Origin of the sequence: Planctopirus hydrillae (assembly GCF_001707835.1) — a bacterium.
In the GTDB taxonomy this organism is placed as follows: Bacteria; Planctomycetota; Planctomycetia; order Planctomycetales; family Planctomycetaceae; genus Planctopirus; species Planctopirus hydrillae.
The window spans coordinates 288,358-403,700 of sequence record NZ_LYDR01000063.1; the positions used below are offsets into that span (position 1 = coordinate 288,358).

Below are 115,343 nucleotides of genomic sequence, written 5' to 3' on the forward strand. Positions count from 1 at the left end.
GTCACCGTCGGTCAATCCCGGCATGTCCTCGCAGATCCCTTCTTTGTACTGGCGACACAGAACCCGATCGAACAGGAAGGAACCTATACGCTTCCCGAAGCGCAGCAGGATCGCTTCATGTTCAAGGTCTATGTCCGCTATCCCACCTTTCTCGAAGAGCGGGAAATTGCCCGGCGAACGACCTCTGTCCAGAGCGATAAGATTCAGTACGTTTTAAGTGGCGCCGATATCCTTGAGATTCAAAAACTCGTGCGGCAGGTTCCTGCCAGCGAGCATGTCATCGACTATGCACTCGCACTCGTCAGGCAAACCCGTGTTCATGAACCAGGCGTCCCTGATTTTGTGAACGAGTGGCTTTCCTGGGGTGCTGGCCCGCGTGCTGTGCAGTTTTTACTCCTGGGTGCCAAAGCGCGAGCATTGCTCAATGGCCGGACGTACGTCTCACCCGAAGATGTGGCGGCACTGGCCGCTCCTGTCCTCAGGCACCGCATCGTGACCAACTTTGCGGCGGAGAGCGAAGGAATCAACACCGATAAAGTTGTGGAAGAACTGCTCAAAGTGACACCCAGCAAGGAAGGCGAGCTGACTCGTGACCCAAGACTTCAGAAGATTTTTGCCGCCTGAGGCCGTGGCAAGGGTCTCTCGTCTGGAGATTCTCGCGAGGAATGTCGTCGAAGGATTTCTAAACGGGATGCACCGCAGTCCGTACTTTGGTCAATCTGTCGAGTTCGCACAGCACCGGGAATATGTTTCAGGTGATGATCTGAGACGTATTGACTGGAAGGCCTGGTCAAAAACGGACAAGTATTACGTCAAGCAGTACGAAGAGGAGACCAATCTTCGGACGACGCTCGTCGTTGATCTTTCCGAATCGATGCAATTCGGGTCCAAAGGGAAGACCAAACACGAATTTGCGGTGCAGATTGCGGCTGTCCTCTCGCTCTTGCTCCTCAAACAGCATGATGCTGTGAGTCTGGTAACGTTTGACGACGCGATTCGCACGCAGATTCCCATGAGCAGCAAGAAGACTCAACTGCACGATATTCTCATGGGGTTATCGAACGAACAACCCGCCAGGAAAACGAATCTTTCCGATATTCTGGCCCAGGTGGCAGATCAGGAATCCCGCAAAGGGCTCATTATTCTCGTATCAGATTTGCTGGCTGATCGCGAGGGGCTGAAAAAGGGACTACGACTGTTAAGGTTTCGCGGCCACGATGTGATGTTGTTTCACGTTCTTGATGATGCGGAACTCGACTTTGAGTTCAGCGGCCCAACGAAATTCGAAGGTTTGGAAGATTCGGGAGAATTGGTCTGTGATCCCAGGTCACTCAGGGAAGGCTACCTGGCTGCTATGAAAACTTACCTCGATGACATCCGTAAGCATTGCGCCAAGTTTGTAATTGATTATCAGATTGTCAGACCCAGTGAGAATCTGGATGCTGTTTTGTTGCATTACATGAATCACCGCATGGGAATGCACCAGAGTCAGCGAAAATGATTTTTTAATTGATGTTTGATGGGGAACTCCAACCATCTCCCATGCGATGACTCATATGCTGATCGTTGAACTACGCGATGGGGCTCAGGGTTTCAGTTATTCACGGGCTTTCAGTTTTTAATCGGGTTTCAGGTTTTTGAAGTGTGTTTGTGGTGATTGTGAAGTTCAGGTAGGGATGCTGACAGTGGTCTATGACTGTGCATGCCTGGCCGGTAACCCGGTCTGGAAACAGTCCATAACCAACTGAGTGCGGATGCAAGATGACGTGGCTTTCTTCGCTATTTTTCAATCCTTCGATTGCACTGATGGGCGCCGGGCTCATCGCTGTGCCACTCATCATCCATCTCATCAATCGAGTGCGATATCGACGGGTTCAGTTTGCAGCCATGGAGTTTCTGCTCCAGGCAGAACAACGAAATCGTCAACGTCTGTTGATTGAACAACTGCTCCTGCTTCTGCTGAGGACACTCATTGTCCTGGCACTTCTGCTGCTGATTGCGAGACTCGTGCTCGATCCTTCACAGTTCGCGCTCTTTCGCGAATCGCGGACACATCACGTCGTGCTCGTGGATGACAGTGCCTCGACCCGTGAGCGACGTGGCGAAACGACTGCCTGGGCTGAAGGTCTGGGAGTCATTCGAAAACTGGCGGCCGAAGGTGCCCGCCGTCCGCAGACCCAGAGATTGACGGTTTTGCTCGCCTCACGACCTGATAAGCCCCTACTGACTGACCGGGATGTCAATCAGCCACTGGTGGAAGAACTGGCGTCGCGACTCGACCCTGTTTCCTTTAAGCCGACCCATCAACGGGTTGACTTTCTCAAAGGGATCCAGTCGGCGAGTGATCTATTGTTGGCTGACAAAGCCGGCGTGCGGGAACTGCACGTAATCTCTGATTATCGCTCGCGCGACTGGAACGATCAGAAACCACTGGCTCAGGCTATGGAAACTCTCGCCGAAGCCGACGTGGGTATCCATTTAATTCGCACCACGCCTCAGGCTGGTCCCAATCTGGCAATCACGAGGCTCGATGGTGCTGTCTCCACAGCCGCCGCAGGTGTTCCACTTCGATTGACCGCAGGGATCACCAACTTTGGTACTGAGGTCGTCACCGATGTTCGGGCTTCGATCTACGACAATGGAGTCAAGACACCCACCACCGTCATTTTTGACCGCATCGAGCCCGGAACAGAAGTGCTCCACGAAGTGGACCTGCAGTTCCCATCACCTGGTTATCGACGGGTTGAGATTCGCCTCGATGCCGATGGGTATCCGGTCGATAATGTGCGTCACTTAAGTGTCAATGTTTCGGCAGCGATTCCCGTGTTGATTGTCGATGGTGATCCAGCGGGTGATGCCGCTTCGTACGTCGCGGATGCCCTCGCTGCCGACCCGGCGGCGACCGGCTTTCAGACCACAATCGACAACCCGGACATTCTGCGTCGCAGGCCATTGGACGATTACCGCTGTATCTATCTGCTCAATGTGGGCGAACTGCCGCCGGATTCTCTCGACTATCTGGAGAAGTATGTCCGCCGGGGTGGTGCCTTGATGATGGCTCTGGGAGATTCTGTCCGCAGCGAGGCATTCAATCGCGTTTTTCATCGCGAGGGCGAAGGGTTATCCCCTTTGCCTCTGGGAAATGCTCCGCTGGAATTTGTTACTGATGTCACATCTTCAGAACCCGATCTCAAAGCCGGAAAGCATCCGGCATTCGCGATTCTCCAGGGGGACGACAACCCTTTTCTCGACGCTGTTCATATTCAAAAACTCTTTGAGCCAGCCGTTGGTTGGGAAGTCGACGACATCGTCCGTGGCGACAATGTCAAAACCATTGCCAAGCATAAGAGTGGCCGCCCCGTCATGCTGGAGAAGCCTTACGGTGCAGGGAAGGTGACGTTGCTGTTAACCACCGCCCAGCCAGCGTGGAATGACTGGGCACTGAACCCGTCCTATGTTGTTTTCCAGCTTGATCTGCTGAAATCGCTGATTTCCTCCGACAAAAATGAAGCGTTACGAGTCACAGGTGAACCAATTCTGCTCTCTCTTGACCCGGCTCTTTACACCGATCAGGTCGAGTTATCGATCCCGGATATCGACGGACAAAGAACTGTGAGGCTGCAGGCTTCTCCTCAAGATGGCCAGACCTCCGCCTCCAGCAAACCCAGGGGAAGTGAGGCTTCGACGACCACCCGGCCAGATACAACGCCGGCTTCTCCACAGAACTCAGCCCCTAATCAAAATCCGGCAGGTGGTATTCGACTGGTCGTCGAAGAGAAGGAGACTGATTTGCCAGGCATCTACAGCGTTCGCCTGACAACCCAGAACCAGACCACCGAAGAGAAACTTTACGCCTACAATGTGCCGCTCGAAGAGAGCGAACTGGCAGTCATTCCTGTCGATTCTTTGCGGAAAACAATGGGCAACAACGAAAAATTATCGATTCATGAGGCACAGGATGTCTCCTGGATCGAAGGGGAAGAAGCGGGTTCGGAACTCCGTACCAGTTTGCTGGCAGCGCTCGTGATTCTTCTGCTGGCTGAGCAGTGGCTCAGTTATCGACTTAGTTACCACCCGGCGAAAGGTCAGGTGGCGCGATGAACCTGTGGCCTCAATTGTTTCAAATGCTTCCCGTAGCCCAATCAGTCGAAAGTCAGCCTTCAACGACCGGAGCCGATACGATGACTCCGGCTGGAAGCATCAGTGCAAAACCGACTGACTCAACCATCACCATGGTCGAGTGGGGTTGGCCTGAAGATCCACTGACATGGGCCATTTTGCTGGCGGCTGGAATTGCCATTACGGCGTATGTGGTCTGGCTCTATCGTCGCGATACGACCGAAACAGGCCTGGCCACCCGCATCTGGTTGACAGCCCTTCGCCTCGCGATGTTCGCTGGTCTATTGCTCATCTGGCTCAACCCCCAGGAACGCACACAAGAGTCGATGACTCGCCCTTCCAGAGTGGCGATCATTGTGGATCGTTCCCTGTCGATGAGGCATCCGGCCAACGATGCTTCCGCAGACATCTCTGCCTCCGCGGAGTCAGAATCAGCGGAGTCAGAGCCCAAAGCGACACCCACTCAATCTGCTGTCGATTCGACAGCCACTCGATCAGATCTTGTGAAAAAGGTACTGGCTGATTCGCCCATGCTCGAAGCCTTGCGGCAACAGCACGAAGTTTCTGTCTTCGTGTTTGATTCCACATTGCAAGGGCCAGTCGTCACACTCCCCGTCAAACCAAAGGAAACTGAGAGCAATACTCCAGCTAATGCCGGCAAAGCCGAAGCCACTGCCGACAAATCAGCGACTCCTGTAGCCTGGGATGAGATTCTGGCTCCCAAAGGGCTGGAAACACGTCTGGGGGAATCGCTGAGTGATGCTGTCCGTCAACTGGCGGGGCGTACGCTCTCTGGGATGCTGGTGATCAGTGATGGTTCGAACAATGCCGGTATCGATCTCGATGCGGCCCGTGATCGAGCCCTTTCTCAAAAAGTGAAGCTCATCACCCTCGGTGTGGGAGGAACAGAACCTCCCAGAAATGTCCAGGTTGCCGATCTGCAGGCCCCTACTGACGTTCAGGTTGGCGATCCTTTCGACGTGGTCGCCTTTGTGACTGCTCAAGGGTTAACCGGACAGAAGGTGCTGGTCGAACTCGTTTCGAGCACCACCGAAGACCCCACGGAGACAATTGTGGCCAGCCAGGAAATGGTCGTCAGTGGCGATAACCTGCCCATGGAGGCCAAGTTTCCACTCAAGGCCGGAAAAACCGGCTCCACCCGATACACGATTCGCGCACAACCGGTGGTCGCACAACAGGAAATCAATATTGAAGACAATCGACAATCGTTGACCATCAATGCTCTCGACAAGCCCACACGAGTGTTGCTCGTGGCCGGCGGCCCGATGCGCGATTACCAGTTCGTGAGAAACCTGTTGTTTCGACACAAAGGGATCGATGTCGATGTTCTGCTGCAAACGTCCGCGACAGGAACCAGCCAGGAATCTGACAACCTGCTGACAGCATTTCCTTCAACTCGTGAAGAGCTTTACAGCTACGATGTGATGATTGCTTTCGATCCGGATTGGCGATTGATTCCCCCGGAATCGATTGACCTGCTTTACGACTGGGTCTTCCAGGAAGCGGGGGGCCTGATTGTCATAGCCGGTGATGTCAATACCCTGCAAGTTGCCGCCGTTTCAGCTTCCACAGCCGAACAGAGTGCGCTGGGCAAGCAGTTGATGAAACTGCAGGAGTTGTATCCCGTCATTCTGAATTCGTACCTTTCCGATCTGCGATTTGATCAGGAACATTCACAGCCCTGGCCATTGGCATTCACTCCGGAAGGCGAAGCGGCCAGCTTCCTGCAATTAACCGATGAAGCCACTTCTTCTCAGGCGCGGTGGAAGGAGTTTGCCGGGTTTTACAAGTGCTACCCGACCAGCGGGCCTAAAGCCGGAGCGACGGTCTACAGTCGCTTTTCGGATCCCCGGGCCGAATCCGCAATTTTGATGGCATCACAATTTTTTGGTCAGGGTCGGACGTTCTACCTCGGCAGCGGGGAAATGTGGCGACTGCGCTCTGTCGATGATGAAGACTATGATCGTTTCTGGATCAAAACCATCCGTGAGTTTTCTCAAGGTCGACTGAAACGAGGGAATCGCCGCGGACTCTTAATGCCCGAAACCCGCAAAATTGCCCTGGGGCAGACGGCTCGTATCCGTGCGAGACTTCTCGACGCTCAGTTTCAACCTCTCTCGGCGCCTTCAGTCCCTCTGCAGTTGGTTGATCCGTCAGGGCGACCAGTCGTTCCACCCCGATCGTTGGTTACAGATCCCAATCGGCCCGGGGAGTTTGTGGGCGATTTTCGTGCCTCTTTAGCAGGTGTCTACAAACTCTCTGTCGAGATACCACAGTCTTCCGAGATGCTGCAGGAAGAGGTTTCTGTCGCACTTCCCAAACTGGAGGACGAAAACATCCGTCAGAACGTAATCGGCCTCAAAAATCTTGCCGAAGGGACTGGCGGTGCCTATTTCAATTTGAACGATCTCAATCTTTCTGTTGCCAAAACGGTTGCAGTCAATGAGTCTGGCATTGATCGAATTGCCACATTATTGCCGAATCGGTCGGAACAAATTCTGATTGACCAGCGTCTGAAAACATTGTGGGATCGTGAGTGGGTACTTTTTGTGCTGGTTGGACTGATTTCTGCCGAGTGGCTGACCCGAAAGCTGATCAAACTCGCCTGAAAAATCTTGTGACTTTGTTCTCTCATTAAAACCTGCTGAATCGATGGTTATGTCGCAAGCTCCCAGTTCCGAAACATCTGTCGCCAGCTCACCAGCCATGAAACCAGCGGCTGGAGGGATCACGATCCGGCAGATTCTCTCGCAATTGCGCAGTTCAATTCGCAGATACCTCTTCTGGCAAGGTTTTTTGGGAACTTTAGCACTGGTGGCGCTCTGGTTCTGGGGAAGTTTTCTGCTCGACGAGTTTGTTTTTTCACTCACCCGCTTTGAAATTCCCCGCTGGCTTCGTGCTCTACTACTGGTGACTGCTCTCGGTGGCACAGCCTTGTTTGCGCTGTGGAAACTTGGGACAGCCATGGCTCGTCAACTCAATGAGCGGGCACTGGCCCTGGTGCTCGAGCGACGCTTCCCTCAATTGGACAGCCGGCTGATTCTGGCAGTTGAAGCAAATGCCGGGCAGGTGCCTGAGGTATCCCCCATGCACGATGCCATGGTGGCCCGCACTCTTGAGCGGGCCAATCAGGATGTGACCACACTCGATCTGGGTCAGGTTTTCAACCCCTCGCCATTTCGCCGGTCGAGCCTGCTGGCGTCGATTCTCTGGGTACCGATTGCCCTGTTGGCGGTGATGAATTTCGGTGCCGTGGCTGCCTGGGCGAATGGGTATTTGAAGCTTTCCGAAACGTATCGTGATCGCCAGACGGAACTGATTCCCTATGTCCTGGCACAGCCCGGAGAACGAAAAGTTCCGTTCAAAAAGGGGGTCTATCGTCACCCGAAAGGTTCCGATCTGACATTGCAGATTGAAACTGCGGAAGGAAAACTTGCCCCCACCAGAGTTCGCCTAGATTATCGGCTCAATCAGGGTCGCGGCAGTGGCCGGACTTATCTGCAGGTCGACAGTGCTGGCCAGTCGTCACATACCTTCACAGCATTGCTCGACAACACCAGCATCTGGTTGACGGGAGGAGATTACACGACTCTGTCACCCCTGCAAATTCAGGTTGTCGATCCGCCGATTGTCTCCGGTTTGTCGATCAACCTCAGATATCCTGCATACACAGGATTGAATCCAGGAGACGGCTTCACCTCGATCCCAGTCATCGGAACAGAAGCCAGTCTGCCACTGGAATCGACATTCGAGTTGCAGATTACGGCACCGCAACCACTGAGCGAAGTTCGCTGCGAACTGCAGGCGGGGCCTCTTCGCTATGAAGTTCTCGCCAGCCAACTGAATTCTCAGCCCCAAATCGAAATTCTCCCGGCCCCCATTGCGGGCCAAAGCCGAAAACCGACTCGCTTGCCTGAAAACCTTGCAAAGGCTGCTGTACGAGAAGGCGGGAAGACACTGGCCATCCCCTTCCGGCTGCATCACAAGGCCAGTGAACTGCTGGAGAGACAGGCTGCAGGCGAAACACTCGAACTGCTTGAGAACTCGATCCCGCTCCCGCCGGATACTCTTTTCCGGTTGTGGCTGGTCGATACCGAAGGAATTGCCGCCACAGAACCAGCGAAGCTGCTGCTCAAAGGAATCCCTGACGAAGCCCCTCAAGTGGAAACAGCCCTGAGAGGCATTGGCACATCGATTACGCGATTGGCCAGAATTCCTGTCACTGGCGAAGTCAACGACGACTACGGCGTGGATCGCATCTGGTTTGAATATTCCGTCGATGCCGATACCACACTGAAAGAACAATCTCTCGGCGATTATCGCTCGAACCGCCAGAAACGAGTTCAGTTAGAACGATCCGCAGCAGAGCCTTATGTCCGTTTTGATGTTCTGCCGCTCGACCTGGCTATCAAGCAGAAACTGACAATCAGCACCGTTGCTGCCGATGCCAATGACATTGCTGATGTCGGTCCCAATGTCGGACGAGGTCAGCGTTTTGTCTTCACGATCGTCTCTCCCGAAGAGTTACTTTCGATCCTTTATGCCCGGGAAATCAACGAGCGCAAGCGATTTGAGCAACTGATTTCTGAAGTTCAAAGGCTCCGCGATGATCTGGTACGGCATCGCGACATGATTGCCGCCAGCCGAGCTGAACCACCTCCTGCCGATAAAAACGAATTGCTGCAATCGATTGCCGGTTGTGGAGAAAGATCTCTGTACGCCATCCGTCAGGCGGCTCAGTCGACCGACTCCGTACGACAGACTTTCCGGGAAATTCGGGAAGAACTGGTCAATAACAGTGTCGATACACCCCAGATGCTGGACCGCATCGACCGCAAGATTGTTGATCCGCTCAGCCGCCTCATGGATCAGGATTTTCCCTCCATTGACGCCACGATCGGACTTTTCCGGCTGGCGAATGAACAGGGTTCCGACCCAACCGCCCCCGTGGAAGATGCAATTTTACAGATTCAGGGCTTGCTCGAAACATTGGATCAGGTTTTGCTGGAGATGAGAAAGCTCGAAACTTTCCATGAGGCACTGGAATTATTAAAGGCCATCATTGGCGAACAGGACGATCTGGCGGAAAAAACGAAACAGCGGCGAAAAGCCCAGGCACTGAAAGCCCTGGAAGACTAGAACGGATTCCGAAGGGGAGGGACAATGAATTCCATAACAGACGACCAGAAAGCAAACGTCTCTTCATTGTTCACCGCCAGAAAAGCGTCCCTCGCGAAAAAAGCCTCTGCATGGGGTAGAAATCGAATGTTTATGCCCGCACGTTATTCGCGAATTGTGGCTCTGGCCGTGTGGGGTCTGGTCCTACCGACCAGCTTTTGGCCATCACTGATTCTCCAGGGGCAGGAACCACCAGCAGCCCAGCCGCAAACTTCGGCGGAACTGGCGACCTCCCAGGATGCGCTGGCAGCGCGGTATCAGCGTTTTGAAAATACACTTCAGCAGTTGGCCGAATACCTGCGAAAGACCGATCCGGCCCGGGCTGATTTGATTGTGCGGGCCATTGGGAAGAGTAAAGAAACCCGCGTCCCCGATCAGATGGAAGCCCTCGTCGAACTGTTGAAACAGGAGCGGCTGGGTGATGCCATTTCTCGACAGCAGGATCTCTCTGTGCAAATGGCGGCACTTTTAGAACTGCTTCAAAGCGAAGACCGCCGCGACGAAATCGAACGCGAACGGGCACGTGTGCAGGATCTGATCAAAGACGTCAATAAGCTCATCGGCCAGCAACAGGACACTCGTTCTGCAACCGAACGAGGCGGCCCTCTGGGAGACATCGAGAAGCGGCAAGCCAAAATCGCAGAAGATGCCCGTAAGCTGACTCAAAAAATCGATCAGCAGGATGCAGCCAAACGATCATCAAGCCCATCGCAGAGAAAAGGCGACTCATCCGAAGGAACTGATAAGCCGTCGGAAGGGAGTGACTCCAAAGAGAACGATCCCTCCAAGCCTGAGTCTGGTGATTCGGAATCCAAGGATCCGATGAACAGCTCTGACGAAAAGAAGGGTTCAGAGGGTAAGGAAGGCCAATCTTCCGGGAAGAATGGCAAAGAAAAATCACCAGATTCGAAAACGCCACCGGAAGGCAAAAATGGCAAACCTTCGGAAAGCGAAGGTCAAGAACCCCAAGACCCTGCTTCCGAAAAGAAGCCGGGGGATTCTCCAGGCGATCCATCAAATGGAAAGCCGTCCGAGGGGAAACCATCCGAAGGAAAACCGTCTGAGGGAAAGCCTTCCCAAGGTAAGCCATCTCAGGGAAAGCCCTCCCAGGGCAAACCATCTCAGGGCAAACCATCGGAAGGAAAGCCTTCGCCAGGCCAGCCTTCGGAAAGTCAGCCTTCGGAATCAGGAGATTCAAATCAGTCTTCTCCATCAGGTGAAGATCGTGGCAAGCAGCCGGAGAAAACACCCGGCCGCGATGAAGTCGAGCAATCGATTCGGGCCATGGATAAAGCGATCGAGGAGCTCCGCAAGAAAAATGCTGGCGGCGCTTCGGATCAACAGGACAAGGCCCTGACCGATCTGATCAAAGCTCGTGAAAAACTCGAAGAGATCTTGCGACAACTTCGCGAAGAAGAGCGCGAGCTCATGCTGGCGGCCCTCGAATCCCGCTTCCGGGAAATGCTGGCCCGGGAAATCGCCATTTACAACAGCACCATGGGTTTAGCTTCTGTTCCTGAAAAGCAGCGAACCGATCGTCATCGTTCACGGGCTCTTGAACTCTCCCGACAGCAAAATGAACTGGTGCTCGAAGCGTCCAAGGCCTTGACGCTCCTCCGCGAAGAAGGGTCTTCAATTGCCTTCCCGGAAACCGTCGAGCAGATTCAATCCGACATGAAGACCATTTCCCAGCGACTCGAACGAGCCGACGTCGCCACCTTGACGCAACAGATTGAAAAGGACGTAATTGAAGCTCTGGAAGAACTCGTCGATGCCTTGCGGCAGGAAATGGAAAAAATGAAAGACGAGAAACAGCAGCAGCAACAACAACAGCAGCAACAGCAGCAACAGAAGGCACTGGTCAATCAGCTTGCTGAGCTCAAGCTGTTACGTTCACTCCAATACCGCGTCAATCGACGCACCAAACTCATCGGGCGGCTCGTCGATGGTGAACAGGCCGTCGATAACGACATGATTGGTCAATTGCGAGAACTCGGGCTGCGGCAGGAGCAAGTTCGAAAAGCCACTTACGATCTTGCCACAGGAAGGAATGAGTAATGTTGTCATTCACTTTCACTGAATGGTTCACGCGAACTTCGCCAGCCAGAGACGCGACACGACTCCCGAACGATCGATCTCAGTGTTGGCAGATGAGTCTGTTGAGCATCTGCTTCTGGATGCTGACGGGTTCATTGGTGGCCCCATCGACCTTTGCGCAAGAATCGTCTGTCGATGTTTTTGCTCCTCCCTCAGCAACCATCGTTGAGGCCAAGACCAGGCAAAGTCTTTTGAATCTGAAAAATCCTCCTGCCGATCTGGAAGCCATCATCGCACCTCTCCAGGAAGCGACAGACGTCGATTCCCGGCTGCTGAAAGTTGTTCAGATCGCCGCCAGTGCAGATCCCGAAATTGGCCGGCTCGTCGCCCAGTGCAATCAGCCCACACTGACCCCCGATCCAGCCAGGTTCCCAGATCCAGCCCAGTGGTCGGCCATGATGAGCCGCAGTGATCTTTCGCCTTTTCTCAAATCCAATCTCGCCTTGTATTACGGAAGATTTCTTGTTGAACGGCAGTTGTACGACGAAGCGCAACTGGAACTGGCTGCCGCCGATGCTCGCGAAGTTGCCTCACCGGCGACTCTGTTTTTTTTCCGGGCGGTCGTGGCACAAGCCTTACTTGATATCGAGAACTGCCGGTTAGCTCTCAATCAGCTGCTCGAAAAGACTCAGGATGCACCACTCCGTTATCGTTCGACAGCCGAGTTGATCAAAGCCGATCTCGATGCGTTCGAAGCCAAATCGTTAGGAGAAGTGGCTCGATTGATGGCCGATTCCCGACGTCGGCTGGATCTAGGCCGTGCGGGCGAAAAAGTGCAGGGGGTTCAGGAGAAGATCATTACGAACCTCGATGAACTCATCAAAAAGATCGAGCAGCAGATGGGTGGCGGCGGAGGAGGTGGTGGCGGTGAAGGTGGTAACTCCAACGAAAGTGGCGGTGCCGCTGAAGACAGCTCTGTCAAAGGTGCCACAGCCCCCGGTGAAAGCGACAAGAAAAAGTTCTCCAAAGACGGAGCCTGGGGGAATCTTCCCGAAAAGCAGCAGGCGGAAGCCCGTAATATCATCAGTCGGAGCTTTCCTCCGAACTACGGCCGAGCTATCGATGCCTATTCGAAAAAACTGGCCAATCGCCCGGCGAAACCATCTCCCTGAAATCCAAGCACCTCTCACACAAATCAACTGATCGCTCCGAGTTTTAACGAAACCTGGTGGATCGAGAGCCTGAAAAATCACTGAAAATTCTGTGATGCTGCCGGAGTAGAAACTTATGCGAGGGATGTCGCCTGCCGTTCAATCAGCCACCAGGTTCTCCGTGGTCACGAATGGACTTTTTCTGGCTCTCTTTTCAGTGGCACCCTCACTTCTGATCGCGGCTGACATCGCCCTGGCCGCTGACATCGCCCTGGCCGCTGACATCCCTGTGGCCGTTGAACTTCTGTCTGGAACTGTCACAAATGCCGAACTTGTGCAGCTCAACGAGACCTTGGCAAAACTCAGACAGCCCGAAGGAGTGATTGAGGTTCCCCTCTCACAAATTCTGACTGTGAAGCAAGCCACTGCCTCAAAACCTCCTCGCACTGCTGAAGCTGAAAAAGCCCTGACCGACGCGGCACTTCGCGATGGCAGTCGCCTCAAACTCAACAGCCTGAGCCTGCAGGAGAGTCGTCTTCTGGGGAAGCATCCCGTCTGGGGCGAGATGGAGTTTGGGCGAAATGAAGTCACTTCTCTCAGGCTGGCTGCCACCGATGCGAAAGTCGATGCCGCCTGGAAAGAACTTTCGAGCCGAGACTTAACGCGTGATCTTGTTGTCCTGCGGAAAGGTGATGTTCTCGACCATCTGGAAGGGACTGTCATAGGGATTGGTGAGAAAACCATTCAATTCTTGCTGGATGGGGATGAAGTCCCTGTCAAAAGGGAACGTGTTTTTGGAATCGTCCTGGCAAAGGGTGAAGTTCAGAGCCCATCCCTCATTCGCTGTGACCTCGACAATAATGAAACAATTCTCGTTGATCAGGTGAGTCTGGCCGACGGAAAGTGGACCCTCTCTCGTCAGGGTCAGAATTACAAAGCCGAACTTGAATACGGCCCGATTTCCATCGATTACAGTTCCGGGAAACTGGTTTATCTTTCAGAGCAGGAGCCTCGATCAGCGAAGTACACACCTTTTTTTGGCTACACGTGGGAATATCGGAAAGACCGAAGTTTTGAGGGCAGGCCATTGGCGGTCGGTCAAAGGACTTATCGCAGAGGCCTGGCCGTCCACTCGAAGTCAGAATTGACATGGCAATTGGGTGGAGAATTTCGCCGTTTTCAAACCGTCATGGGTTACGACCCGGAAATTTCTACTGCCAGCACTGCACTGGTACGTATTCTGGGTGATGGCAAAGAGCTGCTGAAGGTTGATCTGGTCCGGGGCAACCCACCACATTCTGTTGATCTTGATATCACAGACATCTCTCAAATGACCATCGTGGTCGACTTTGGAACAGATGAAGTGGATATCGGTGACCGCATTCATTTCGGTAATGCGAAGGTCGTAAAATAATGCCGTGCGCAATTCGATTCGATAGTTGTCGTTCGTTCCTGATGGTCATCGCTCTGATGAGCCTGGCTTTTCCACAGCTTGCTATCAGAGCCTTTGCGAATCAGATCGACGACGCGAACACACCCCTCTCGAAGGAGGCTCAGGATGCCGGGCAGCCCCAGACGGAGCAGATTCCCGGTATCGTGAAAGAAGCCGAGCAGAAGCGGATTCAAATGATCCGCGAGGTCTCTCCCGCAGTGGTCGCCATCTTCTCGAGTTCAGGTGATGGAGGTGGATCGGGTGTTTTGATCTCTCCCGATGGATTCGCATTGTCAAATTTCCACGTGACCAGTGGTGCCGGCAACTTCATGAAGTGCGGACTCAACGACGGAAAACTTTACGATGCAGTCATCGTAGGGATCGACCCGACTGGCGATGTCGCACTCATTCAACTACAAGGACGCAACGATTTTCCCTTTGCCCGGATGGGAAACAGTGATTTGCTGAAACCCGGCGATGCCGTTTTCGCAATGGGGAATCCGTTTCTTCTGGCCACAGATTTCACTCCCACGATTACGGCCGGGATTGTGAGCGGACTGCATCGTTATCAGTATCCAGCCGGAACATTTTTGGAGTACGCCGACTGTATTCAGACCGATGCCTCCATCAACCCCGGCAACTCAGGAGGGCCACTGTTCAATCTGCAGGGTGAACTGATCGGGATTAATGGCCGGGGATCATTCGAGAAGCGTGGCCGTGTGAATTCAGGGGCCGGCTATGCAATTTCGATCAATCAGATCCGGTACTTTCTGGGCCACTTGAAGTCGGGAAGAATCGTCGATCACGCAACCTTGGGTGCCACAGTTCGCTCGGGATCATCACGCGAAGTCCTTGTGGATCAGGTGGTGGAAGGTTCGAGTGCCTGGAACGCCGGTCTTCGGGAAGGTGATGAGATTGTCACCTTTGCGGGACGCCCGATGGGAAGTGTCAACCAGTTCAAAAATGTGCTGGGAATTTTTCCTAAAGGTTGGTCACTCCCTATGGTCTATCGCCGGGATGGTCAGAAGCAGGAGATTCTGGTCGAACTGGCCGCTTTGCATACCGATACTGAACTGATGGAATTTGCCTCAGGCGGTGCAGCCCGTCCTTCAGAAAAACCTGGTCAGCCAAAACCCGGTCAGCCAAAACCTGACCAGCCTGAACCAGGCGATAAGCCAACTCCTCAAGAGCCTCCCCTTGAAGGACACTCAGAGAAGCCTGCGGAAAAACTTTCTCCCGAATTGAAGAAACTCTTCCAGTCGAAAGCCGGATTTACCAACTATCACTTCAATCAGCGGGAGCAGAAACGTCTCATATCGCATTTGGCGAGTCTCTCAGGTTGGCGGGGTGCTACCGGACTGTGGAAGTTCGCCGGGGACGATGCCAAAGGGACCAGCCTTTCACTCATTCTTTCTCCCGATGGAGCTGGCATGCAGTGGGGTGAAACTCCGTTTCTTCAGCCATCTGCAGGAGCCAACTGGATTGATGAACCACCATCGAGCGGAGGATTTCTTGCTGCCATGCTGCACTGGAAATGGCTGCTGACCGAAGGCCCGGAGGCATTCTCTGACGTCTACTATCTCGGTACACAACCCCTGGATGGCCAACTTGGAGATGCTCTTAGCACTCCACTTTACGATGCACTGGTTCTCTCGAAGACCGGGGCCACCATGACAGTCTTCTTCCGTGAGGATGGAGTGATTGCCGGGTTTGACTTTAAAGCTTCCCGCGATCAGCCAACCTGCAACGTCAGATTTTCCTCATGGGGGACACTCGGCGGCCACCCCTTTCCGCAAGTGCTCAAAGTCTCATCTTCAGGTCGTTCTTTCGGTGAATTCACGCTGAAAACCTTCGAGCAGAAATCCTCCACTTCCAGCGAGGCCACTCGATGAAACATCACGCCTTGCATCTTCAAAAACTGCTCCAGTCAAGTGCCTGGTTTTCCAGAAATGGCATCTTTAGATCAGGTCTTGCCTGGCTGATGAGTATTTGTTTCTTACTTGGCGGCCCACAGCTTTTGCCAGCCGCCGATGACGAAATGATTGCCGAAGTTCAGCCGAAACTGGTCAAGATCTTCGGGGCCGGAGGGTTGAGAAATCTTTACTCTTACAACACCGGGTTTTTGATCTCCTCAGAAGGTCACATAGCCACGATCTGGAATCACGTTCTCGACCAGAACACCGTTACTGTCATCCTGCATGATGGTCGCCGTTACGAAGGCAAGGTTCTGGGGGCGGAACCAGGTCTGGATCTGGCGATCGTCAAAATTGAGGAAACACAACTCGAACATTTCGAGATTGGTGACCCCTCTTCGGGATCGACCTTTCCTCTGGCGGCTCCGGGAACTCGCATTGTTGCCTTCAGCAATATGTTCAAAGTCGCCACTGGTGACGAACCTGTCTCGGTCATTCAGGGAGTGATTGCAGCCCGGACAAAGCTGCCCACGCGTCGCGGAGCTTACGAATCGTCTTTCCCGGGGGAAGTCTATGTGATTGATGCGATCACCAATAACCCAGGGGCCGGCGGAGGAATTGTGACCACCGTCGATGGTCGATTGTTAGGCATGATCGGGAAAGAGGTTAAAAATGCCGACCTGAACACCTGGGTCAACTATGCGATTCCCATTTCGCATTTGCAGCAGGCCATGACTGAGATCATGACTGGGAACTTCCGCAGTTCGAAAAACACGGATGACGAGAAGAAAACTGCCGGGCGAGTCCCACTATTTCACTCGACTGACTTCGGGATCGTCATGCTCCCCAATGTCGTCCCCAGAACGCCAGCCTACGTGGATCGAATTCTCCCAGGATCCGCTGCAGAGGTTGCTGGTCTCAAACCCAATGATCTGATCCTGTTTGTCGGAGACGAACTCGTTCAATCCTGCGGCGAATTTCTGGATCAGATCGGTCGGCTCGAAAGTGGCGGCAAAGTCAAGCTGATTGTTCGCCGGGAAAACGTGCTCATCACATCGGAACTCCCTATCCCCCGCAAATCGAGACCTCCTGCAAAACCACTCAGGTAGATCCTTCGTTCCTTGGCAGGGCATACCTCAAATACGCCCGCAAAGACTGATGCTTCGACCTGTCAATTGAATGTCGTGAGACCGTTATGAATCTGCTGCTTCCATGGCCTCTCCGGGTTTTTCGAGCAAGTATTGCAGCCTTGGGTTTAGTGATCACAGCCAGTTTTTCCATGGCACTGGCCCAGACTGAGACGGTCGTCGCCGAACAGAATGCTGCTGCACCCACTCAGAAAGAACTGGAACTGGCGGAAGAAAGAGTCTTTCGGCTGGCGACTTCACTGATTGCCCCCTCAATTGTGCGGATTGAAACCGTCGGTGGATTGGATGAAGTGGATGGCATTCTGGCGGTCAATGGCTCGACCACCGGCGTGATCGTCGGAAGTGACGGCTGGATTGTCACAAGTGCTTTTAATTTCATTTCGAAACCCACATCAATTCTGATCACACTTCCCGATGGCCGGAAGTTTCCCGCCAAGCTGACTGCCACAGATACACTGAGGATGCTCGCCTTATTGAAAATTGATGCCAGCGAACTCCCCACACCCATCATTGCCCCGCCTGAATCTGTAGAAGTCGGTGCCTGGGCTCTGGCTTTGGGGCGCTCGTTATCGCCGGATCAACCCAGTGTTTCAATTGGAGTCATCAGTGCCAAAGAGCGTGTCTGGGGAAAGGCGATTCAGACCGATGCCAAAGTCTCTCCAGTGAACTACGGGGGCCCTCTCATCGATCTCGAAGGTCGTATGACAGGCCTGCTGGTCCCTCTCTCACCTCAATCGCAAACTGTTTCTGCAGGCTTTGAGTGGTACGATTCTGGAATCGGCTTTGCCATTCCCGCAGCGGATGTGATGCAGGCCTTACCCCGGATGCAGGCTGGCGAAAATCTGCGGCCAGGACTGATGGGCATCTCGTTCGCCGGAAACGATCTTTCTGGTGATGCCCCTGTGGTTGAAAGAGTCCGCTTTCAATCACCGGCTTCTGCAGCAGGAATTCTCGTCAATGATGTGATTGTTGGGGCTGATGGCATCCCTATTGCCAGACTGGGAAATCTCAAGCATGTCCTCGGACGCAAGTATGCCGGCGATCAACTCCGGCTCAAAATCCTGCGTAAGAACGAACCGCTGGAAGTGACGATTCCGCTGGTGGCCGAGATTCCTCCCTGGGATGAGGCGACGGCTGGCTTTCTGCTCAAACGAAACTCATTATCGACAAATGCCGAATCGGAACCAGAAAAGCTCATCGTCAGAGCGGTCTTTCCGAACAGCCCGGCCATGTCAGGTGGTCTCCTGGCTGGTGACGAAATTCTCGCCATCGATGGGGAGTCTGTCGCGACTGCTGATTCACTGCGAAAACTTCTGGATCGACGCAAACCTGGAGACCAGCCTCGGTTCACTCTCCGCCGCCAGAATCAAAATAATCAGCCAGAAGAAGTGCAGGTTTCCATCACGTTGAAAGGTCAGCCATTCCCAGTCCCTGGAGAACTTCCTGCTGTTGCTAATGAAAAGCCTCTGGCTGAAGGCGAGAACGTTCCCAAAGCCAAAGGCCGCTTTCTTGAAAAACTCGCGGTCAACGGCCGTGAATACTGGGGCTATGCTCCTGCCAGTGCGACTGGTCAGCAGCCGCATGGGTTGATTGTCTGGCTGCATCCCTCAGGAAACTCGATGGAGGCGGCTGTGCTCAAAAGCTTGAAGGTGGAATGTGACCGCCGCCAGATCATGCTGGTAGGCCCCAAAGCTGAGGGGAAGGGCTGGACTCCCGAAGATGTCGATTTCGTCAAAGCACTGGTGGAACATCTGCAAAGTGAATACCCCATTGACCCCGGGCGGATTGTGGTGATGGGACAGACAGATTCCACGAAACTGGCCTCTTTTCTGGTCTTTAAAGATCCTGCGATCTACCGTGGAGCAATTCTTGTGGGTGGGCCCACTGCCGGGCAGCCACCCGAGCGGGATCCTGCTGCCCGGCTGCACCTGAACCTTACTATTCCCGAAGGAAGCCGTTCTGCCGATGGTCTCAAAAAGCTGGTCGAATCTCTCAAGAAGCAAAAATCAGCGATTTCAACCATTTTTGTCTCTGGCGACGGAAGTGAGTTCCCGGATGGAACATGGTCCGAGCAAATTGGCATCTGGATCGATCAGATCGACCGTTTTTAGCGGATTTCGATAGAGATCACCGGCCAAGACTTCCAGACAACGAGTCAGCGATGATATGCAAAAATCCTGATCAGTCTGACTCATTCGAGTGGGAATCTGTCGTACAACGCGCCACAATAAAGGATGTATTGTCACCCTGCCGTTGATTCAGGGTTGCTGCTGAGAGATCCAGCACCACCTTGAACTGATGAAAATTCTCTCCCGCCAGGTAAGTTCGATGTCTGCTGCAGATCCATTTAACGATCCTCTTGGGGCTCGAGAAGCGGAGCAAAAGTCATCTGCTACCCATCGCGAGACAGTAGATCCAGTCGAGAACGCGAAATCGAATATTGAAGAAAAACTTCTTCGTAGCCCTTTAGGCTCGGTGGCATTGAATCGCCGCCAATTTCTCGGAAGAAGTGCTCAACAGGCCGCCAGCGTGGCCGCCACTGCGACGGGGCTGGCAGTTGCCTCAAATAACGTCGCTTCGGCAACAACTCCCGGTGTCTCAGGCAATCCGGTATCCAATCCTCACACAGGTTCCACAGAACTTGAACCGTCAACGGGCGTTCGGTCGATCGATCAACTGCTGCGAATTGGGATTATTGGGCTCAGAAATCAAGGACAGTTACTTCTCAAAGAGTTTGCGAATCTTCCACAGGTCGAAATTGTCGCTCTCTGCGATGTCGACACCAGGCAGTTTCGCCCCGCGCAGGGTTTATTGACTCGACTGGAGCGACCGCCAGCCAGAGAAGTCGGCCAGTGGCAAGAACTGGTGAACGATCCATCGATCGATGCCATCATCGTGGCGACGCCTGATCATTGGCATTTCGCGATTGCGAGTGCAGTTCTCACTGCCAGAAAAGATCTTTATCTCGAAACACCCGTGACACTCAGACCAGCAGATGCCGCGTTTCTCGCTGATCTGGCCATGGCGAACGGTTGTATTGTTCAGACCGGGCTGATTCATCGATCCAGTTCGATGTACCAATCGGCGATCAGAGCAATTCAAAGTGGTGTCCTTGGAAAAATTCCTCTGGTCCGTTCGTGGGTCACTCACCAAAGGCCTGTGATCGGCCAGCGTGCCCCTGTCTCCACTCCTGCAGGAGTCGATTACCTGTCATGGCTGGGACCGGCACCTCTGTCACAATTCCATCCCAATCGCTTTCACCAGAACTGGCAATGGTTCTGGGATTATGGGAATGGCGAACTGGGTGCCTGGGGTGTCCCTCTTCTGGATGTGGCTTTGTGGGGCATGCAACTTGGGCTTCCTCAGGAGATCCGTGCCAGTGGTGGCCGGTTGATTGCCCGGGATGATGGGGAAACTCCCGACACCTTAATGGTGGAATACAATTATCCTCAAACGAAACTTCTCTGGGAGCATCGCAGTTGGTCTCCGCATGGATTGGAAGGCCGCAGTGCCGCCACAGCCTTTTACGGCGAAAAAGGAACTTTGATCATCGACCGCGGCGGTTGGAAAATCTACGGCACAGGAGCCAACCAGAGTGGTGAACCTCAACCGCTCTGGAATCCTCATCTGGCAGATTTCGTGACTTCTATCCAGCAGCGAAAACAGCCAGCCGCGAATCTGACTGTGGCAGCCAGCAGCACAGCGCTGGCTTTATTAGGAAATGTCGCCTATCGCACCGGCGAGACGATTCGTCTGACAAGCGAGCAAACGCTGAGCGAATTGCCCAGGGTTGACCGCCAGTTGCTGACACAACAGCCGCTGATCGATCGATGAATCCTTCGCACTCATCAGGAAGCTTCAACATCAAGTCGACAGTCACAGTCTCTGAGGCTCAAGGTCACCTTAGAAAGCCTGCTGTCCCTGCTGGCCATCGACTCGGTTACGGGCGTTGGTATTCAGACGTTGAATGACCGATGACCCTGTATCCAGTCCATCGCGACCACCTTCGTAGAAGAATCGTGACAGTTCGATGATGGCAGGCCCCATCAGGAACAGATAGACCGCCGGCATCAGGCAGAGCACAGTGGGGAAGAGCAGGCGAAATGTGGCCCGATTCCCTTTTTCTTCGGCACGCTGTTTGAGACTTTCACGCATCGTTTCTGCATATTCCGCCAGGGCACCACTGACGCTCGTCCCCATCCGGGAAGTCTGCATCAACAGCGACGTAAACGAGTGAACTTCCGGGACGTCAACACGCTGGCTGAAGTTTTTCAGCGCCACGTCCATCGAGCCAATTCTCGATTGTTCGTTGATGATCTTCAGTTCCTGTTCCAGGGCAGGATAGGCACCTTTCATTTCGACGCGAATACGTTCCAGCGATGCAGGGACCGTCATCCCCTGGCTGACACACATGTTCAACATGTCGAGAAGATCGGGCATGGCTTTTTCGATCTCATTACGGCGGTCGCGTGCCTGATTGCGAACCATCAGTCGCGGAAGCGACCAGCCGAGGATCGGCATAAGAACAATGGCACCAATGACAATCGGCTCAAATCGCGGAGGTACGAACAGCAGCAGTACGCCGCAGAAAATCATAGGGAGCATCATCGCCAGATAACGAACGGCAGAAAAGTTCATCACGGCGCGCGGCGAATAATAGCCCGCAGCATAGAGATCTGACCGGATGGAATCCTGGCGGCTTCCCGCTTCCGGCAAGAGCGAGGCCAAAGCGGGCGTTAATGCACCAAATGTCATCTCGCCCCGATTGAGCGAATCCGGCAGGTCTTCTGCCAGCACTCGAGGCAAGCCGCGGTTACGATCTCGATAAGTGCTCGATGAATCGACAAAAAGTTTTTCATTCTCCCAGCGGGCAGGGCCACCCGTATTCGCTTTGCCCGAAGGAACAGAGGCTGTTTTGAGAATACTCAGACCTTCGGTGACGTCGGCAATATCTTGAGTGACCGGCTTCGCGTCGAGTTGAACTGTGGACGGTGTTGTGATGGGTGCTTCTGGCGCTGCGGAATTGGCTTTCGCCAGCGACCACTGGGACTGATCGGCTTGAGAGTTCTCTCTGACAATTTTTCTGCGGGCACTCAACCAGCGCCTGGCCAGACGGTAGACAAGGATCAGGCTGATGATCCCCATGGCCAAGAACATCAGATTTGTAAAAGTTAAAGGAAACATGTCTTCTATTCCTTAGCCTGCTCAGAAAAATACTCTCCGGCAGATTCGGTCGACTCTGGACAACTTCGATGAATTCGACGACTGGGACCGCTCAACAGCATTCGACAATCCGGCAGAGTTCTTATGTTCGCTGGCTATCCCGCAAAATTCTTAACACCCAGATCGTTCCGATGATGGTCAGCGTAAAGGCAACAATCGTTCCATTACGACCCCATGAGCTTCCCATCAATTTGGAGAAATATTCCGGGTCTCGTACCGTAAAGAAGACGAGTACACCTGGTGGCAATACAACCATGAGTAGAGCTGTCGCGCGGCTGGCCGCCGTCATCGCACGCAACCGGCCCAGATACTGAAGTCGATCACGGATTGTTTTCGAAAGCTGTTCAAGCACCCAGACCAGATCACCACCCGTCTGCTGATGAACGCCGAGTGTCATACAAAACAGACGCAAAGTCATGAGGCCCGTACGATCCGGCAGGTCGGCGACAGCATCCCGCATCGGCATCCCCATCTGCATTCGCCGCACACACAATTGCAATTCATCACCGAGAGGTGAGGGCGTATCAGCAGCCACAAGTTGCAGACACTGCTCGACACTCCGGCCTGTCGTCGCAGCACGCGCCAATTCTTCCAACATCGCTGGCAACTGGCCCAGAATCTGGTTTTGCCGACGCGATCGAACATACATCAGGAAGAAAACTGGGAGTAGAAAACCGACAACAGCCGCCAGTGCGGTCGTCAGAAAGTTTTCCTGAAGGACAAAGATCAATCCCCCCACGGTAATACCACCGAGGAGGCAGAGCATCAGCACGATTCCAGGCGAAATCCCAAGCCCTGACTGCATCATCAACTGATCAAACCAGCGATTGAGTCGCTCACCAGAGCCACTGGCCTGTGGCTGGGCGAACTCTTCACGCGGCTTCAGAATCGATGAGAAATCGACTGGCCGATCAGCATTTGTAATGGTTGAAGAAGCCATAGAACTACAACCTTGAAATCAATCACAGCACAGTTCGAATCACTTAAAATTAGCAGTCAGTTGGCTTATGCAGAGTAGGGGGCATCATTCGACTGACTTCCCAGTTCGCGGGCACTGAAGTTCATATTGGGAACTTCGTAGCCACGAGCAGCCAGTTTCTTGAGCATCTCTGGTTCGTGGCCTGTCGCGTAAAAAGCCCCGCGAGCGCGACCGTCACTGCCGATACCTGTCATCCGATAGACATAGATATCATTTAGCTCATAGATACCGTCATGATATCCGGTGAGTTCGCTGATACGCATCACTTTGCGTTCACCGGTTCCTAATCGCGTAATATGAACGAGAATCTGAATTGCGTTCGCAATGTATTGCCGGGCTACGCTGTGCGGCAGATCCACACCAGCTAAAGCGACCATCAGCTCCATACGATCGAGGGCATCGCGCGTATCGTTGGCGTGAATGGTACTCATCGAACCATCGTGGCCTGTGTTCATCGCCTGGAGCATATCGAGCACTTCACCGCCACGGGCTTCGCCGACGATGATCCGATCAGGACGCATACGCAGACTGTTTTTCAGGAGATCACGCTGAGTGATTTCCCCACGACCTTCAATGTTTGGCGGGCGAGTTTCGAGCGAAACGACATCTTTCTGCTGCAATTGGAGTTCCGCTGTCTGCTCGATCGTCACCACACGTTCGGTTTCCGGGATGAAGCGCGAGATGTTATTGAGCATGGTGGTTTTACCAGCACCCGTACCACCACTCACCACAATGTTCAGACGTCCGCGGACGGCAGCGATCAGAAAATCGGCCATTTCCTGTGTCAATGTATGCATACGCACCATGTCTTCAAAGACCACAGCACGCGAACGAAACCGTCGAATCGAAACCGTAGGGCCACGCAAGGCTAGGGGAGGAATCACGGCATTCAGTCGTGAACCATCGGGAAGTTTGGCATCGACCATCGGAGAGACTTCGTCAATTCGACGACCTGTGCGCCCCACCATGCGATGGATAAACTGCATGAGATGTTCGTTATCGGCGAACTGAATATCTGTCCGTTCGATGAGTCCGTTACGCTCCACAAATACCGTATCAGCACCGTTGATCAGCACGTCGGTCACATCGGTATCGGACATCAGCGGTTCAATCGGCCCGAAGCCATAGATCTCATCCATGATGGCAGTGACCATAATGTCACGGTCATCGGCTGGAATATTCGCCTGCTGCTGCTGACAAAGATGGTTTGCCAGCGCTCGTAACTGAGCGCGCAGATCGGCTTCCGGCAGGTCACTGGCCTTGGAAAGATCGATGGCATCGATCATCTGGCGGTGAATGCGGGTCTTCAGGACTTCAAACTCCTGACGACGATCTTGCACCCGATTTCCAGAGGAGTTCTGCAGGTCAGCGATCATGGAAAAACCCTCGACAATGGTCGCATTGGATACGGGATGCACATCGAAAAACTACAGGTAGCACGAATGAGGATCTCAGTTCGTGAGCCTTAACTGATACAAATACTGCGGTTGGCTGGTTTGCTGTCTGGGATCGGAAACATCGACGAGCGCTGTACGTGTTGCCATCACAGAGGGCTGGACGATGACTTCGCATCTTCCACCTTTCTCGTCAATCACTTCCAGAATGCGCACAACAGCCAGAGAGACTGCAGCCACCTGGAGATCAGTCTTCACGCGAGTCGTCTTTGATTCCGACTCGTTTTTGCCATTGTTCGAATCAGATGTCCCTCCGGCATTGAACAAAACCACAATCCTGTTCTGTCCAATCAATGATGTCAGTGCATCGCGTTCGGCCGTCTTCAGATCGATCAAAGAGGCCGGCATACTCAGACTGACATTTGTTGACGACGCTGAAGTATCCTGAGTCTCTGAATCCTGCTTCTCTTTCGATTCAGCCAACATCGCCTTGCGAGTGGTTTCAACGGGAAGACGAAGTTCACCATTCCATTGGTGCAGATTTTCGCCATGCACCCCTTCAACGATCTGTGATGCCACCAGATCAGTATTGAAGTCACTTCCCAGGTCGAGCAAGACGACATTAGTCACGGCTGAACTGGAAGATGTCGGCAAGCCAAATGTCAGCTTGAGTTCCGGTAATCCATCAGCGCCACGACTGATCGTTGAAGTCGTCTCGTCGTAAGACCATTCATCGGGCCCACCATTTTCCGTGATCGCCTTCTGCCATGTCTGGTCGACGGAACCAGTCCCTTCACTTCTCATGATCGCCATCGGCAACAGAGGAGTACTCGATCCGTCAAGAGGCCTGATCCCAACCACGGGACTCAGCAGACTGGCTTCGGCATGAGTGGAAACATCACCCCAGGGGAGACCTGTGGCCCCCACTACGAACAACCCCACCGGATTTTCACGAAATCGGGTTCGTTCCCCAAACACCACCACACTTGTTGGAGATTCGTCTGTCTCCACAAATCGCGTATTTCGCGAGAAGACCACGTTGTCACGGGATGTGGTCAATTCTGTCGGTGCGAGAACTTGAGTGGAGTCGTCAGGTGATGAAACATCAGCCTGTGGCGGACGATCGACATCACCTGCATCGTCACCTGTCGATTCAAGTTTGCCCAGCCGGATATCGCCCTGAAATCCCTGATTCAGTTCCAGTGGCTCACCCGCGACAAGATTGAGTGAAGCGACATGAGCGGCCTGGTAACGAGCTGTTTCGAGATAAGAGGGATCAGGTTTCTCTTTGAGCAGTTCATCGCTGGCAAGACTTCTCGCTGCAGCCAATGCGGCTGTTTCAGCGCCGGTTTGAAGCTCGACTCGAGCCGCCTCAATCCACAAACGATCACAAATCAGTGCCAGCATCAACATCACCACGACCAATGCCACGGCAAATGCCGGAGTCGTAAAACCCCGGCGATTGCAGCGGCTGATCATGCTGATTCGTGCAGTTCTCATAAACGTTCAAAACTCATCCAGATAAGAAAACAGGGTCGCTCGGACGTTCCGTCGAGCCACCCCGGGTGCTCATGGCATGATGTGCATCAAGGCAGCTGATTTGTCCTCGATGAACTACTGTCGGAAATTCAATAGGTTGCGAACGGCTGTCGGGGCCATATTTTTCAGTGGTGCGGGGGCATTGTTTGCACTGGGAGCATTCGGAGCGGGTGCCGGATCCTGAGCAGCAGGTACCGAGTTATCGCCACGAGGAAGTACCTGTTGACCATTATCTCTTGCGGGGGGAGGAACTTCAGTAACGTCGAGCAGTCGGCCTTGCTTGTTGAAATGCTGGACACGCCGCGCTTGACCTCGGTAAATCTCAGTCAGGAGAGGGAGCTGTGGCGGAGCAGGTGGTTCAAGACCGAGAATCTCGTTGAGTGTCACGCGTTCTGAGTTTGTGAGTGCCAATCCACCGCTGCCCGCACCATTCGGATTGAAAATCAGTGTTAATGCCCCTTTGGCCTCAGCAAGAGTAATGATATTGGCCTGGGCCTGGGTCAGTTCAAGTGTGACCCGATTCACACCACGTTCAACCCGGCTTTGGGTAAAACTGCGATTGATGGCAATGACTTTAACCCCTTCGAAGAGTCGCATTGTCACGCCGCCTTGCAAATCGGCATTTGATTGGGATTCGACAGTGAAGAGCACATCGACGTAGTTGCCGGGCTTGATCATGCCATCCACAATGCCGACCATCTCCGCGACGGAAATGGAGACCGCACGCATCCCATCGGCAACTCTCAGATCCGGGAGTTCACCGGGCTGATACAACTGACCCGCGCGAATTGGTTCGGCGGCTCGAATTTTGGTCCGCGCCACTCGACCGACAATCACACGATTCGCCAGCAGCATGTCGGGCTTCAATTGACTGTTCTGCACGGGCCCCATCCCGATATGACCTTCGGTGATCAGAGTTCCCGGTTCAATATCGGAGATTGCCATCGGCACATTGCGGGTGGCAATGACGGGCTTTTTCTCCTCACGCGCCAGAAGTGATTTTCCGATGTAGGCGACCACGAGAAGTCCCACGACACCGAACATTACCAGCGTCAGAAGAGCAGGGGTCAGTCGACGCACTTGAGGTCACTCCGTAGGAATGTCTCTTTCCTCAAGGAGGAAAAAAACGTAATGGCACATTGATCTGCAGAGCACCGGTTCGACTCGCTCTGCCATCCCACTCACTGGCCTCCGGCCAGAACACCGTGCCACCATCCTTTGCGGCCTGACAACTCTTTCGTGATATCGGGAGATATCGCCTGTTGAAGGTCTTTCACTCACGGATCATTCGTGTTTCCGAATACAAATTCTGATCAGCGAGCGAAATTCCAATTACCCACAGCAAATCCGGTGCAGCCACCGTCATTGGTACAGAAACTCCAACCGCTACGACATCTCCAGGTGTCTCGGCCAGTTGGCAGTCGACCTGCAGGCCATCCTGTAGACCTGGACTGAGGACACTTCTCACGATGGTCTCGACATCGTCGGCAGTTGTTCCCGGCAGGCTGGCTGCCCTGGCACCGGCTCGGCTGGCTTCTACCACCTGGCTACGGGCATAAAACAGCATGGAAAACTGCAGCAGAGCCAGAAGCATCAGTCCCAGGATTGGCAAAGTCAGAGCCAGCTCCATCGTGATGAAGCCCCGTCGTTTTCGACATGTGCCTGACTGACTGACCGACTTCATTTGCCGGGAATCCTAATGATTGGCGAGCCTCGGCTCGGCCTCATGGCTGGCTGCAACTGGCTGATGATCGTTAGAAACAGCCGCTGCAGGTGCTTTTTCGACTTTCCGCTGACTGATGTGCAACACAGTGGCGTCCAGAAAGAGCACGCACCATGTCGCCAGAGCAATCGGTTCGGCATAAGCCATCAGGCCACCCACTCGTCGCAAACTCTCTGTCTGAGACTTTCGCCACTTTCCATTTTCGTCTTTGAGCGTCGAGGCCCGCAGGTCTTCTCGAGTTTTCGAGACACCTCTTCGCAGCACACTCCAGATCAGCATGACGACCGATCCAATTGCCACAAAGAGAATCGTCAGTACGACCGTATAAAGCGTCAATTTCCAACCGAGCCAGACAGAGAGTGCTCCCATCAGCTTCGTATCGCCACCACCACTGGCACCAATTGCAAACAGCAGAAAGAAGAGCCCAAAGCCAATAGCGAAGCCCAGGCCTGCATCAGCCAGCCCTGGAAGACCATAGAAGACGACCTGATAGATCCATCCCAGAGCAAATGCTGGTAACGTCAACCAGTTGTAAATTCGGAAGTACCGCAGGTCGGTATAAGCCGCTGTCGTCGTCAGGACGAGCACACCGGCCAGAAACACCATCGTCTGTGGATTCATATCGAACATGAAAATGTGCCTTAACACTGATGCAGTGAGATCCGTCGAATCATTCAAACCCATGGAAATCGGAGCGCTCGAAGCTGTCGCAACCTGATGACAACGGGCTGAACAAAACATAGGTTGCGTTTTGCCAGCAGGACGAGTCGACTTTCCTGATGTTGACGTGATTCCCGAAAGCGACGGGATGGCAAAATGGCATCACTGCGAGAAAAAATTCAGGTTCTTTTGAAGTGTTCGGTTGTAGGGATTGTGCTGGCAGTTTAGGTTGCCCTCAGACAGATAAGTTCACATGCTCAAACGTGTGCTGTTTTCATAAACTCATCGATCAAAGACTGATTGAACACATGAGTTGATTGAGAATCATGTGGATTCACAGACGGCTTTCAGAAGTCTGTCGCAGCGTGAGAGACAATTGGCTCAATACGAAGGAACGTCAATGAGTTTAGAGTTGCCCTCGGCACCCATGCTTGAAGAACTGCTTTTTGCAGGCACAAAAGCCGCCCGCCTGGGTGGAGCCATGCTCGAATCGTGGAGAAGCCGCTTTACTGTCACCGAGAAGAGCCGGGCGAATCTGGTGACAGAAGCCGATTTTGCTTCGCAGAAGCTGATTCACGAGACTCTGTTAAGTCAATTTCCTGATCATAATTTTCTGGGCGAAGAAGATCTCGCCACTCGCCCCACATCGTCACCATTCCAATGGGTGGTTGACCCGCTCGATGGAACATCCAATTACGTTCACGGATTCCCCTATTATGCAGTTTCTATCGGGCTGGAGTTCGATGGGGAACTGATCGTGGGAATCATCTACGATCCCACCAGGCACGATCTGTTTACAGCCATCAAAGGACAAGGCGCTTTCCTGAATGGCCAGCGACTGTCTTGCACAGATGTCACTCGCATCGAAGACGCCATGTGCATTGCCAGCCTGCCGACGGCCACATCGACGTCCGACCCGGCCGTCAAACGATTTCTATCGATGATCGGGCGAAGCCAGACCGTCCAGAGAACAGGCTCAGCCGCACTGAATCTGGCGTATTTGGCTGCTGGCAGAATCGAGGCCTTCTGGTCATCAAGTCTCAAGCCCTGGGATATGGCTGCCGGAGTTTTGCTGGTTCGCGAAGCGGGCGGTCAAGTTTCTAGGTTAAACGGTCAAAGCTTTGACCTTTATCAGCCGGAAATCCTCGCGACGGCCACAGAATCACTCCAGGCACAGATCCGACAGATTTTCGTTGAGACGACTTGATGAGCAAATCCATCATTCCGTTAAAAGACCAGAGAACTTTGATGTCTGCCTGAACATCGGGATAGAGTTCCCATTCTTTCACAATGGAATTCGAAGAATAATCAGCGATCAAGAGCTGATTCATCGTATACTCAACATGCGATACATCGCTGGTCTTTCACCAGATAAAGCGTCGAAAACTCATCCCTCACATCATGTTACTGTCATCGTACTGCGAGAAATCCTGTCCTGGATCATGCAGGAGTTTACGACGAACTTCTGTCGAAAACCTCGTATTGTCAGTAGATCCCTTCCAACGGCAAAGAACCATCGCTTGATCTCCCGGCACCTTCTTAGTTCTGACGGAATCTGCCCTCGATCTCTCAGCCTGAGAGAACAATTCTCTTTTGGCATCACCCAATCTGCGTCAATTGGTCCAATTTGTTGGGCCGTAGTTCTCGGAATCCTGCTGTTCGCGACTGGAGAATGTTCAGCACAGAGCACAGACTTGCAGAATCCAGACTTGTCAGATACGGCGTCAGCAATCCCAACCCAGGAAACGGCACCCGCGCCTGCCATTCTGCAGGAGACCAATCAACCAACAGGGAATGGTCTTTCTTCCAAGACCAGCCAGACCAGAGAGCTCGAGCAGATTCCCGCCGAAGTGATCTATCTACCCAATGCGGCCGGGATTTTAGTCCCCGTTCCGGCAGGTGGAACTGTGGAAGGTTACGTTGAGTGGCTCAAGGCACAGCGCAGCAAAGTTAAGGCAACCAAAGCCCCCTGGAGTGTGAGTTCAGTTGAAGTGAGCGGGGTTGTTGAAAATGAACATGCTCGTCTCAAGATTCAGATCATCATGGATTCGTTGGCGAGTGATGCCCCCTTTTCCATTGCCTTGGGCTTGAACGAAGCCACATTAACTAAGATCACCCAAAAATCTCAGGTTGATCCTGAGCGGGATGCGACCGAGAGCGTTGATCAGGCCAAAGTCAACGAGATAGGCAAGCTGCTGTTTGGTGGATTCGACCGAGAAGAAGGTTATCGATGGTGGGTTGCCCGCAGTGGCCGCCATGAACTCGAACTCGAGGCCATTGTTCCCCTTCGAAAGCAATCGGCCACAACCAGGCTGCTGTTGACTTTACCCCCCTCCGCAGTGAGCCATGCCTCGCTGACGATTCCACAAGTCGATCTGACGATCAAGATGGCTGAGAGTTTCACTCAGTTACCGGCAGACGCATCGACTCCGGGTACGATTGTCGATGCTTTCGGCTTCGGCTCAAAAATGGATATTTCCTGGCAACCTGCAATCGTGCAGGCAGCCGATGCCAGCCTTGAATCATCGACCATTCTGACAGCGCGAGTGAACTCGGACTCATGTGTGATTGACGCAGTCCAACGATTGAGAGTTCCTACAGGGAATCCCGTTCAGTTTGCCATGCGCATTCCGCAAGGATTTGAACTCGTCACGATTGAGAGCCGGGATTATCGAGAGCATACCCTGGATCCGAACATTCCAAATCGAGTTCTGATCTCGCTTTCGGCCTCAACGACGGGTCTGGTGACATTGAACTGGACTGTTCGCAAAAGTATCGAACTTGGCGAAGCCATGACGATTCAGGGCTTTCAAGTCGAGAAGGCACGCCGTCAGAACGGTGAGATTGGTTTAATCGCCAGTGACGGTATTCAACTGAAAACCGATGACCTTCGCACACCTCAAATGGTACGTATGGCTGTAGCCGACTGGCAGGCCCAGAATTCCGGGGCACAGGTTTTTCGAGCTTACCGGTTTTTCGGCTCAGGGTTCCAATTGGGTATTACCCCTCAACCCGTGACTCCATACGTTGTCTGTGAACCGCAGATCTTTCTGACAGCTTCTGAAAACGAATGGAAGCTGGAAGCTGTTTATCCGGTCGAAGTTTACCGTGGTAGAATCACTTCGATGGAGTTTCATTGGCCCGGCTGGCAACGGCAGAACTGGGTGATGGAGGCGATCGAGCCTCGCGGCCCGGTGGTTGAGTCATTTATCATTGGTGGAGAGAGAAGGACCCTCGGTGGACTCGATTCTCCTCCCCGCAATCGAACCAATCCTGAAGTCGAGGCCGGGGGCTCAAATTCAAATCTTACAATTGTCCTGTCATCTCCACGCAGTGAAAGGTTTACGATTCGCTTGCGTGCACGCCGGATGTTCGATGCAGGGAGTACGTCACAATTTATCACGGTCCCTATGCCACTGGATTCGGCACAGGTACCGGCAACGCTGGTGATCGCGAACAGTGAAAATATTGAAAGCACCATTCAAACCAGCAGTGGTGTGCCATTGCGATCTCCTGCGACCACGACAACCCAGGATCTGCTCTGGCCCGCAGGGCTGAATTCATTGCGTCACACGGTCTATCGACTTCCTGCAGAACTCAATGACCTGCGCGCCACGATTCAGCCCCAACCTCGCAAAATCAGTGGAACCTCTCAGACATCGATTGTTCTGCAAGATCGACAACTCCGCATCGATCAATCTTTACAACTGAAAGTTCAATACGAACCACTCGAAGCGTTGTTATTGAAAGTTCCAGAAGAGATTGTTGACCGTTGTGAGTTTCGCCATGAGAAAGGCGAATTGTTGCCAAGTGTCTGGGGGCCACTATTGCCCAGCGGACACCGACAGGTGCAACTGAATTTTCGAACTCCCGTTCTGGGGAGTTCGACCGTGAAGGCGACCTATTCGTTTCCACTTTCCGATCAAGCCACAAAGATCGAGCCTGTCAAAGTACGGCTAATTACCCCCGTTGACTTTTCAATTTCGTCCTCGACTGTCGAGTATCCCAAAGGCCAGGCACTGGCACCCACCAGCCCGATTGCCGGTTGGAGATCAAACTCATCTCCATCATCACCGCATCAGTGGATCAGTAATGAGGGCGTGGATTCCATCACCTTGCGTCTGGAACCTGGCAGTGAACTGGACGGAGATCGACCCGATGTTGATGAGTGCGTGAACACTGTCATCTGCGATGAATCGGGAAAAGATTTATGGACCACAAGCATACTGCTTTCGTCTTCCGTACCGAACCTGATTATCGAGCTGCCCGGGAATGCACAATCTCCCCGATTTTTCTGGAATGGGCAGGAAGTGCCTCCCGTTTCCACAACCATGACCACACCCGAGGTCAAGACTTACACACTCCTCAGGCCCAATACCACTCGATCGGAAACTCAATCCAGTCAACGTGTCTTTCCGAATCCGAATACAGGTTCTCAACTCATTGCGGGAAGTAACAATCCTCTCCTCTTGCAAGTTACATGGTTGAGCCAGACGCCCGTATCCAGCCGCTGGTCGAGTGAAATCCAACTCCAGGGAGCCAAACTTCCATTCGTGAACTGGTCAGGCCAGAGTTATTGGGACGTAAGGCTCTCTGGAAATCAGTACTTACTGAATTATTCCCGTAAGCTCTCCCCATTGTTTCGTTGGCAGAGACAAGGTTTATTCTGGAGACGAAATTCTCCAGCGATTCCGATTTCAGAAGGGTTTCACGAGTACGCCCAGCAGCTTCAGACCACGTTAACGCCCTCCGTGCAGAGGTCAGCAAATCCCGACTCGCTGCCCGTCGATTTGAATCGTTATCTGTTCACGGAGTTTGGACGTCCGGAAACCCATCAGATTGCCACCATCAGCATGCCACTGATCGTCTTTTTGGGTGCCGGGTTTGCATTGGCTACCGGTTTTCTATTGCTGCGGATCCCCAGATTACGTCAACCAATCCCTCTTCTCATGTTTGTCTTTGCGATCTCACTGGTGGGACTTTTCCAAATGCCAGTCCTGCAACTCCTCGCTCAACCCATCATCATCGGCTTGATCTTTCCGATCCTCGCAATTCTTCTTGAGCGCTGGTCAGCTTATCGTCACGGACAATCGATCCTGACACTTTCTCATGATTCGACAGGCAGCTATCGAGCAGCAAGTGCAGAACCATCAATGACGGCCCTGTTCTCGAATGATGGTTCGACGCAGTATCGACGCCCGCAGTTGACACCAGCCTCAGAAGGTGAGCGAGGGTTGTCATGAGAAGGTGGGGCCTCGGTGACTGGTTGCTGGTTTCAATCTTTGTGTTTTCTGGCCTCATCAAGGGATTGGCGGCAGACGATCTGAGCTTACAGCGGATTAATGTGCCTGCCAATCAGCCCGAACAGTGGCCGAAGGGCAACTGGAGTGCCATTCCCAGAGAAGAGTTTGCCGATTGGCTTAAGAAGATCGAAGAAAAGAAGTCACGCCCGACTCGCAGTCGGCTCCATAAAGCCATCTATCACCTAAAAGTCGTCGATCATCGACTGGAAGGGACATTTGAACTGAATCTGGCAGGGACATCGTTGCCAGCAGGCGAACTTCTCGATTTAACTCCGGTGAGTCTCGCTGTCAAAAAAACCAGTTGGAAAAGTGGCCAGCCAGCAGTATTGGGCTTGGCTGGCAACGATCGGCAATACCTCTGGATTGATGGCCAGAGAAATGTCAGCAACGATCCACTCCAAGGGGAGTGTCTTGTCTCGGGAACACGGCTCCCTCAAAGCCTGTTTTTTCGCTTAGGTCTCTTCCCGGCTGACTTGACTCAGGTCCATCTGGAAGTTCCTCAGGGCTATGAACTCGCCTCATCAGCAGGGGTTTTAACTCGTGATAAGCCTCAAGACGAGAAATCATCTCAATCCATGCTGCTCAGCATGGCTGGCCTGGCTGAATGTGAGCTGACATTCACGCGTAAGCCAGATCAGAACGTTCTGACAAATCATCTCATCTACGAAGAAGATGTCACTGCTCTCATTCGTGAAGACGAACTGCGCTTTTTGACGACCTTGAGCATCGAGACACCAGATCGAGTTTCCGTTCGCGAACTGAAAATCAAGCTTCCAGAAAATTTTGAAATCATTTCGGCAACCCTTGGAGCAGATACAGTTCTTCCCTGGAAACGTTCCGCCAACCCAGCCACTGATTCTTCGATTGTACTGACATTACCGGCTCAGACATCCGGGCGATTACGTGCCATTCGTCTGGAGGGGACATTGCCCGGGAATGTCCTGCCGATGGTTTCGATCCCACAGGTCGAGTTGGCCCATGCGACACTTCTTCGGGGAAGAGCGACTGTTTCCGTGATTTCACCATTACAGGTTCGAAATGTGGACATGGAAGGCTATCGCGAATCGGGCCCGGTGACCGTGACTGCCGATGGTGAAGTTTTCACTTACGATCGGCAAGCGCTCAACTCCTCGCTCAAACTCGAGATTCGACGCCCCATTCCCCGATTTACAGCGACTTCATCAACCATTCTTTACGGTTCGCTGGATCACTGGAGGATTCAGAGTCATGTCGACTGGCAGGTCTCCAGTGGAGCCTTGCAACAGGCTGTGGTTTCCGTGCCTCCTGGCTGGGATATCACAGAAGTGACAGGCGAAGACGAATCCTCACGCCTTGCCGATTGGGAAGTCCAACGGGATTCGACGAGATCTTCGCTCATCATGTTGGAATTCGCACTCCCTGCTTCGCCAGGACAACCCAGGCGAATCCGCATTTCGGCACGCCGTTCATTTCCCTCCACACCGGGAAAAATTCCGATACCGGCGATTAAACCATCGAATGCCGAATCGACGGACTATCTTCTCGCAGTGAAGGTAGAATCGGCTGGAAAAGCAGTTCCAGGTGCGAATTCACGCTATGAATCAACAGCTTTACCCACTTCCATCGACCCCAGGTATGTGCGGGACATCCAGAGCTTTTCTACGTCACTGAAACCTGAAGATTTCTCGTGGTATCGTGCAACAGACCCACAGGTGACGGGAGATCTGGAATTCAGCAGTCAACTGACGCCACTTAAAACGACTGCTCAGGTGCTGGTCACGGCCCACGAGGCTTTGATTCACGAGCTTTTTGTGCTGAATATCACTTCCGAAGGGCCACCACCTCAAGAAGTGCTGATCTTCCTTTCTGAACCTGGAGAGGATATCAACTGGCTGGCTTTCCAAAGTGAAGAGGCCACCCGACTCGAATCCCGGAGAGCGAATAACCGCACATATGCCGAATGGGGTTATCCGGAAACTGGTGAGCTATGGCTGCTGACCTGCAAAGAGTGGTCTCAAGGCCCACTGACAATCGTCGGCTCACGTCAGCGTCCTCAGGAAGCAGCGACCATTGGACTGGCCTTCATGCCTCAGGCCACTCAATTCGAGGGTCATGTCTTTGTGGATACGAGTTCTCTCCAAGGGGACGAGATTGTTACCACATTGACGGGTTCAGAGACTCGGCCCGATTTGAATGTGCTGAAATTCCTGCCTCTGTGGGAGAATCGCACCGAGCATGAGACACAAGCGAGTCCCATTCTTCCGAATGAGCCATTGCCTGCTGCTCAAAAGGAAAACTCTCAAGAACTCATCTGGAAAACTTTTGAGTATCGCCTGCTCGATTCACAACTGAAACTGCAGAGCCCCCTCACGACAGCCGAACTGAATGGCCCGATTCCGGCTGAACTTTTCATCACAGCCCAGTTGCCGGCAACACTGGGGGGAATCGGTCGAGTTCAACTGGAGTATCGACTTCCCGCGAACCGCCAGTCCCGACTCTTCAACGTGAACTTACCAGAGGGTTGGCGACTCAAATCGATTCGTTGTGACGGTACCAATCTGCCCTTGGAAATCGTGAACCAGGCACTGCCGAATACGGAGACAATTCGCTGGAATCGACTCGAACTGGAAATCGAAGGTATCGTTGGGCAGCAATGGCTCAGGCAGCAAATGGAATTGCCCCTGCCCAAGACAACTCTGGTGATCCTGAGCGGAACAATGACACTCCAGATTCCACCTCAAGTCGATGTTTCCGGGATCTCAGCCGGCTGGTTTCCTCATCAATCCACTGCACCTCCCTGGACCGAGCGGTGGTTTGGTCCACTGGGCAGGAAGAGTTCCGAAAACATCTTTGACCCGCTCAGTCGCCCTGTTTCAAAACTGATTGCCGGTAAGGAAGCCACCCGTCAGGCAACGGCCGGGATGTCAGATCAACATCCAGAAGATCTGGCGGTGAACCCGACACAATGGAAAACGTTCTGCTTTTCACTTCCTGAGATGGACCCCACGGGAACGCCATGGAACACAGCGATCAGCCCTTCAGCAGTTCGACGGAATGATCAAATCGAAAAATCTGACTCGACGTCGATCATATCCAGCAGTTCGACACCCCCAATTCGATTGACGTTTTTTAATCGAAATGATGTTCAGCAGGCGAACTGGGCCATCCTCCTGGGGACCATTCTTGTGGGAGTCGTGGTGATTGCCTGGTTCCCTCGAAAAGGGGTCATGGCGATTTTCCTTCTGGGAGTGACCACTGCCGCCATCCATCCCTGGTGGGGCCTGTTCGAACAATCGCTCACGGGATCTTTCCTGACAGGCATCCTCTTACTCCTGGTGATTCCACCTCGCCTGTGGACATATCAACTCGCTGCTCCCTCCGCGAGCACCGTCCCTGCCGGCAGTACGTTGAGCTATCGCCTGCCCATACAATCCATGGTGATTTTGCTGGGAACCGGAATCTGGTGGAGAGTCCTGGCTCTCGGGTGGATTGTCGGCTTGCAGATGCTGCCTGCCGCCGCCAATCAACTCACGCTGCCTCTGCAGAACGTGGTTGGTATCGAAGCCGAAAGAGAACAGGAAGGTACAGCAACATCCGAAAACAGCACGGAGAGTCTTCGCCCGCTACCGACGACAATCGATCCCGATGATTCCAAGGGGCCACTTCGAAGTGAAGAGACTCAGTTATGGGAACTGCTGGTTCCGGTCGACGCTCAGGGGAATCCAGCGGCAGAACTTCCGCTGGTTTATCTGCATCCCGAAACCGCAAGACGCCTCAAAGCCATGGCGATCGATATCCCGGCAAGACTCGACACTTTACTGGGAAATGCCAGCTATGTGGGGAAATGGGGGCCGGGAAAGCAGGTGATCTTTGAAGTGACCTGCGGCCTTTGGGTGCTCCCCGGTGCCAACGAGCCAGAAATCAAAATCCCTGTTCCCAACAGATTTCTGGGTGGGAGAAATTCGGTTCTTCTGGATGGCTCACCGGCCAGTGTGCAGCGTTCTCAGGAGAACGACCAGATTCTGCTGCTCAAATTGCCTGCTCAAGTCACAACGGAATCACCGGTCTATCACGAGTTGAAACTTCAAATTCGTCCAGCACGAATCGACAATCATGCAGGATTCTCGCAAGTGGTTCCCTTATTAGGAACATTACAGTCAGAGTTCACGTGGCCAGATTTCAAGCCAGATGAGCTCCGCTTTTCAACAGGCACGTCGATGGCATCCTCTGCGGATTCATCAGACTTCCGACAGTGGCTGGGACCATTGAGGCAGATTTTTCTGCAAACTGCCGTTGATGCCAAGGCGGATAGCGCTGCGCAGGTCAGCAATCATCCCGTGGAGCAGACCCACCGTGAACTTGTAAATGTCATCGCGACAATTCATCCGGATTCGATTCAGATCACCCATCAGAGCCGCATCTGGTTAAAGCAAGAGACGATTCAATCCTTAAGATTGCCAGTTCCCAAAGAGATCGTCGTTCGCTCATTGCGATCGGATCGATTGTTGCACTGGTATCGGGAAATCGGATTGGAGTCGGATTTCCTGCATCTCGAACTGCGCTCCGTGGCAGAGCCTGCACTGTTATCAGAGACCATTGAAACGGGTGCATGGGTCAGCATTGAATTGTTGGCGATATTGCCCAAACAACCATCTCAGCAGGCAATCATTCAACTGAATCAATGGAAAACGACTCCAGGTGATTCAACAAACGAATGCGACTATCAATTGACGACGGACTGCCATCCCGAATTCCGATTGAGTACTCCTGCCAACCCGTCAGTCGCTTCAAAGCCGGCAGGAGTCAGTGGAAATGAAGGAACTGGAAATGCGGTGCAGTCGTTGGCAGTCTCTGCATCGAAAATCGTCTCAAGAAGCAGCAAACCATTTCAGATCGAGTTTGCTCTGAGCCCCGCCATTCCTGTCATTAAGACCATCGAGTGGCGACAATTCTGCACAGTCATCAATCAAAGGATCGAAGTTGATTACATCGCAACAATTGAAACTGATGATTACCCCATGTTCTCTCATCGCTGGTCGATAGACCGCAGACTGCAGATCGAGAATGTCTCGATCACTCAAGGCGGTGCTGAACGACTGGTACGGGTTTCCGATGAACGACGTCGCGATCAGGGCCGAACTTTGACAATGCTCCTTTCAAGCCCCTTGAAAGGAATTCATACCGTTCATATTCACGGTTCGATTTCGCTCAGAAATCAGCGAACAGTTCCTTTGCCAAAGTTTGAACTGGCTGGTGCTCCTCCTGTTCCAGGAACGTTACTCATTCGCAGTTTGCCGCAGATGGCAGTCACCGTCGACGGTATGCTGGAAAAAACGAGTAATACTGAATTTCAGTTTCCCGAGGTCAAAGGGATCAGCAATGCAGAGCGAGGTACATTCAAGAATGTGGCCTATCGGTGGAATCTTAATCAGACGCCAACATTGACAGTCACTCCCATCCTGACATCCTTCCCGGCCACCTCCATCACGTTAGTCGATCTCCAGGATGCCCAGAGAATCGGATTAAAGACGTGGATTCATCTGGATATCGCAACTCACGGCATCAACGAGAATCGTTTCGAAATTGAACTTCCATCCGCTTTAAGAGACTCAAATCACACACGCCTGACATCTGAATGGGGAAATATCCGTGAACTGGACGCACAAAACGGTCGATTTGAGCTGATTCGTCACGGTTTGACACAACCTGAAAAACCAATCTCAAAAGAAGTTCCCCGGGCAATATCAACAGAGTTGGTCATTCAATGCGAATCAGATCTTGTCCTTCCACGTGAACAGAATTGGACAATACCTCTCCCTGCGATTGATCAAGTGAGTTATCAGGAACATCTGGTGATGGTGGTTCCTATTGATGCTGATGTGAAACTTTTCAAATCGATTCCAGGTCGATCTTCGACTCCGTTCCCCGCCTGGGTGGAAAAGTTTGTTGGCAACAGCCTGAGTGACGAAACCAGTCCCATCATCAGCACAGGGCCGGAACCACCCATCCTGTCATGGGGAATGACCACAAACACAATCCCTCAGGCGCAAGCTCAGCATGTCATCTGGTTTGGCCAGCCAGGTGGAACTCCGGGAGTTTCGTATTTTCGAATTGACCCCCGCGAAATCAATCTCCAAAACCAGCAGTCGGTCCAGCTCAAGATCGCTGCGGAAATCACCCCGGATGTCGTCATTGTTAATCAAAGATTCCGGCCAATCACGAATATGCAAAGTGGGCAGATCCCTCTCGAGCTCGACCCCTCAAAGCCGAATGTCATTAAGCTCTACTGGCATCGGCGCGGGAAACCACGGACATTGGAAAATTTATGGGGACTACTGGATCCTCGAACTGCGTTCGGTTACCAGGAAATGACTGTGCCCTGCCTCGAAGGTGTCGCACCACAAGAACATCGAGTGCTGCTGGTTTCATCGCCCGAGCAGCAGGTGATGACAAACTCCAGAGATTTCTCTCGAGTGGATCATTCTGCTCCCATCAAAGTTCTAGAGTTCTTACCTCCACTGAGTAAGAACCAATCGCCCTTTCGTCGAGCGGAGGCCACCCCTCAGCGACCCAGCGATCAGAAGGCATTGACTCTTCAGAGACTGTTGACCCTGGAAGAGACGTTGCCTCCATATCTGAAGGATGATCAATCGCCGGAAGAAATGGCGATGCAAGGTGCACAGCCGATGAAACCTTCGAGTGGGCATCGCGGTGCCAGGTGGATGCTGATCGATCTCTTCGCCAAGCAGACTTTTGAGTACCGGATATCGAGCGGCAACTGGTACCGGATCAGTTGGAGTGCGGGGCTGTTGTTATTGGGAGGATACCTGTTTTCGCGGTTGAGCCCTGTCGGTCTCAGAGATTGGTTAATCGAGCACCCTCATGCCGCGTATGCACTGTTAGGGCTCGTGTGGTGGCTGGCATTTGCAGCGAGTGCTGTCGGATTTGCAGTCTGCATTGGGGCTTTGGCCAGCAGTCTCTGGAGTCGCCTCAAAAAATGGAAAACTCGATCTCAACCTGTGGCTGCATGAAACTTGAATGAACATCCCGAACATTTTTTATGGTGAGATCATCTGCCAGAGGATGGCTGTCATCCCCATGAGAGCACAATAGATGGCGAAGTATCCGAGGCGATTGGCCTGAATCATTCGGAGCAGGAATTCGAGTGAGAGCACTCCGACAAGAAAGCTGACGACAATCCCGGTAGTTAAAAGATCCCAACGGACGGGAACATTACTATCGAAGAGAACTTCCTTGAGCTTGAGAGTTCCCGCACCGCCAATGGCAATGATGGCCAGCAGAAACGAAAAGCGAGCCGCAGAAGTTCGATCCATCCCCGCAATCAGTCCGCCGCAGATCGTGCTCCCGGCACGAGAGATTCCCGGGAAAATGGCAGCAAAGCCTTGAAACAACCCCACAATCAAAGCCACCGGAAATGGGAGATTCGATAGATCAAACCGGCAGCGTTCAACCTGCTGAGCGACCAGCAAGAGGATCGAAGTCATAATCAGACAAAAGCCCACGGTGATTCGATTTGAAAAGTATTCCGTGCGAAAGTCTCCCAGAAAAACTCCCGCCAGACCTGCAGGAATTGACCCGATGAACAGTAAAGCGAGCATTCGCGGCTGAAACAGGATACGAAGCAGGTCGCGGCGGTAAACCACGACAATCGAGCCGAGCGTCCCGACATGCAGTGCGATATCCAGCGTGATGTCATCCCAGGCAAAGGCCGGGGTGATTCCCATTTGAGCAATGGCATGCTTGGCCAGAACGAGATGCCCCGAGGAACTGACTGGAAGAAATTCAGCAATCCCCTGCAGGATTGCCAGAAGTATCACTTGAATATACTCCGACACTCTTGGCTCCCGTTGACCAGAAGTACTCTGAACGCTATGACGCTTTCAGTAAAGATCCATCGTTAAGTGGTTCCTGTAGAACTGGTACAGAAACCTTGCAGAATCACAATCAGTGCGAGAACATTCCGCAGGACAGACTTATCCAGGATTGCTGATCACAGGTCGAGAGCAAAAACACTTCTGAAGAGTGTGAGTCCGTACGGCAATTCCATCGGCAGGGAGGCTGAAACAGTGAACGATCAACCCTCTGAATTGCCCGGTTCAATAACTGCACAGACGATGGCCCACTGGCTCGCGCCGCTTCTTAGAAAGTGGCTCCCTCATCTGGTAGCGGCACAACTGATTCTGCTGCTCTTCACCAAGATCGCCGGGATCGTGGCAGTTGTCTGTTGGTTATGCGAACTCATGCCTGTGGTATGGGGATTGGCTGGACTGCTGATCGTGCTGGTCATCAGTTCGGGAAGTCTGTTCTTTGCGATCGTCTTGAGCCTGGCCATGCTGGAGATTCTGCGGAGTGATTCGGCAGGCCAGGGCACATCTGCCTGAGAAGACCAGCGTCCTGACACGAGAGTTTTGACAGTCACCTGACGAACTCTCAGAGCTGGCTAGAGCGGGACAGGAAGCATGAGCAGCGGGTGCTCAAAGAGCACCTGACGACCATTCACACCAATCGCAGGTGCAAAGAAGAGCAGAAAAACATAAACACTGAGGGCAGCCAGCAGCAGGAGTGACCAGAGCCAGCGCCACAAGAAGAAGGCCGGTTTTTCGAGCCGCATCGATCGAGAATAAGCCAGCCCCAAAAGAATTCTCGCGGGATAAATTGTGACGATGAAGATGAGCGAGAACATCCACAGCAGATCACCCGGCGGCGCGAATGTTTTGAAAAGATAGAGCGGTAAAGAAAGTGCATAGCCAATCACCATGGCCAATGTCCAGCACATGGGTGTACGGGCAAAGAGCCTGCGGGCCGCCTGGAGTTGAAACATGGAGCGCCAGTGACGTTCCACTGCGAGTCGGCACTGCAGTAAAGGGAGCCACGACAAAACGATCATGAGAAGCACGCCACCCATCAGCGTCAGCAAGACCTGACCTGGCTTCTGACGATCATTGAGTGCGGCGAACATCGCTGTGGGTATCAACAGCCAGAGACCCGTTCCCAGGAGTGCCGTAAGTCCAGTGCGCCACTGTTGCCCCAACTGCATGGCCGAGAAAAATTCTCGAATGGCCGACGATGATCGTGCCCAGTGATCCCGCGAAAAGGCACGCGTGATCAACCAAACCAGATTTTTAAGTGGTCGAAAAAACGTGACGATATGCCCGCCCCGAGCAATGGCCAGGAGAGCGTGGATGGTGAGGATGACCGTCAGTACACGCAAAGCGAATGAAAAGGCTCGATCTTTCTGACCACCAGGTGCAATCAGATGGGCATCCGCAGCGACATCGGAGAGAATGACCAGTGGCAAAAGGCAGAGCGATAATCCCAGGACAATCATGCCAAACCGCGGAGCGATGGCCATGAGTGGAAGTGCATAGCGGAGCTTTCCAGTCCTTGCCACACGACCTTCAGCCTCCAGGAGATAACCCAGTGCAAAGACGTTGACAATTGGAATTGCAGCGAGGATTGAGAGCATCAGGAGCAGGCTGGTCAGGCCAAACATCAGCCGCATCAACCACATCAGGCAACGAATCGGGTGCCGCCATGGGACAGGGAATGGTTCCCAATCGTGAAAGCTGAAGATCTCTTGCTGAGGCGAGAAATCCTGAATGACAAGCGAAGCGTGGCTAACTGTCTCTGAGTCTGCTAAATCGAGCGGATCCTTGTTCGAGTTAGAAAAATCCTCGTCGGACCATGGCGGTCTGTGGGCAGCCTCTATCGTTGTGGTGGCTCGAGGAGTGGCCATAGTTCTCGGACTTTGCTTAGGCTGAGTTCAAGCAGGTTCAGATCGTAAAATTCTCGCCAGTCCATCAACCATGAAAAGAACGGTAAATCTCTAGAAGATACCAGATTCGACGACAGGTGGTTTCGCAGATCGAAACTATTTCTGCCGATCTCAGGTATGCTGAGTAGGGTTGAAATATGGTTTAAGCGACCAAATCGATCGTCCTGTGAACATCAGGCAACAATTTGGCGCGTGTTCGAGAACTGTCGGCATGTCGGGAAAAGTGAGCATGAACACTTCGACCATCGGCACTTCGACAAAGAGGGCAGAGCGATGGCAACTCGCTGGAGCACTGAAACTCGTCCTTCCTCTGTTCCTGACGACGGCCGGTGTGATCAGTCTTTTCGCCTTCATGGCGCAAATGGGACTGGAAGCAGACGGACAGCCGCCAACGAATCTCCCACCAGATTTGCAGAACTGGAAGATAAGCGCTGCTGCCGTCGACCAGAGTTGGGGTACTTCCAAAACTTTGAGTCAAGCGGAACGGGCCGACGATCTGACGATTCTCCGCCGCTTGCATCTGGCACTGGTGGGGACTGTTCCTTCACTGGAAGAGATTCGCGCTTTTGAGGCGATGGAAAGCCAGGATCGAATCGCCCAATGGACGAATCATCTGCTGATGGATCCGCGCGTGGGAGATTATCTGGCCCAGCGGCTCGGCAAAGTGTTCGTCGGCATCGAGGAGGGGCAGTTTATCGTTTTTCGCCGAGATCGATTCAACCAGTGGCTGTCGCGTGAGATCCTCGACAATCGACCTTACGACAAAATCGTACAGCAGATGATCTCCGAGAAAGGATTGTGGACAGGTCGGCCCGCCGGGAACTTTATCACAGCCGCCGTGACGGGTGAGGAAGTCGATGAAAACAAACTGGCTGGACGGTCGGCCCGAGCTTTTCTGGGGCAAAGAATGGATTGTGCTCAATGCCATGATCATTTTTTTGCCCAATGGAAACAGCACGACTTTGAGGGACTGGCGGCATTTTTTGCTCCTGTACGGATCTCAGCAGTCGGCCTTGAAGATCAAAAAGATTTTCAGTACCAGGTGGATGACTCCAAAGCTGAGGACGGAAAACGAAAGGTCGATCTCCGGGTTCCCTTTGGCGAAGAGTGGCTCCCCGCACATGGAACCGAACGTCACAAACTGGCTCAATGGATCACCCATGAGGAGAACCGCAGGTTCGACCGGGCGATTGTGAATCGCATGTGGGGCTTGATGTTCGGCAAGCCACTCGTTGAACCCGTCGACGATCTGCCTGATCCACCCGTTGAGAGACAAAGCGATCCGCTCGATGTCCTGGCCGATGAATTTCGAACTCATGGCCGATCGTTGCACTGGCTCATTCAAGTCATCGTGCAGACACAAGCTTTCCAGCAGGAATCGAGGCATCCCAGTGCCGAAAATGGTGAAAAATTCGACGTAGCATCAGAGAACTGGGTGATGTATCCACTCACCAGGCTTCGCCCGGAGCAGATTATTGGCAACATGCTGCAGGCCTGGTCACTCCAGACAATAGATCAGAACTCGCATGTCTTCGTGAGGCTGTTCCGCCTGTTTCGGGAGAGAGACTTTCTCAAAGAATATGGTGACACAGGCGAAGAGGAACTGGCACTCTTTACAGGGACGATTCCGCAGGCCTTGCTCAGAATGAATGGCGAGTTTTCCCGCCAGCTTAGTGAAGCCACGCCTCTGAGTGCCGCCGGACGGTTGGCGAATCTCTCGAATGATCGTGAGGAACTGGTGACCGGGGTTTTTCTGGCTTGTCTGACAAGGCGGCCCACAGCCGAAGAACTTCAACTGATTGAAGCCATGTGCCAGACTCATCCGGTTTCGAATGCAACGCTCGCCGAAGATCTGTACTGGACGTTGTTCAATTCTCCCGAGTTTTCATGGAATCACTGACTGTTGACCAACCGGGCCAAGCTGCCTGTCCTGCAGACGAATCCCGGCTTTTACCGATGAATCTCAAAAGGTCTTGAATATGTCTGATTCATTGATCAACTGCTGCTGGAATCGACGGGAACTGCTCCAGCTACTGACAACGGGAGTCGTGGCGTTCTCAGCGAGCCAGCTTTCTGCACGTGCGGCCGAAGATCGAGGGCCCCAGCGTGGCAAATCTTTGATCACTCTCTGGCTCGCAGGTGGCCCCAGCCAGTTGGAAACCTGGGATCCTCATCCCGGGACCAGGATTGGTGGCCCGATCAAAGCCATCGATACATCCATTCAAGGGACGCAGATCTGTGAGTGGTATCCGCAGACAGCCGAGATCTTGAATTCGTTTTGCGTCATCCGATCGATCGTTTCGAAGGAAGGGGATCACGAGCGAGGTACGTATGTCGTTCGCACTGGCTATCGACCGGAACCGACCGTGGTGCATCCCTCACTTGGAAGTATCGTCTATCACGAACTCCCGCAGGGAAGTCTGGAAATTCCCGGACATGTGAGCCTGGGTGATGGACAGTTTGCGACCAGAGGCGGTTATCTGGGTGAAGAAAGTACCGCTTTTCGCGTTTTTGACCCTGGGCGAAATTTGACGAATCTTGAAGCTCCTGTGGATCATGAGCGTCATCAGCGGCGACTGGAAACGCTGGGCCAGCTTTCACAGGGATTTCTCAACGGGCGGCGCTATCCGATCGCCAGTTCACTGCATCAGAAGACGATCGATTCTGCTCTCAAAATGATGACTTCTGAACAGCTTAAGGCCTTCTCGATCTCCGATGAACCCGCCGCTGTGTTGGCGGCCTACGGGAATCATTCCTTCGGGAGAGGCTGTCTTGTGGCCCGAAGATTGATTGAGACGGGCGTTCGCGCAGTGGATGTGACGTTAAATGGCTTTGATACTCACGCGAATAATTTCGGCTTGTCCCAAGGGAGAGCAGAAATTCTCGATCCGGCACTAGCGACTCTGGTCACAGACCTCAAATCTCGCGATCTGTGGGATTCAACAGTTGTCCTGGTTTGTGGGGAGTTCGGGCGGACGCCTCAAATCAATCCTTTGGATGGCCGCGACCATTGGCCCCATGGATTTTCTATTCTGCTGGGTGGCGGCGGGCTGGCGTCTGGACGAGTTATCGGCGCGACCGATCCTGAAGGGGTCAAATCACCAGAAAATCCCGTCGAAATTCCGCAGATTATGGCCAGTATTCTGCAAGTGTTAGGAATCGACTTCCAGAAGGAGATTTTCACTCCCATTGGACGGCCCATCCGGCTCACAAGCGGCCAGCCATTGGCGGCACTTTTCAAAGCATAAACGATCAGAAATCAGTAAAGCATGGGACTCACTTTTGAGCGTGAGCAGACTCCGCTACACTTCAGGCTATGAAGAGCGATCTCCCCACTTTATCAGCACCTGCCACGCCACTTTTTGACACTCTGGTCGTCTATGGTGTCGGACTTTTGGGTGGATCGGTCGCTTTGGCAGCAAAATCCCGCCATGTCGCTAGGCATATTGTTGGCATGGGACGTCATGCCGAGCGTCTGGCGGCTGCACAGCAAGCTGGCGTGATTGACTCGTATTGCATAGATCCTGAGCAGATTCCTCCCCAGACCGATCTGTTTGTCGCAGCGGCCCCAGTGGATCGAATTGCGGGGGTAATTCGAGAAGTGATCGCAGCACTCCCTGCGAATTGCCTCGTGACCGATGTCGGCAGCACAAAAGTTGAACTTGCTGCCAGTCTGGCCGACCTGACAGGAGAGCAGGGAACGATTCCTTTTGTGGGTTCACATCCTATCGCCGGGGGCGATAAAGCAGGATTCGAGCATGCCTCTGGTGATCTCTTTATAGGCCGTACCTGCGTGATCTGTCCGGATCATGTCGTTGAATCGGCGGTAATCAAAACCGAACGATTCTGGCGAGCCTTAGGGATGCAAATTGTCCGGATGTCGGCACAAGAACACGACGAGGCCCTGGCCACGACAAGTCATTTGCCACATGTGGCTGCTGCGGCACTGGCGGGAATCTTGCCGGATGAGTGGCAAATTGTGACGGGGGCTGGTTTTCGCGATACTTCCCGCGTGGCTATGGGCCCCTCGGAACTTTGGGTCTCAATTCTGGAGTCGAACCGCGAACCGGTGGTGCAAAGCCTGGAAAGACTCAAAGATCAACTGGGGGCCTTTGTCCAGGCACTGAAGACAAACGATTCAAAAAAGCTGCTTGAACTTCTGCAGGCCGGGGAAATCAGACGCAAGCAGCTCGAAATTGATGAAAGCTGAATAAACACAGGCATTTCCCCATCATCAAACGGGAAATGATGGAATAGAAACCATGGTTTTCGCGATGCCAGCCTCTGGCCCGCGAGCGACAACGTTAAAGGTGACGGAACATGCTTTGGGAAGTTGAGATTCTCTCCCGTCCGGAACAGATTGACCGGGAAGGCCAGCGAATTCTGGGGGAGGTTCGCCTGCTGGGCCTCGACTCCATTCAAACGGTAAGAGCGGGTCGCTCGTTTTTACTGGAGGGTCGCATTGACGAAGCCACAATCCAGAAAGCAATGCAGCTCTTGCTGGTCGATGAAGTTGTGGAAATCGCACGCGTGCGAAAGCCCGCCGAAGTCGATGCCAATGACGATTCAACGGCCACTGGGCAGCTTTTCAACGTGCTCTACAAACCGGGTGTGACTGACAATACAGCACTCAGCACCCGGCGGGCACTTCAGCAGGCCGGGATTGCGATCGAGGAAGTGGCCACCTGCCGCAAATACTGGTTTGATCATCAAGCCCAGTTGAAAGAAATCCAGGTTCTGGCACAAAGAGTATTAGGGAATGACGCCATCGAGCGGATAGTGCAGGGCCCGCTGCAGATGGCGACATTAAGCTTCGGGCATACCTATCAACTGGAACTCAAACATGTGCCCATTCGCGAACTGGATGATCAGGCACTGATGAAGCTCAGCAAGGAAGGCCAGCTTTATCTGAGTCTTGCCGAGATGCAGACGATCCAGAAGCACTTTCGGGATCTGCAGCGCGACCCGACCGATATCGAGTTGGAAACGGTCGCTCAGACATGGAGCGAACACTGTTCTCATAAGACGCTCGGCGGACGGATTCGTTACACCGATGAACACGGCACACGTCAATTTGGCAACATGCTGAAGGAAACGATTTTTGCTGCCACCCAGCAACTGCGCAAAGAATGGGGCAAAGATGACTGGTGCGTGAGTGTCTTCAAGGACAACGCGGGGATTGTCACCTTCGAAGAAGGTGAAAACGTCTGTATCAAAGTGGAAACGCATAACCATCCCTCGGCCATCGAGCCTTACGGCGGTGCCAATACCGGCATTGGTGGTGTGGTGCGTGATCCGCTGGGGACCGGCCTGGGTGCTAAGCCCGTGTGCAATACAAACGTCTTCTGCTTTGCGCCGCCGGATACTCCACACGAATCGCTCCCTCCCGGCGTGCTCCACCCGCGACAAGTCGCGTTGGGTGTTGTGGCTGGAGTGCGCGATTACGGAAACCGCATGGGGATTCCGACGGTCAACGGAGCCGTCTTTTTTGATGAACGGTATCTGGGCAACCCGCTGGTTTATTGCGGGACGGTCGCCATGATTCCCGCCAATCGCTGTGAAAAGAAAGTTTCCCCCGGCGAACTGATTGTTGCCCTGGGAGGTCGTACTGGCCGCGATGGGATTCACGGAGCGACGTTCTCTTCTGCCGAGTTAACGCAGGAGAGCGAAACGATCTCGGGCGGTGCGGTGCAGATTGGGAATGCTGTCATAGAGAAAATGTTGATGGATGTACTGCTGGTGGCTCGCGATCGCGGGCTGTACTCAGCCGTTACCGATTGCGGGGCTGGCGGATTCAGCAGTGCAGTTGGCGAAATGGGGGAAGAGACCGGCGCTGTGGTGTGGTTGGAAAAAGCACCGCTGAAGTACGCTGGTCTCACCTACACAGAGATCTGGATTTCGGAAGCTCAGGAACGCATGGTGCTGGCCGTACCTCCGGAGAACTGGGATGAATTCCACGCTTTGTGTGCTTCAGAAGGTGTCGAAGCGACGGCGATTGGGCAATTCACGGATGATCACAAATTGACGCTGACTTACGATGGAAAGCCTGTGGGAGAGCTTTCGATGGAGTTCCTCCACGATGGCCGCCCGCCTGTGATTCGTGAAGCAACCTATTCACCCAGGACAGACGGCTCGAAGGCCACGTTTGCTCCTAAAACAGACTACACCGACGATGTTCATAAGATTCTCTCTTCGCTGAATGTTTGCAGCAAAGAATGGATCATCCGGCAATACGACCATGAAGTGCAGGCGGGGAGTGTCGTGAAGCCTTTGGTGGGTGTGATGTGCGATGGACCTTCGGACGCCGCCGTGATCAGACCCAATCTGTCTTCGAAGCGCGGACTGGTGGTCTCCAACGGCATGAATCCGCATTACGGCGATCATGATCCCTACTGGATGGCCTACGCCGCGATTGATGAAGCCCTGCGAAACTGCGTCGCTTGCGGTGCTGATCCGTCGAAGATTGCCATTCTCGACAACTTCTGCTGGGGAAATACGGAACGGCCGGAAACGCTCGGTTCGCTCGTGCGGGCAGCTCTGGGTTGCCACGATGCGGCTCTGGTTTACAAGACGCCGTTCATCAGCGGTAAGGACAGTCTCAACAACGAATTCAGCTTCCTCGACGACAGCGGCGAGAAGCAGACTGTGGCGATTCCTTCATCGCTCCTGATCAGCGCTCTGGGACAGATTGCCGATGTCCAGAACGCAGTGACAATGGATTTGAAAGCCGCTGGGAACGTGCTGTATCTGATTGGCGAAACCAAAGCGGAGTTTGGCGGCAGTCATTATGCTTTGGTCAACAGCAGCCAGTCGGGAAGCGTTCCACGCGTGAATCCGGAACTTGCTCCGACAGTGCTGGCCAAGACACACGCGTTGATTTCCGCCGGCCTCGTCAAGAGCTGCCATGACCTGAGTGAAGGGGGGTTGGCGATCGCCGTCGCTGAGATGGCCTTCGCCGGTGAGCTGGGCGTTGATCTCGACCTGGGACATGCCGATCCACTCGTCGCGCTCTTCTCAGAGTCAACAACCCGCTTTGTGATTGAAGTCTCGCCAGAGAATCAGTCAAAGGTCGAAAGTGTACTGGCAGGGATTCCCTATCAGAAGCTGGGTGTGGTGACAGAGACTGGCCGAGTGGAGATCACAGGGCAGGGGAAAAAGGTCGTCAGTGCCGCAAACGAAGACTTCAAACGAAGCTGGCAATCACCGTTAGCCTGGAGCTGATGGCCAAGGTGCCTGCTAAAATGCCAGTTGAATCCGTAGGGCAGGCTCCCGCCTGCCGATTCCGCGACACTCGTTATTCAGGGTTATCCAGAAAAACACACCACAGGCAGGCCGGAGCCTACCCTGCCAACTGACTCAATTCCGGTCGCGGGAGGCAATCCTGATGACATCATCGATCAGATTGAAATTGATGATCATTGCCGGTGGGATTGGTTTGATTGGTTTGGTTACGGGTGTTCTTCAGGAACCGCCTTACCAGCGTGTTCTCTCTCTGCCCACGACAAATGACGTGACATGCCAGGTGACTGTGGTTCCGCCGTGGGAAGATCGCCATGAAAGCGATCTACGCGTGGGGCAAGGTCTTGCCGTAATACAGTCGTTTCAATCTCAATTACCGAACGAGGTTGTCGTTGCTTTAGGGCCTCTCTGGATCTCAAATGTGGTCGAGTTACAGATTCAGGCGGGTGAAATGTGGGTCGATATCCCCCACTCGGCTACCGCTTTTGATGGCGTGAAAGTATTCAGGAAGCGTGGGGGCTCCCAGGCTCGAAAAAGCATAGATCCCAAAGGAAAGACTGAGTATCGATTGGGATTTAGTGGTAGCTTCGTAATTGACAAACCCGGCAAGTATCGTGTGCGGACCTTAACTGAGGTTTTCCTTGGACCGGAGATTTCCGACACTCGTAAAGTCGTGTCACCTTACCACGAATTTGAATTGCATCCGGCGAAGCCGTAATGGCAAATTCGAGCCTGCCCTTCCAGCTTGGTGCATTCCGCTTCGCTGCATGTCACCCTACGGCAGGGGTAATCGCAGACCCACACGAAGATCCATGACGTTCGTGTGCGTGGGGCCGGTCGTCAAGAGGCCGCCGGTTGCTTCGAAGAACGGCCAGGCATTCTGAACTTCGAGGAATTCGCTCGGATCCAGCCCAAGTTCCTGCGCTTTGCGCAAGACGGCACCACTCGCGATCGCCCCCGCACAGGTCGTGGGGCCGTCTTCGCCATCGGTGCCGCCGCTGAGCAGAATCATGCGATCTGTCTGATCAGCATCCCAGTGCTGCCATTCACACAGAGCGGCCAAGGCCACCTGCTGATTGCGGCCTCCTTTGCGTGGGCCATCGTAAGGAACAAGCTTGACTGTGGGTTCACCGCCAGAAATCCAGCAAAGTGGTTCACGGCAGGGTTCATCAGCGATGGCATGAGCGAGGTCTGTCCCCACCTCATCGGCTGTCCGACCCACATCACTCACGGCAATGCGAATGGTATAGCCTCTTGATTGGGCGACTTTGACAGCCGCCTGAACCGCCTGATGATTGCTGGCCAACAGATGGTGCGAGATCTCGGCACGAACTGGCGGCAGCGTTTCCTGAGCAGTTCCCGCAAGCACATTCCAGACTTCGGGAGCCACCTCATGATGTTCAGCAAATGCAGCCAAAGTCTCGAGGGCAGCCTGTTGTTGGATGGACACAAACTCATCGGGTGTCGGCAGGAGCGGGCCAGAAGCAATGAGATCCAGTGGATTGCCGATGACATCGGAAATAACGAGCACATGAGTGCGCGAGGGGCCCAGCGCGCGGGCCAGGCCACCACCTTTGACATTCGATATGTTTCTTCGAACCAGATTGAGCTGCTCAATCGATGCACCGCGAGTCGACAACAGACGGATCACGTGCTGCTTTTGCTCTAAGGTGATCGGTGGCCTGGGCAAGGGGAGTAGCGCACTGCCACCGCCGGAAAGGAGCACCAGCACCAGATCATCCGCGGTCGTCGTCGCAGCCAGTTCAAGGATTTCTCGCGTCGAAGCGACGCCTGTTTCTGTCGGTTCGTTGACACCAGCGGGGCGGGCTCCCACGAGCTGAATACGACGTGTGGGCACGACGCAATCTTCAGGCACATTCACCTGACCAACCACCAGTCGATCTGTGATTTCATCCCCTAGTGCAGCCTCCAGGGCCAACACCATTGCAGCGCCCGCTTTGCCAGCCCCCAGAACCACAATGCGTCGCAGGCTTGCCAGTGGTCGAACTTCGCCACCAACGATGATGCTCTCATTCTCAAGGCGGACGAAACGAGGCAGAAGTTCGCCGGGCATGGCTGCCTGCACACCAGCCCACCAGATGGCTTGAGCATCCTCGGTGAGTCTGTGAATCGCGGCTTCGTCCATGGATCACCTGAAAGGAATGAATTGATGCTGGAGATGAGGTGGCAGCTTCTCAAATTGGACGGGGTCTGACAACTTGGGGCTGATACGCAAACCGGAAATCAATAGCGGATTGAACGTCTGCAAGGCATGCTTGCTCCGAGCCGCAAGTATGGCACACAGATATACGTTAAATGTGAAGTTAGCAGGCGAAAAGACCACGCCTTTACGCACTGTTTTAATTTTTGTGGCTTTCAGGGTCGTGCCACCCAAATTTTGTGCCACCCAATAACGATCTGAGACCAATCAGAATGTTCAGCAAACGAACTTAACAGACAAACTCGGAAAGAGCGTTATTGAGCCGATGAGCGAGTGCCGTGGGGAGAGCCGGCAATGGGGACGCCCTTGGGAAGCGGGCGGGCTGCGACAAGAAATCCCTGCTCATGGACGAACTTTCGAATCCTTTGAAATTCGCTGAAACTGTCGGGATACACCCAGAACGTGAGAGTGGCATCTTCGGGAGTCGTCAGTAAAGAACGGTAGAACCGGGAACCGGTCTGCATGGCTTCTTCGACCGATTCTGTCTGCAGATCTCGCGCAGGTTGAATCAGCCATTGCGTGACACTGATGCTCACCAGACCTGGCCCCATCTCCAGTTCACTGAGAACTCCACCATTCTCACGCTGCACGGTGTAACGCATGAGAAAACCGCCAACAGGCCCCACTTCTCCTTGTGCTTTTGGCGTTTTGATCAACCAGTCTTTCCGACTTTCAATCTGCCGTTTGACCTGTTCGACCAGCGCGTCAATCGGAACCTCGGCGACTCTTCCTCGTTCAAATCGAAAGTGTCGCTCGCTCCCTTTCACCACACGCCCGACGGGTGTCACGCGATGTTCAATCTTCTCGACATTTGGAGGAGCGAAATCGGTCTCAATCACCCTGGCTCTCAAAGTGGCCAGCTTCTGACGTGCTGCCAGAAGCTGTTCATGTGCCTGAGTCAGTCGATCCTGTTTGGCGCGGAGTAGTTCGCGTCCCGCCTGGAGTTCCGAAGCCATCACTCTGGCCTGTGATTGAGCACGCAGCAGCGACTGTTCCTGCTCAGCAACCTGTGCGCTCAGGTTCTCAATTTCCGTTTCCAGCCGGGATGTACTGAGAGCCGCCTGCTCGGCTTCTTCACGCAAAGCCTGATTGGGACTGAGTGAGATAATTTTGACGGGGCGAGCTGCTTCGACAACGAGCTTTTCCGCAGGAATTTCTTGAGGAGGTAATTCGACAGTTGGAGGGACTGGTTGTAAATCAGCGGGTAATGGATCTTGAGTGGGAAGTTCCGCCGCTGGCTGCACGGGTTCACTGACAGTGAGTTCTGTGGCTTTGAGATCGGTGACAATGGCCACCGCGGGATTTTCGGAAGATTTGGTAACGACAGGCATGCGGGAGACTTTGAGTCCCGCCAGGACGATCAGAATCACGAGAATCCCGACGATGTTGGCAATCACATCGAGAAATGAGTCGGAACCAAATTCAGATTCTTTGGGAGAGGGACGTTGGCTCATGGAGTCCCTTTGGTTGATGGAGGCGTACTGAGAATGAACTCACGACTGGTCTTCAGACCGGCGCGATTGATGGAGGGATTAAGCCGTTCGTAATGCTGGATGCCGCCCGGGCCTACCTGGAACTGAATTTTGGGAACCCAGTAAAAACCCTTGGGTGGACGCCCCCAGTCGCGAGCCAGTTCATCGACAGCGAGCAGCAGCATTCGCAACGTATCGGTCTTGCTTTCACCTGCACCGACACGAATGAGAAACTTGTCATCCACGACGAGACGATCAGCAGACACCACGACGTTCAGAGGACGCTCCATGCCAATCGTGGCGGAAAGATCTGACACTCCCCAGCGGCGACGCTGCAGATTTTCAACAGGCATACCCCGTGCCCGTCGCCTGTTATCTTCTGATTCTCCAAACTGCTGGAGTGGCGAGCTGACATCTTCAGGTCGGATTTCCTGCGGGCCATCTTTCTTTTTGGCGCCCTCAGTACTGTTCAACAGTCTGGCAAAATCTTCATCAGCCTCTTCAATCGCCTTTTCCCGTTGGGTGATTTCTTCGTCAAGACTGGCAACTGATGAACCACCCTGTTTCTGTGTGCGGAATTGTTGCCCACCAAACTTCTCAACTTTCTGCCAGCTTTCTTCACCAACGGGGACATCGGTAAAGCCTTCAGACTTTTTGGCTGTGCTCGACTGAGCCCCTGGCTTTGCAGGGATTGCACGACTGTCATGACCTGGTTTTGCTGGCGTATTTGCGGGGTGCTGTGCTGCTGCCGATGAAGAGGCTTCCGTGAGTTTTTCGGCCTCGGCAAATTCTCCGGGGGTTGTACCGTTCATCGGTTCACCCGGACGACCTGGAGAACCTGCTGGAACATTCGTGGTAATCGCGTTGTTACCAGAGTTTGCCCCTCGTGAGAATTGATGAGAACCCGTCGTTCCCAGTGATGGATCGAGGTGCTCGCCCGAGCCACCACGTCCCGGGCGTGGATCAATGCTGCCAATGGCACGACCAGTCGCTGCGGCTGAATGCTGACGCGATTCACCTGCGGGGACTTCTCGACCACTCCCGCCGAACTCATCATCGGGAGCCACTGCAAACTCTCCGCCGCTTTTTCCCACCGCCAATCCACCCGCGGCAGCTACCGCCTCTCGCTCCTTAATGAGCCCACGCACAGCCGCTTCACAGAGACGTTTGGCTTCTTCATCGACAGTCGGCATGTGAAGTTCGGTTTCTTCACCAATCAGTTCGTAACCAAACGGTTGCCTCATTGTTGAAAGCATTTGCGATGCAGCGTAGTAAGCGACTGTTCCACTGGGCCGAATCAGGAGTAAAACATAAGGCTCGCCCAGGGGCTCATTCGGGAGACGTTGCCGGTGTGGACTGGCCCAATAGCGAGTCAGAGCGGTTGCCCCAGCGAGAAGAGGATTGAACTTTTCATTGAAGCCCACCAAGTCTCCTGCGGTAATCGTGACATCTTCGGGAACAAAACGCAGGCCTTGTGCATGACATTCAATAATAATCGGGCGTCTCGTCGTGCCTGTCTGGGCATCGAAGGGGACAATCATGAACTTGCTGCCGCCGGTCCCTGGTTGTGTGCTGAGACCTGCCAGACGATTCTCAAGAGTTCGAATCTGTTTGTTGACCAGTTCGATTTCGGCTTCATCCGCCGTCTGTTGAAGGAGTTTCGCCTGTGAGAAAAGGTCGTTCTGTTCTGCTTTCAGCCGAGCCAGTTCTGCTTCTGTTCGCTGACGGGCATTGAGAAGGTGCTCCAGTTGTTCCTGCCGGTTGGTTGCAGTTCTGGAAAGCTGCTGCTCCTGAGACCGCAGCTCTTGAATTCGGCTCTGAAGCTGGTCGATGCGTGTGCGATCAATCACCACTTCCGGCTCAGGGGGAACGGGATCGACGGGTTTCAGCTCAATGGATTGACTTGCCAACAGGGGAACAGGAGGAGTGGCTGGTTCCGTTGAAACAGGAGGTGGCACTTGCGGCTGTGGTGGCGCAATCGATTCCGCTGGAAGACTCAAGACTGGCTTATGTTCGGGAGGAAGGACTTGCTCGATGGCTGCAGCCGCGGCAATTGTTTTCTGGCGAATCATCCGCGTGGTCACGAGCAGCAGGAAAATGAGTGCGCCCATGGCGCAGACAAGAACCGCAAGGAACGGAAAGAGCTGTACTCCTTCGCCGGTTCTGGTTTGCCTTTTTGCCATGCCTCACCTCATGAATCCACGGAATCAGTACTCTCTCGATACCAGCAATCTCCCTTGCTTCACGCAGCGCGGTGATGTGCTCGGGCTGAGAGGAGATGAACTGCCGCATTCAGATTGAGTAACGTCTCTTCGAGAGTTTGTGTCTGCTTGAGCGTGGCCAGATTCTCAGCGAGCAGGCTTTCTGCCTGAATCAATTGCTGGCTGCTGCCGACAAGACTGCTGATCTGAATTGTCTGTCGCTCGAGAGCTTCGGCCTGTGCCAATGAGTGAGTGCTGACATCCTGAAGTGATCCAGCCAATGTACTGACATTCTGCTGGACGGCATCGATCGCTCCGGCCAGCGCGGAGGTAAATTGATGTTGGATGCTCGATTGAGCCTCGCTGGCTGACTTCCAGGACTGATGCATCAACTCCAATTGGCTGCGGACCGATTCTGCCAGTTGCTGCTGCATCAGGCATAGGTTTTCTGCAAATGAAGCCTGCAGGGCCTCGACTTCACGCCGGGATTCGGCCTGAGTCTGCTGCAGGAGTTGCTGCTGAGTCGAAAGAGCTTCATTCATGGCCGCACTTAAAGCACCAGCCAGACTTCGCCCCTGCTCGGCAGCCAGCGATGCCCACTGCTCGCGACATGTTGAGACAGTGTTGTTCCAGGCCTCGAGATGCTGACGAGTTACAAAATCGGCCTGATCAAGGAAGCGGCGGGCCACGTCGTGTTCGGCAGCTAACAGAGGTGAGACTTCGGAAGACTTTTCGACTGGGAAGAATCCGAGCAGGCGATGAACAGTAAAGTCCTCAATCTGGTCAAGAACATTCGACTCACCCCGCTCGATCGCAAACGTGGCAAAGACCAGAATCATCGAAAGCGCCAGAGAGAGAGCAGTCGTATCAAAAGCCACAGCCAGACCTGACGTAACTTCGTTGAGAGAACTCTCCAGTTGCTCGGGAGTCACGTTGGCAATCGCCATCGTGATTCCAATCACTGTCCCCAGAAAGCCCAGAATAGGAATTGCCCAGGTAATTGTGCGTAATGCGGCGTAACTGCTGTGCAGTCGAGCCATGGCCGTATCTGCCAGATAGCTCAAATGCGATTCGAGATCAGCGGCAGTGTGCCGGGAAATCACATAGCCGCAGACCGTCTCGATGCGGCGGAAAAGCTCTGTCGACTGATATCGCCGGCCGGTCAATTGGATATGTTCTCGCAGGAGTTGAGCGACCACAGATGAATCTGACTGAGAGTCAAATTTGATCCCCTCCAGAATATTTTCCGACAAGACGCCCCGTTCAGAGGGCCAGTTGAGCAGTTTTCGACCGAGAATCGCGAGGCCAATGAAAAAGAGTGTTACCGTACAATGTTCAATCCAGTGAGAATTGAAGTAACGGTACTTAAAATTCTCATCGAGGGGGATCGATGGCAAAACGAGGTAAAAGGCAGCAGCGGCCAAACCACCGATCACCCAGGAAAAATCGAGCTTTGCTTTGTGCGCAACTATTTTCGCAGATTGATTTTGCATCTGATTTTTCATCCTGCAGTTTTGACCGGGAGTGACGTGAGCAAAATTGACTTACTCATCAAGTTGCATTTGATTGAGAATCAAATTTTCTATCGTGAGGTGCTGACGCAACGTCCGCGCAGTGCATTCACTCCTCGTGACAATCGTTAAAATCGTCAAACTCGGCCAGACAAGTTGAATCGAAGAGACGGGGATGATTGAAGATTCCGACTTCCGTTCAATTGCCTCGACCGAGTGGAATTGTCTATTCTCTCAAATAGAAGTCGTGAACAGGCATGACCTTGCATTCACAGATGGCAGTGGACTGACGCACTCCGCCCGTCAGGGATCGACGCATTGAAATCATCTCCGGACAATCGATCTTTGGAAGTTTCTGCACTGACCCGCGAGATCGCAGGCTATCTCAACTTGTCGGGAGGTCGCCGTGATACGCAGTTCCTGATGAGATTGAATCAGTTGGCACGACTGGCTCCTCAGTGGAAACTCCAGCAGAAACTGCTCAACGAGACTCTTGAAACCTGCCATCGGGAAAATGTCACTGGCTTTGAGAATATTGAACAAGGCCAGAGTGCCATCAGTCTGGCATTCGACCACGTCTTCCCAGCTTATGTGAATCACCACCAGGATTTGCTGGGACATTTAGAGCCTGAAACGCTCCAACTGCCATTTTTTCTTGGCAGAATCTTCGAATCGATTCTGGAGCAGGGGGGGCCCTGGAATGAAGAACCAAGGATTGTCGATGGCTCACTGCGCATTCTGAATGACTTCCTTGGCTATCGGCCCATTGCCTTACTCGAAAATCAGCGCAAGCTCGAACCCTATGCCAACGAGCGATTCTGTCCACTGCCACTTTACATCAAAGGGGCAGGTGTCGGTGAATCTCCGTATCGAGAGATCATCGAGAAATCGCTCGAACTTCTTTCGAATACGACGCCCGAAATTCTGACAGACGCCTGGTTTTATCTCACGAATCTCGATGAACTCTCTCTCGATCCCCGGGCACATGATCATCTTCATCCTGCCAATAAGCGAACGAATTACCTGTTCGGCGAGTGGGATCCCCATCTGATTGACCTTCACGGCATGTACCGCCGGTTTGTCGTGAGAAAAGTCATTCTGGACGCTCTTCTGAAATGGATGAGCGAGCAGAAAAAAGTCCCTCATGATGAACTTGTTTATGATGCAGCCGCCGTCCTTGCAGGAACCATTCTCATGGCTTCGGCCATCAGTGGTGCAGGGCCCGAAACACATGATTCGACCATTACGTTGACGTCGCTATTGCCACGTGTGGCCAGACAGCGAGACCGCTTCTATGCCACGCTTCTGGAAAACGCTGAAGGCGCCAGAGCCAAGCGGCTTCAAAAGCAGGCCAAGGTTACGCAACAGCCCTTTGGGCACGTGCGACAGCATCTCAATATGTATCTGGCCGAATATGGAGCCCAGCAGGTTCAAAGAAGGCATCTGGCCTATCTGTTTGCACGCATGGGCTACGCAGATGAAGCCCGGCGACAGGCAGGTATCATCCCTGCGGCTGCAGCGCGATTCGATTGTGAAATTCAGTGGCGGTTTACGTTTTTTCGTAAAGAAATCGAAAAGGGCGACCTCGATCAGGCTTGCCGATTGATCGACGAGATCGAAGGTTTCCTGCACCGGGGAATCCGCTGCGGAGCCATTGTCGATCCCTGGAATATCCTGGGCTTTCAGGGGCACTTCCCGCTGTTTTCTTCCCGAGAAGACAGTGTGCCTGATCAACGTGTTGAACAACTGTTGAATCTCGTCGAATTGATTTTAGAAGCTTATGCCATTGCCCTGCAGGATGCAGCAGTCCGCGGCAGGACAGATCGCTATCACGAACTGAAACGGAAATTCTCTCGCTTTGCTGAATGGTGGGATCGATTCGGGACGCCCACTGTCGCAGACCTTCCTCTGGTTCAAGGACAGGAATCTTACGATTCGGCACTGCATGTAGCGGAAACACTTTCCGAATGGCGATCTGCCGGTGAAGCTGCCGGCGATGTGCAGTTCTGGCGGCAGCATGTCGATCGATTTGAATCATCCAAAGCGTATGCCCAGGTCGTTGAATCTCTCCTGGATCGTAAGGATACAGTCGCTTCGCTGGGCCTGCTGATTCAATGGCTGAGCCAGGTGGAAGAAGTGGGACTCGAGTCGGGTCCGCATTCACTGTTCGGATTGATGGTCGACTGGCTCGAATTAGCACTCGACTCCAATTCACAGCCTCCACAACCACAGTGGAAGAACATTTTGCGCATGTTCGATTCTGTGGAAGCGAATGCCGGTGAATTATGGACGATTCCCCGACTCTCGACAGTGCTTCAAGGCGGGATTCAGCAGGAACATGAAACCACCTCTGGCGAAGACGACACGAATGATGCAGACAGCACATTGTTTGGTGCCGCATATGATGGCATGGTCTTTCGCGATACCGCGAACGACGGCCTCGAAAGCGACACGGCGGACAGTGGTGGCGGTGCCGAACCGGGTGAATTCGAAGTTATCGAGACCTTGCTGGAACCGAGGCTCAAATTTGCCCGCATGATGACGCAGATGTGGCAGATCGCGGCCAGCGAATGCACCATGGCTGAGGCCACGCAGAAGGCCACTTCGTCAGAAGAAACCAGTCGTCCCGCAGCATTTTTTCCGGCAGATCATGTGGAAGAATGGCTCAAGCAATGTGTCGAACTCCAGCAGCAATTGAAACTGCTGATGGACGATCTCGAAAAGCATGGCGTGATCGAATCAAGCGGCGATCATGAAGCGAACATCGAGTTCGACATGCAGATCCAGACCAAGTTCTATCTGCTGCAATCGATTATTTATATCCAGATCAGTGCTCAGGTCGCGCGGTGGTGTCTCGAAGCTTTGCTGGCCGAAACCACAGGAAAAATCGTCGCCAGCGACCACGAAGAACAAATGATCGTGGAGTCGATTTTAGGGATATTAAGACGTGATCCTGCGGAAGTCCGCAAGCTTTTGCCTGCACTGCTGAAGGAGTTGCAGAAGCGACCACTGCTGTATATCCCTCTGGAGCACGATGGCGATCCGGGCGAGATGCTCAATGCACGAATCGCGCAGGCGATTATCCGCTTCATGCTCTGCCATTTGCCAAGGCTCGGCCTGCTCAAGGAAACCTGGCATCTGCTACAGGCTGCACATGAAATGGAACGCTCATCCCGGCCTGCCGGTATGGCTGTGACAGAGTTCGACCGATTGTTCCGCATCGCCCTCAGGAATTCGCTGGAAAGTATTATCCATGCCTCCCGTCAGTGGCAGAGAGGCAAGTTCGCGGATGAAGATCTCATCGAAATTGTGGGCTCGACTGTCGAGCATTATCTCGATCAATGGCTCGATCACAGTTCAACGATGCGGCTCTCGACGGTTGAATCGTTGAAGATGGATGGCGTATGGGATCAGACTCGAGAGTTCATCAAGAAGTATGGCAATGAGTTTTTGAATGCTCGTGTGCTGACACTTGGGAACCTCCGCACAATTCTGCACCAGGGGATCGAGAAATATCTCGCTTATCTGGAGGAATCTGAAGACCCGCTCCATCCCATTCCGCTTTTGGAAGATATCCGCGGAGGAAAGATCAGCACGCGAGAAGCTTCGGAGACATTGCGGCTGATCTATCAGGTGATTGTTGATCGCTTTGATCGATTTCTGGAATACAACTCGACCACCACGCAATCCGACTATGGGCAACTCTTTTTCTCGCTGCTCGACTTCTTAAGATTGGAAACTTCTTACGAACGGGATGCCTGGAATCTGCTCCCTGTCGCGATTGCTCATGAAGTCTTGACCAGGCAAGGCAGGGAGGAAGCTGCTGAGATCTGGGAAGAGGTGTTTACAGTCAAAACCGAAGATATGTCTGAGCGGCATCTGGCGGAACTGAAAAAACTCGAACGGCAATATGGTATGCGTCTGCCATCTGTTACGAGTCATCTTCAGGAGCGATTCGTTAAACCACTGGCTGTGAATAACATGCTGGCATTGATCCCTCGGGCTGTCGAAGAGGCCAAAAAGACACCGATGGAAACCATCGCCATCAGGTCGCTGGTGGCACAGATCGAAGAGTATCTCAAGAGTTCTCTCGGCTCAGGACTCGACGTGCCCCATTGGCTCAGAGCTCTGGAAGAAGAACTCAATGAGGGTATCAGTCATTCAGGATGGACGGGTGCCGATGCAGAGCCCGAACTCAACCTCCTGGGCCTGAATTTTACTCTCCGAGAAATGCGTCAGCAGCTCAAGACTTGGAAAGCACCGCCGGGTGGCCGCAAGAAGAACGATTCAGGAAATGCCTGATTGACGAATGCGCCGAATAAAGTCGCTCAGCATCATTTCTGCGTGCGTGAATTCATAGAAATTCCACGCTTCCTACCTGCAGTTCCTGGCCTCACCACTCTTCGCTCTTCTGCACGTCACTCCATTGAGGAAGCAGACCATCGAGGCTGCTGACAATTCGCAGGTGTGAGACTCGAGCCAGATTGATCGATTCCCCCGGAATGAAAGTCGAAACTCCAGGAGTTTCTATCCGCACTGTCGGTTCAGCAAATCGTTCACGATTGGACAACACGACTTTTGCGATGCGCCCGTCGTTGAGCTTTACATAACTCCCGACAGGAAAGAGGGAAATCAGGTGCAATAAAGCCCTGACAGATAAAGAGTCGAAATGGCCGGCTCGGGTCCCTTCCAGCAGATGTTCAATCGCTGCATAGGGGGAAATTCCCGGGCGATGTGGTCGCGGTGAGATCAACGCCAGATAGGTATCGGCCACAGCCGCAATGCGTGAAAGTGGATGAATCTGATTGCCACTACGCTGCCGGGGATAACCTGAGCCATCCATTCGTTCGTGCATCTGGTAAGCCACCAGTTTGGCACCATGTGTCACGGTGGGCTCTTTGCTGAGCAGATCGCAGATGTAGATCGGATGCTTCATGATCTCGAGCTGGCTGCCGGCATTCAGTCTGCGATCCGCTTTCAGCTTTTGGGCAACTTTCAACATCCCCGAATCATGGATCAGACAACCAAAGCTCAAATCGAGAAGTTCGTCCTTTCGAAAGCCCATCAAAGTGGCCATCGCCGATGCCAGCATCGATGTCTTCAAACCATGCTGCATCGGATATCGATCAAGGACTGGCTGCGAACCATTCTCAGCAAAAAGATCAATATCGCGGCTCATCAGAATCAGATTCTGTCGAGCCACACCAGTGACAGCGTTTGTGTTGACTTTGCCTTTCGTACCAATATCAAGAAAGACATCTTTCAACTGAGCGAGTGACCTTTCAACTCCTTGCTGAATCTCTCGAACCAGTGCCGGAGAAGGGTAAATGTTGCTTCTTTGAGAGACATCATGAATGAAGGAATCCGGTCGGATATTCCATTTCGGAGTCTGCGGAGTGGCAGGCGTTGCCGATGTTTCTTGAGCGGGTGCTGTTTTGGCACCTGCCCGATAAGTGCCACCAATGCGCCCCGGGCCGGAGACGTGGTTCAGTTCATTTTTATGAACATGCACAAACTTGACGCCACGACGGGCCATCAATTCGAGCAGGTGAGACGTAATGCGAGTTCCCGCAGCCAGCAAAAGGGGAAAGGTCGGCTTATCCGCATCGTAAAGCGGAGTCCGCAAATTGGCCCCGGGCCGCAGACGATCGATCGAAATGATCTGATAGTCGGCCCTGAGACTGGCTGATGAAGGACTTGTCGCTGGACCCATGTGAAGAAAACTTGGCTTCAGTGGGAGGAGATTTTGTGGGCTCGATTCCGGTGAAAGACTGATAACAGAGACTCTCACTTACCAAGGGTAGCTCATAGATTTCGCCGAACATGAAAAACTTTTGCGGGATCGATGCTGGCACAGGTTCTGTGAAAGTCAAAACCGGTTACACTGCAGAGTTTGTGCGTCATGGTCGCTGGCTGTGTGGCGGAGTTTCAACAGGGATGATTCCGCCAGAAAACAGAGAGCGAAAAGGGCAACCAAGAGATCGCTATGGGTCGGATACAACAACTCTCCAACAGTGTAGTGAACAAAATCGCAGCAGGCGAAGTGATCGAGCGCCCTGCCAGCGTGGTGAAAGAACTGATCGAAAATAGCATCGATTCCGGCGCACTTCGGGTCGAAGTCGATATTGGCGCAGGTGGCAGCGAATACATTCGTGTGACCGATGATGGAGGAGGCATTCACGCGGATGACATTCTCCTCGCTGTGACCACACATGCGACCAGCAAGATCCGCACGGCTGACGATCTGTTTCAGATTTCCACACTCGGTTTTCGTGGCGAGGCTCTGGCGTCGATTGCCGAAGTGAGTCAACTGAAAATCCGGTCGCGAATACCAGATAGCGATGTGGGATCGGAGCTGGTCGTCAACCTGGGTGAGCGGGGAGATGTCGTTCCATGCGGCTGTGCTGCCGGGACCTGCATCGAGATTCGTCAGTTATTTGCCAATACGCCTGTCCGCAGAAAGTTTCTCAAGAGCGATGCCACCGAATTCGGACACATCAGTGAGCAATTTACCCGGATTGCACTGGCTCGCTCCCATGTTCACATGGTGCTCCGTCACAACGATAAAATTGTCTACGAACTCCCCGCTACAGATCGACTGATTGACCGTCTCGAAATGTTCTACGGTACGGCCATTTCCGAGCAGTTGATCTCGATTGATCACCAACTCGGAGAAATGCGACTCTGGGGTTATGTCGGCCATCCGGCTGTCAATAAAGCCACGCGGAAATGGCAGCATCTTTTCTTGAACGGACGCTGGTTCCAGGATCGATCGATTCAACATGCTCTGTCCGAAGCTTATCGCGGCCTGATCATGGTGCAGCGTCATCCGATCTGTTTTCTCTTTCTCGAACTCAACCCGGCTGATGTCGATGTCAATGTGCACCCCACCAAGGTGGAAGTGCGCTTTCAAGATCCGCAGTCGATCTATCGTCTCATGCTCTCATCACTGCGCAATCGATTTCTTGGTATGGATCTCGACAGCAAGCTCAAGGTGCCTGCTGAAGCCAGTACAGTCGATCCTCAAGAGCAGAACGAAATCCAGAAGGAGTTCTCCCAATGGGCAAAGACCGAACTTTTCAAAACGGCTGAGATCGCCGGGTCTCCCCTCATGGTTGGATCAACGGTCAGTGGCACTATCGCCAACAGTCCACTTTCATTGCTTTCATCGACCACGGTGGATCGTGGAACTTCCGACTGGAGCCCGGAAATCGCTCCCGGGTTGAATCGCTTCGAGACTGAGAATCTGGAATGGTCGGCCGCGACTCACCGGATCGTCAACAGAGTCAATTCACCATCGCATTTTGATCAGCCAGGCCATTCCGAATCGACGGGTGGCATGGAGAGGTCAGAGATCGACGAGGCGGCATGCGCAGTTCAGCCCGAGAAATCTGATTTTGAACATGACTCCTCTCAGGCTGGGGAAACCTCGGAAGTTTCTCATGCCTCTGCGAGCCAGAACCATCATTTCTCGACGGAATTCCTCGAAGGTGTGCGAGCTCTGCAGATTCATGATTGCTATCTGGTTGTTGAAACTCCGGAAGGGATGACGGTCATCGATCAGCATGCCTTGCATGAACGAATTCTTTACGAAGAATTCCGCCGTCGAGTGCATAGCAAGGCCATGGAATCGCAGCGACTGCTCATCCCGGTACCGATTTCCCTGGGCTTTCGGGGATCCAGCCTGCTCCTCGATTGCCGGGAAGCGTTAGATCAACTGGGATTCGAGATTTGCGAATTCGGGCAGGGAACCATTCTTCTTTCGGCCTACCCGGCAATGCTCGGGAAACTGAATCAGGAGCAATTGCTTCGTGATCTGGCGGAACAATTGGAGTCTTCATCACTGGAAAGTGCTCATCGCGATATTCTGGATGAACTACTGAATATGATGGCTTGTAAGGCGGCTGTAAAATCGGGGCAGAAGTTGAGCCAGGAGGAAATCGAAGAGCTGTTGCGACAACGACATCTTGTCGCTGATGCTCATCATTGTCCTCATGGCCGGCCTACGGCACTCAATCTGTCAAGAACCGAACTTGATCGGCAATTTGGACGTCTGGGTTCCTGATGGCTGTTTGAATGACGATTTCTATCCACGCATCAATTGATAGGGCATATCGTGGCGTCGCAGATTTGTGTTGGAATAGGCCGCACCCGGCACCAGATGATGATTGCGGAACATCAGGCACTGGCGCAAAAAGGTGCCGAGCTGGTGGAACTCCGGGTGGATTATCTGTCGCGAACACCCGATATGAAGCGATTACTCGCTGATCGGCCGACACCCACGATTGTCACTTGTCGTCGTTTGACAGATCGCGGTCGCTTTCGCGGTACAGAAGAAGAGCGGCAGACAATCCTGCGTACCGCCATTCTTTCCGGGGCTGATTATGTCGATATCGAAGCCGATATTGCCCCGCAGATCCGCAGATATGGCAAGACCAAACGGATTATCAGCCATCACGATTTCGACCAGACTCCTGATGACCTGGAAGAGAAGTATGCACAGATGTGCAAACTTGATGCGGATCTTGTCAAGATCGTGACCATGGCGAACAGGGCTGAGGATTGTGTCCGCATGCTCAAACTCGTCGAGGGCGCACAAGTCCCCACAGTAGGCTTCTGCATGGGCGAGAAGGGGATGCTCACCCGTGTCCTGTGTGGTGCCTTTGGTTCGCCATTCACTTACGCGACTTTCAATAAAGAACGCGAACTGGCTCCTGGTCAGTTTTCATTCGACGAAATGCGGAAAATGTTCCGCTACGAACAGATTTCCCGCAAGACGATTCTGCTGGGTGTTCTGGGAGACCCGGTGGCCCACAGCTTGAGTCCACTCCTGCACAATACGCTCATGCGAAAGGCTGGTTTTGATGGTGTTTACCTGCCACTGCGAGTTTCGGCCTCAGAACTGAGTGAAACACTCGACGCCTACGAAAAACTCGGTTTTACTGGCTACAGTGCCACGATCCCTCACAAGGAATCTGTGCTTCAGAAATACCCGATGTGTGATGACTTCGTCCGGGCGATAGGCGCTGCAAATACGGTCTATCGCGATCAGGCGGGCCATTGGGCCTGTTCGAATACCGATTACCAGGCGGCACTCGATGCCGTTCTCAGCGGCCTTAAACCTGGAGAAAGCCTGGCTGGCAAGCGTGTCTTATTGCTGGGTGCCGGTGGTGCTGCCAAAGCAATTGGCATGGCCATGCAGAAGAGTGAAGCCATTACCGTGGTGGCAAGCCGCACGTTGAAGAGGTCTCAAGCTTTGGCTGATCAAATCGGCGGGCGGGCCATTACCTGGGAAAACCGCGGGTCTGAATTTGCCGATATTCTGATCAATTGCACGCCCGTGGGTATGCACCCGAACTTGAATGAATCCCCATTTCCCATTCACTGGCTGCGCGAGGGGATGCTGGTATTCGACACGATTTACACACCCGAGCGAACTTTGCTGATCAAAGATGCGCGTGATCGTGGCTGCACGACAGTCACGGGCGTAGAGATGTTTATCCGCCAGGCGACTGCACAGTTCCGATTGTTTACCGGGCTCAAGCTCTCGCTCGATGATGTCCGCACGATATTCCGTCGATTGATTTCGCCTGTTCGACATGACGATCTGCTCGCCGATCCTGCGGCTGCCGACGGAAATGCGGCTAACGGACAAGTGAGCGACTCATGAAGATCTCCTTGATTGGTTATCGTGGCACCGGCAAAACAACCATCGGAGCGAAGCTCGCGGAACATCTGCAGTTGAAATTTATCGACGCCGACCGATTGCTGCAGGAACGGGCAGGTCGCAAGATCAGCGAGATCTTCGCGACCGATGGGGAGGCTGTTTTTCGACAGCTCGAAGCCGATCTGATTCATGAGTTGGCCAACTCGACAGAATCCTTCGTACTTTCAACGGGTGGAGGAGTCATCCTGCGGCCTGAGAATCGAACAGCGTTGCAATCGGCTGGCCCGGTGGTCTGGTTAAAGGCGACACCACGAACCATCTGCACAAGGCTGAGACTCGACTCGGCCACGGCTCATCAACGTCCCGCGTTACTGGCTGCCACTCAAGCTGATTTCACACCAGAAGAACAAATGCTCTACGAAGTGACCACCCTCCTCGCCAGGCGAGAACCCTTCTATCAAGAGACGGCTTCGTTTGATGTCACGACCGATGAACGGGATGAGGCACAAATCGTGCGAGAAACCCTGGAAAAACTGTCCGACTTGAAAATCTAAACACGCCGCTGAGATTGTCGGAATCTGATCGACAGCACGGACGGTGATTGACCTGATCACGACGACTTCTGTATTTGGATTTACAGACTGCACAATTGCATAAGCATGCAACTTTCGGCAGATTGTTGGTGATCATCAAGACTTCAAAGTACTCCACTATTCAAAACGACATCCCGAAGGGAATGCATGCTCGATCTCCCTGCGTGGTTCATCCTTTCGACGCTCTTTATTCTGGGTTCGATGGTCGGGAGTTTTCTGAATGTTGCTGTCTGGCGTATTCCACGCCATGACGACTGGATTCAATCACTCAAGGGGGTTGTTTATCCTCCTTCAGCCTGCCCGGGTTGTCGGACGCCGATTCTTTCGAGAGATAATGTCCCGATTCTGGGTTGGTTGTTACTTCGGGGCCGCTGTCGGGCTTGTGGAATTCGGATTTCGTGGCGGTACCCGGCAATCGAAGCCCTCAATGGCATTTTGTGGGTCGTGCTCTATCTTGCCATCGTGCCTCAAGGCTACTTTCACGAAGCCTCAGCGAGTTGTGTCTGGACTGAACTGCTCCCGGGAGATGCAACGGTCGTCAGCCGTGACGGAATCTTCACTCGTGCGTTATGGCATTACGTTTATTTTCTAGTACTGATCGAAGGGCTGCTCGTTGCCACCTTGATCGATTTTGATCTTCAGATCATTCCCGATGGAGTGACGGTCCCCATGGCGATTTTTGGTCTCGCCATGCCCTTAGTTACAGGGATGACAGCGCTTTGGCCGGTCTGGTTTCACGATCCGGAACTGATCCGCACATTGGGCCTGTTCTTCCCGGAAGGAATGTTGAGCTGGTGGGAGACATGGAGCATCCCGAGTTGGATTTCTGTATGGCCTCGATGGCATGCCATCATCTTCAGCCTGACAGGCCTGATGGTTGGCGCTGGTATGATCTGGCTTGTCAGAATCCTGGGACATTGGGTCTTTGGTCAAGAGGCCATGGGGTTTGGCGATGTCATTCTGGGAGGGGTGATCGGCATTTACGTTGGTTGGCAAGCCTCAATTGTGGTGTTCTTTCTGGCACCAGCAGTGGCTCTTCTCTCCCTGGGGGTCACCTTCCCATGGATCAAAAATCGGGCAATGCCCTATGGACCGTACCTGAGTTTCGCCACACTCGTCGTGATTCTTGGCTGGCAACCGATCATGACGCGAGCCGAGAAATTCTTTGCGATGGGGCCGTTACTTTTCATCATTGGTGCAGTGATGCTGGTACTGCTGATCGCTTCGCTCTGGCTGGTGCAGGGGATGAAGCGTTTATTGGGGATTCGCGATGAATGGCCCATCGAAGACGAATGGACAAGTGCCGACCAGTTGATCTTCTTTGCCAACCGTCAACCGGAAGCGACGATGAGTCAACCAGGATCCAATTCTACATGGAATGGTGAGTTAGCCAGCCAGGGACGCATACACAGTGCGAAGTGGCGAGGCCATACGCTTCCATGGAAAAACTGAAGGACAGCCCATGAAGGGCTGTCCTTGCTGAGTCATGCTCAAGATACGCCTGATCGCTCGAACCATCAGATCATGTTCAGGCGGCGGGCCGCTCGATAGTATTGATACTTGCCCCAATCGAGGAGTCGATGCTTACCAACAGGGGCGGGCTTCCAGCCACGCTGACGGAGCTTCCAGTTGATCGAGTGAATACCCAGACGGCGATCCAGGTCGGGTGTCCGGAAGGTGATGCTCAGCGATACCGAGACCTCTTCACAGTTTTGCACGAAGTGTGGATAGGTCACTGGGAAGTGAAGTCCATAGCCGGGCTGCAGATCAAAGACCCATGATTTTGAGCGATTCTCATCAGCCAGAGTCATATTGCGAACCCGTCCACCATAAAAGCGCTCGAAGTCTTCCTGGGAAACAATCGACGGGTCATTTCCATCAAACAGATGAACGATTTTGCTGCCATGAATCTGGAGCAGGAAATTATGTTCCGGATCCATATGATAAGGCGTGATGGAACCAGGAGAAGTGAGAAAAATGTAGGCATGAGCTGACATCATGCCCGGGACAATGGCTTCTGATTGGGTACGAACTTCAGCGAGGCAGTCGTCCAGCACTTTGCCGTAGGCGGGATCGTTTTCCACATGCTTGAGAACCATCCACGACTTGCATTCCTTAATCCGCCGAACAGTATCGGCTACACTGAGACCATTGCGAGGCGTGAGGTCCGGATCCTGATTGATCGGTAAGTTGCCGGCATTGTATTCGATGTCGTTTTCAGGAAGTTCCTGGGCCAGCTTGAGTAATCGTTCTACGGAAAACAGCGGGTTTTCGCAGAGACGATGCCGAATGAGAAATGGCTGCTTGTTGAAGCAGCGATCAAACTCGGCAGTATCCCACTCGAGCAGAGTCGAATTCTCTCCGGCAATTGCTGATGTCCGCAGAGAGTTCGGAGAAGTCATAGTCAACATGATCACGCCTTTAGGATGAGAGCATTTCAAGCATTCAACGTGGAATTCGCACAAGGTTGATTCGGTCGCCAGTCGCAATGTGGCTTTATCGCTGCATGTAAAACTCAGTGAGGTCTGATCTGCCAGGTTTCGAGAAACTAATTTTCTGCCATTGCGGTTTGTTGTGGGGGCTTAATGACCCTTCGCAAGGCACGCAATCCAAAGCGAGCGGCCATGGAAAGGTCACCCCAGCGGCCCGTCGAGACAAGCAGTCGCTGAATCGTTCGTCGCTCGGGCCAGAGCCGCGAGATCATGAAGTGGCCAGGAGCAGCACACGAATCGAGCCAATTCAAATCGGGCTTCTGATGAGCAAAGCCAATGTTCTCAATTTCGAGTTGGACCCCGGGAGAGAATTTGGCATAGGCTTCGTCAAATCCAATCTTGAATGTAAAGCCACCATCTCCCGCCAGAAAATTGCATTTGACAGCGATTGCCTGGCCATTAAGAAACAGCCCCAGCATCATCAATTGTCCACGTTCCTGAGCTGCCCGGCAGACATCACGAAACCACTGTGCGTGGTGAGAGAGCGATGACAGCGCCGTCTGTTGCTGACCTTTCCATCCTCCACCTTCAAGCTGCAAAAACAGATCGACCCAGGGGTCAACATTCTCACCGGCATTCAATTCAAGCGTTTCAAATTGCCCCTGTTCAGCAAGCCGACGACGTTGCCGCCGGAGTTCCTGACGGTGATGCGATGTGGTGGCCTGATCCAGATAAATCTCGGCACTGGCGGCTCTTCGAAACAGCGCCCGGCCATATTGATGAGATACGAGCGAAAAGACCGATTGTCGCTCCATGGCTTCGAGTAAAGCGTGTTGAAATGGCCCCTCACCATGGATATGCGGCAACTCGAGAAAACTGGCACCGCAGGCTGTTGTCCGAGTCCACTTGAAGAACTCGGTCAGAATGATCGCTGTGTTCTCAGAATCAACCAGGGGAGTGCAAAGATACGTGTAATCATGCTGCCAGAGTCGATCACAATTCAGCGGCTGCTGCCATGTCTTGTGCTGACGCTGGAGAGGGAACATCGCGACCAGCTTTTCGGATTCTCCGGGCCGCAATCCCGATTGCCAGATGAGAATAAAGCGAAGTCCCGGATCGTGCGGAAAATGTCGCAGCGCCGGCAGGACAAACCAATGCTCATAAAAAGGATTGGGCTCGATCGACCGACTGGCTAATTCACTCCACTGTGGAATGATTTCTTGCAGGCGGGCATGATCGGTAACGATTTCCATGCGGAAATCGGTTTCGTGGATCCGTCGTTTATTACGCTGGATGTGACCATCAGCTTTGGGAATCGACGTGACTGCCGAAGGAGTCTCAGGGGGTGAAGCAGATGATTCCGCCCTCACTTTTCCGGCTGCAGCGCTTCCCATCCCCATGTGCCTCTTCCTGCCGCTTGATCTCGGGACCACGTTGATCCCGCAATGACCTTCACTACAGGTAAAGCTAGTTCAAGAACCGGATGAGGCAAATCGGACCGCGTTCGCTGAGTTCTTCTGCCGCCGGTTATTCAGCTTGAGTGCCGAGCCTGACGATTTTTAACTCCTGTAGAGATCTAGCGTTACGAACATCTGGCGAAAGTCGCAACGTGCAGGGAAGAAAGACCGGTTTCGCATGTGCTTCCGAGGGGACAGCATCCACAAGAGCGAGCCTTAATGGGACTTGCACCAGTTCATGCGCGGGAGGAACGACTCTTAAATAGAGCCTTCTCGACGAGAACAGCTCAATGAGAAGATTGGCAAAATCCCGAGACAAGCCGGCCGCAACAAGGACGCCCGCCGGGTGCTTCAGCCGTAAACCATAGTCGCCTTTGGTGGGTTGAAATCGATCAAAGCTATCGGCCAGAGGAACAACGCCCGCCTCACCGGTTCGTCTGACATACTCGACAATCGCAGCCTTCAGTTGGCCGTGAGCTGCCAATTGTTGCCATGCCTCCGCAGCCTCTGTCGTTACGGCAGGAGTTGCGGAAATTGTGCGTAATTCGGCCTGCTGTTCATCGTCGAGCATGCGGACAACCCGATGATCGCTGGTCGCTTTGCGGCAACGACCTTCCGCCCACTGGCGAATCGCAAAAACCTGATCTTCGGCAGTGATCGACAACGGAATCAGAGATCGACGTGCTTTCTCAAGGTCTTCCATTTCAAGAATTCGACCATGGCTGAAAGATTCCACAATCGCTGAACTGACAATCTGCTCCAGTTCAGCTCCGCTGTAGCCATCAGTCTGTCGTGCCAACTGATCGAGATCATACAGGGAAGGTTGCCAGCCTCGCTTTTCGAGATGGATCTGCAGGATTTTCAACCGCTCATCAAAGTTGGGTAAGTCGATAAAAAAGAGTTCATCGAATCGACCACGGCGCAGCAGTTCCGGAGGAAGAGATTCCACAGAATTGGCTGTTGCGACCAGAAAGACAGGTTGCTCGACTTCACTGATCCAAGTCAAAAACGTTCCCAGCAGGCGGGCCATTGTGGAGTCCGTCGCTCCACCGGATGATTGTTCGGCTCCTGCAAAGCCTTTTTCGATTTCATCGAGCCAGAGGACAGCCGGTGCGAGATTTTCCATCGTCTGCAGGACTTTTCGCAGATTTTCTTCCGGCCCACCACGCTGGCCAGCCAGTAAATGAGTGACATCGAGTCGCACCAGAGGAAACCCCAGGACTCTGGCTGTCACGCGTGCAGAAAGACTCTTTCCGCACCCTTGAACCCCCAGGAGAAAAACTCCCTTAGGGGCAGGGATCCCTTGTTCTCGGGCGGAGGGCGATAAAGCCTTTGATCTTTGGGTCAACCACTCCTTGAGTTGATCGAGTCCACCAACATCGTGGATACCTTCTTGGAGATCGTAAAAGGTCAAGAACTCCGATCCGGAAGCGAGGCTTTTCTTCTCGGAAATCAGCAGACGAACGACTTCATCATCGACGGTTTTGCGATCAAGCATCGCCCGGCGAATCGCCATGCGGGCTTCATGCCAGGTCAGACCGGCGAGCGCTTTCAGCAGGGAGTCTTCCTCTTCGTGGCTCCAAGGCTCAACCTGTTGATGCATTGCGAGAGATTCTTCCTTGTACTCCTGCAAAATCTGTCTCAAATCGGCAAGATCAGGCAAAGGGAGGGCCATTGAAATGGCCAGCTTTTCGACATCCACTGGCAGATCCGGTTCAGGATCAATAACGATCAGCGTCTGCCGCCGACGAAGTGCCGTGGTGACCGTTTCACGAAAATCTCGAATGGCCTGCGGTGAATCGAGAAAGCGGCCTAACCGACAGATGAGCCAGACCAGACCTTCCGCCGCGACCTCGGCACCCGCAACCCATTGAGCCGAATCGATGGGTCTCGTGGCGGCAAGATCGGGCTGATGTTCAGCCGGCATTCCCTCACGCAATTCCCAGGATTCTTCTTCCGAAAGTTGGCGAATGATGGCCAGGCAGCGTTCCTCTTCGTGTGTCTTGATCACAACCAGTGGATAGCCCGCTCGAATACGCCCCACAAGATCGGCAGCAAAGTTTGACATGAATCCCTCGGAATTCAGAGAAGTTGGCTCAGCGCTCTGTCATAAAACTGCCGGTTCTCGATGAAAACTCGATACTTTCCGCCACCAGCGATTTCATGCACAGCTTGCGTGAGTATCGAACGCTCTGCAAGCATGAAAACCTGCCCAAAGCGATCTTGATTGAACAGATGAATGCCAATACTCTCATGCTGGTCAATTCAGGGATTAATTTACGCATCGGATGGCGTTCCCTTCAGTCCCATAGACACTTCTCCAGAATGCAGATTTGGGCTTTGGCCTGAAAAGAGTTCAGGAAGGAATCTGAACAGGAGAGGCCGCAATGATTTTGCGTGCCTGTGGTTGGGTTACACAATTTGTTAAAGCCACACTTTTGCTGACTATGTCCATTTGCGGCATGGAGGTCGGGCTGAGAGTGTGGGAAGCCTACGCTCCTGAACACAGCCCCAAACCCGCTTCTTCACTTTCCACCCTGCTTGTGCCCTCCGCGAGGCAATACCAGGAACTCATCCCCCGTATCGAACGAACCTGGCCCGGCACGAATGGCCAAACTGTTCGATTTCGCACCAACAGCCGAGGGGGACGGGGTGAAGAATTGCAGACGCCCAAGCCTCAAGGAACCTTTCGCGTGCTCTGGCTGGGAAATGAAACCGTTTTAGCTCCCATGCTCGATGAATCACTGACTCCACCGCACCTCGTGCGAACATTCCTGCAAACCAGATCGCCAGCACCCGTCGAAATTATCAATGGTGGATTTCCCGAAAGCTGCCCACTGCTGATGGCGCTCAAGTACATGAACGACTGGGCCAGCACGGAACCCGATCTCATCCTGATTCACGTTGATCGATCCGCCATTGAGCGCGACCGCCAATTGCGTCGTTTTACACACGCATCCGTCGATGGCCGCCCTTTGTGTTGTACTCATCCGTCGCTGACCGCCCCTTCAGCAGCTCAACCAGGAAGAGACTGGCGCGAACGCTGGCGATTAATCGACCTGACGATCGCCTGGACCGCCCACTTGTGGCATTCACAGACAGCAGAAAAGTTCAACGAAGACCAGTTGCCGACACGCTCCCCCGGTTCGTTCAGCAGCCCAGACAGCCAGAAAGCATTGATCAGTGGAACTGAGCATACGTTGCGTCCGATCCTGACAATTCTCGATCTTGCCAAACAATCAAACACCCCGGTGATCGTAATCACCTCACCGGTCTCACAGAGAACACCTGAAGATCAGAGTTTTGCCAAGCTCCTCTCTGAGTTCTGCCAGTCACATCGACTTCCACTGATTAACGCCACGTCGACCTGGAACGATCAGAATCTTTCGGATGCCATGACCACTTCGCCGGCAGGCAATCAGCAACAGGCGGCAATTGAACAGTATTCACAGATTGTGGCACAGACACTTCTGGAGAACTGGCCCGGCCCATGGAGAGGGAATCCATCCAGACCTGTTGACGAGAGTCGACCAAGCTCAGAACGACAACCTCTCCTTACCAGAGAATCGACGAGTGGCTTACCCCCACAAATACTGCGGCCCTCCACACCAGTCGATCCTCGTTCTGCTCCCATTCTTCAGGATGGGCCACGAAATCAACGAGGAACTGGCTCTGCACAGATGCCTCGGGATCGCGAGATTGTTCCTGCGGGTGGATTTTGAACGTTTGCCGGCATCCATCGGCAGAGTCAAGACGCTTCCTTCAGAAACAAAAAAACCTCAAGCAAATTGCTTGAGGTTTGATCAAGTCTTGAATTCGCTGCTTCAAGCAGCAATTTCATTAGCATAGGTCCGAATACTAGGCTTTTGCTCCACGGGCAAGTCGTGCCAACATTTCGGCAGGACCATGATCGTAGCAATCATCTGTGTTCCAGAGTGGGACACCAGCGGAATAGCGGGCAGCCAGCATCAGAACTTTATCTTCGGAACCTGGCTTTGCTGTGGTTGGACGAGCAGGATCAATTCCAAGGGCTTCGAAGTCAATATGCTCGAACTCACCCTCTAACTCTTCACCTTCTTCGCCGTAGCCCAGGGTCTCTTCTTCCAGATCATCGAGATCAAAATCGCGAGCCATCTTTGATCACTCCTTTCTACTGATAAATTGATGAAGTCTAATGTTTTCAGAACGCTGAAACTTATGCTCAAAGATGCCGAATCGCTTCGACATCGATTTTCCAAATCCAGCGGCTCACTCAAACACGAATTCTAGAAAACACGAATTCAGGCAGCCGCTGTCTACACACTGAGTACGAACACAAACCAAAAATCTAATTCGAAAAAACTCTGGGTGAAAACTTTTTGTGAAGTCTGATGGCTATCGAGACAAAATCAGATGGTGATTGAAACTCCGTACCACTCACCTGTTCTTCGCACCATTCAAACCTCACCTTTCACTCAGTATGTTGCTATCGATCATCATTCAACAGACCCGTTACAACCGGTCAAAGTTGGACAAATGACCACACAGCCCCATCATTTCAACTGGCTCTCGATCTCTTAGCCAGCTTTCAAATCAACCAGTGCAATGGCACATTGAATCATCTTCGCGATCAACATCCACCTGTCACAAATTGTGCCAGAATAGAGGCGAACAAGAAGGGCCAATGCCCCCCACCGGCGAAATCACTCCATTCGATCACTCCAGCTTGGCAACCTCACCAGCATCATGCCGGCGGGACCAGTGGACGCACATCGTGAACTCAGACCGATGTTTTGCAACTGTGCGGGATGCGACATCGTCAGCACCCATCGGCAATCAGTTGCGAGTTGCGTCACAAAATTGTGTGATTTCAAGGCGTGGGCTTCGAGGCAGGACTCTTTGTTGACGACGTATTGTGCGTTCCTGGCCGGTTTTGTCAACAATTTTTTCACACGATCTGCATGCAGAATTGGCTCCAGTTCCCATGACCACTGACTTTTTATCAGTTTCCCGCTGATTTCCGGCCTTTTTCCCAAATTGGCCTCAAGAAATTTTCTTGGGAAAATTAACGCCCCACCACCATTTGAAATTCAGTTTCTCTCGCGAGGCCTCTCGACGTCATAACGCTTCAGCTTTCGATCCAGCGTCGAGCGTTCAATTCCCAATATCTGAGCGGCCTGAGACTTGTTCCATCCGGTCCATTCCAATGTCGCCAGAATGTGCTGCTGCTCAACAATCTCCAAGGGTAAAGCTTCAAAAGTCTGCCTCGTCGAGATGTCGCGGGCAGGCTCCACAGATTTGCCGGTTGTTCCAAGTGCCGAAAGATGCAGGTCGGCCTGACCAACCGCCTCATGAGGACAAAGGATCACTGCCCGCTCGATGGTATGCTGCAGTTCTCGCACGTTTCCGGGCCAGTCATATTCAATCAGCGCCTGCATCGCTCCGGGAGTAAACCCGACCATATTCCTCGCCATTTTTCGAGCGAACCTGTTCAGGAAGTAATTCGCGAGCAGCGGAATATCGAGTTTTCTCCGACGCAGTGGTTCCACCACCAATTCGACCACCTGTAACCGGAAGTAAAGATCCTGACGGAAGGTTCCTTCGGAAACAGCTTTCTCCAGATCGCGATTCGTTGCAGCCACAACGCGAACATCGGCATGCACCGGGTCACCGCCGCCGACCCTTTCAAATGGATGCCCTTCCAAGACTCGCAGAAATTTGGCCTGAACTCCCGGGCTCATTTCGCCCACTTCATCAAGAAAAATCGTCCCTTGATGGGCCTGTTCAAATTTCCCTAATTTGCGCCCAACGGCACCTGTAAATGAGCCCTTCTCATGGCCGAACAGCTCGCTTTCCAGCAAGCTCTCGGAAAGTGCAGCGCAGTTCATCGTAATGAAAGGGCCACCCCGACGGTTGCTATGCAAATGAATCGCTCGCGCGATCAATTCTTTGCCAGAGCCACTTTCACCCCGAATGAGTGCGGTTGCATCTGTCGGAGCAATGCGGGCAATCCGGTTTTTCAACTGCTGCATAGCCGGGCTTTCGCCAATCAGATCCATCTCACTGCGTAATTGCTCACGCAGCGTCTGATTCTCGACCTCGGCACGCTGCAAACCTGCCTGAAGCTTCTCGACACGTTGCAACTGTTCCAGACCAGCGGCCATCTGGTCCGCCACAGCTAATGTAAACTCCAGGTCGTCGACTTCGAGCTGGCTCACGTTATCCGTTGAGTAAAGATGAATGAGCCCGTACACCTTTTCTGCCGTGCGTACAGGTGCACAAATAACACTCTGCGCCTCGATCTCACCCAGACTGTCCCGGTCCAGAAATCGATCATCCGAAGAAATATCGCGAGCCAGAACCGCTTCCTGATCCTTGAGAACAATCTGCGATAATGAATCCGATACCGGATGGTAGGGCTGATGGTTTTGAGCTCGATAAGCCACAACCGAAAGTTGATCATTGCCGCCAGAATTTTTGGCGAGGCTCGAACTCATCAGCAAAATGGCCCCGATGGTGGCCGATGATGCATTGAGGAGACCTTCAAGCACAATTTCCGAAAGGCCTTGAGCTGTTGTGGCTGAGCCCATTTCCAAAGCCAGTCGATACAACCTCGAAAGCTCAAGCGAAGTCTTATCTCTGGCGGCAGCGTCCACAGGTTGCCGGAAACGCGACTGACGCCGTCGATGCAGGATCTCCGGATTGCTGTCGCTTTCGTGCCGCTCACGGAGTGCATCGACCGTGTCAGATTCAATGGGTTCATCCAACCCATCGTCATCATCCCACCGCTGTGTCAGACTTCCGGCCAGGCCAAAAATTGTGCTGCCAATCTGAAACGACTGGCCAAACTTCAACTCCACATCGCCGGAAATGCGTTCACCACGCAGTTTTGTCCCATTGCGACTGCCACAATCCCGCAGGCGCCAGCAATTCACGTCAAAAAACAGCTCACAATGATTACGGCTGCAGATTTCGTCCTGGACAACGATGCGGCAAGTGGTCGCCCGGCCAATCGTCGTCACCTGATTATGAGGCAATCGGTAGACATCACCGCGTTTCACGCCGGTGCGAACAACCAGGTATGCGGGGTCTGCTTTTGTAATAACCTCTTGAGACATAAAGCCAGCAATTCATCAGGGAGCTACAAAATTTCCAGGCCACTGGATTTTTTCATGGCCATGGTAATCTTCACGCTGCCATATTTCTCGTACAGGAATGTGTTCTCACACCATAGAGCCGTCTCTACGGTCGTCACAACTGGAACTCAGGAATCTGTCGGTTATTCAGTTGGTCGTTCCGGCGCAGCAAAAAGCCAAACGCAACAACTATAACACGGTAACCTGTGGTTCGTGCATTGTCCAAATGGCATTGTGTCGCTGGAGCAAATTGAAAACCTGTCATTTGCTGTGTTCAGCCATCACCCCTGACTCTTCGGTCGTCATGTTTGAAGAGAGCCGTTCGAAAATCTTGCGGAGATTGATTTTCAGGAGAGATCGGCTCTTGCACTTCACAGAAACTCAAGTCATCGTTGAAGATCTTCGCAGGGACGGGCGAACAGTGTTGATCGAACTTCCTGTCCACTGAGTTCCCGTGGGAAAGTGATTATCCAACAATGCCATCTCAACCTTGGTCACCATGAAATGGCCGCGTGAAGGGATTGGCTGCGTGAAGATCATTGCCCTACGGATTCATGACTAGACACTCTTGGTCCACCCAGGCACAGAATCAACCGCATCAACACAAGCTTTAAGACTGCGAAAACGCCGGCAAAGACAAAGTTCTGGCATTAGGAAACTCGACAGTGATCAACTACAGCCCTTACCTGAACAGCCCGTTCCTCGCTCTACTGCTGACAATTTCAATCAGCTGGCTCACTCCTGGGTTTTCGCAGGCCGAAAACTGGCCCCGATTTCGAGGGCCTAACGGCACAGGCCTGTCAACGGAAAAAGGAGTTGCGACTCAGTGGGATCCACAGTCCGCCAAGTGGGTCTGCACTCTCCCGGGAGAAGGCCATTCGTCTCCTGTCATCTGGGATAACCGGGTCTTTGTGACGTCGGCTGAAGTCGTGAGTAACGAGAAGATCAAGCGCTCCTTACATGCCATTAAGACGGATACTGGTGAAATTGCGTGGACAGCCTCCACGATTCTTGGAGTCAACGGAAAACACGCCAAAAGCAGCTTTGCCAATGCTTCTCCAACCACTGACGGAGAGCGTGTTTACATTGCCTGGGCAGATACAGAGCGGTTTCTTGTGGAGGCCTTTGATTTTGGTGGCAAGAAACTCTGGAGTTACAATCTCGGCCCATTTGCATCACAGCACGGGCAGGGGGCCTCGCCAATTCTTTTTGAAAACCTGCTGATCATGGCCAACGATCAGGACTCTGACAGTTCGATTGTGGCCCTGCACCGCAAAACAGGGGAAGTGGCCTGGCGTAAAGCCCGCGAATCGAGAGAAACGTCTTACGCCACACCGGCCATCTACGAACCTGCCAATGGCGCCCCTGCGCAACTGATTTGTGTCAACGGCGTTTCCGGAGTGACAGCACTCGATCCATACACAGGAGATGTCCTCTGGACGAGTGAAGCCTTTCGCCAAAGAACTGTCGCCTCTCCACTGGTGACGGCTGGCCGAATTGTGGCTGGAGCAGGTCAGGGGGGGAAAGGGACGATGTACCACATCATCGATCCACTGGCGAAACCGACAGATGGCCAACTCCCTGTGGCGTTGAAACTCGAGCGACTCTTGCCTTACGTCCCTTGTGCGATCATCCATAAAGATCTTCTGTTTCTTTGGGGCGATGGAGGAGTCGTCTCATGCTTCAACCCCAAAACAGGCGAACCCATCTGGACAGAGCGGGCCGGGGGGAAATTTACAGCGTCTCCAATCGTGATCGATGATCGGCTGTACAACATTGATGAAAATGGCAAGATCGTTTGCCTCGCCGCCGATTCAACCTTCAAATTGCTTGGAAACACCAGCCTCGACGAGGGTTCCTACTCATCCCTGGCAGTTTCCAATGGTGTGGTCTACGCCAAGACATTTACAAAACTTTACGCCCTGCCGCCGACCCGATAACTCATCTGATTGCAGCTTTTTCGCTCTCAGTGCTCCATAGATCTCCGCTGGCACGGGATGTGCTGATTCTTTGAATAGTGGTGACTCATTTTTTTCACCCGTCTTTATTTTCTGTTGTTACTTTCTCAATCTCTTCCATTTAGCAAAGGACGGCGTATGCCTGCCTGGCCTGGAGGTCCTTGCCCTCAATGTGGTGAGGATGTCCCCCCGCGAATCATTCGTTGTCGCAGTTGTCGCTGCCTGCTGAATCCCGAACTTCAGCCAGAAGCGATTTTGACTCCGGAATTCGTTCCCTTACCAATCATTGAGACTGTTGTGGAGTTGAACTTCGAAGGCTACTACATCGATTGCCCCGGCTGTCAGAAAGAATTGCGCATTCACCGCAAATATCAGGGGCAAATCGTCAGTTGTAAGCATTGCCAATCGAATTTCTGCTTCGATTTGACGAACCCTGCTCTCAGGAATCACAGCGTTTATTCAGATTGCCCGCATTGCCAGAAGTCACTGAAGTTCGCCCCGAAATACCTCGGATTGAAGGTGGCCTGCCGGCACTGTGATGGTCGCCTGATGCTTCTGCCATCAGAGTCTGAAAAGGAATCTGCGACAGATTCAGAACCACTCACTCGATCCCCTGGACACCACATGCCCCATAAGCATCAATGGCAAGCTACTCGTTGATGGATCTTGGGCAGCAGTGCACAGGCGACGAGCAGTTGATGATTTCCGGGTACTCAAACCATCCGGCGATTCATTGTAAAAATGGATCGTCGGATGTTGCATTTTGAGTGGGCTCTGCAGCATTTTGATTCAGGAGGGGTTTTCCCTTGGCAGACTTAGGACTTTCCACCATCTGCCCATCAATATCTGGCATCGTCGCATAGATCACATTGTTCTCATCAAAGAGCAGAGCCACATTGATGTGCCAGATCGAATCTTCCCGGCGCCAAACATCACAGTAAAAAATCGATTGATTAGCGCCGTAACTGCCTTGAATTCCCGCCTTCTGAAGCTTGGCCATCGCTTCTTCACGCTCAGTACCAAGCGGAGCGATCTTTAAGACTTCGCGAACCTGCTGGCCGGCAGGCCAGGGGCAGGATTGAAAACTCAGTTGGCGATCATTCTGCCACGAAGCGCATGAAGAGGTGATCGCAGTCATAGCCAGCAACAGGCTCCACAGCCCGAAACGCCACGATGATGCACACATCGATCGCTGATTCCGTTCGACCGCAACAGTCTTCGATGTTGCTTGCATTTCCGCGTGACTGGCCATGAGGTCGGAAGGATTCATTACTGTTAACATGAAGCCCACCAGAGAAAATCCTGACTTTTTTGGCAGACGGTGTCCTAAATTCGCCCACGGCTTTTACCTTGCTGGCTTGCCATTCGTCCAGATCAGTTACCGGGATCTCCACCCGTGAACCTGGCTTCAAGCCGCACGATACGAGGTACCCACTGCCTGACGAATAGGTTGGTCAGTCCAGTCGCGGGGACTGTGTCCCTTGCCGACGATTCGGTCTGCAATGAAGTCAATTGAAGTCGAAAGCCACCTGCGCAAGGAGAGATTCAGTCCCGACGCCTCCTGACGCCAGGCGAAATCGTAGTCCCAGTCTTGGCAGGCATGGGCAATCCCCAGTTGCTCAAGTTGCCAGGCATTCACCTGTTGTTCCCACTGATTGGGCAGAGGGACCACAGTCACGGGTAAGCCGAGAAGGTAAGCTTCCAAAGGCGTGGTGAAGCCTGCACTCGTGATGACAGCCCGTGCCGACAACAGATCCAGCTCCATCTGCTGGCGGCTGGCTTGACGAAATTGAACCCATTTTTGCTCGATCCAACTCGCTGCGGCAAAGCCATACGCCACAACGGGAACTCTCTCTCTGGCAGCCCACTCGACGAGTCTGCGGGAATCGGCAAAGTGGGCATACACCAGAAGATGCTCACCTCGCTTCGATTGCGAATGCACAATTTCAGGGCGGACGACAGGTGGAAGGCATCGATAAGAAGTCGGGGCGTAGTGATATCCAAAAAAGCGGTCTGCCCCGAGAGTAAACAATCGCATGGCGGCCCGAGCCAGACGTGCATTCTTCGCCAGGTGTGCCGGGAACTCCAGATCACGATCCAGTAGTGCCACCTGTCTGCTGACAGCCAGAACCTCGCAACGAGGAGCCAGCAGCGGGCTGGCGGTCAGCGGTTCAAAGTCACTAATGATCAAATCCGGCTGATACTCTCTGACGATTTGCCGAACGGCACGAAGGCAGCCAAATGTTCTGGGCGATTCCTTGAACCAGTTCCACGCCGTCTTCGGAAAATCGGTCTGTCCTTGATGAACTGCGTAAGGCAGGCCTGCGAAGTGCCGATGCCAGCGGAACTGATATCCACTGGAAGTGAGAGCTGGCCCGGAAGTGATCAGCCGGACGTCATGTCCTCTTGCTTCCAGAACGGGAATGAGACTGGCGGCCTTCGAAAGATGCCCCTGACCCTGCGAATTAGCTCCGTAGAGTATTCGCATGATGGCAGCCTCCTCCAGCGATGGTTGTCACCAACACACCAATCATCATTTACGTCGCTGTCAGATCGAAAGATCCCGAGGTCATATCTGGGATTTTCCAGCAACATCCAACGACCGTTCGTCTTCCCATCAGAATCGACGCAAGACAGACCAGCCCTTGAATCAACCTTGCGGATGATGCGAATGAAGCCTGGGTCATCACGGCAATAGTTGCCAGACAATACGATCATTCCGATGGAATGTAGGCATTTCCACGATGACCAAAGGAAAAGATCTGCGGATGGAAGATCTCCGCGAGAATTTCGGCCGATTCGACCAGTCGAGGCCCAGGTCGATTGAAATACTGATTGCCATCAACGATGTAAACCTGCTTTTCCTGCACAGCCCGCAGTTTTGCCCATTCAGGCTGTTTCGCCAGGCATGGCCATTCCTGCTGAATACGCGGAATGTCAAATCCACACGGCATCGCCAGCACGATATCAGGATCCGAGGCCAGGAGTTCATTCCAGGTCATCCATGGCGAATGCTGCCCAGCTACTCCAAAAAGATTCTCACCACCGGCCAAAGTCACCAGTTCGGGAACCCAGTTTCCTGCCGCCATAATGGGTTCCATCCATTCAATACAGGCGACTCGCGGTCTTCGAGTGACTTCACTCGCTGTTTGCGAGATTTCGTCCAATCGCAGCTGTGAATCTGCAATTAACTCAGCGCCACGCTCGGCCACTCCAGCAGCGACAGCCACTCTTTCAATGTCCTTCCAGACATCACTCAGCCAGTTGGGCTCACAGGCAACAATACGAGGCTGACTTGTCACCACCGCGCACATGGCGGCTTCCACATCTTTGAGACTTACAGCACAGACCTCGCACTGAGTCTGCGTTAGAATCAAAGTCGGCTCAAGTTGATTGAGAAGTTCCACATCCACGTTGTAAACAGACGTCGCATCTTTCAGCACATCTTTGACACGCTGATCAATCTCAAGACTGGAACCATTCACATCCAGTTTGGCCGAAGAACATTTGGGCAAACTCAGCACTTGTGGCGGATAATCGCATTCATGAGAACGACCCACGAGTTCATCGAGCAATCCCAGACGATCCACAATTTCTGTCGCACTGGCGATCAGCGATACAATCCGCTCGGGTCTTCTCTGCATGGCTGGCTCTATCTTTAAACGAAACGATTAATCATCAGGCGATGCCGAATTCGCACTGACGGTAAGCACCCTCGTGGCGAATCCCCTGCTGGCGATACACAATCGGCCATTGAAACCGCGGGCCATTCACCACGAGGCTATGGTATTCGCCATTCTCACCAGCAGGATCCACTCCTGCTGGCAACGATTCAAGAAATTGATGATCAAGCTCGCATCCGAGGTTTTCAGCATTCAAACAAGGTGCCAGCACACTGCATACGATGGATCGATATCCTGCCGCAATCAGGAGCGGCACGACATCTTCTGGTGGCAACTTCCACAACGGGAACAAAGACGTCATCCCCTGGCGAGCACAGAGCCCTTCGCGATAGGCTCGGATCTCTTCCACGAAAAGATCACCAAAGACGACATGATTAACCCCGAGGCTCTTGAGCTCGGAAAAATATTTCGCAAGGCGAGTTTCGTATTCGATGTTCGAGGATTGATCAGGAAGAGGGATGAGATCAACTGGAATACTCATGGATCTGGCCTGTGCCTGAATCAAGCTCAAGGGTGTCCCATGAATGGCTAACAATCGACTTTCTTCGCAATACGTCGTGAAAAGCGAGTGAACTTCAAAAGCCAATGGCTGTGACAATAGCCTGTGCAAGGCGAACATGCAGTCCTTACCGCCACTCCAGGAAACGACCACTTTGACGGGCATTACAAGTACCGATCGTATTAATGCGGGTATTCAGCAAGTCAACAACAATTCACAAACTCAACACCCGCAATCACAGAAAACCATCAACGGCATCGCGTAATGCCCATCAAGTTTCCCAGATCGAAACTCAGGGCTTTTGAACCAGTGCTGTCTTTGTCTTGGGACAGACCCGCAGCGCAGGGTTTCTTTGCCATTCATCTCCAGGTGGCATGGGTTGCCATTTCTGGCAACTGGGGCACCACAAAGCTGGCAACCACTCCTGTTCTTCTCCTGCAGGAAGAACTCGGAATTCTCTCACCTCTCCTGTCCCTTGCCGGACAAAAGTTGTCAGCGGTCGTTCGTCATCCTGGACTTTCGATGAGGAACAGCCAAAACAGATGGCCGCCAGCATGAAACATAGAATCATGGAGCAGATCGACGACTGCCTGAAGTATTTGATCATTGCCATATTGAGCCAGACTCGCTTCCATAGAATTAAACTCTTTGATCACGCTTCAGAGGTCCATGTATCGACCTGGGCCTCTGAAGGAACGACCATATAACACGACGAATTCATCGAGGGGATAAACTCGCCTTAATTACGGTCGTAGAGTTCATTCTGCAGAAGTGGATCACTCAGATTTCCATTACTGACATGACCGAGCCTTTTCTCTTCGATCAATCCCGCCTGAGCAGGGGTCATGTAGTTGGAGCCCGGAACTTCAATACGGAAGTTTCTAGGCCTGGTCTCGACATGCCCGTCGAGAAAGGCCACATTGGCTGTATCCGAGTGCCGGAAATGAACTGAGGGATAGTTAGCACTGGGAGGTTCCAGACGCCAGTTTTCCAACAATTTTAGAGTAAAATCGACTTGTGCACTGTCTGCGAAAAGAATCGTATTCGTCATCTGGGCAACATCACGGAAGCGATAGGTGACGGGAGCCGAAGAGACGGCCGGTGGCCAGCCGGCATAGCTTAATCCGGGCGAAACCAGCGAATTGATGGCATAGCCCGAGGCCATCTGTCCAAAGCGAATTCCGTCCACCTGACCTGGCCCAAAATCAGGACATTGATAGGCCGCACGATTTGTTTCCATATAGGGGGCCAGTGGCCCTTTCTGGAAATCGAGCTGACGGGAGGGATCGGTCTCATCACGATTGACCTCACCAAACCAGTAGATATTTCTGCCACGATTCGGAGGAGCATAACCACCCGTCACATACTTCTGCTGACGCACATCATCAATCACATAAGGGACGATATGACCATTGTGGACATCGGCATAATTATGAACCGCCAGTGCCAGTTGCTTGAGATTGTTTCGGCACTGGGTTGTCCGGGCGGCGGCGCGGGCCTGTTGCACCGCCGGAAGTAAAAGCCCAATCAAGACCGCGATGATGGCGATGACCACCAGAAGTTCAATGAGTGTGAAGCCTCGTCTTGAACGGCGCAAAGTGAGACTGGTGCCGCTGCATGATGCGGCCGGGAGAGAGAACAACATCGTTAAAACCTTAACCACGAAGGCTCAATTGCCTGCGCATAAAGTCACTTCCAGGCGGACTGAATCCTTCATCAATCTCAGTTCGAGGACCAACCTTCATGATGGTTGGAATTACTCGCTCAGATCAATCAGGCGACTCAGACCACCAGATCCGTGATCACTCACTTGCTGGCAACAAAATGACATCTGGGCAGGTCTTCTGACTCCCGGATCATTCGACTAATCACACCTTCCCACGCTTTACAGCGCAGTGGTTCATCGTGAATGTCGTCCCCGGATACAGCGGCGGGACCGTGACGGATTCACACCGTCTTCCCTATTCTCCAGTGAAGCCACAAGCCTCACCAGCACCCATGTCGGGAGGGAGAGTACCACGCCACAAATCATTTTCAAGCCCCAGTGATTTCGATTCGCTCGAACACACTTTCCAATACGCTCGTAACCTGTATGCATGCCAAGAGATAAGCTTGAAAAGTCGTGGCGGCCTCTTGGTGCAAAGTTCCGCACCTGCAATCGATCGTTACTCAAGGAATGATTCATGCATCGCGATCGCATGCAAAGTCCCGGCGAAAGCATTAAACCGGCCCATGCGTCGCTGCTGCACGCGAAAGCCTGTCATTAATGGCCATGCCCAGGCCATGTTCCGGGAATCGTAATGCCGCAATTCGAGGGACACCTGATCGATCCAGTTGATGCAAAGCCTGAAAGAGCAGGCTGGCCGCTTCCTGAAGGTTCTTTCGAGGAGACAGCTCCATGATTGGTCCCAGATGCCCCTGGGGCCGACCACAAAAGGTCAACACACCATCTCCGGGTTTGAGTTCTTCAAATCGATCAATCATCACCAATGGTGTTGCAGGTGCGTAATGCTTCATGAGCAGGCCAGGAGCGGCCTGACTCGTTGCTGTTTCCACAATTTGAGCAGGCATCCGCTTCAGCGGCCCGATCATGTGCTCCACCTGTTCCACAGGTAAGCCCCCAGGTCTGAGCAGGTAAACACCATCCGGCATGAAACCAATAATGGTCGATTCCACACCCACTTCGCATGTCCCGCCATCCAGAACATAAGGAATACGGCCCTCAAGCTGTTCCACCACATGCTGGGCACTGGTGGGGCTTAATCGCCCGAACAGATTCGCACTCGGGGCAGCCAGAGGCACGCCAACTTTCTCAATGATCTTTCGCATCAGCGGGTGCTTCGGACATCGAACGGCGACTGTCCCCAGGCCAGCCGTCGCCAGATCCGGGACATGCGGCTTTTTGGGAAGCACAAGCGTTAAAGGGCCGGGCCAGAAGGTATCGACGAGCCGCCGGGCATCGTGCGGTACTTCGCTGGCCAGTTGAGAGACTTGACCAGGCCGTGCGATGTGCAAAATCAAAGGGTCAAACGTGGGTCGATCTTTGGCCGAGAAAATCTTCGCCAGCACTTCGGGATTCAAACCCAGGCCAGCCAGCCCGTAAACCGTCTCTGTCGGGAGCGCCACCAACTCGCCAGCCTTCAAGGCGCGAATGGCTTCTTCAGCATCTGATAATATGACGGTCTGCATCCACAGGGCTCCAGCGAAAATGAATTCTTCGCTGAATTGCAGCAGCCCAGCCTCATTCCCGCAAGTCTGGAAAGGGATCACCCTTGATCAACAAAAACTTGCTGCGACGCCAAAAACGAGGCAGCCAATTCGAGTATTGCCGAGCATGATTCACAGAATGGAAATTACGTCAAACCAGGACTCAGGGCTGTGCCTGCTGATTCATCCACTGTTCACGCTGAGCATCGGTTAAGTTCGACGGCGGGGCCATCGACTCCGATCGGTAGACGGCACTCTCGGCTTTGAAATCACCCGTCACACGATTGGCGTCTGCAGGCTTTACCAAACCTGATACCTGTCGCACACCACTTTCCGGATTTTCCATGCCAGCCAGTGCGTCGGCCGAGATCTGTCCACGAGCTTCACGATACTGTGCGAGAATCGTTCCCGCCGGTTTCAATTCGGGATTGAACTGCAAAGCCTTGGCAAAGTGACGCTCTGCAGCGCCACGTTCGCCTTTTTCGTGAAGAATGTAGCCCACATTGTAGTGTGCGATCGCAGCCCCTTGAACACGGGTCAGCTCAGCCAGACCCGCTTCATAATCCCCACTTTTGGCCAGAGCTGTACCTAACTGAAACCGGTGGTTCGTCTCATCCGGTGCCAGTTTCACTGCAGCTCGATACTCTTCGATGGCGAGTGCCCACTCACCCCGGGACTCGAAAAGTTGCCCGCGAGTGGCACGTACCTGTGCATTCTGCGGAGCTTGCTTGGCCGCTTTCGCAATCAACGTCTCAGCATCCGCGTAGCGACCACCGAGGATATCCAGTCGCGCCAACCCGAGCAGGGCATCCACTGACTTGGGATTCTTTTCGATGGCTTCTTCATAAGAAGCCCGCGCCTCTTTGCTGTTGCCAGATCGCTCATTCCACTGCCCGTAAGCCACATGCATACGTACGGGATCGCGCAGCTTCACAGGATCGTTGTCGGTTGAACGGGATGTCGTCGGCCAGATGCTGGAAGCAGCCTGTCCCGGAGTCGTCGTACAGCCATTTCCGAGGAATGCAGCCGAGAGACTGGCCATCGCCAGGAAGAGTAAGGCTCTGGTCGAAGCGGTGTGCTCTCTTTGCAGACTTTTCAGGAGAACACGACACCCTTTTGCAGTCTCGGCATCAGGATTTGACATGTCGGATTCTCTCCTTAAAACCCGCATACTGACGGCACTAAAGTCGCTCGCCAGTTCGTGTTCTCACTGGTCATTCCTGGGTTTGAACGTGCCCGCAGAAAATGCCAGAATTTCAAATCTTATTAGCCCGTGTAGAAGAAACGCGCTGCCGCATCGGCGATCAGTTTCTGGGAAACTTCTACAGCGATATTTCTGAATCGACAGATCGCAACCACAATCTCCAGCAAATCTCGCGGATCGCTCGATCTGGGTAATCTGCCACGGTCGTAGTGATTGCTATAAAGATACTCAACAGCCTCTTCCCGAAAGATGATTTGCCTTTGTTCACAGGCCATTTTGAAAATTTCTGTGAACAACGGACGGGAAGGAGCTTCAATTTTTATCTTGTGTCGAATACGCCTTAAAAACGCATCGTCAACCAGATCTCCGGGATCAAGATTCGTTGAAAAAATCGTCAACTGCTCAAAAGGGACTGAGAACTTGCGGCCTGTCGCCAGCGTGAGGTAATCGATGCGTTCTTCCAGTGGCAGAATCCACCGGTTCAGGAGATCCCTCGGGCTGACCAGTTGCCGGCCAAAGTCATCGATCAGAAACACTCCGCCATTCGCCTTGATGTGCAGGGGTGCTGCATAGAACTGCGAAACTTTGCTGTACTGCAGTTCGAGCATATCGAGTGTCAGTTCACCACCTGTAATGACCACTGGACGGCGGATTCTGCGCCACCGGGGGTCAGCCACCCCATTCCCAACGACCAGAGAACCACTGGAGGTGTTGTAACCGGCGGAAGTGGTCTGGGCGGGATTCCCTGTCGTGGGTTGCTCCGCATCGTCTGTCGTTTTGTGAAGGATGGGATCAAAGACCGTGATAATGCTGTTTTCCGTCTGAATTGCATAAGGGACATAGATCTCGCCGCAGTACAGATTGAGATAGCGCCCCAATCCTTTGGCGATCATGGTCTTCCCGTTACCCGGCGGGCCATAGACAAAGATCGAACGGCCACTGCAGACTGCCGGGCCAATTTCTTCAAGCAGCCCCGGCTTCAGAACCATCCCCTGAAAGGCCTGCATGATCGTTTGCGGATTGCAATACACACCTGATACCGCTTGCCGCCGACACTGCTCCACATACTGTTCTAACGTGACTGGAGCAGGGCCTGCATAGCGGCAACTCTCGAAGCATTCCCGAGCGCGCACGCGCCCCATATCCGTCAGACTGAACCGATAGGAAACACGCCCCAGCAGATCGCCTTGAGAAACCTCAACACATCGCTGATCTTTAAGAAACCGCAGTGCTTCATCGAGAATCGGAAAGGGAAGTCGCAATTGCCGGGCGATATCCGCCCCAAACATGTTTCCGTGAACATAGAGTTCTTTGAGGACGAACTCTGCCATGGCCCCCAGTCCCAGGCCGGTTTCTTTCAGATTGGTCGGCACACGTGGTGCCGGCACCATGACGGCAGGATTCTGACTCCGCTGTCGCCCGGCAGATGGCAAGGGCATGCCTTCTGACTCTTCAAGCTCGTCATCGTTCACGATGAACTGAGCAGCAGTTGCTGTTCGAACAACTGGTCGTGACGGAACCCCAAACAGATCTTTGATGGCATCGTCTTTGGAATGATGTGCCTCGATCCTTGAGGGAGGCAAGCTTCCGGGGGAGAGCTGCGATCCTGTGCTATCGCTCATTAAAATCCCCTCAAGCCTCTCTACGGATCAACAGACCTGCAGCTCGACAGTACTCACCTGTTTCTGCCAGACGATTGACACCTGGACCTACGGAGCAATGGCAGGAGAGCCCATATTGCCCGTGGAAGTCGCGGCTCCAGAAGATGGCATCCCCGAGGATGTTCCCACAGTCATCTGCAGCCTGGGGGTGGGCATACTCTGAAGCTCAAGATTCCTCAACCGATCAATTTCCCGGGCAGGCCGGCCTGTGGGATAGTCAATACGCTCTTGAATTAAACTCATGGCACTGGGGTCAATTGTCCCCACAGCCGCCTGCAGTTGTGTCATCCGTGCCTGATCAACTTCTGGTACACCCGACTTCGCCATGTAGAGCATGCGGTACTCAGGAGGTGCCGATGTCAGTACCCAATGCACCTGCCTCAACCCCGAAGAGGTCAGCATATTGGTGTCGGAATCGAAGTGATACTCATGAATTGTCGTGGCATCGGCCCAGCCATTATTGGCCTGAATCGCAAACATATCCCGCACTGAAGCTTCATCTTCACAGCGATAAGGATGTGGCCAGTAATGTGCATGATGGTATTTATGCACAAACGTCTGACCTCGACCTACCGGACGAGGATAGGGTGGCCACTCTTTCCCATCCTTATAGACCTGACGTGTTCCTGGAGGATCAGTGGCACGATCAGCCCACCACTCCTTTGACCAGAACCGTGGGCCATCACCGGCAAGTGCCGTGGTTCTGGCTTCAACCAGAAGCACGAGTACCGACAACCAGAGTATGACAGACCTGTTCATTGAGACGCCTTCCCTGGGCTCACTGACAGTTGAATCCATTCCAGAACGCCTTCCATCCGGTACTCAATCCAGCGCACTGATTTGCGATGTCCTGCAACCATCGTGCGGTCACAGAGTACTCAGATATCTGCGTTCACCAGCTCATGAGAATGCACGTGCCATCCTGGCCTGCATCCATTCTCATGTTTCAGTATCGTCGTCTGATCGAATCAATCATGACGGGAAAATCGACAACAACACTGGCTGATGCGGCGAACCTTGCCGATTTTCAGCCATCAGCTTCCGGCCACTCGACGCAGATCATGCCGTCAATCACATGCGTACGGAAAGACTGCAGTTTCAGCCGGGGGTTTAAGGCATGCTCGCCGCTCCGCAAATCGTATTGCCAACCATGCCAGGGGCAGGTCACGAGGCAGCCCTGCACAGCACCACGGGCAATCGGCCCACCGGCATGCAGGCACATCCCCTCTACTGCGAAAAGACCTTCCTCACGATGAAACAGCGCAATAATCCGGCCTTCGACCACATACTCCCCTGCAGAACCTGGCGGGAAATCGGTGACAGCGACCAGAGGCACAAACCGCATCGTTCTACTCCGAAAATGTCATCTCACAGACGTCAGGCGGCTTTGCGACGTACTCGCGGCTCACTCTTCCAACGGCGATGAACCCAGAAGTACTGTTCGGGCGAACGACGGATCATCCGCTCCAAAGCCTGCGTGTATTCCTCAGTAATCGCCCGCACAGGATCTGCGGCTGTGATCGTGCGAGGATCAATCAAGGCTTCACAACCCATCTCGAACTCAACCCAGTGCTGTTGATGAAATGAGTCTTTCGATCTCGTCGAATACCCCACCATCAGAAGGGCATCATACTCGAGTGCCAACAGTGCGATCGATTTGAAAGTCGAAGCGGGATGACCAAAGAAATCGACGAATAGACCTCGTGATCCAGCATCCTGATCACCCAGCAGTGCCAGATGCCCGCCACGCGAAAGGAGTTCGAGCATGTCATCGAAGTCGCCTCTTTTGAGCATCAGTCGATGACCTGTCCCCTCACGGTACTCCTTGAACCATTCATGCAGATACGGATTATCCAGAGCTCGAGCAATCACACCTAAAGGAAATCCCCACAGCCCGAAGGTGCTGATTCCTAACTCCCAGTTTCCAAAGTGCCCACCCACAAAGATCACTCTTCGACCAGAGCACATCGCTTCAACAGTGGGCTGATACTTTGCAAAACGGACAATCCTGCGATAGGAGTGAACATGCAACTTACGTGGCCCCTGAACCATCTCGGGGATCATGCGAAAGAGATGCACCCACATCTGCCGGAGAATCTCCTCCTGCTGCTTCAATGTGTGAGTCGGGCCAAAGGCACGGCCAATATTCTCCATCGCTACGGCTTTTCGAGTCCAACGTGCTGGTAGCACGTCGCACAGAAGCCAGGCCAGTGTGTGCGCCAGGCTGTCGACCCACACGACAGGCAACATCTCGCACACGCAGACTGCGCAACGAAATGCCTGAAACTCGCACCAATGTCGCCAACTATGCCGCATACCTTCGTCCCTGAAGACTGAATCAACCGGAAAGGTTCTTCAGCATCCTGCCCTGGAGAGCTGTTCCTGCCTGCAAGCATTTTGCCGCAATTCTGTTTAAACTGCCAGCAGAGTTTCCAGCAAGCGATTCAACGCCTCTTCTCGATGTCCGATCCAGCGACCAGAGGTTTCAGGATTTGCCAGCCAGATCACGTCGGGCAATCCCCGTTTACTGACAACAACAGTCCTGTGGAATGACTCATGAATCTGCCATTTTTTCGATTTCAAATTGTTTTTGCCGTTATCGGTGGCCTGGCGTTGGTTGCAGCAGATCGAACGGCACTCCATGCGAATGAACCAGCCAATGCTTATTGGCCTGCATTTCTAGGTCAGGGGCATGGAGAAATCGATCCTCAATCGATTCCACTCGAATGGAATGAATCAAAAAACATTGCCTGGAGTGCTCAACTCCCAGGTTATGGTCAATCCAGCCCCGTGATCTGGAAGGATCACGTTTATATCACGTCGGTTGAAGGACCCAAAAAAGAGACGTTTCATCTGGTTTGTCTGAACCTGTCGGACGGTACTGAAAAGTGGCGGACATCGATTGCCAATACTGCACCGGTCGAGTCGAGCCTGTATGTCAGTCGAGCAGCGCCGACACCAGTCGTCGATGACACGGGTGTTTACGCACTCTTCGAAAGTGGCGACATCGTCGCAAGTGATCATACGGGACGCCGTCACTGGACGCGTGCGCTGACAAAAGACTATGGCCCGCTGGTTAACGAATTTGGCCTCGCTGCTTCGCCAGTGCAGGGCTCCGACTGGATCGCCGTGCTGATGGACCACAATGCCGGTGGATACATCGCCAGGCTTTCGAAGAAAACTGGTGAAACGGAATGGAAGATCGATCGATCCGCTCGACAGAGCTGGGCCTCGCCGGCGATTGTCGTGCATGAAGGACAACCCCTGATTGTTTGCAGTTCTGCCGGAAGTGTGGATGTCTATCATCCCCAGGATGGCAAGCTGCTGGCATCTCGCACGGATGTTGGAGGCAATACTTCATCCACACCGATTCCTGCTGGCGAAAGCCTCTTCCTCGTCGGGGCCTCGGTCGGTCGCGATGATGCCGGTCGCTCTGAGAACGCCAAAAAATCAAATATGGCTGTCCGCATGGTCACAAGCCCGGCCGGACTCGTTTTGGAAACTGTATGGATGACTAAAGACGCGATGCCCACGTTTGGATCACCGATGACCTATGCTGGCCATTCCTACTGGGTGAATCGTGCGGGAGTCGTCTTTTGTATCGACACAAAAACGGGCGAACAAAGGTACGCCGAACGGTTGGCTCAATCGATGTGGGCCACACCACTTGGGATTGGAGATCGCCTCTACATCTTCGGCAAAGAAGGCATCACTACAGTTCTTGCAACGGGCCCTGAGTTCAAGAAACTGAGTGAAAATAGACTCTGGGATCCCGAGAAAGTCGTTGCTGATCCGTCAATTGCTGAACGGGAGAAAACCGAGGAGCGACGCCGGGCGGCTGCTAACCTTTCGGGCCCGACTCAGTACGGAGTGGCTGCCGTAAGCGGCAGTCTGCTGATTCGGAAAGGTTCCGAACTGGTGTGTATTCGTAACATGCCTCGCTGACCAGCAGGTTTTCGAGCTACTTAATCCTCATTATTTTATTACCCCCATCATATCATCACTCTGATCATGTTTTCTCAGCGGGATCTCGCCATCGAAATCGTCACCACACTCCGGCAGGCAGGGCACATTGCTCTGTTTGCTGGTGGATGTGTACGCGATCTGCTGCTTGGCAAAACTCCCAAAGACTACGATGTTGCGACCTCCGCCAATCCTGAGGAAGTCCAGCAGTTGTTTGGTTATCGCCGCACAAAGGCCGTGGGTGCCAGTTTTGGGGTCATCATGGTGCTCCCTGCTCGCAAAAAGGGCGAGCCCCACCACAAAGCCGATCATCCAGCGATACCACCAGTGGAAGTCGCCACGTTTCGCAAAGATGGTCTGTATGTCGATGGTCGTCGCCCTGAAACTGTCACGTTTTCTTCCCCCGAAGAAGATGCTCAAAGGCGGGATTTTACGATCAACGGCATGTTCTTCGACCCTCTGACTGAAACCGTTCATGACTATGTGGGTGGCCAGGTCGATCTGCAGTCCAGGCAACTCCGCGCAATTGGCATCGCAGCCGACCGTTTCCAAGAAGACAAGCTGAGATTACTCCGGGCAGTTCGGTTTAATTCCATCCTCGATTTTTCGATTGAACCCGAGACCTGGCGCGCAATACAAGATCTGGCACCCGAGATCTGTGTTGTCAGCCATGAACGTATTGCTGCGGAACTGCGCCGTATGCTGGCACATCCTTCACGTCATTCATCGATCCAGACTTTAGATGACGCGGGATTAACAGCCGCTATTTTCGGCAAGATTCTTTCAGCCACCAGCCCTGATTTACTCTTCGCTCTCCAATCGCTGAAGACAGACCACTTTGAAACAGCCATGGCTCTCTGGTTGCGGGAACTGCCCGTCGAGACACTGAGAAACATCTGCTCTCAACTTCGCCTGTCGAATCAGGAACGCGATGCCATCCTCTGGCTGCACACCATGCAGTCAGCATGGCTGGAATTCAGTGACTGGCCGGTATGCCGACAAAAGCGGCTTCTGGCACATCCTTTGATCAATGAACTGATTGCGTCAGGCCAGGCTCTGGTCAGTGCCCAATTACTGGAAAGCCGCCACGTCGATGCGGCGATGGAAAGACTGCAATCCTGGTCAAAAGAGGAGATCAATCCGCCGTTACAAGTGACAGGCGAAGACCTGATTCACTGGGGGATTTTGCCCGGCCCACAGTTTCGCCAGATTCTCGAACAATTACGAGATGGCCAACTCGAAGGCCTGATCACGGGTCGTGAAGCCGCTCAACAGTGGCTCGTTGATGAAAACTATCTCCCTCGAACCTGATTCATAACGACCCTTCATTCCACAGATGGATGGTTGGTGACAATTCTTATCGAGAAGGTGAGCCGGGCAAACCCTGCCACACGAAACACCTCTGGAGTTGCGAAATTCATCTCCATGAGCGAATCTTTGCATCGACATATGCCTTGATAATCACACTTGATTCCTCCTCTTCCGCACAACATCCATTTGCCGAAAGCCTGACAGATGACTGCTCCCGTTCGTATAGCCATTATTGGTGCAGGGCTGGTCTCCGATTTTCACCATGTGCCAGGGATTCGGATTGACCAGCGGAGCAAACTCACTGCCGTCTGCGACCCCAACGAAGAGCTTCTCAACAAGCGGAAGACCGAATGGGGCGACGCGCTGTACACCACAAGTTACGAGGAAATTGCCCAATCTCCAGATGTTGATGCGGTGATCATCGCCACTCCGAACTTTACACATTTGCCGATCACCAAAGCCTGCCTGGAAGGTGGTAAGCATGTCATGTGCGAGAAACCACTCGGGGTCACTGCAGCCGAGGCCTGGGAGATGTTTCATCTCGCCGACAGGTTGAAACTCAAACATATGACGGCCTTCACCTACCGCTTTGCCCCATCCATGATTTATCTCCGGCATCTCCTGAAATCAGGTGGTCTCGGTGAACCCCGGCATTTTCGCAGCCAGCGATTCCTCGACTGGCCTGAAACGAGTTGGGGCTGGCGACAATACAAGAAACTGGCCGGGGCAGGGGATCTCTACGACATGACCATCCACCGCATCGACTTTGCACAAGATCTGCTCGGCCCGATTCAAAGTGTCTGCGGGGCTGTCAAAACTTTCGTTCCTCGCGACAAAACCGCCGATGGCAAATCCTGCGAACCTTCCGATGTCGATGACTGGTCAGCCATGATCGGCCGCTTTGACTGCGGTGCTGTGGGAGTCTGGGAAGGCAGTACCTTGATGAAAGGTCACCACAATAAAGGTGTCGGCTACGAATGGGCCGAAATCAATGGGAGCGAAGGCTCAGCCGCCTATCTGCTGAATGAACCGCACCATATTATGCTTGGTAAACATGGTGGTTCGATGGAAAAGGTCGATGTGCCTGCTCAGTACCTGAAACCAGCCGGCAGCCCACGATCAACCACAGATGGTCTTCCAACCACGCTCTTCCGCTACGACCTCGTTTATGAGTTTGTTTCGTCGATTTTAGAGGATCGACCAGCGATGCCAGGCTTTGATCACGGCGCTCATGCACAAACTGTGGCCGATGCTGTCCTGGCTTCTTCAGCCGAAGGAAAGTGGATTGATGTTCCCAAGGTTTCTTGAAACTCTCACTCCAGACCATCGATAGCTTGCTGACATCGACAGCCAGATGATCGTGTGAGTTTCGATTGAAATTAAGGCACTTCAATACAACTGCCAATAGACGACTGCCGCGATCATGAGACCTAAGGCGACGATCAGCCACAAGGTCGGGAGGCGCCACATCATTTGCCAGACACCGGCATGGATGGCCTGATGCAACAGATTCTTAAAGAATTCTCGAGCACGGTCATCCATAGGGGAATCCAGGGATTCTTGAATCAGCGAACTCCTGCCAACAGCAAAACGCCGTTGTCAAACTGTCGGGTGAGTTCATGTGGTGCTACCACATATGAAATGCTTTTCTCAAGTTCAAATTTATTGAACAGTCTTGAAAAGCTCTCGTGGCTATCAGCGGATTGGCTGAACCGAATCGACTGGAAGAGAGACAGGGGACTCCTGCAGGATGTTGGCATCTGAGTCACTCATCATGACTTTTGACGGAAGACTGACAGAGATCGCGGACCGTGCGATAACAACTTTTGGCCGCCTGCAAAGCTTTTCCTCGTCGCGACCAGGAGAACGTCCCGGAAAACAACTCCTGCCTGTCTTTCCAGACTGATTCCACATAAGAACCACGCACGGCACAACTATCGATTCGTGTAATCTCCGGATATCGCTGACTGACGGCAGCAGCCATTTCTAACTCGGACCACAAACCTGGTGCTCCAGCCGAGTATGCAGGATCCCAGCCAATTTTGAATCCCACGAGTATATCACCGCTTTGCAGGTTGCAGGTGCTGGCAATGGTCTGACCATTCAATTGCAGTTCACCAAACAGCACTCGTTGTTCGCGAGCCAATCCATCGATCATGCGTCGAAAAAAAGCCTCGTCCGCACTCTTCAATCCAATAGCAGTACCAGACAGCAGCTTCCAACCCGATTTTTCCAGACGCAGAAAGTCGTTGACCTGAGGATCGCGACTGCTCTGCACGGGTTCGAGCCGGTATTGAACGTCTCCCAGTTCTTCTAATGCACGCCGACAGCGTTTTAATGACTTCCGCCGACTTTTCGAACATGCTTGCAGCAGATCATCCGTCGTATGGTTTCGACCAACGACGTACTCCGCTCGTTGCCACTCTCCGGTCGTTGTCACGGAGATTCCCAGCCTCTCGGCGGCTTGAATCATGAGTTGAGTCTGCATCGATTTCACAGGAAGATTCTTGATCTGAAATCCATGCCACTCTCGTTGCTGTAACTGATAGTCCAACAGCGCATCGATGGCCCGTTTTCCGCTTTCACGGGAAACTAACCAACCCTGCTGAAAGGCGTATGGTGAAGCCAAACCTCTCGCCATCGGCACAGGACTCAACAGACTCCAGCAGGCGACTTCAAACAGACAAAGCCCCAACCATCGGCCTGTTCTCAAATCTTCGGCGATTAACAGCCTGGGGCATAATCCGGTAGGAACTTCCTCGATCAGAGGGATCACAAACTCGGGATCGAGAAATACATTGGGTTCAATGGATTCACTGAAAAGTTTTCGCCACTTCATCAGGTCAAATTGAGATACGTCCAGAGGATGGAGTCGTCGGATACAAACCGGCCCCTCTTCAAGACCCTTCTCAGATTCAGAGCATGTGGAAGAAATGGCGAGTAACAATTTCACTGACTCCAGAAGGCTGGAAACCTGAATGTTTTGTAAGACTTCTATTTGAGTTTTCCTTACGTACACCAACCTGAAGGGAAACTTCAGCTTTCGATCGACGACTTTTTCATAAGCGACATCGATTCATCTGTTACAATTGATATGACCGCCAGTATCTCACCACGACAGATTAAGAATTCTGAATTCATCGACACCTGTGTGAAAAGAAGGTCACAACATGACAACCACCCTGACTCCGCCTCGAAAGTATGCCGCTCCAGCCATTAAACAGACCAAGCTCCTCATTGGCGGCGAATGGTGTGATGCTGCTGATGGCAGAACTTTTGCCACTTACAATCCTGTGAACGAAGAGAAGATCGCGGATGTTGCTCTCGCTGGAAAAGTGGATGTCGATCGCGCTGTCGCAGCCGCTCGCAAGGCCTTCGAATCGGGACCGTGGCATACCATGGATGCCCGTGATCGCGGCCAACTGATCGGCAAACTCGCCGATCTCATCGAAGCCAACTTTGACGAGTTGGCCGCTCTCGAAACGCTCGACAATGGCAAGCCAATTCGCGACAGCCGGGGTGCTGATCTTCCGCTGGTAATCGATTGCCTCCGCTATTATGCGGGCTGGGCCGACAAGATTGTGGGCCAGACGATTCCTGTTCGAGGAGATTACTTCACGTACACCCGCCGTGAACCGACTGGCGTCTGCGGACAGATCATCCCGTGGAACTTTCCCATGCTGATGGTTGCCTGGAAGTGGGGCCCTGCGCTCGCCGCCGGCTGCACCATCGTCATGAAACCTGCCGAGCAAACACCGCTCACCTGCCTCCGCTTGGCTGAACTCGCGATGGAAGCTGGCTTCCCCCCCGGTGTGATCAACGTCGTCACTGGCTTTGGTGAAACGGGGGCCGCGATCGTCAAGCATCCCGATGTCGACAAGATTGCCTTCACCGGGTCCGGCGAAACAGCCCAGCGGATCATGGTCGACGCCGCCAGCACATTGAAACGCATAACGTTCGAACTGGGCGGCAAGAGTCCGAACATCGTTTTCGCCGACGCGAACCTCGATGCCGCTGTCGCCGGAGCGGAGTTCGGTCTCTTCTTCAACCAGGGGCAGTGCTGCTGTGCCGGCAGTCGGTTGTTCGTGGAAAAATCGATCCACGAGGAGTTCGTCGCCAAGGTTGTATCCCGTGCGAAGGCTCGCAAACTGGGAAATCCTCTTGAAATGGACACCACTCAAGGGCCCCAGGTCGACCGCGATCAGTTCGACAAGATCATGAAGTACATCGAACTCGGCAAATCGCAGGGGGCAACCTGTGTCACCGGCGGCTACCGCGTGGGCGACAAGGGCTTCTATGTCGCGCCGACCGTCTTCGACCATGTCAGCGACGATATGGCCATTGCGACCGATGAGATCTTTGGGCCAGTCCTTAGCATCTTACCGTTTGAATCGATTGAAGAAGTGACTCGTCGCGCCAACGCCACCACATTTGGTCTGGCTGCTGCCGTCTGGACGCGGGATGTCGCGAAAGCCCATCGCATCGCCCACAGCGTGCGGGCCGGGACAGTCTGGATTAACTGCTACGATGTTTTTGATGCCGCTGCCCCATTCGGCGGCTTCAAGATGAGTGGCATGGGGCGAGAACTGGGCGAAGCGGCCCTCGCCAGCTATACAGAACTCAAAACGGTCACTATGACCCTGAAGTGATCCGTCAAGGTGGTATCAAAGTGGATTCGGACAGAACACCTTTTAGGTCCGTCTCTTCTTGCCACTTTCAACCAGCAAGAATCCACTCACAACCAGCAAAGACCGCCTTACCATTGACGACAGCCCGCCAACAGTTATCCTTGAAAACACATTGAGAGAGAAAAGCCCTGAGCGAGCCTTTCTTTTTTCACTGTGACCGAACCGGGGGCGATCGGAATCGACTGGATCGTTATACGGAATGGTGGCGTGTCGTGGTTGATCAGACGGCCACGTAAAAATCTGATCAAACAACAACTGCCAACACTGGCAACTACGCTCTGGCTGCCTAGAGATAGGTAACCGCGACTGCGAAAGCCCCGCCCATGGCGTTCAAAAGTCGTTCGCAAATACGGGCTGGCTGCGGGTCAATGCGACCTACGCCCGCAGCAAGATTTGTGGGACGCTGGCACCAGAGAAGCCTTTTCCGGTGAGCTTTGAGGTGTGAGATTGATCAACGGACTACACACGTAGAGGCTGTTCCCGCGGCATCACAGGACGGGGGTTCAATTCCCCCCGCCTCCACTAAATCTCCTCTGGCCTTGTATGTCGTATGGCGAGCAGGGCCGGAGGATTTTGAATTTTCTATGGGGTCTACGGGTATTCCCAGTCGAAGAGCCCGAATCAAAGATAACGGTCTTTGATTCGATCACAAAAATCAGGCTCTATCGGCGTTACGGAATAGATCGTCCAACAACGAGTTTTCCTCAGGTCCCTGCCGTCGAGCGATTCGATGCCAGCATGCGCGACCACTCTTAAGCAACGGCTCCCTCCAAAACCAGCCTTTCTGCCGCGCTTGTAGAACACCACCCCGTTTGGCATACTGTATTCTCTTGCAATACATATGCATTTATATTGGTGTTGAAATGGTGTGGTCTTCTTTCAACGAGATCTTTTCAGGTTTTTTCCCAAAGGATTCCACGATGATTCGGCAGGCGCATGAATTCGACGTGGTCGTGGTTGGAGCAGGGCCAGCAGGCATCGGGATTGGTTGTGTGCTGAAGGGACTTGGCTTGCAGAACTTTGTCGTTTTCGACAAGCACGAAGTTGGCGCGAGTTTTCAACGCTGGCCTCGGGAGATGCGACTGATAACTCCATCATTTCCCAGTAACGCTTATGGATTTCCTGACCTCAATGCAATCACTGCCGATACTTCTCCCGGGTATACACTTGAGACAGAACACCCAACCGGTCGTCAATATGCACGTTATCTGCGTCGTGTTGTAAAGGAGTTCAACGTCCCGGTGCAAACCGGAGTCGATGTCACTGAAATTCGATCGATCACTGACGGCTTCGAGATTACGACTCTTGCTGGTACAAGGACGGCCAAATACGTCATCTGGGCCGCAGGCGAGTTTCAGTATCCGAAAATCAATCCTTTTCCCGGCGCTGAGTATTGCCAGCATACGGCCACCGTTCCCAGTTGGCGAGATGTCGCTGGCGATGAGTTCCTGATCATTGGCGGCTACGAAAGTGGAATCGATGCCGCCACAGCCCTGTGCCGCTTGGGAAAGACAGTAACGGTTCTTGATCGCCGCTCCATTTCATCGACCGTGACATCTGATCCAAGTGTTGCACTCTCTCCATTTACTCAAGCTCGTCTGCGACAGGCAGATCGAACGGGGCGACTGTCAGTACTGGAAAACTTCAAGGTGATACAGGTTCAACGCGATGGTGAAGAGTTTCTGGTGATTGGGAGGCAGCGTCAGAAGAAGCAAACTGTCCTTCGCACAAAGACTCCGCCCCTTCTGGCGACCGGCTTTGATGGCAGCCTCTCTTTAGTTGAGTCTCATTTCGCAAGAGATGAAGCCGGTGTGCTCCAACTTTCGCCGGATGACGAGTCAACGATTACGCCAGGGCTGTTTCTTTGCGGACCAATGGTGCGGCACGGAGCAATCATCATGTGCTTCATTTACAAGTACCGACAACGTTTCGCCGTAGTCGCGAATGCGATTGGTCAACGAATGGGGCTCGATCTCTCACCACTGGAGGTTTATCGCAAAAAACAGATGTTTCTGGATGACTTGTCTTGCTGCCTCGATGAGTGCGCCTGTTGAGCATGCGCTGTTGCAATCTATGAAAGCACCCAGTGAAACATTCCGATCTTATTGAGCAGGGATCCATCGTGACGATAACAACAGCTTTAGAGCGTCAAACAGTGCTTCTGGCAGGTAGAGAAAGTGTGGGGAAAAGCCAGTTGGCAGCTGCGTGGGCAAAGCAGCCAGCCCGTTCGGCGAACTTTCGTGGCTCTACTGTCCACATCGAACACTACCTTACAGAGCGATTTGATCTGGTTGATACGCCGGGAATTCTTCGAACCTCTGACAGCGAGACGACTCGTCTGGCTCTGCAGGAAATGAGCCATCATGAAACCGTGCTTCTTGTTGTACAGGCAACCTGTCTCGACGAGGACTTAGCCGAGATGCTGCCATTATTGAAGGGAAAGCGAGGGGCCGTCGCCGTCACATTTTGGGATAAAGTACAACCGGGAGAGGCATCGCAAGAAGCTCTTGAACGTTTGGAAAAAGAGACCGGACTGCGATTCATTGCTATGAATGCGCGAATGCCGACCACGGTAACGCTAGCCGCACTTGAGGAAGCCATCGAGCATTCACAGGCATTTCCTGAAAATCCTCCAAAATCCAAGACCGGCTGGCGTATTGAGTCTAAACCAGGGATTCTGGAAGGACGATTCGGGGCAGTTTTTTGCCTGATACTACTTCTGATTCCCGCCCTTCTGACAATATTTGGTGCGAATCGACTGGCCGATTTACTACATCCGCTGGTGGCTCAAGCAATCCAACCAGCTATCGAGTGGGTGAATGCCAGTTTTCCCGCATGGCTGGCAGCCCCATTGACTGCCGAATATGACGATTTTGGCTATGGTTTACTCAATATGGGGCCTTTCCTGCTCGTTTGGGCGTTTCCTACCGTTCTGCTGTTCGCAGTAATCAGCGCGATCTACAAAACGACAGGACTGATTGAACGAATCAATATCACTTTGCATCCTTTAGTTCGCCCACTGGGCTTAAGTGGCAGAGACCTGGTGCGAGTTCTCGTAGGATTCGGCTGCAATGTGCCTGCGGTGATCAGTACTCGAGCATGCTCCTCCTGTTCGCGGGGGAATGCGATCTCAGCGATCTCTTTTGGGGCGGCCTGCAGTTATCAACTGCCCGCGACGCTGGCAGTTCTCTCTGCTGGGGCAGTCGCTAACGGAACGAATCCATTATGGCCCATGTTTGGCTATTTCGCCTACCTCCTCGTAACCACGATGATTTATCTGAGGCTGACATCAACTTCTGTTTCGAGAGATCGCCTGAACATACTGATGCATTTCCAGAGACCGTTCCTGCAGTGGCCATCGTGGTCGGCAATCTATCGGGAGATGCGAGGGACTTTGGAACAGTTTCTATTTCAAGCCATGCCGATTTTCGTCGTGATCTGTGGCGTGACATCATTGCTCGCATACAGTGGAGCGATTGCAGTTCTTTCAGCGGCACTCTCACCAATCATGACGATCTTTAATCTGCCGCCTTCAGCATCAGTCGCTATGGTTATGGCAAGTATTCGAAAGGATGGAATATTCCTGTTGACACCTTTGGAAGGAGCAACCACTCCCATGACAACGCTCCAGTTTCTTACTGCCGTCTATCTTGCAGGTGTATTGCTTCCTTGTCTCGTCACTGCATTACAGATTTCGCGAGAGATGGGCTGGCAGTTTGCCGTGAAAATGATGGCTCGTCAGGCGATCTTCGCATCTCTTTTCGCCGCACTCCTGGGATGGAGCGGTACCTTTTGGAACTGATTTCGTCACTTAATAAAGACATACTGAGTGTCTGGTGGCGCCGCTATTTCAAGCGAAGATTTCGCGAGCAACTTGACCGGCAACGTCTGTCAAACGGAACTCTCGTCCGCCGTATTCGTAAGTGAGAGATTCGTGGTCAAGCCCCATGAGTGCCAGTAATGTCGCATGCAGATCGTTGGTATGCATTTTCCCTTCGACTGCAAACTGGCCGACGTCGTCTGTCGCGCCAAGAGTAAAACCAGGCTTCACACCCGCACCAGCCAACCACATCGGATAGCCCGTAATGTTGTGGTCTCGTCCATCGGGGCCTTGAGCCGAAGGGAGACGGCCAAACTCACTGCCAAAGAGCACCAGAGTGTCTTCCAGAAGACCACGGCTTTCGAGATCTGCCAGAAGTGCTGCTGCCGGTTGATCCACCGCCTGGCAATTGTTAGTAAGACCCCGATGAAGGTTGTTGTGCTGGTCCCAGCCTGGATGGCAGATTTCAACGAACCGAACCCCCGCTTCACTCAGGCGGCGAGCCATCAGGCATTGTCTGGCAAAGCTGCCGGCAGGCCCGTCTTTGATTCCATACGCTTTCTGAACATGCTCAGGCTCTTTCGAGATATCGAGCAATTCCGGAACTTTCGATTGCATGCGAAAGGCAAGTTCGTAAGAAGAGATCACCCCATCAATCGCAGAGGGAGCATGCGGTCTGGATGCCAGATCTTTATTCATGGACTGAATCAGGTCGAGCTGGCGACGCTGGAGTGTGATCGGAGTCTGTGCTTCAAGATTCGGTAGATAACCAGCATCATTAATGCGGGTCCCCTGATAGTGAGCGGGCAGAAAAGCACTGCCATAGTTAACGGATCCACCAAAATTCGGAGGTGGATTGATTGTGATATAACCTGGCAAATCCTGATTTTCTGTACCAAGCCCATAGAGCAGCCAGGAACCCATCGATGGTCTTGTCAGCGACGCGATGGCTGCCCCGGTATGGAGCTGGATGACCGCCTGAGGATGCGCAGGAGTATCAGTATGCAGTCCACGCAGCCAGCAGAACTTATCAACATGTTTTGCCAGATGTGGATGTAACTCAGAGACCCAGGTACCCGTCTCTCCATGCTGGGCAAACTTGTATCGAGAAGCCATCAGCTTGCCACCACCCGGACCGCTCTGGCCGTCCCGCGCCTGGAGTTCTGGCTTATATTCCCAGGTATCCATCTGGGAGATGGCACCCTGCATGAAGAGGAAAATCACTCGCTTCGCTTTAGCAGAGAAGTGTGGCTTTCGAGGTGCCAGATGCCCAGGAGGTGAAGACGGCGTCACCTGCTCACTTCGAACCTGATTGGCCAGAAGTGCTGACATCGCCAGATAGCCGAAGCCGGCACTGGCCGATTTGAGCAGTTGACGGCGGTCAGGCAGAAAGCGACCCAGAGGCTGGCCACTGTGATCGGCATATACACCTGGAATGGATCGGAAGCTCATGAAATTCATCCTTGCAAAAATCAGGCACTACGTATTTTTTTGAGCATTGAACAAGAGATAGACTCTGTCGCGTCTTCGCATTAATCAGACTATTTGAGATACCGAAAATCGGCCGAGGCATAGAGAGCCTGAATGAATGAACCCCAGGCTGCAGTCCGGGAATCTCGAATCGAGATTTTCTTCAGGGCAACCGGAAGATCGTTTTGCTCCATTTCATCGGCATTCACGAGTGCCAAAGCACCATTTGTAGCCCCAGACGGATTGTTTCCCGCGGCAGGCGATGTCTCTTCTGGCTTACTGGAGGCAGCCGCAAGCAACTGATTTGCAGGTACCGATCCAGATGACTCAGCAGTGTCTGATGCCAGATAGATACGGGCTTCTCTTTCATACACGGATAAATAGTCGATGATTGTGTTGACTTCAGTGACCGAGGGATCTCGTCCAAGAATCTGGCGATAAGCATGAACGATGCGTGATTGATCATCGTGGTCTTCGCCATCAAGCAAGGATTGTGCCAGCCGAATACTGTGTTGCCGCACAAAAGGGTCATTCAGAAGATAGAGCGATTGGGTAGCGACCGTGGTTTGATCCCGGGAACCCGTCACCATCCCTTGTTCAGCGAAGTCGAATACTTCTAAAGATCTGGGGAGAATCCCTCTGACAAGCGGAAGATAGACACTGCGGACAGTTGAGTTCTCGGCCGCCACTTGAAGATTGCGGGCCTCGGGACCATTGTTTCGAATCTCGATCACCTTCAACTCAGCAGCGGGAGACTTCTCAGGGCGAGAGGTATCGAGAGACTGAGTTGTGGCCAGAATGCTGTCGCGAATCTCCTCGGCAGTCAGGCGGCGAGGAGTGTGCCTCCAGATCCAGCGATTCGCAGGGTCGATCTGCTGATATGCAGCAACATTTTCCGTACTGAGTCGATAGGTTCTCGTCAGCACAATTCTGCGGATCAGTTGCTTCAGAGAGGAACCATTCTGAATCAAATCGTGGGCAAGATAATCGAGGAGTTCCGGATGAGAGGGGGTATCACCCGTCAAACCAAAGTTATCGACCGTCGAGACAATTCCTCGACCAAACAGATGATGCCAGACACGATTCACGATGACCCGGTGTGTAATGGCATTCTGAGGTGCAGTTAACCATTGAGCGAGTTCGGCCCGGCCACTTCGCCCAGGGGCAATCTGTGGCTGACCTTCCCAAGTCGCCAGTTTCAAGAATCCACGGGGAACCACAGGGCCGAGTTGCTCAGCCTCACCCCGCAATCGAAGTTCGGTGTCTGAAATCTGCTTGCTATCGCGAGCACCAAGAGTCACTTCGCCTAAATGTGCAGGATCAGTGAGCAGGTTTAATTCGGCTTGAAGACGGTTCCATTTCTGACGAGCCATCTGCTGCCTGGGACGACCATTCGGCCCTTTCTCCAGACCTTCGGGTGTCCCGCGCAGCCTTTCAAATTCCTCACGCGCTTCGGCGACTGCCTGCTGGGCTTTCTCAACTTTTTGATGCTGCTCAGGATCGGGTTCAGATTTGGTTTGTGAAATCACCAGCAATGCCGCCGTGTCATAATAATCCAGACCTCCACCACCCATCTTGTTTCGGACACCAGCCAGAATATCAGTGCTCGTGAAAATTCCTGCCAGTGCGTAGTACTCACGCTGCGAAACCGGATCAAATTTATGATCATGGCAACGTGCACAACTCACAGTGACACCCAGAACTGAACGGGTGACGGTGTCAATCGCTTCGTCAACATTATCCATGACGAAACGAACCTTAAACCTCTGGTTTACATCTTTGACACCCAGCGCCAGGAAGCCCGTCGCCACGAGGTTTTCGATGCGTTCACTTTCGGAAGAGTAGGGGAGCAGGTCACCCGCGACCTGTTCAGCGATAAATCGATCAAAGGGCTTATCTTTATTAAACGCGTCAATAACGTAGTTACGATACTTGTAGGCTTGAGGGTAAGGAACATTACGAGCAGACCCTGTGGACTCGCCAAAACGACTGACATCCAGCCAGTGGCGACCCCACTTCTCTCCAAATGCAGGAGAAGCGAGAAATCCGTCGACGAGTTTGGCATAATTTTCAGTCGATGGGTTTGCTTCAAAAGCTCGCAATTGCTCGTCGCCGGGAGGTAATCCAGTGAGATCATAGGCGACTCTTCTGAGAAGAGAGGCGGGATCGGCATCACCGACTGGCGAAAGATTGTGATCATTCAACCCCGCAAGCACGAACTGATCGATGGGATCAGTGGCCCAGTTCGAATCCGGTATGGCAGGCGGAGTCACATCCTTTAATGGCTGCCAAGCCCAGTGACTGGCTAGTAACTCCTGATAATCACTACTTCCTTTCCCAACTTCCTGCGAAACTTCGATACGAGGCCAGGGAGCACCGCGACGGATCCAGTCTTCTAAAATCTGGATCTTCTCATCAGGGAGTTTTTCTTCAGGAGGCATCTTCAGCTTGCCTGTATATCGTACAGCCTGAATCAACAGGCTTTCTTCAGGCTGATGCGGAACAACTGCTGAACCTCGATTACCACCATTACGCAATCCCTGATAATCATCGACACGCAAACCACCGGCAGCTTTGTTGTCAGCGGAATGGCATGTGTAACAATGCGAGACGAGGACTGGTCGAACCTTCTTCTCAAAGAATTCAAGATCGGCTGCAAGCTGTGAATCATGTGAAGACCCCGCATCTGCCACAGATTGGGTGTTCACCAAGCTTTGCGCTGAAACGACCGGCCTGGACTCTTCGGTAGCTGCTGGTGCGTTGACCTGGGCTTGAAGCTGCTCACCCGTTGCGGCCATCCCCACTGCCAGAACCGTCATGCATTTCGTATAAAAACTCATGGTTCACTACTTTTTCGAAGACGAAGGGTTGATGGCCATTGCCAAGGCATTCAGATGCAAGAATCACAAAGGTATTAATCAACGAATAGCGACCTGTTTTGTTCGACGATTCGCGTTCCTATTGAGCGGTTCCAGCTCCACATTAAAAGTGTGTTCACTCTCCAGACCGGGAACGTTGACTTTGATCTCCGATTTCTTGCTGTATTTATCAGGCAAACGAAACTGCGGAGGCGTATCACTCCCGGACTCAGGATCGATATAGAGTTTGACTTGATGTTGTCCAGGAGCCGCACCATAGCGATCACGGGTAAAACGGAGACGGAAGTTGCCGTCCTGGTCTGTATACCCCACTGATGAAGCAGTTTTTGAATCAAGGGGTTGATATTCGACACTCACCCCAGCCACTGGCTTACCAGCCGACATGACTTTTCCATGAACCTCACTCAGGGCAGGCCCGGAATTGAAACAACCCGAAAAGACCGACACTCCCCAAGTCGCCGCAATCACCCACCTAATGTGTGGTATTTTTGATGAAGCATTCATAACCTATCGCACCCAAAAACAGTATCAGTACCAAATATTTCATTAATTGACGCTTCCATTAATACTCGCCTAAAGCTGACCCATCGTTACGAATTGCCAGTCGCTGGTAGGTTCCTCGCAAGGTTCGAGGATTGCCGACGACTTCTGGCGTATTGTCGAAATGGATGGCATCACTCACGAACTGCACCCGGCCGTCACCGAAGAGGAAATGTGCGCCGCCAGAGTGAGCACTATGAAAACCACGTCCCGCGGTGGTCTGCCCAGGGGCATTTGGCAAATTTAACTTCCAGTTGGCAAGCCCCTGAGTTTGCCTCAAGCCCACATCGCCATTGCCTGTATAGTTCCGCACTCCAATCCAGATTGCCGAAAGATTGTCCCAGTTTCGTTCACCAACAATGAAGGTATTGCTGGAACCATCCGTGTAGTCCGTTAAGCGAACTTTGCTTCCTGGCCAAAAGGTGCCAAAGGGATCCGTCTGATTGAGCACCCAGTCATCGGCGTGCACCCAGCGTGTTCCATGAACACCAACATAACTGGCAGTTGCAGCAGCAATATCTCCATAAGCGGCATTAGTAAAACCGCGCTGATCATTGAGCTGAGGAGCAGTATCCGAAGGGCAGCGGTACCCAGGAACCACGGCCTGCACCTGATTTCGAGTGCTCGCATTCAGTAGCAATTCAACGAGTTCCCGATTCCCGATATCCAATTGATTGTAAAGAGTGGACTGATCGATCTGAGGGAGAATCAAGGCCGCCCAGGAGTAACCCGTGGCTCGATTCGCAGTCGTAAGATTGATGCGATACCCCGCATCCGGCTGCCTTGATGAAAAGACATTCCCAGGCGGAAACGTGCCATGTAAGTCGTGATAATTATGAAGCGCCAGGCCAATCTGTTTGAGATTGTTACGGCATTGTGTTCGGCGAGCAGCTTCTCTCGCCTGCTGCACAGCAGGCAGCAATAAGGCAATCAGGACAGCGATAATCGCTATCACAACAAGCAGTTCGATCAGCGTAAATCCTTGCTTCTTGAAAATCATCATTAACCCTTTGCGAATGTATACGTTCTCGATTTGATCGTTAGGAATTCGAAGTGGCATGCCGTGCAATGCGGTTGAGACTGCGAAGCGTTCGAGAAATTGAGGGATTGACCTGGAGTTCATCGGCAACGTCGAGTTGGAACACACTTCGACGAGCGACCTGCACGGCCAGCGCCTTCTCGAAGTAGCTGTCTACGGTGCCCGTCAGGACGAGCACACCATTGCTGATATGAATCTGAACGAAACGAAATGTGTCGGGCTCTTGAATAAAGAGCCTTTCGTAGAGCTGTCTTTCAGTCGTTGTTTCAGAAGGGGAAACCAAAATGGCAAAATCGGAATCATTGAAGGCGACCATAATATCTTTCTGCGGCGTAAAGCCGTCTTGATTTTTGAATAGACAGACAAACAGAGAAGCTACATGCCTTCCGCCATCATCGAGCGGCTCAGCATCAAGCGGCTCATCCGGCAAGAAAACAGGCGCATGCTGCTCAGGGAGACCAGCAACATCACAGGGAGGAGGGATTGAGCTGCCTCCCACTGGCAATCATCGTTGCCCAACCGATGGACGGGCCTGGCATTCAAAAAAACCCAAATGACGACCAGGTGATTCTTCGCAAGGGACAGTCCGTATGGACTGCCTGTCAGGGCTATTTGATACGTCGTTCATCATCCATGGGCACTGACTTCACCCGAGGATCACGACGTGGAATTCTGATCTAACAACAACAAGCGGAGCACATGCCAATTGAACACAGCTCAACGCAGTTGATCCCAGGATTGCGAGAGACGAGCAGAGTTTCCGCAATACGATTGCGGAATGTCTTTCGAGATTTTGGGAATGAATTCATGAGAGACTCCTCAAGCCTCAGACACGACGAAAGGGGAGACACAGCGAGACAAACATCGTGTAGCTGGACAGCCAACAGAACTATCACTCACTGAGTAGTAGTTAGTATCGGGACGTTTTCGAAAAATGTCAACTCAAATTCCGGAAAAACTGCAGTTCAGCCCAAAAGATCATTTTCAATCAAATGCTGATCAGGCCCAGTGAGCCTCGGAAAAACTTTTTTCTGTGTGATTCCCCAGGTTCTGAACTCTCCAGCTTTACCTGGGAGCTGGTCCATGGCTATATTGCCATGCAACCATGAATAACGAGCAGCGAATCAAGTACGAGGCCCGGGCGAAGATCGCGAAAGCGCTGGCACATCCTGCCAGATTATTCATGCTCGACTGGATGCATGATCGCGAATGTTCTGTCTCCGAACTCACCGCTGAACTGGGGCTTGATCAATCGACGGTTTCCAAACATCTGGCTGTGCTGCGCGAAGCCGGCATTGTTTCAGTACGTAAAGCGGGAACAACGTCCTTCTACCGCGTCAGTTGTGGTTGTCTCGATGGGTTCTTCACCTGCCTGGAAAACGTGCTCAAATGCGACATCACCAAGCGACAGCAAAGCCTCGCTGAGGATTCATCCTCATGAGCACACGAAGCTACGTTGCTGAAGCGATCGGTACTTTCACTCTGGTGTTTGCCGGAGCAGGGGCGATCGTGGTTAACGATCTCAGTGGCGGTGTCATTACCCATCCCGGGGTTGCTTTAACTTTCGGCCTCGTGGTCATGGCCATGATCTACGCCCTGGGCGATGTTTCTGGAGCCCATCTGAACCCCGCTGTGACGCTGGGGTTCTGGCTGGCACGGCGACTGCCAGCGCGGCAACTGGCACCATACATCAGCAGCCAGATATTGGGTGCTGTGATTGCAGCCAGCCTGTTACGAATCCTCTTCCTCGACCATCCCACGTTGGGGGCAACGCTGCCGGTCTATTTCTGGTGGCAGGCTTTGATTCTCGAAATCATTCTCACCGCCATATTGATGTTTGTCATTTTGTGTGTCTCCACGGGGGCTCGCGAAAAAGGTGTGATGGCAGGAGCAGCCATTGGTGCAGTGGTCGCGTTTGAAGCCATGTTCGGCGGCCCGATCTCAGGGGCTTCGATGAATCCGGCACGCTCATTCGGGCCAGCCGTTATCAGCGGAAATCTTGCCTCATTGTGGATCTACATCCTGGCACCCTGCATCGGATCAGCGTTCGCTGTCTTGAGTTTTCAGCAATTACACAAGGAAATTTCCATACCTGCCAATTCACAAGACGAACTCCAAACCAATAACTCTACAAAAAACAGGCTCGAATCATGAAACGCGTACTCATTCTTTGCACGGGAAATTCCTGCCGCTCGCAAATGGCCGAAGGTTTATGGAACTCTCTGGGTCAGCCGACGTGGGAAGCGGTCTCGGCCGGCTCACGTCCTGCCGGCTACGTTCATCCGCTGGCCGTGCGAGCGATGGGAGAACTGGGGATTGATATTTCGAACCTCATGAGTAAGTCGGTCGCACCGTATCAGAATGAAAACTTCGACCTGGTGGTCACGGTGTGCGATAACGCCAAAGAGGATTGCCCTGTCTTCCCGGGAGCGAAACTCACACTGCATTGGCCATTTGAGGATCCGGCGCATGCCAAAGGGAACGACGAGGAAAAGATGGTCATGTTCCGCCGTGTGCGTGATGAAATCCGTGATACCATCAGCGGCTATCTCGCGAACAGGACGTGATTAACATCTTTCAGAAGATCGTGATCACGACGTAATCGCCGGATAACGCGGGCGGATCCCTGAAATTCATCGCAAATTGAGGATCGGTCAAGCATGCTGGCTCAAAGCCACAGGCAAAGCACGCCAGGCGAAGTTCAATCGCAGAATCAGCATCACGATTGATAACCTTTTTCCAGAAAACAGAAAGAGCACGCTCTATCGTGGCAGACCGCTGGGACATCTTCTGCCGGGTGATTGACAACTATGGCGATATTGGTGTGTGCTGGCGTTTATCTCGGCAGTTGCATCATGAACTCGGAATTCCAGTCAGGCTCTGGATCGATCGACTTGAGGTGCTGACTCACCTGTGCCCACAAGTCCGGACGAACCTGGGGTCTCAGCAGGTGGATGGTATCGAAATCTGTCAATGGGAGAGCTGTTCTGAAGAGACTCAGCCCGCTCGAGTGGTCATTGAAGCTTTTGCCTGTGAGATTCCCAACTGTTACCAAAGTTCACTCCTTTCACTCCACGAGTCAGTGCCAAATCCTCCTGTGGTGTGGATCAATCTGGAATATCTCAGTGCCGAGGATTGGGTTTCTGAGTGCCATGGGCTGGCAACTCCAGGTTCTTCGAGCAGCCTGAGGAAGTATTTCTTCTTCCCGGGCTTTACGACCGAAACGGGAGGATTGCTTAAGGAAGCTGGTCTGAGAGAGCAAGTCCTTCGCTATCAGCAGGAGTTCATATCTCAAGGTTCTCGTGCGACACCCGACCTGTGGGCACGTCTTTGCTCGAAACAAGGAGAAAACCCTCTTCCTGACTCTCAGAAAATGCCGGGTGAACTGCGAATTTCCTTATTCTGTTATCAGAATCCACGGATTCCCCAACTTCTCGATTACTGGTCATCCAGAAGTGCGCCCACGAGTCTGTTTGTCACCCACGGATTAGCGACCAATCAGGTTGCCAAGTGGTGTGGGCATCCCCTCAAAGCGGGCGATCGACTGCAAATTGGTGCTCTTGAGCTTTTGATTTTGCCCTTTTTGCCACCCTCGGCTTACGATGAACTGCTCTGGAGCTGTGATTTCAATTTTGTGCGGGGGGAAGACTCTTTTGTTCGTGCTCAATGGGCGAACCGCCCTCTGATCTGGCAGATTTATCCGCAGGAAGAGGCTGCTCACCACAAGAAGCTCGAAGCCTTTCTGAGCCTGTATTTAGGGGAGTTTTCCAATCGTGAGGCAGTTGCGGAGTTCTGGCGTCTTTGGAATCAGATTCCGCCGGATCGTTCTTGGGCAAATGCCAGCGGCATCGAAGACGCCTGGGAAAAACTGATTCATTTTCGACAAGAATGGAATCGACACAGCGAGGAATGGGCCGA

79 protein-coding genes, 1 other RNA gene and 1 riboswitch (2 of these 81 only partly in view) are annotated in these 115,343 nt (G+C 53.0%); of the genes, 42 read left to right on the forward strand and 38 right to left on the reverse strand.

What is annotated here, in order from left to right; translation table 11 throughout:
* The 12 genes from A6X21_RS08620 to A6X21_RS08675 form a co-directional block, all read left to right on the forward strand.
* Positions 1–624: the 3' portion of an AAA family ATPase gene (locus A6X21_RS08620; protein WP_068847171.1), read on the forward strand. 426 nt of this gene lie to the left of the window's left edge; 624 of the gene's 1,050 nt are visible here — the last part of the coding sequence; its start codon lies beyond the left edge, outside the window; its stop codon occupies positions 622–624.
* The gene (locus A6X21_RS08625) at positions 590–1,501 is read left to right on the forward strand and encodes a DUF58 domain-containing protein (protein WP_083233473.1); all 912 of its coding nucleotides are present in this window, start codon (positions 590–592) and stop codon (positions 1,499–1,501) included. The genes A6X21_RS08620 and A6X21_RS08625 overlap by 35 nt, the downstream gene beginning before the upstream one ends.
* Positions 1,502–1,761: 260 nt before the next feature.
* Positions 1,762–4,101, forward strand: coding sequence for a BatA domain-containing protein (locus A6X21_RS08630; RefSeq protein WP_068847173.1), 2,340 nt, complete (start codon positions 1,762–1,764; stop codon positions 4,099–4,101).
* Positions 4,098–6,749, forward strand: a complete 2,652-nt coding sequence (locus tag A6X21_RS08635; protein WP_068847174.1) for a hypothetical protein — start codon at positions 4,098–4,100, stop codon at positions 6,747–6,749. The genes A6X21_RS08630 and A6X21_RS08635 overlap by 4 nt, the downstream gene beginning before the upstream one ends.
* 49 nt (positions 6,750–6,798) lie before the next feature.
* Complete coding sequence (locus A6X21_RS08640) at positions 6,799–9,279, forward strand: hypothetical protein (protein WP_068847175.1); 2,481 nt, start codon at positions 6,799–6,801, stop codon at positions 9,277–9,279.
* Between the two features lie 132 nt (positions 9,280–9,411).
* The gene (locus A6X21_RS08645; protein ID WP_110766445.1) at positions 9,412–11,376 is read left to right on the forward strand and encodes a hypothetical protein; all 1,965 of its coding nucleotides are present in this window, start codon (positions 9,412–9,414) and stop codon (positions 11,374–11,376) included.
* Entirely contained in the window at positions 11,376–12,527 is a 1,152-nt protein-coding gene (locus tag A6X21_RS08650) for a hypothetical protein (protein WP_068847177.1), read from the forward strand. Before A6X21_RS08645 ends, A6X21_RS08650 begins: the two co-directional genes overlap by 1 nt.
* Positions 12,528–12,642: 115 nt before the next feature.
* A complete protein-coding gene (locus A6X21_RS08655) occupies positions 12,643–13,920 on the forward strand; it encodes an NPCBM/NEW2 domain-containing protein (protein WP_068847178.1) in 1,278 nt (425 codons plus the stop codon).
* On the forward strand, positions 13,920–15,830 hold the full coding sequence (locus tag A6X21_RS08660; protein ID WP_068847179.1) for a S1C family serine protease: 1,911 nt from the start codon (positions 13,920–13,922) through the stop codon (positions 15,828–15,830). The genes A6X21_RS08655 and A6X21_RS08660 overlap by 1 nt, the downstream gene beginning before the upstream one ends.
* An 89-nt stretch (positions 15,831–15,919) precedes the next feature.
* Positions 15,920–16,960, forward strand: a complete 1,041-nt coding sequence (locus A6X21_RS08665) for a S1C family serine protease (protein ID WP_240490208.1) — start codon at positions 15,920–15,922, stop codon at positions 16,958–16,960.
* 86 nt (positions 16,961–17,046) lie between these two features.
* Complete coding sequence (locus A6X21_RS08670; RefSeq protein ID WP_068847181.1) at positions 17,047–19,110, forward strand: PDZ domain-containing protein; 2,064 nt, start codon at positions 17,047–17,049, stop codon at positions 19,108–19,110.
* Positions 19,111–19,327: 217 nt separating this feature from the next.
* On the forward strand, positions 19,328–20,833 hold the full coding sequence (locus A6X21_RS08675; protein WP_068847182.1) for a Gfo/Idh/MocA family protein: 1,506 nt from the start codon (positions 19,328–19,330) through the stop codon (positions 20,831–20,833).
* A 69-nt stretch (positions 20,834–20,902) separates the two neighbouring features.
* Here A6X21_RS08675 and A6X21_RS08680 read toward each other — a convergent pair whose 3' ends face one another.
* From A6X21_RS08680 to A6X21_RS08710, 7 genes are all read right to left on the reverse strand, one after another.
* Complete coding sequence (locus A6X21_RS08680) at positions 20,903–22,183, reverse strand: type II secretion system F family protein (protein WP_068847183.1); 1,281 nt, start codon at positions 22,181–22,183, stop codon at positions 20,903–20,905.
* 121 nt (positions 22,184–22,304) lie between these two features.
* Entirely contained in the window at positions 22,305–23,162 is an 858-nt protein-coding gene (locus A6X21_RS08685; RefSeq protein WP_068847184.1) for a type II secretion system F family protein, read from the reverse strand.
* 65 nt (positions 23,163–23,227) lie between these two features.
* Entirely contained in the window at positions 23,228–24,577 is a 1,350-nt protein-coding gene (locus A6X21_RS08690; RefSeq protein WP_068847483.1) for a TadA family conjugal transfer-associated ATPase, read from the reverse strand.
* Between the two features lie 75 nt (positions 24,578–24,652).
* On the reverse strand, positions 24,653–26,095 hold the full coding sequence (locus tag A6X21_RS08695; RefSeq protein WP_068847185.1) for a pilus assembly protein TadG-related protein: 1,443 nt from the start codon (positions 26,093–26,095) through the stop codon (positions 24,653–24,655).
* Between the two features lie 114 nt (positions 26,096–26,209).
* The gene (gene cpaB / locus A6X21_RS08700; protein ID WP_068847186.1) at positions 26,210–27,214 is read right to left on the reverse strand and encodes a Flp pilus assembly protein CpaB; all 1,005 of its coding nucleotides are present in this window, start codon (positions 27,212–27,214) and stop codon (positions 26,210–26,212) included.
* A gap of 193 nt (positions 27,215–27,407) precedes the next feature.
* Positions 27,408–27,818 carry a TadE/TadG family type IV pilus assembly protein gene (locus A6X21_RS08705; protein WP_068847187.1) on the reverse strand — a complete coding sequence of 137 codons (411 nt, stop codon included), beginning with the start codon at positions 27,816–27,818 and terminating at the stop codon, positions 27,408–27,410.
* A gap of 12 nt (positions 27,819–27,830) precedes the next feature.
* Positions 27,831–28,487: an A24 family peptidase gene (locus A6X21_RS08710; RefSeq protein WP_165603731.1), complete on the reverse strand. Its 657-nt coding sequence runs from the start codon at positions 28,485–28,487 to the stop codon at positions 27,831–27,833.
* Between the two features lie 430 nt (positions 28,488–28,917).
* Here A6X21_RS08710 and A6X21_RS08715 point away from each other — a divergent pair, with 430 nt between their 5' ends.
* The 3 genes from A6X21_RS08715 (at position 28,918) to A6X21_RS08725 (ending at position 40,830) form a co-directional block, all read left to right on the forward strand.
* Positions 28,918–29,724 (forward strand): inositol monophosphatase family protein, encoded by an 807-nt coding sequence (locus A6X21_RS08715; RefSeq protein WP_068847189.1) that lies wholly within the window; start codon positions 28,918–28,920, stop codon positions 29,722–29,724.
* 502 nt (positions 29,725–30,226) lie between these two features.
* Positions 30,227–33,760 carry a hypothetical protein gene (locus A6X21_RS08720; RefSeq protein ID WP_131818253.1) on the forward strand — a complete coding sequence of 1,178 codons (3,534 nt, stop codon included), beginning with the start codon at positions 30,227–30,229 and terminating at the stop codon, positions 33,758–33,760.
* Entirely contained in the window at positions 33,757–40,830 is a 7,074-nt protein-coding gene (locus A6X21_RS08725) for a hypothetical protein (RefSeq protein ID WP_068847191.1), read from the forward strand. The genes A6X21_RS08720 and A6X21_RS08725 overlap by 4 nt, the downstream gene beginning before the upstream one ends.
* Before the next feature lie 27 nt (positions 40,831–40,857).
* Here the strand turns inward: A6X21_RS08725 and A6X21_RS08730 are convergent, their stop codons facing one another.
* Entirely contained in the window at positions 40,858–41,655 is a 798-nt protein-coding gene (locus A6X21_RS08730) for an undecaprenyl-diphosphate phosphatase (protein ID WP_068847192.1), read from the reverse strand.
* 231 nt (positions 41,656–41,886) lie between these two features.
* Between A6X21_RS08730 and A6X21_RS08735 the strand changes: the two genes are divergently transcribed.
* Entirely contained in the window at positions 41,887–42,201 is a 315-nt protein-coding gene (locus A6X21_RS08735; protein ID WP_131818254.1) for a hypothetical protein, read from the forward strand.
* 59 nt (positions 42,202–42,260) lie between these two features.
* Here A6X21_RS08735 and A6X21_RS08740 read toward each other — a convergent pair whose 3' ends face one another.
* A complete protein-coding gene (locus A6X21_RS08740) occupies positions 42,261–43,322 on the reverse strand; it encodes a hypothetical protein (RefSeq protein WP_131818255.1) in 1,062 nt (353 codons plus the stop codon).
* 502 nt (positions 43,323–43,824) lie between these two features.
* On the opposite strand from A6X21_RS08740, the gene A6X21_RS08745 reads away from it, so the two are divergent.
* From A6X21_RS08745 to A6X21_RS08765, 5 genes are all read left to right on the forward strand, one after another.
* Entirely contained in the window at positions 43,825–45,495 is a 1,671-nt protein-coding gene (locus A6X21_RS08745) for a DUF1549 domain-containing protein (protein WP_240490209.1), read from the forward strand.
* A 79-nt stretch (positions 45,496–45,574) separates the two neighbouring features.
* Complete coding sequence (locus A6X21_RS08750; RefSeq protein WP_068847196.1) at positions 45,575–46,843, forward strand: DUF1501 domain-containing protein; 1,269 nt, start codon at positions 45,575–45,577, stop codon at positions 46,841–46,843.
* Between the two features lie 68 nt (positions 46,844–46,911).
* Positions 46,912–47,805: a prephenate dehydrogenase gene (locus A6X21_RS08755; RefSeq protein WP_068847197.1), complete on the forward strand. Its 894-nt coding sequence runs from the start codon at positions 46,912–46,914 to the stop codon at positions 47,803–47,805.
* Positions 47,806–47,915: 110 nt separating this feature from the next.
* Complete coding sequence (purL, locus tag A6X21_RS08760) at positions 47,916–50,816, forward strand: phosphoribosylformylglycinamidine synthase subunit PurL (RefSeq protein ID WP_068847198.1); 2,901 nt, start codon at positions 47,916–47,918, stop codon at positions 50,814–50,816.
* 163 nt (positions 50,817–50,979) lie between these two features.
* Positions 50,980–51,552, forward strand: coding sequence for a hypothetical protein (locus A6X21_RS08765; RefSeq protein WP_068847199.1), 573 nt, complete (start codon positions 50,980–50,982; stop codon positions 51,550–51,552).
* 57 nt (positions 51,553–51,609) lie between these two features.
* Here the strand turns inward: A6X21_RS08765 and A6X21_RS08770 are convergent, their stop codons facing one another.
* From A6X21_RS08770 to A6X21_RS08790, 4 genes are all read right to left on the reverse strand, one after another.
* Positions 51,610–52,980, reverse strand: coding sequence for a glycerate kinase type-2 family protein (locus tag A6X21_RS08770; protein WP_068847200.1), 1,371 nt, complete (start codon positions 52,978–52,980; stop codon positions 51,610–51,612).
* Between the two features lie 329 nt (positions 52,981–53,309).
* Entirely contained in the window at positions 53,310–54,509 is a 1,200-nt protein-coding gene (locus A6X21_RS08780; protein WP_068847202.1) for a hypothetical protein, read from the reverse strand.
* Positions 54,506–56,710 carry a hypothetical protein gene (locus A6X21_RS08785; protein WP_068847203.1) on the reverse strand — a complete coding sequence of 735 codons (2,205 nt, stop codon included), beginning with the start codon at positions 56,708–56,710 and terminating at the stop codon, positions 54,506–54,508. The genes A6X21_RS08780 and A6X21_RS08785 overlap by 4 nt, the downstream gene beginning before the upstream one ends.
* Before the next feature lie 59 nt (positions 56,711–56,769).
* A complete protein-coding gene (locus tag A6X21_RS08790) occupies positions 56,770–57,981 on the reverse strand; it encodes a MotA/TolQ/ExbB proton channel family protein (RefSeq protein WP_165603732.1) in 1,212 nt (403 codons plus the stop codon).
* A gap of 78 nt (positions 57,982–58,059) precedes the next feature.
* Here A6X21_RS08790 and A6X21_RS24615 point away from each other — a divergent pair, with 78 nt between their 5' ends.
* Positions 58,060–58,371 (forward strand): hypothetical protein, encoded by a 312-nt coding sequence (locus tag A6X21_RS24615; RefSeq protein WP_165603733.1) that lies wholly within the window; start codon positions 58,060–58,062, stop codon positions 58,369–58,371.
* Between the two features lie 186 nt (positions 58,372–58,557).
* Positions 58,558–62,541: a hypothetical protein gene (locus tag A6X21_RS08795; protein ID WP_240490210.1), complete on the forward strand. Its 3,984-nt coding sequence runs from the start codon at positions 58,558–58,560 to the stop codon at positions 62,539–62,541.
* A 91-nt stretch (positions 62,542–62,632) separates the two neighbouring features.
* Here A6X21_RS08795 and A6X21_RS08800 read toward each other — a convergent pair whose 3' ends face one another.
* On the reverse strand, positions 62,633–63,952 hold the full coding sequence (locus tag A6X21_RS08800; RefSeq protein ID WP_068847206.1) for an HD-GYP domain-containing protein: 1,320 nt from the start codon (positions 63,950–63,952) through the stop codon (positions 62,633–62,635).
* 273 nt (positions 63,953–64,225) lie between these two features.
* On the opposite strand from A6X21_RS08800, the gene mutL reads away from it, so the two are divergent.
* The 4 genes from mutL to A6X21_RS24620 all read left to right on the forward strand — a co-directional run bounded on the left by mutL (position 64,226) and on the right by A6X21_RS24620 (position 69,951).
* Complete coding sequence (gene mutL / locus A6X21_RS08805; RefSeq protein ID WP_068847207.1) at positions 64,226–66,304, forward strand: DNA mismatch repair endonuclease MutL; 2,079 nt, start codon at positions 64,226–64,228, stop codon at positions 66,302–66,304.
* A gap of 51 nt (positions 66,305–66,355) precedes the next feature.
* The gene (gene aroE, locus A6X21_RS08810; protein ID WP_068847208.1) at positions 66,356–67,909 is read left to right on the forward strand and encodes a shikimate dehydrogenase; all 1,554 of its coding nucleotides are present in this window, start codon (positions 66,356–66,358) and stop codon (positions 67,907–67,909) included.
* A complete protein-coding gene (locus A6X21_RS08815) occupies positions 67,906–68,460 on the forward strand; it encodes a shikimate kinase (protein WP_068847209.1) in 555 nt (184 codons plus the stop codon). The genes aroE and A6X21_RS08815 overlap by 4 nt, the downstream gene beginning before the upstream one ends.
* A gap of 186 nt (positions 68,461–68,646) precedes the next feature.
* On the forward strand, positions 68,647–69,951 hold the full coding sequence (locus A6X21_RS24620; protein WP_068847210.1) for a prepilin peptidase: 1,305 nt from the start codon (positions 68,647–68,649) through the stop codon (positions 69,949–69,951).
* A gap of 65 nt (positions 69,952–70,016) precedes the next feature.
* On the opposite strand, the gene A6X21_RS08825 is transcribed toward A6X21_RS24620, so the two are convergent.
* From A6X21_RS08825 to A6X21_RS08835, 3 genes are all read right to left on the reverse strand, one after another.
* Positions 70,017–70,910 (reverse strand): cupin-like domain-containing protein, encoded by an 894-nt coding sequence (locus A6X21_RS08825; RefSeq protein ID WP_068847211.1) that lies wholly within the window; start codon positions 70,908–70,910, stop codon positions 70,017–70,019.
* 137 nt (positions 70,911–71,047) lie between these two features.
* A complete protein-coding gene (locus A6X21_RS08830; protein WP_068847212.1) occupies positions 71,048–72,331 on the reverse strand; it encodes a GNAT family N-acetyltransferase in 1,284 nt (427 codons plus the stop codon).
* 127 nt (positions 72,332–72,458) lie between these two features.
* Complete coding sequence (locus A6X21_RS08835) at positions 72,459–74,456, reverse strand: AAA family ATPase (protein WP_068847213.1); 1,998 nt, start codon at positions 74,454–74,456, stop codon at positions 72,459–72,461.
* 23 nt (positions 74,457–74,479) lie between these two features.
* Between A6X21_RS08835 and A6X21_RS08840 the strand changes: the two genes are divergently transcribed.
* Positions 74,480–74,737 carry a hypothetical protein gene (locus A6X21_RS08840; RefSeq protein ID WP_068847214.1) on the forward strand — a complete coding sequence of 86 codons (258 nt, stop codon included), beginning with the start codon at positions 74,480–74,482 and terminating at the stop codon, positions 74,735–74,737.
* 38 nt (positions 74,738–74,775) lie between these two features.
* On the forward strand, positions 74,776–76,110 hold the full coding sequence (locus tag A6X21_RS08845) for a hypothetical protein (RefSeq protein WP_068847215.1): 1,335 nt from the start codon (positions 74,776–74,778) through the stop codon (positions 76,108–76,110).
* Positions 76,111–76,246: 136 nt separating this feature from the next.
* Here A6X21_RS08845 and A6X21_RS08850 read toward each other — a convergent pair whose 3' ends face one another.
* The gene (locus A6X21_RS08850; protein WP_013110107.1) at positions 76,247–76,522 is read right to left on the reverse strand and encodes a hypothetical protein; all 276 of its coding nucleotides are present in this window, start codon (positions 76,520–76,522) and stop codon (positions 76,247–76,249) included.
* 935 nt (positions 76,523–77,457) lie between these two features.
* Positions 77,458–79,485, reverse strand: coding sequence for a sigma 54-interacting transcriptional regulator (locus tag A6X21_RS08860; RefSeq protein ID WP_068847217.1), 2,028 nt, complete (start codon positions 79,483–79,485; stop codon positions 77,458–77,460).
* A 683-nt stretch (positions 79,486–80,168) separates the two neighbouring features.
* On the opposite strand from A6X21_RS08860, the gene A6X21_RS08870 reads away from it, so the two are divergent.
* Positions 80,169–81,443, forward strand: a complete 1,275-nt coding sequence (locus A6X21_RS08870) for an outer membrane protein assembly factor BamB family protein (protein ID WP_068847219.1) — start codon at positions 80,169–80,171, stop codon at positions 81,441–81,443.
* Positions 81,444–82,191: 748 nt separating this feature from the next.
* On the opposite strand, the gene A6X21_RS24310 is transcribed toward A6X21_RS08870, so the two are convergent.
* The 4 genes from A6X21_RS24310 to A6X21_RS08895 all read right to left on the reverse strand — a co-directional run bounded on the left by A6X21_RS24310 (position 82,192) and on the right by A6X21_RS08895 (position 85,763).
* Entirely contained in the window at positions 82,192–82,461 is a 270-nt protein-coding gene (locus A6X21_RS24310) for a hypothetical protein (RefSeq protein ID WP_131818256.1), read from the reverse strand.
* A gap of 408 nt (positions 82,462–82,869) precedes the next feature.
* Positions 82,870–83,949, reverse strand: a complete 1,080-nt coding sequence (locus tag A6X21_RS08885; RefSeq protein ID WP_068847222.1) for a glycosyltransferase family protein — start codon at positions 83,947–83,949, stop codon at positions 82,870–82,872.
* Positions 83,950–84,175: 226 nt separating this feature from the next.
* Positions 84,176–85,105 carry a BtuF-related (seleno)protein gene (locus A6X21_RS08890; RefSeq protein WP_068847223.1) on the reverse strand — a complete coding sequence of 310 codons (930 nt, stop codon included), beginning with the start codon at positions 85,103–85,105 and terminating at the stop codon, positions 84,176–84,178.
* A 34-nt stretch (positions 85,106–85,139) separates the two neighbouring features.
* A complete protein-coding gene (locus A6X21_RS08895; protein WP_165603734.1) occupies positions 85,140–85,763 on the reverse strand; it encodes a Dph6-related ATP pyrophosphatase in 624 nt (207 codons plus the stop codon).
* On the opposite strand from A6X21_RS08895, the gene A6X21_RS24625 reads away from it, so the two are divergent.
* Positions 85,762–85,908 carry a hypothetical protein gene (locus tag A6X21_RS24625; protein ID WP_165603735.1) on the forward strand — a complete coding sequence of 49 codons (147 nt, stop codon included), beginning with the start codon at positions 85,762–85,764 and terminating at the stop codon, positions 85,906–85,908. The genes A6X21_RS08895 and A6X21_RS24625 overlap by 2 nt on opposite strands.
* A 27-nt stretch (positions 85,909–85,935) precedes the next feature.
* Here the strand turns inward: A6X21_RS24625 and A6X21_RS24320 are convergent, their stop codons facing one another.
* From A6X21_RS24320 to A6X21_RS08940, 8 genes are all read right to left on the reverse strand, one after another.
* Positions 85,936–86,214 (reverse strand): hypothetical protein, encoded by a 279-nt coding sequence (locus tag A6X21_RS24320; RefSeq protein ID WP_131818258.1) that lies wholly within the window; start codon positions 86,212–86,214, stop codon positions 85,936–85,938.
* 168 nt (positions 86,215–86,382) lie between these two features.
* Positions 86,383–87,288: a DUF1559 family PulG-like putative transporter gene (locus tag A6X21_RS08905; RefSeq protein WP_068847226.1), complete on the reverse strand. Its 906-nt coding sequence runs from the start codon at positions 87,286–87,288 to the stop codon at positions 86,383–86,385.
* Between the two features lie 172 nt (positions 87,289–87,460).
* Positions 87,461–87,658: riboswitch (cobalamin riboswitch) on the reverse strand.
* A gap of 205 nt (positions 87,659–87,863) precedes the next feature.
* Positions 87,864–88,832 (reverse strand): L-threonylcarbamoyladenylate synthase, encoded by a 969-nt coding sequence (locus tag A6X21_RS08910; protein ID WP_068847484.1) that lies wholly within the window; start codon positions 88,830–88,832, stop codon positions 87,864–87,866.
* Between the two features lie 181 nt (positions 88,833–89,013).
* Positions 89,014–89,994 (reverse strand): tetratricopeptide repeat protein, encoded by a 981-nt coding sequence (locus A6X21_RS08915; protein ID WP_068847227.1) that lies wholly within the window; start codon positions 89,992–89,994, stop codon positions 89,014–89,016.
* A 122-nt stretch (positions 89,995–90,116) separates the two neighbouring features.
* The gene (locus A6X21_RS08920; RefSeq protein ID WP_083233477.1) at positions 90,117–91,676 is read right to left on the reverse strand and encodes a DUF8689 domain-containing protein; all 1,560 of its coding nucleotides are present in this window, start codon (positions 91,674–91,676) and stop codon (positions 90,117–90,119) included.
* An 87-nt stretch (positions 91,677–91,763) separates the two neighbouring features.
* Entirely contained in the window at positions 91,764–92,474 is a 711-nt protein-coding gene (locus A6X21_RS08925; RefSeq protein WP_013110121.1) for a hypothetical protein, read from the reverse strand.
* A gap of 268 nt (positions 92,475–92,742) precedes the next feature.
* Positions 92,743–93,060, reverse strand: coding sequence for a Rieske (2Fe-2S) protein (locus tag A6X21_RS08935; protein ID WP_068847229.1), 318 nt, complete (start codon positions 93,058–93,060; stop codon positions 92,743–92,745).
* A 32-nt stretch (positions 93,061–93,092) separates the two neighbouring features.
* The gene (locus A6X21_RS08940) at positions 93,093–94,031 is read right to left on the reverse strand and encodes a lysophospholipid acyltransferase family protein (RefSeq protein ID WP_068847230.1); all 939 of its coding nucleotides are present in this window, start codon (positions 94,029–94,031) and stop codon (positions 93,093–93,095) included.
* Positions 94,032–94,271: 240 nt separating this feature from the next.
* Here A6X21_RS08940 and A6X21_RS08945 point away from each other — a divergent pair, with 240 nt between their 5' ends.
* The 3 genes from A6X21_RS08945 to A6X21_RS08955 all read left to right on the forward strand — a co-directional run bounded on the left by A6X21_RS08945 (position 94,272) and on the right by A6X21_RS08955 (position 98,297).
* The gene (locus A6X21_RS08945) at positions 94,272–95,660 is read left to right on the forward strand and encodes an outer membrane protein assembly factor BamB family protein (RefSeq protein WP_083233478.1); all 1,389 of its coding nucleotides are present in this window, start codon (positions 94,272–94,274) and stop codon (positions 95,658–95,660) included.
* A 66-nt stretch (positions 95,661–95,726) separates the two neighbouring features.
* On the forward strand, positions 95,727–96,989 hold the full coding sequence (locus tag A6X21_RS08950) for a CCA tRNA nucleotidyltransferase (RefSeq protein WP_068847231.1): 1,263 nt from the start codon (positions 95,727–95,729) through the stop codon (positions 96,987–96,989).
* A gap of 204 nt (positions 96,990–97,193) precedes the next feature.
* Positions 97,194–98,297 carry a Gfo/Idh/MocA family protein gene (locus A6X21_RS08955; protein WP_068847232.1) on the forward strand — a complete coding sequence of 368 codons (1,104 nt, stop codon included), beginning with the start codon at positions 97,194–97,196 and terminating at the stop codon, positions 98,295–98,297.
* An 81-nt stretch (positions 98,298–98,378) separates the two neighbouring features.
* On the opposite strand, the gene A6X21_RS24630 is transcribed toward A6X21_RS08955, so the two are convergent.
* Both A6X21_RS24630 and A6X21_RS08960 read right to left on the reverse strand, forming a co-directional pair.
* The gene (locus tag A6X21_RS24630; protein ID WP_165603736.1) at positions 98,379–98,531 is read right to left on the reverse strand and encodes a hypothetical protein; all 153 of its coding nucleotides are present in this window, start codon (positions 98,529–98,531) and stop codon (positions 98,379–98,381) included.
* 223 nt (positions 98,532–98,754) lie between these two features.
* The gene (locus A6X21_RS08960) at positions 98,755–99,828 is read right to left on the reverse strand and encodes a GNAT family N-acetyltransferase (RefSeq protein ID WP_068847233.1); all 1,074 of its coding nucleotides are present in this window, start codon (positions 99,826–99,828) and stop codon (positions 98,755–98,757) included.
* A gap of 331 nt (positions 99,829–100,159) precedes the next feature.
* On the opposite strand from A6X21_RS08960, the gene A6X21_RS08965 reads away from it, so the two are divergent.
* From A6X21_RS08965 to A6X21_RS08980, 4 genes are all read left to right on the forward strand, one after another.
* Positions 100,160–101,638, forward strand: coding sequence for an aldehyde dehydrogenase family protein (locus tag A6X21_RS08965; RefSeq protein WP_068847234.1), 1,479 nt, complete (start codon positions 100,160–100,162; stop codon positions 101,636–101,638).
* Between the two features lie 203 nt (positions 101,639–101,841).
* Positions 101,842–102,202, forward strand: a transfer-messenger RNA (tmRNA) gene (gene ssrA / locus A6X21_RS08970).
* Between the two features lie 395 nt (positions 102,203–102,597).
* Positions 102,598–103,731: an NAD(P)/FAD-dependent oxidoreductase gene (locus A6X21_RS08975; RefSeq protein ID WP_068847489.1), complete on the forward strand. Its 1,134-nt coding sequence runs from the start codon at positions 102,598–102,600 to the stop codon at positions 103,729–103,731.
* A gap of 68 nt (positions 103,732–103,799) precedes the next feature.
* On the forward strand, positions 103,800–105,479 hold the full coding sequence (locus A6X21_RS08980) for a nucleoside recognition domain-containing protein (RefSeq protein WP_068847491.1): 1,680 nt from the start codon (positions 103,800–103,802) through the stop codon (positions 105,477–105,479).
* Positions 105,480–105,527: 48 nt separating this feature from the next.
* Here A6X21_RS08980 and A6X21_RS08985 read toward each other — a convergent pair whose 3' ends face one another.
* From A6X21_RS08985 to A6X21_RS24325, 5 genes are all read right to left on the reverse strand, one after another.
* A complete protein-coding gene (locus A6X21_RS08985) occupies positions 105,528–106,949 on the reverse strand; it encodes a DUF1501 domain-containing protein (RefSeq protein WP_083233506.1) in 1,422 nt (473 codons plus the stop codon).
* 89 nt (positions 106,950–107,038) lie between these two features.
* A complete protein-coding gene (locus tag A6X21_RS08990) occupies positions 107,039–109,807 on the reverse strand; it encodes a PSD1 and planctomycete cytochrome C domain-containing protein (RefSeq protein ID WP_068847235.1) in 2,769 nt (922 codons plus the stop codon).
* A 78-nt stretch (positions 109,808–109,885) separates the two neighbouring features.
* Positions 109,886–110,230, reverse strand: coding sequence for a peptidase associated/transthyretin-like domain-containing protein (locus A6X21_RS08995; protein ID WP_068847236.1), 345 nt, complete (start codon positions 110,228–110,230; stop codon positions 109,886–109,888).
* 178 nt (positions 110,231–110,408) lie between these two features.
* Entirely contained in the window at positions 110,409–111,386 is a 978-nt protein-coding gene (locus A6X21_RS09000; protein WP_068847495.1) for a DUF1559 domain-containing protein, read from the reverse strand.
* A gap of 40 nt (positions 111,387–111,426) precedes the next feature.
* Positions 111,427–111,741: a BON domain-containing protein gene (locus tag A6X21_RS24325; RefSeq protein ID WP_131818259.1), complete on the reverse strand. Its 315-nt coding sequence runs from the start codon at positions 111,739–111,741 to the stop codon at positions 111,427–111,429.
* A gap of 789 nt (positions 111,742–112,530) precedes the next feature.
* Between A6X21_RS24325 and A6X21_RS09010 the strand changes: the two genes are divergently transcribed.
* The 4 genes from A6X21_RS09010 to earP all read left to right on the forward strand — a co-directional run.
* On the forward strand, positions 112,531–112,866 hold the full coding sequence (locus A6X21_RS09010) for an ArsR/SmtB family transcription factor (RefSeq protein ID WP_068847238.1): 336 nt from the start codon (positions 112,531–112,533) through the stop codon (positions 112,864–112,866).
* Entirely contained in the window at positions 112,863–113,579 is a 717-nt protein-coding gene (locus A6X21_RS09015; protein WP_068847239.1) for an MIP/aquaporin family protein, read from the forward strand. Before A6X21_RS09010 ends, A6X21_RS09015 begins: the two co-directional genes overlap by 4 nt.
* Positions 113,576–113,992 (forward strand): arsenate reductase ArsC, encoded by a 417-nt coding sequence (locus tag A6X21_RS09020; RefSeq protein ID WP_068847240.1) that lies wholly within the window; start codon positions 113,576–113,578, stop codon positions 113,990–113,992. Before A6X21_RS09015 ends, A6X21_RS09020 begins: the two co-directional genes overlap by 4 nt.
* A gap of 200 nt (positions 113,993–114,192) precedes the next feature.
* Positions 114,193–115,343: the 5' portion of an elongation factor P maturation arginine rhamnosyltransferase EarP gene (gene earP / locus A6X21_RS09025; protein WP_068847241.1), read on the forward strand. Its footprint extends 82 nt past the window's final position; the window shows 1,151 of its 1,233 coding nt (coding positions 1–1,151); it begins with the start codon at positions 114,193–114,195; its stop codon lies beyond the right edge, outside the window.

Excerpts from the sequence above, each read along its gene's own strand:
- A6X21_RS09020 (WP_068847240.1), top strand. The coding sequence starts at position 113,576 with ATGAAACGCGTACTCATTCTTTGCACGGGAAATTCCTGCCGCTCGCAA.
- A6X21_RS24630 (WP_165603736.1), bottom strand. The coding sequence starts at position 98,531 with ATGGATGACCGTGCTCGAGAATTCTTTAAGAATCTGTTGCATCAGGCC.
- A6X21_RS08920 (WP_083233477.1), bottom strand. The coding sequence starts at position 91,676 with ATGAGCGATAGCACAGGATCGCAGCTCTCCCCCGGAAGCTTGCCTCCC.
- A6X21_RS08725 (WP_068847191.1), top strand. The coding sequence starts at position 33,757 with ATGAGAAGGTGGGGCCTCGGTGACTGGTTGCTGGTTTCAATCTTTGTG.
- A6X21_RS08965 (WP_068847234.1), top strand. The coding sequence starts at position 100,160 with ATGACAACCACCCTGACTCCGCCTCGAAAGTATGCCGCTCCAGCCATT.
- A6X21_RS08940 (WP_068847230.1), bottom strand. The coding sequence starts at position 94,031 with ATGCGGCATAGTTGGCGACATTGGTGCGAGTTTCAGGCATTTCGTTGC.
- A6X21_RS08905 (WP_068847226.1), bottom strand. The coding sequence starts at position 87,288 with ATGTTGTTCTCTCTCCCGGCCGCATCATGCAGCGGCACCAGTCTCACT.
- A6X21_RS08660 (WP_068847179.1), top strand. The coding sequence starts at position 13,920 with ATGCCGTGCGCAATTCGATTCGATAGTTGTCGTTCGTTCCTGATGGTC.
- A6X21_RS08990 (WP_068847235.1), bottom strand. The coding sequence starts at position 109,807 with ATGAGTTTTTATACGAAATGCATGACGGTTCTGGCAGTGGGGATGGCC.
- A6X21_RS08885 (WP_068847222.1), bottom strand. The coding sequence starts at position 83,949 with ATGCGAATACTCTACGGAGCTAATTCGCAGGGTCAGGGGCATCTTTCG.
- A6X21_RS08950 (WP_068847231.1), top strand. The coding sequence starts at position 95,727 with ATGTTTTCTCAGCGGGATCTCGCCATCGAAATCGTCACCACACTCCGG.
- A6X21_RS08765 (WP_068847199.1), top strand. The coding sequence starts at position 50,980 with ATGACATCATCGATCAGATTGAAATTGATGATCATTGCCGGTGGGATT.
- A6X21_RS08995 (WP_068847236.1), bottom strand. The coding sequence starts at position 110,230 with ATGTCGGCTGGTAAGCCAGTGGCTGGGGTGAGTGTCGAATATCAACCC.
- A6X21_RS24320 (WP_131818258.1), bottom strand. The coding sequence starts at position 86,214 with ATGATTCTATGTTTCATGCTGGCGGCCATCTGTTTTGGCTGTTCCTCA.
- A6X21_RS08705 (WP_068847187.1), bottom strand. The coding sequence starts at position 27,818 with ATGAAGTCGGTCAGTCAGTCAGGCACATGTCGAAAACGACGGGGCTTC.
- A6X21_RS08960 (WP_068847233.1), bottom strand. The coding sequence starts at position 99,828 with ATGAAGTGGCGAAAACTTTTCAGTGAATCCATTGAACCCAATGTATTT.
- A6X21_RS08640 (WP_068847175.1), top strand. The coding sequence starts at position 6,799 with ATGTCGCAAGCTCCCAGTTCCGAAACATCTGTCGCCAGCTCACCAGCC.
- A6X21_RS08895 (WP_165603734.1), bottom strand. The coding sequence starts at position 85,763 with ATGTTCGCCTTGCACAGGCTATTGTCACAGCCATTGGCTTTTGAAGTT.
- A6X21_RS08710 (WP_165603731.1), bottom strand. The coding sequence starts at position 28,487 with ATGTTCGATATGAATCCACAGACGATGGTGTTTCTGGCCGGTGTGCTC.
- A6X21_RS08750 (WP_068847196.1), top strand. The coding sequence starts at position 45,575 with ATGTCTGATTCATTGATCAACTGCTGCTGGAATCGACGGGAACTGCTC.
- A6X21_RS24620 (WP_068847210.1), top strand. The coding sequence starts at position 68,647 with ATGCTCGATCTCCCTGCGTGGTTCATCCTTTCGACGCTCTTTATTCTG.
- A6X21_RS08740 (WP_131818255.1), bottom strand. The coding sequence starts at position 43,322 with ATGCGGCTGATGTTTGGCCTGACCAGCCTGCTCCTGATGCTCTCAATC.
- A6X21_RS08745 (WP_240490209.1), top strand. The coding sequence starts at position 43,825 with ATGAACACTTCGACCATCGGCACTTCGACAAAGAGGGCAGAGCGATGG.
- A6X21_RS08845 (WP_068847215.1), top strand. The coding sequence starts at position 74,776 with ATGATTTTGCGTGCCTGTGGTTGGGTTACACAATTTGTTAAAGCCACA.
- A6X21_RS08665 (WP_240490208.1), top strand. The coding sequence starts at position 15,920 with ATGAGTATTTGTTTCTTACTTGGCGGCCCACAGCTTTTGCCAGCCGCC.
- A6X21_RS24625 (WP_165603735.1), top strand. The coding sequence starts at position 85,762 with ATGCAGTCCTTACCGCCACTCCAGGAAACGACCACTTTGACGGGCATT.
- A6X21_RS24325 (WP_131818259.1), bottom strand. The coding sequence starts at position 111,741 with ATGGTCGCCTTCAATGATTCCGATTTTGCCATTTTGGTTTCCCCTTCT.
- A6X21_RS08835 (WP_068847213.1), bottom strand. The coding sequence starts at position 74,456 with ATGTCAAACTTTGCTGCCGATCTTGTGGGGCGTATTCGAGCGGGCTAT.
- A6X21_RS08670 (WP_068847181.1), top strand. The coding sequence starts at position 17,047 with ATGAATCTGCTGCTTCCATGGCCTCTCCGGGTTTTTCGAGCAAGTATT.
- A6X21_RS08830 (WP_068847212.1), bottom strand. The coding sequence starts at position 72,331 with ATGGGGATGGGAAGCGCTGCAGCCGGAAAAGTGAGGGCGGAATCATCT.
- A6X21_RS08780 (WP_068847202.1), bottom strand. The coding sequence starts at position 54,509 with ATGAGCCAACGTCCCTCTCCCAAAGAATCTGAATTTGGTTCCGACTCA.
- A6X21_RS08675 (WP_068847182.1), top strand. The coding sequence starts at position 19,328 with ATGTCTGCTGCAGATCCATTTAACGATCCTCTTGGGGCTCGAGAAGCG.
- A6X21_RS09000 (WP_068847495.1), bottom strand. The coding sequence starts at position 111,386 with ATGATTTTCAAGAAGCAAGGATTTACGCTGATCGAACTGCTTGTTGTG.
- A6X21_RS08680 (WP_068847183.1), bottom strand. The coding sequence starts at position 22,183 with ATGTTTCCTTTAACTTTTACAAATCTGATGTTCTTGGCCATGGGGATC.
- A6X21_RS08925 (WP_013110121.1), bottom strand. The coding sequence starts at position 92,474 with ATGAACAGGTCTGTCATACTCTGGTTGTCGGTACTCGTGCTTCTGGTT.
- mutL (WP_068847207.1), top strand. The coding sequence starts at position 64,226 with ATGGGTCGGATACAACAACTCTCCAACAGTGTAGTGAACAAAATCGCA.
- A6X21_RS08800 (WP_068847206.1), bottom strand. The coding sequence starts at position 63,952 with ATGGGTCCAGCGACAAGTCCTTCATCAGCCAGTCTCAGGGCCGACTAT.
- A6X21_RS08755 (WP_068847197.1), top strand. The coding sequence starts at position 46,912 with ATGAAGAGCGATCTCCCCACTTTATCAGCACCTGCCACGCCACTTTTT.
- A6X21_RS08690 (WP_068847483.1), bottom strand. The coding sequence starts at position 24,577 with ATGATCGCTGACCTGCAGAACTCCTCTGGAAATCGGGTGCAAGATCGT.
- A6X21_RS08785 (WP_068847203.1), bottom strand. The coding sequence starts at position 56,710 with ATGGCAAAAAGGCAAACCAGAACCGGCGAAGGAGTACAGCTCTTTCCG.
- A6X21_RS08685 (WP_068847184.1), bottom strand. The coding sequence starts at position 23,162 with ATGGCTTCTTCAACCATTACAAATGCTGATCGGCCAGTCGATTTCTCA.
- A6X21_RS08890 (WP_068847223.1), bottom strand. The coding sequence starts at position 85,105 with ATGCAGAGAAGACCCGAGCGGATTGTATCGCTGATCGCCAGTGCGACA.
- A6X21_RS08635 (WP_068847174.1), top strand. The coding sequence starts at position 4,098 with ATGAACCTGTGGCCTCAATTGTTTCAAATGCTTCCCGTAGCCCAATCA.
- A6X21_RS09015 (WP_068847239.1), top strand. The coding sequence starts at position 112,863 with ATGAGCACACGAAGCTACGTTGCTGAAGCGATCGGTACTTTCACTCTG.
- A6X21_RS08770 (WP_068847200.1), bottom strand. The coding sequence starts at position 52,980 with ATGGACGAAGCCGCGATTCACAGACTCACCGAGGATGCTCAAGCCATC.
- purL (WP_068847198.1), top strand. The coding sequence starts at position 47,916 with ATGCTTTGGGAAGTTGAGATTCTCTCCCGTCCGGAACAGATTGACCGG.
- A6X21_RS08935 (WP_068847229.1), bottom strand. The coding sequence starts at position 93,060 with ATGCGGTTTGTGCCTCTGGTCGCTGTCACCGATTTCCCGCCAGGTTCT.
- A6X21_RS08915 (WP_068847227.1), bottom strand. The coding sequence starts at position 89,994 with ATGTCAAATCCTGATGCCGAGACTGCAAAAGGGTGTCGTGTTCTCCTG.
- A6X21_RS08695 (WP_068847185.1), bottom strand. The coding sequence starts at position 26,095 with ATGAGAACTGCACGAATCAGCATGATCAGCCGCTGCAATCGCCGGGGT.
- A6X21_RS08650 (WP_068847177.1), top strand. The coding sequence starts at position 11,376 with ATGTTGTCATTCACTTTCACTGAATGGTTCACGCGAACTTCGCCAGCC.
- A6X21_RS24615 (WP_165603733.1), top strand. The coding sequence starts at position 58,060 with ATGTTCAATCCAGTGAGAATTGAAGTAACGGTACTTAAAATTCTCATC.
- A6X21_RS08825 (WP_068847211.1), bottom strand. The coding sequence starts at position 70,910 with ATGTTGACTATGACTTCTCCGAACTCTCTGCGGACATCAGCAATTGCC.
- A6X21_RS24310 (WP_131818256.1), bottom strand. The coding sequence starts at position 82,461 with ATGGCCAAGCTTCAGAAGGCGGGAATTCAAGGCAGTTACGGCGCTAAT.
- A6X21_RS08850 (WP_013110107.1), bottom strand. The coding sequence starts at position 76,522 with ATGGCTCGCGATTTTGATCTCGATGATCTGGAAGAAGAGACCCTGGGC.
- A6X21_RS08910 (WP_068847484.1), bottom strand. The coding sequence starts at position 88,832 with ATGCAGACCGTCATATTATCAGATGCTGAAGAAGCCATTCGCGCCTTG.
- A6X21_RS08945 (WP_083233478.1), top strand. The coding sequence starts at position 94,272 with ATGAATCTGCCATTTTTTCGATTTCAAATTGTTTTTGCCGTTATCGGT.
- A6X21_RS08715 (WP_068847189.1), top strand. The coding sequence starts at position 28,918 with ATGAGTTTAGAGTTGCCCTCGGCACCCATGCTTGAAGAACTGCTTTTT.
- A6X21_RS08860 (WP_068847217.1), bottom strand. The coding sequence starts at position 79,485 with ATGTCTCAAGAGGTTATTACAAAAGCAGACCCCGCATACCTGGTTGTT.
- A6X21_RS08975 (WP_068847489.1), top strand. The coding sequence starts at position 102,598 with ATGATTCGGCAGGCGCATGAATTCGACGTGGTCGTGGTTGGAGCAGGG.
- A6X21_RS08815 (WP_068847209.1), top strand. The coding sequence starts at position 67,906 with ATGAAGATCTCCTTGATTGGTTATCGTGGCACCGGCAAAACAACCATC.
- A6X21_RS08645 (WP_110766445.1), top strand. The coding sequence starts at position 9,412 with ATGCCCGCACGTTATTCGCGAATTGTGGCTCTGGCCGTGTGGGGTCTG.
- A6X21_RS08655 (WP_068847178.1), top strand. The coding sequence starts at position 12,643 with ATGCGAGGGATGTCGCCTGCCGTTCAATCAGCCACCAGGTTCTCCGTG.
- A6X21_RS08630 (WP_068847173.1), top strand. The coding sequence starts at position 1,762 with ATGACGTGGCTTTCTTCGCTATTTTTCAATCCTTCGATTGCACTGATG.
- A6X21_RS08985 (WP_083233506.1), bottom strand. The coding sequence starts at position 106,949 with ATGAGCTTCCGATCCATTCCAGGTGTATATGCCGATCACAGTGGCCAG.
- A6X21_RS08955 (WP_068847232.1), top strand. The coding sequence starts at position 97,194 with ATGACTGCTCCCGTTCGTATAGCCATTATTGGTGCAGGGCTGGTCTCC.
- A6X21_RS09010 (WP_068847238.1), top strand. The coding sequence starts at position 112,531 with ATGAATAACGAGCAGCGAATCAAGTACGAGGCCCGGGCGAAGATCGCG.